At 64.7% G+C, this 115,343-nt stretch carries 83 protein-coding genes (2 of these 83 only partly in view); 37 read left to right on the top strand and 46 right to left on the bottom strand.

The annotated features are described in order from the left end of the window. The 11 genes from vgrG to RBA40_RS03315 form a co-directional block, all read left to right on the top strand. Positions 1-78: the end of a type VI secretion system tip protein VgrG gene (gene vgrG / locus RBA40_RS03365; protein WP_306645960.1), read on the top strand. The gene continues 1,737 nt to the left of window position 1, outside the view; the window shows 78 of its 1,815 coding nt (coding positions 1,738-1,815); its start codon lies beyond the left edge, outside the window; the stop codon is at positions 76-78. 58 nt (positions 79-136) lie between these two features. After that, entirely contained in the window at positions 137-439 is a 303-nt protein-coding gene (locus tag RBA40_RS03360) for a PAAR domain-containing contractile injection system baseplate protein (protein WP_099878580.1), read from the top strand. 7 nt (positions 440-446) lie between these two features. After that, positions 447-881 carry a gp25 family contractile injection system sheath assembly initiator gene (locus RBA40_RS03355; RefSeq protein ID WP_306645959.1) on the top strand — a complete coding sequence of 145 codons (435 nt, stop codon included), beginning with the start codon at positions 447-449 and terminating at the stop codon, positions 879-881. Continuing rightward, on the top strand, positions 868-4,563 hold the full coding sequence (locus RBA40_RS03350; protein ID WP_306645957.1) for a baseplate J/gp47 family protein: 3,696 nt from the start codon (positions 868-870) through the stop codon (positions 4,561-4,563). Before RBA40_RS03355 ends, RBA40_RS03350 begins: the two co-directional genes overlap by 14 nt. After that, positions 4,550-5,392 carry a contractile injection system tail -fiber like adhesin gene (locus RBA40_RS03345; protein WP_306645956.1) on the top strand — a complete coding sequence of 281 codons (843 nt, stop codon included), beginning with the start codon at positions 4,550-4,552 and terminating at the stop codon, positions 5,390-5,392. Before RBA40_RS03350 ends, RBA40_RS03345 begins: the two co-directional genes overlap by 14 nt. Beyond that, positions 5,389-5,661 (top strand): hypothetical protein, encoded by a 273-nt coding sequence (locus tag RBA40_RS03340; RefSeq protein WP_306645954.1) that lies wholly within the window; start codon positions 5,389-5,391, stop codon positions 5,659-5,661. The genes RBA40_RS03345 and RBA40_RS03340 overlap by 4 nt, the downstream gene beginning before the upstream one ends. Beyond that, the gene (locus RBA40_RS03335; protein WP_306645952.1) at positions 5,658-8,141 is read left to right on the top strand and encodes a contractile injection system baseplate wedge protein; all 2,484 of its coding nucleotides are present in this window, start codon (positions 5,658-5,660) and stop codon (positions 8,139-8,141) included. Before RBA40_RS03340 ends, RBA40_RS03335 begins: the two co-directional genes overlap by 4 nt. A 4-nt stretch (positions 8,142-8,145) precedes the next feature. After that, positions 8,146-14,883, top strand: a complete 6,738-nt coding sequence (locus tag RBA40_RS03330; protein ID WP_306645951.1) for a contractile injection system tape measure protein — start codon at positions 8,146-8,148, stop codon at positions 14,881-14,883. Next, the gene (locus RBA40_RS03325; protein WP_306645949.1) at positions 14,867-16,264 is read left to right on the top strand and encodes an ATP-binding protein; all 1,398 of its coding nucleotides are present in this window, start codon (positions 14,867-14,869) and stop codon (positions 16,262-16,264) included. The genes RBA40_RS03330 and RBA40_RS03325 overlap by 17 nt, the downstream gene beginning before the upstream one ends. A 6-nt stretch (positions 16,265-16,270) precedes the next feature. Beyond that, the gene (locus RBA40_RS03320; RefSeq protein WP_306645948.1) at positions 16,271-19,123 is read left to right on the top strand and encodes a hypothetical protein; all 2,853 of its coding nucleotides are present in this window, start codon (positions 16,271-16,273) and stop codon (positions 19,121-19,123) included. 508 nt (positions 19,124-19,631) lie between these two features. Next, entirely contained in the window at positions 19,632-21,239 is a 1,608-nt protein-coding gene (locus tag RBA40_RS03315) for a chitinase (RefSeq protein WP_306645946.1), read from the top strand. Between the two features lie 42 nt (positions 21,240-21,281). Here RBA40_RS03315 and RBA40_RS03310 read toward each other — a convergent pair whose 3' ends face one another. The 6 genes from RBA40_RS03310 to RBA40_RS03285 form a co-directional block, all read right to left on the bottom strand. Beyond that, positions 21,282-22,310, bottom strand: coding sequence for an energy transducer TonB (locus RBA40_RS03310; protein WP_306645945.1), 1,029 nt, complete (start codon positions 22,308-22,310; stop codon positions 21,282-21,284). Continuing rightward, positions 22,304-22,747 (bottom strand): hypothetical protein, encoded by a 444-nt coding sequence (locus tag RBA40_RS03305; protein WP_306645944.1) that lies wholly within the window; start codon positions 22,745-22,747, stop codon positions 22,304-22,306. Before RBA40_RS03305 ends, RBA40_RS03310 begins: the two co-directional genes overlap by 7 nt. Further along, entirely contained in the window at positions 22,744-23,175 is a 432-nt protein-coding gene (locus RBA40_RS03300; protein ID WP_306619768.1) for a hypothetical protein, read from the bottom strand. The genes RBA40_RS03305 and RBA40_RS03300 overlap by 4 nt, the downstream gene beginning before the upstream one ends. A 136-nt stretch (positions 23,176-23,311) precedes the next feature. Further along, positions 23,312-24,109, bottom strand: a complete 798-nt coding sequence (locus RBA40_RS03295; protein WP_306645942.1) for a sulfite exporter TauE/SafE family protein — start codon at positions 24,107-24,109, stop codon at positions 23,312-23,314. 10 nt (positions 24,110-24,119) lie between these two features. After that, entirely contained in the window at positions 24,120-25,790 is a 1,671-nt protein-coding gene (locus tag RBA40_RS03290) for a bifunctional protein tyrosine phosphatase family protein/NAD(P)/FAD-dependent oxidoreductase (RefSeq protein WP_306645940.1), read from the bottom strand. A 14-nt stretch (positions 25,791-25,804) separates the two neighbouring features. Then, positions 25,805-26,686 carry an MBL fold metallo-hydrolase gene (locus RBA40_RS03285; RefSeq protein WP_306645938.1) on the bottom strand — a complete coding sequence of 294 codons (882 nt, stop codon included), beginning with the start codon at positions 26,684-26,686 and terminating at the stop codon, positions 25,805-25,807. A gap of 213 nt (positions 26,687-26,899) precedes the next feature. On the opposite strand from RBA40_RS03285, the gene RBA40_RS03280 reads away from it, so the two are divergent. Continuing rightward, a complete protein-coding gene (locus RBA40_RS03280; RefSeq protein ID WP_306646043.1) occupies positions 26,900-28,219 on the top strand; it encodes a sigma-54 interaction domain-containing protein in 1,320 nt (439 codons plus the stop codon). A gap of 155 nt (positions 28,220-28,374) precedes the next feature. Here the strand turns inward: RBA40_RS03280 and RBA40_RS03275 are convergent, their stop codons facing one another. Together RBA40_RS03275 and RBA40_RS03270 are read right to left on the bottom strand one after the other, a co-directional pair. Further along, a complete protein-coding gene (locus RBA40_RS03275) occupies positions 28,375-28,938 on the bottom strand; it encodes a hypothetical protein (RefSeq protein WP_306645936.1) in 564 nt (187 codons plus the stop codon). A 74-nt stretch (positions 28,939-29,012) separates the two neighbouring features. Continuing rightward, the gene (locus RBA40_RS03270) at positions 29,013-29,573 is read right to left on the bottom strand and encodes a hypothetical protein (RefSeq protein ID WP_306645934.1); all 561 of its coding nucleotides are present in this window, start codon (positions 29,571-29,573) and stop codon (positions 29,013-29,015) included. A gap of 189 nt (positions 29,574-29,762) precedes the next feature. Between RBA40_RS03270 and RBA40_RS03265 the strand changes: the two genes are divergently transcribed. Next, positions 29,763-30,074 (top strand): monooxygenase, encoded by a 312-nt coding sequence (locus RBA40_RS03265; RefSeq protein WP_306645932.1) that lies wholly within the window; start codon positions 29,763-29,765, stop codon positions 30,072-30,074. 111 nt (positions 30,075-30,185) lie between these two features. Here RBA40_RS03265 and RBA40_RS03260 read toward each other — a convergent pair whose 3' ends face one another. Together RBA40_RS03260 and RBA40_RS03255 are read right to left on the bottom strand one after the other, a co-directional pair. Then, a complete protein-coding gene (locus RBA40_RS03260; protein WP_306645931.1) occupies positions 30,186-33,293 on the bottom strand; it encodes a CHASE domain-containing protein in 3,108 nt (1,035 codons plus the stop codon). Positions 33,294-33,413: 120 nt separating this feature from the next. Then, positions 33,414-34,163 (bottom strand): class I SAM-dependent methyltransferase, encoded by a 750-nt coding sequence (locus RBA40_RS03255; protein ID WP_306645930.1) that lies wholly within the window; start codon positions 34,161-34,163, stop codon positions 33,414-33,416. Between the two features lie 280 nt (positions 34,164-34,443). Here RBA40_RS03255 and RBA40_RS03250 point away from each other — a divergent pair, with 280 nt between their 5' ends. Then, the gene (locus tag RBA40_RS03250; RefSeq protein WP_306645929.1) at positions 34,444-34,908 is read left to right on the top strand and encodes a hypothetical protein; all 465 of its coding nucleotides are present in this window, start codon (positions 34,444-34,446) and stop codon (positions 34,906-34,908) included. Between the two features lie 494 nt (positions 34,909-35,402). Here the strand turns inward: RBA40_RS03250 and RBA40_RS03245 are convergent, their stop codons facing one another. From RBA40_RS03245 to RBA40_RS03210, 8 genes are all read right to left on the bottom strand, one after another. Further along, complete coding sequence (locus RBA40_RS03245; RefSeq protein ID WP_306645928.1) at positions 35,403-36,359, bottom strand: cupin-like domain-containing protein; 957 nt, start codon at positions 36,357-36,359, stop codon at positions 35,403-35,405. 128 nt (positions 36,360-36,487) lie between these two features. Beyond that, the gene (gene paoC, locus RBA40_RS03240) at positions 36,488-38,686 is read right to left on the bottom strand and encodes an aldehyde oxidoreductase molybdenum-binding subunit PaoC (RefSeq protein ID WP_306645926.1); all 2,199 of its coding nucleotides are present in this window, start codon (positions 38,684-38,686) and stop codon (positions 36,488-36,490) included. Between the two features lie 3 nt (positions 38,687-38,689). Beyond that, a complete protein-coding gene (locus RBA40_RS03235; RefSeq protein WP_306645924.1) occupies positions 38,690-39,643 on the bottom strand; it encodes an FAD binding domain-containing protein in 954 nt (317 codons plus the stop codon). Continuing rightward, a complete protein-coding gene (gene paoA, locus RBA40_RS03230) occupies positions 39,640-40,278 on the bottom strand; it encodes an aldehyde dehydrogenase iron-sulfur subunit PaoA (RefSeq protein ID WP_306645922.1) in 639 nt (212 codons plus the stop codon). Before paoA ends, RBA40_RS03235 begins: the two co-directional genes overlap by 4 nt. Positions 40,279-40,786: 508 nt before the next feature. Further along, entirely contained in the window at positions 40,787-41,803 is a 1,017-nt protein-coding gene (locus RBA40_RS03225; RefSeq protein WP_306645920.1) for a Fic family protein, read from the bottom strand. Further along, positions 41,800-42,147 carry an antitoxin VbhA family protein gene (locus RBA40_RS03220; RefSeq protein ID WP_306645919.1) on the bottom strand — a complete coding sequence of 116 codons (348 nt, stop codon included), beginning with the start codon at positions 42,145-42,147 and terminating at the stop codon, positions 41,800-41,802. The genes RBA40_RS03225 and RBA40_RS03220 overlap by 4 nt, the downstream gene beginning before the upstream one ends. A gap of 81 nt (positions 42,148-42,228) precedes the next feature. Beyond that, positions 42,229-42,591, bottom strand: a complete 363-nt coding sequence (locus tag RBA40_RS03215; protein ID WP_306645917.1) for a hypothetical protein — start codon at positions 42,589-42,591, stop codon at positions 42,229-42,231. 120 nt (positions 42,592-42,711) lie between these two features. Beyond that, positions 42,712-43,527 (bottom strand): M48 family metallopeptidase, encoded by an 816-nt coding sequence (locus RBA40_RS03210; protein WP_306645915.1) that lies wholly within the window; start codon positions 43,525-43,527, stop codon positions 42,712-42,714. 430 nt (positions 43,528-43,957) lie between these two features. On the opposite strand from RBA40_RS03210, the gene RBA40_RS03205 reads away from it, so the two are divergent. The 4 genes from RBA40_RS03205 (at position 43,958) to bcaP (ending at position 50,155) form a co-directional block, all read left to right on the top strand. Then, the gene (locus tag RBA40_RS03205) at positions 43,958-45,334 is read left to right on the top strand and encodes a DUF4214 domain-containing protein (protein WP_306645913.1); all 1,377 of its coding nucleotides are present in this window, start codon (positions 43,958-43,960) and stop codon (positions 45,332-45,334) included. 371 nt (positions 45,335-45,705) lie between these two features. Beyond that, positions 45,706-47,076 carry a DUF4214 domain-containing protein gene (locus RBA40_RS03200; RefSeq protein WP_306645911.1) on the top strand — a complete coding sequence of 457 codons (1,371 nt, stop codon included), beginning with the start codon at positions 45,706-45,708 and terminating at the stop codon, positions 47,074-47,076. Between the two features lie 89 nt (positions 47,077-47,165). Further along, a complete protein-coding gene (locus RBA40_RS03195) occupies positions 47,166-48,536 on the top strand; it encodes a DUF4214 domain-containing protein (protein ID WP_306645909.1) in 1,371 nt (456 codons plus the stop codon). 221 nt (positions 48,537-48,757) lie between these two features. After that, a complete protein-coding gene (gene bcaP / locus RBA40_RS03190) occupies positions 48,758-50,155 on the top strand; it encodes a branched-chain amino acid transporter BcaP (protein ID WP_306645908.1) in 1,398 nt (465 codons plus the stop codon). A 193-nt stretch (positions 50,156-50,348) separates the two neighbouring features. Here the strand turns inward: bcaP and RBA40_RS03185 are convergent, their stop codons facing one another. Continuing rightward, entirely contained in the window at positions 50,349-50,807 is a 459-nt protein-coding gene (locus RBA40_RS03185; protein ID WP_306645906.1) for an acyl-CoA thioesterase, read from the bottom strand. Between the two features lie 84 nt (positions 50,808-50,891). On the opposite strand from RBA40_RS03185, the gene RBA40_RS03180 reads away from it, so the two are divergent. Together RBA40_RS03180 and pstS are read left to right on the top strand one after the other, a co-directional pair. Continuing rightward, positions 50,892-52,010 carry an ATP-dependent DNA ligase gene (locus RBA40_RS03180; RefSeq protein WP_306645904.1) on the top strand — a complete coding sequence of 373 codons (1,119 nt, stop codon included), beginning with the start codon at positions 50,892-50,894 and terminating at the stop codon, positions 52,008-52,010. A gap of 581 nt (positions 52,011-52,591) precedes the next feature. Then, positions 52,592-53,656: a phosphate ABC transporter substrate-binding protein PstS gene (pstS, locus tag RBA40_RS03175; protein ID WP_306645902.1), complete on the top strand. Its 1,065-nt coding sequence runs from the start codon at positions 52,592-52,594 to the stop codon at positions 53,654-53,656. A gap of 95 nt (positions 53,657-53,751) precedes the next feature. Here the strand turns inward: pstS and RBA40_RS03170 are convergent, their stop codons facing one another. Then, entirely contained in the window at positions 53,752-54,552 is an 801-nt protein-coding gene (locus tag RBA40_RS03170; protein WP_306646041.1) for a ferritin-like domain-containing protein, read from the bottom strand. A gap of 137 nt (positions 54,553-54,689) precedes the next feature. Between RBA40_RS03170 and RBA40_RS03165 the strand changes: the two genes are divergently transcribed. From RBA40_RS03165 to RBA40_RS03155, 3 genes are all read left to right on the top strand, one after another. Continuing rightward, positions 54,690-56,795, top strand: coding sequence for a TonB-dependent siderophore receptor (locus tag RBA40_RS03165; protein ID WP_306645901.1), 2,106 nt, complete (start codon positions 54,690-54,692; stop codon positions 56,793-56,795). Between the two features lie 307 nt (positions 56,796-57,102). Continuing rightward, on the top strand, positions 57,103-58,443 hold the full coding sequence (locus tag RBA40_RS03160) for a glycoside hydrolase family 28 protein (RefSeq protein ID WP_306645899.1): 1,341 nt from the start codon (positions 57,103-57,105) through the stop codon (positions 58,441-58,443). Between the two features lie 32 nt (positions 58,444-58,475). Then, entirely contained in the window at positions 58,476-60,563 is a 2,088-nt protein-coding gene (locus RBA40_RS03155) for a GDSL-type esterase/lipase family protein (RefSeq protein ID WP_306645898.1), read from the top strand. Here RBA40_RS03155 and RBA40_RS03150 read toward each other — a convergent pair. After that, a complete protein-coding gene (locus tag RBA40_RS03150) occupies positions 60,545-61,285 on the bottom strand; it encodes a lipoprotein YafT (RefSeq protein WP_306645897.1) in 741 nt (246 codons plus the stop codon). The two genes, RBA40_RS03155 and RBA40_RS03150, sit on opposite strands and share 19 nt — an antisense overlap. A 384-nt stretch (positions 61,286-61,669) precedes the next feature. Here RBA40_RS03150 and RBA40_RS03145 point away from each other — a divergent pair, with 384 nt between their 5' ends. From RBA40_RS03145 to RBA40_RS03130, 4 genes are all read left to right on the top strand, one after another. Then, positions 61,670-61,879 carry a hypothetical protein gene (locus RBA40_RS03145; RefSeq protein WP_306645896.1) on the top strand — a complete coding sequence of 70 codons (210 nt, stop codon included), beginning with the start codon at positions 61,670-61,672 and terminating at the stop codon, positions 61,877-61,879. 437 nt (positions 61,880-62,316) lie between these two features. Next, positions 62,317-63,201 carry a manganese catalase family protein gene (locus RBA40_RS03140; protein ID WP_306645894.1) on the top strand — a complete coding sequence of 295 codons (885 nt, stop codon included), beginning with the start codon at positions 62,317-62,319 and terminating at the stop codon, positions 63,199-63,201. Positions 63,202-63,356: 155 nt separating this feature from the next. Further along, complete coding sequence (locus RBA40_RS03135) at positions 63,357-64,172, top strand: ZIP family metal transporter (RefSeq protein ID WP_306645893.1); 816 nt, start codon at positions 63,357-63,359, stop codon at positions 64,170-64,172. 280 nt (positions 64,173-64,452) lie between these two features. After that, positions 64,453-65,550 carry a sensor histidine kinase gene (locus RBA40_RS03130; protein WP_306645891.1) on the top strand — a complete coding sequence of 366 codons (1,098 nt, stop codon included), beginning with the start codon at positions 64,453-64,455 and terminating at the stop codon, positions 65,548-65,550. Between the two features lie 27 nt (positions 65,551-65,577). On the opposite strand, the gene RBA40_RS03125 is transcribed toward RBA40_RS03130, so the two are convergent. From RBA40_RS03125 to galT, 5 genes are all read right to left on the bottom strand, one after another. After that, complete coding sequence (locus tag RBA40_RS03125) at positions 65,578-66,162, bottom strand: sigma-70 family RNA polymerase sigma factor (RefSeq protein ID WP_306645889.1); 585 nt, start codon at positions 66,160-66,162, stop codon at positions 65,578-65,580. A 125-nt stretch (positions 66,163-66,287) separates the two neighbouring features. Continuing rightward, positions 66,288-68,957, bottom strand: a complete 2,670-nt coding sequence (locus RBA40_RS03120) for an NAD(P)-binding protein (protein WP_306645887.1) — start codon at positions 68,955-68,957, stop codon at positions 66,288-66,290. A 2-nt stretch (positions 68,958-68,959) separates the two neighbouring features. Next, a complete protein-coding gene (locus tag RBA40_RS03115; RefSeq protein WP_306645886.1) occupies positions 68,960-70,726 on the bottom strand; it encodes a glycoside hydrolase family 2 protein in 1,767 nt (588 codons plus the stop codon). Continuing rightward, positions 70,723-71,817 (bottom strand): galactokinase, encoded by a 1,095-nt coding sequence (gene galK, locus RBA40_RS03110; RefSeq protein WP_306645884.1) that lies wholly within the window; start codon positions 71,815-71,817, stop codon positions 70,723-70,725. Before galK ends, RBA40_RS03115 begins: the two co-directional genes overlap by 4 nt. A gap of 1 nt (position 71,818) precedes the next feature. After that, positions 71,819-72,907 carry a galactose-1-phosphate uridylyltransferase gene (gene galT, locus RBA40_RS03105; RefSeq protein ID WP_306645882.1) on the bottom strand — a complete coding sequence of 363 codons (1,089 nt, stop codon included), beginning with the start codon at positions 72,905-72,907 and terminating at the stop codon, positions 71,819-71,821. A 951-nt stretch (positions 72,908-73,858) separates the two neighbouring features. On the opposite strand from galT, the gene RBA40_RS03100 reads away from it, so the two are divergent. The 6 genes from RBA40_RS03100 to RBA40_RS03075 all read left to right on the top strand — a co-directional run bounded on the left by RBA40_RS03100 (position 73,859) and on the right by RBA40_RS03075 (position 80,590). Continuing rightward, positions 73,859-74,422, top strand: coding sequence for a PEP-CTERM sorting domain-containing protein (locus tag RBA40_RS03100; protein WP_306645880.1), 564 nt, complete (start codon positions 73,859-73,861; stop codon positions 74,420-74,422). Between the two features lie 178 nt (positions 74,423-74,600). Next, positions 74,601-75,173: a hypothetical protein gene (locus RBA40_RS03095; protein ID WP_306645878.1), complete on the top strand. Its 573-nt coding sequence runs from the start codon at positions 74,601-74,603 to the stop codon at positions 75,171-75,173. Between the two features lie 98 nt (positions 75,174-75,271). Continuing rightward, a complete protein-coding gene (locus RBA40_RS03090; RefSeq protein ID WP_306645876.1) occupies positions 75,272-77,938 on the top strand; it encodes a sensor domain-containing diguanylate cyclase in 2,667 nt (888 codons plus the stop codon). 49 nt (positions 77,939-77,987) lie between these two features. Continuing rightward, positions 77,988-78,416 carry an iron chaperone gene (locus tag RBA40_RS03085; RefSeq protein ID WP_306645875.1) on the top strand — a complete coding sequence of 143 codons (429 nt, stop codon included), beginning with the start codon at positions 77,988-77,990 and terminating at the stop codon, positions 78,414-78,416. A 134-nt stretch (positions 78,417-78,550) separates the two neighbouring features. Then, positions 78,551-79,648: a TonB family protein gene (locus RBA40_RS03080; protein WP_306645873.1), complete on the top strand. Its 1,098-nt coding sequence runs from the start codon at positions 78,551-78,553 to the stop codon at positions 79,646-79,648. A gap of 198 nt (positions 79,649-79,846) precedes the next feature. Further along, positions 79,847-80,590: a tetratricopeptide repeat protein gene (locus RBA40_RS03075; protein ID WP_306645871.1), complete on the top strand. Its 744-nt coding sequence runs from the start codon at positions 79,847-79,849 to the stop codon at positions 80,588-80,590. Positions 80,591-80,641: 51 nt separating this feature from the next. Here RBA40_RS03075 and RBA40_RS03070 read toward each other — a convergent pair whose 3' ends face one another. Then, complete coding sequence (locus RBA40_RS03070; RefSeq protein WP_306646039.1) at positions 80,642-81,541, bottom strand: LysR family transcriptional regulator; 900 nt, start codon at positions 81,539-81,541, stop codon at positions 80,642-80,644. A gap of 101 nt (positions 81,542-81,642) precedes the next feature. Between RBA40_RS03070 and RBA40_RS03065 the strand changes: the two genes are divergently transcribed. Beyond that, a complete protein-coding gene (locus tag RBA40_RS03065) occupies positions 81,643-82,479 on the top strand; it encodes a type 1 glutamine amidotransferase domain-containing protein (RefSeq protein WP_306645870.1) in 837 nt (278 codons plus the stop codon). A 9-nt stretch (positions 82,480-82,488) separates the two neighbouring features. Here RBA40_RS03065 and RBA40_RS03060 read toward each other — a convergent pair whose 3' ends face one another. From RBA40_RS03060 to RBA40_RS03035, 6 genes are read right to left on the bottom strand one after another with little or no spacing between them, the layout of a single operon-like run. Beyond that, positions 82,489-83,412, bottom strand: coding sequence for a LysR substrate-binding domain-containing protein (locus tag RBA40_RS03060; protein WP_306645869.1), 924 nt, complete (start codon positions 83,410-83,412; stop codon positions 82,489-82,491). A 60-nt stretch (positions 83,413-83,472) separates the two neighbouring features. Next, positions 83,473-84,555, bottom strand: a complete 1,083-nt coding sequence (locus tag RBA40_RS03055; protein WP_306645867.1) for a radical SAM protein — start codon at positions 84,553-84,555, stop codon at positions 83,473-83,475. Beyond that, positions 84,552-84,866, bottom strand: coding sequence for a hypothetical protein (locus RBA40_RS03050; protein WP_306645866.1), 315 nt, complete (start codon positions 84,864-84,866; stop codon positions 84,552-84,554). The genes RBA40_RS03055 and RBA40_RS03050 overlap by 4 nt, the downstream gene beginning before the upstream one ends. After that, positions 84,859-85,215 carry a hypothetical protein gene (locus tag RBA40_RS03045; RefSeq protein ID WP_306645864.1) on the bottom strand — a complete coding sequence of 119 codons (357 nt, stop codon included), beginning with the start codon at positions 85,213-85,215 and terminating at the stop codon, positions 84,859-84,861. Before RBA40_RS03045 ends, RBA40_RS03050 begins: the two co-directional genes overlap by 8 nt. 40 nt (positions 85,216-85,255) lie before the next feature. After that, entirely contained in the window at positions 85,256-85,840 is a 585-nt protein-coding gene (locus RBA40_RS03040; protein WP_306645863.1) for a hypothetical protein, read from the bottom strand. Continuing rightward, entirely contained in the window at positions 85,837-87,366 is a 1,530-nt protein-coding gene (locus tag RBA40_RS03035; protein WP_306645861.1) for a hypothetical protein, read from the bottom strand. Before RBA40_RS03035 ends, RBA40_RS03040 begins: the two co-directional genes overlap by 4 nt. Positions 87,367-87,598: 232 nt before the next feature. Here RBA40_RS03035 and RBA40_RS03030 point away from each other — a divergent pair, with 232 nt between their 5' ends. After that, complete coding sequence (locus tag RBA40_RS03030; protein ID WP_306645859.1) at positions 87,599-88,303, top strand: response regulator; 705 nt, start codon at positions 87,599-87,601, stop codon at positions 88,301-88,303. Here RBA40_RS03030 and RBA40_RS03025 read toward each other — a convergent pair. From RBA40_RS03025 to RBA40_RS03010, 4 genes are all read right to left on the bottom strand, one after another. Continuing rightward, on the bottom strand, positions 88,300-94,017 hold the full coding sequence (locus RBA40_RS03025) for an alkaline phosphatase D family protein (RefSeq protein ID WP_306645857.1): 5,718 nt from the start codon (positions 94,015-94,017) through the stop codon (positions 88,300-88,302). The genes RBA40_RS03030 and RBA40_RS03025 overlap by 4 nt on opposite strands. Continuing rightward, positions 93,995-95,761: an ATP-binding response regulator gene (locus RBA40_RS03020; RefSeq protein ID WP_306645856.1), complete on the bottom strand. Its 1,767-nt coding sequence runs from the start codon at positions 95,759-95,761 to the stop codon at positions 93,995-93,997. The genes RBA40_RS03025 and RBA40_RS03020 overlap by 23 nt, the downstream gene beginning before the upstream one ends. A gap of 119 nt (positions 95,762-95,880) precedes the next feature. Continuing rightward, positions 95,881-97,659 carry an alpha/beta hydrolase gene (locus tag RBA40_RS03015; RefSeq protein ID WP_306645855.1) on the bottom strand — a complete coding sequence of 593 codons (1,779 nt, stop codon included), beginning with the start codon at positions 97,657-97,659 and terminating at the stop codon, positions 95,881-95,883. Between the two features lie 39 nt (positions 97,660-97,698). Beyond that, on the bottom strand, positions 97,699-101,274 hold the full coding sequence (locus RBA40_RS03010) for a CHAT domain-containing protein (protein WP_306645854.1): 3,576 nt from the start codon (positions 101,272-101,274) through the stop codon (positions 97,699-97,701). Between the two features lie 130 nt (positions 101,275-101,404). Here RBA40_RS03010 and RBA40_RS03005 point away from each other — a divergent pair, with 130 nt between their 5' ends. Both RBA40_RS03005 and RBA40_RS03000 read left to right on the top strand, forming a co-directional pair. Then, a complete protein-coding gene (locus tag RBA40_RS03005; protein ID WP_306645852.1) occupies positions 101,405-101,638 on the top strand; it encodes a hypothetical protein in 234 nt (77 codons plus the stop codon). Positions 101,639-101,885: 247 nt separating this feature from the next. After that, positions 101,886-103,529, top strand: a complete 1,644-nt coding sequence (locus tag RBA40_RS03000; RefSeq protein WP_306645850.1) for a DUF4394 domain-containing protein — start codon at positions 101,886-101,888, stop codon at positions 103,527-103,529. Positions 103,530-103,633: 104 nt separating this feature from the next. Here the strand turns inward: RBA40_RS03000 and RBA40_RS02995 are convergent, their stop codons facing one another. From RBA40_RS02995 to RBA40_RS02955, 9 genes are all read right to left on the bottom strand, one after another. Continuing rightward, positions 103,634-104,197 (bottom strand): cohesin domain-containing protein, encoded by a 564-nt coding sequence (locus tag RBA40_RS02995; RefSeq protein ID WP_306645849.1) that lies wholly within the window; start codon positions 104,195-104,197, stop codon positions 103,634-103,636. A gap of 81 nt (positions 104,198-104,278) precedes the next feature. After that, entirely contained in the window at positions 104,279-107,287 is a 3,009-nt protein-coding gene (locus RBA40_RS02990; RefSeq protein WP_306645847.1) for a reprolysin-like metallopeptidase, read from the bottom strand. A gap of 294 nt (positions 107,288-107,581) precedes the next feature. Continuing rightward, complete coding sequence (locus RBA40_RS02985; protein WP_306645845.1) at positions 107,582-108,802, bottom strand: DUF1302 domain-containing protein; 1,221 nt, start codon at positions 108,800-108,802, stop codon at positions 107,582-107,584. Continuing rightward, the gene (locus tag RBA40_RS02980; protein ID WP_306645843.1) at positions 108,799-109,605 is read right to left on the bottom strand and encodes an outer membrane lipoprotein-sorting protein; all 807 of its coding nucleotides are present in this window, start codon (positions 109,603-109,605) and stop codon (positions 108,799-108,801) included. The genes RBA40_RS02985 and RBA40_RS02980 overlap by 4 nt, the downstream gene beginning before the upstream one ends. Then, positions 109,602-112,028 (bottom strand): efflux RND transporter permease subunit, encoded by a 2,427-nt coding sequence (locus RBA40_RS02975; protein WP_306645841.1) that lies wholly within the window; start codon positions 112,026-112,028, stop codon positions 109,602-109,604. Before RBA40_RS02975 ends, RBA40_RS02980 begins: the two co-directional genes overlap by 4 nt. A gap of 28 nt (positions 112,029-112,056) precedes the next feature. Then, positions 112,057-112,587: an NADPH-dependent FMN reductase gene (locus tag RBA40_RS02970; RefSeq protein ID WP_306645839.1), complete on the bottom strand. Its 531-nt coding sequence runs from the start codon at positions 112,585-112,587 to the stop codon at positions 112,057-112,059. Next, positions 112,584-113,801: a cytochrome P450 gene (locus tag RBA40_RS02965; RefSeq protein ID WP_306645837.1), complete on the bottom strand. Its 1,218-nt coding sequence runs from the start codon at positions 113,799-113,801 to the stop codon at positions 112,584-112,586. Before RBA40_RS02965 ends, RBA40_RS02970 begins: the two co-directional genes overlap by 4 nt. 32 nt (positions 113,802-113,833) lie before the next feature. Beyond that, positions 113,834-114,112: an acyl carrier protein gene (locus RBA40_RS02960; RefSeq protein ID WP_306645836.1), complete on the bottom strand. Its 279-nt coding sequence runs from the start codon at positions 114,110-114,112 to the stop codon at positions 113,834-113,836. Between the two features lies 1 nt (position 114,113). Then, positions 114,114-115,343 carry the 3' portion of an acyl-CoA dehydrogenase family protein gene (locus RBA40_RS02955; protein ID WP_306645834.1) on the bottom strand. Its footprint extends 516 nt past the window's final position, so the window shows 1,230 of its 1,746 coding nt (coding positions 517-1,746); its start codon lies off the right edge, out of view; its stop codon occupies positions 114,114-114,116.

Here is a 115,343-nt window from a genome sequence, read left to right as displayed (position 1 = left end):
GCGAAAGGGGCGAGCAGCGCCGAATTCTCGGCCAGCGGCCAGACCACCATCAAGGGAGCAACCGTGAACATCAACTGACCGCGCGCATGAAGTCCGTGCCGCCGCCCCCCACCACCGTTCCCGAAAGGATGCCGCCATGCCGCCCGCCGCCCGCCAGACCGATATGCACGTGTGCCCGATGCAGACGCCGGCCGTGCCGTCCCCGATTCCGCACGTGGGCGGCCCCGTGATCGGCCCCGGCGTACCGACGGTCCTGATCGGCAAACTGGTGGCCGCCGTGATGGGGGATAAATGCACCTGCGTCGGCCCGCCGGATCAGATCGCCCAAGGCTCCACCACGGTCTTCATCGGCGGCAAGGCGGCCGCGCGCGTGGGCGACCCGTGCCAGCATGGCGGCACCATCGTGCTCGGTTGCCCCACTGTCATGATCGGCGGATGAGGCAGCCATGAGCATCGACCAATCCTTCCTCGGGCGCGGCTGGGCCTTTCCGCCGGCGTTCACCAAATCGGACGGTCCGTACAGCGCGGGCGGCCAGGCGGCCATGGTATCGGGCGATGACGATATCGGCCAGAGCCTGCGCATCCTGCTCTCGACCGCGCCGGGCGAGCGGGTCATGCGCCCCACCTTCGGCTGCGGCATCAAGCTGCACGTGTTCGACAGCATCAGCTACAACACCCTGACCGAAATCAAGGGCATGATCGAGCACGCCATCCTGTTTTTCGAGCCGCGCATCACGCTCGACCGGATCGCGATCAGCGACGCCGGCATGGACCAGGGCCGGCTCGACATCCACCTCGCCTACACCGTGCGCCTGACCAATACGCGCAGCAATATGGTCTATCCGTTCTACTTCGCCGAAGGCACCAATGCCACCCTTTGACGCCGATCCCCCGCGCCTGTTCGTGCGCGACGGCACCAGCCAGGCCGGGCGCATGCTGCCGGCGCTGCAGGACGGCTATTTTTCGCTGGCCGAAATGTCCTTTCCGGACCTGCTCGCCATGGCCAGCGAGTACGCCGCCCTGGTCAAGTTCTACCAGCTCGACAACAGCGTCGGCGGCAACTGGGAAGCGTATTTTTCGGCCGACGAAACCATCGTCATCGCGCGCATTCTCTCGACCAACCTGACGCGCCTGCAGGGCGACTTCGAGCAGTGGTGGGACAGCGCCGCCGAGGTAGCGGAATGGCGCGTCGAGACGCTGCCGATGACGGCGCTGGCCACCGAGATGCTCGACCGCTGGACGCGCTCCCTGTCGACCAGTCCCGGCAACGCCGGGCGCAAGCTGCACACCCTGCTGGTGAGCGTGACCGCCACCCTGTGCGACGACGGCGGGGGTTTTGCCGCCTTCCTGCCGGCGCCCGGACTGGGGCTGGGGCCGCAATGGCACAGCGCGCCCGCCGGCGAAATCAGCAAGGCGGGCATGCGGGCGAGTTATTTCGCCTTCATCAAGGCGATCGAAATGGTGCAGCAGGAAGCGGCCCGTCTGTTGCCCGATTCGCTGGTGAGCGGCGAGCACGACCCTGGCGTGGCGCTCCTGATCGCCTTCATCAAGATGGCCGAGCGCCTGCACTGGCGCCTGAACCGCTTCACCGGCGCCCATATCGACTTTTATTACGAGCGCGTGCTGGGCATGAAGCCGCTGCCGGCCGTGCCCGACCATGCCTGCCTGGTGGTGGCCCCCTGTGCCCCCGGCCAGTACGTGGAGGTGCCGGCCGGCGCCGAGTTTTTCGCGCAGTCCGGCGGCGCCGGCGCCCCCCTGGTGTACCAGACCGAGCGCGCCCTGACGGTGGGCGACGCCCGGGTGCGCGCGCTGAGCACCCTGTACTGTCACCGCGACCCCGATATCGCCCCCGAGACCGACATGGACGAGAAAGGCAAGGCGCCGCCCCATGCCGCCTGGCCCAGCAACATCTGGTGCCGCCAGCTGGACGTGCCGGACAAGCTGGTCGTCACCGACCCCGCGCCGCTGTCGGCCGTGCCGCTGATGGGCGCGCCCAAGAACCCGGGCGATAACCGCGCCGTGCAGGATGCACGCTTCGGCGTAGCGCTGGCCAGCACGGTGCTCTTGATGCGCGAAGGCATTCGCCAGGTCAGCCTGACCTTGCGCTTTGACGACGACACGCTCGGCCAGCGCCTGCGCGCACTGGAACAGGTGTTGCGCGAGACGCGCCCGGGCGCACCTGACAGCGACCAGCGCATCGACCACGACGACGTGCGCGCACGCATCTTGCGCGGCCTGTTCCTGATCGAACTGAGCGGGCCGGCCGGCTGGCTGCCGGTGCCCGCCTACTATCCGCGCTGGGAAGGCGAAACGGACGGCGACGCGGAGCCGCTCCCGCCCACGCTGCGCATCGACTTCGAGCTGGGCCTGGACGCCCCGCCGGTGGTGCCCTACGCGCCGGCGCTGCACGGCGAGGATTACCAGGTCGCCGTGCCGGTGTTGCGCCTGCGCCTCAATCCGGACAGCTATGTCTACCCCTTCGGCCTGCTGCGCGCGCTGCACCTGGCCGCCGCCGCGATCGCGGTACGCGTGTGCGGCTGCCGCCAGCTGTTGCTGCATAACCATATCGGCATGCTCAGCCCGGCCTTGCCATTCCAGCCCTTCGGCGCGCTGCCGACGGTCGGCTCCTACCTGATCGTCGGCAGCGAGGAAGCGGCCGTCAAGACGCTCACCAGCGCCGATATCGACCTCGAATGGGGCGACCTGCCGCCCGACAGCGGCGGCTTCCTGGAGTACTATCACGACTACCCGGGCGCACAGGGCAGCGACCAGTATTTCGCCCGCATCGAGGCGCTGGCCGACGGCGTCTGGGGACCGGACGAAGCCGAAGCGCCGTGGCTGCCGCTGTTTCGGACCAACTACGGCCACACCGCCAGCAAGCGCGTGCTGCGCCACGTTAACCTGCCGTGCGACGGCATGATCGGGCGCGTCAAGCCGGTCGCCGCGCCGGCCGCGCCCGAGACCAGCTACAGCGCGACGGCGCGCAGCGGCTTTTTCAAGTTCACCCTGGCCGCACCGCGCTTCGCCTTCGGCCACCGCGAGTATCCGTACGCGCTCAGCGACGCCATGACGCGCAATCTGCGCGACAAGAGCCGCCATTTCCAGGCCGGCGTGCCCGACCTGCCCTACACGCCGCTGGTCAATACGATCGCGCTCAACTACCGCGCCATCGCCCATATCGACCTGCACCGCGGCGCGGCGCCCAAGGCGCTGGCCAACAACGTGCTGATCCACCTGCACCCGCACGGCTGGGAAGCGATCGGCGCGGCCACCGAGACCGGCGTCACCCTGATTCCCGATTGCCAGGACCTGGGCAACCTGCATATCGGTCTGTCGGCCAGCGGCTTCGAGGCCGCCCTGACCTTGTTTTTCCACCTGCGCGACGATTCGGTGCCCGGCCATCCGGTCGAACCGCACTGGTCTTACCTGAGCGGCAACCGCTGGAAAACACTACCGCGCCGCAATATCATCGCCGACGGCACCAGCGCCTTCATGACCTCGGGCGTCGTCACGCTGTCGATCCCGCCCGACATCAGCCTCGACCACACCGTCATGCCGGCCGGCCTGTACTGGCTGCGGGTGGCCGCCTCGGCCGCGCTGCAGCACTTCTCCAGCGTCTACACGGTGTACGCCCACGCCCTGCAAATCGAGCGCCGGAGCGCGGTCGCGGGGACGCTGGCGAGCATGATCCTGCCGGCCGCCAGCATCGAGCGCAGCCGCACCGTGATTCCCGGCCTGGGCAAGATCACCCAGGTGGCCGCCTCGTCCGGCGGCGCGTTGCCGGAAAGCCGCACCCAGATGCATACCCGGATCGCCGAGCGCCTGCGCCACAAGGGACGCGCGGTGACGCCAGCCGATTACGAGGCGCTGATCCTGCAGCAATTCCCCGATGTGTACAAGGTCAAGTGCTTTCCCAATCTGGTCACCGAGGGCCTCTCGGCGCGCGACTGGGTGCGTCCCGGCCATCTGCTGATCGTCGCGCTGCCGCATGTGGCCGATGGCGCGCCGCTCGACGCCATGCCCCACCTGAACGGCAAGCTGGTCGACGACATCGAGCGCTTCATCCGCACCGTGGCGCCGCCGGCGGCCACCATTGCGGTCAAGCCGCCGGTGTACGAGCAAATCCAGGTGCGCTGCGGCATCCGTCTGAAGGACGGGCTGGCTGGCGGTCACTACATCACGCGCCTGAACCAGGATATTTCCGCCTTCCTGTCGCCGTGGCGCGCGCCGGGACCGCAAACCCACTTCGGCTGGCGCGTGCGCATGCACGACGTCGAATCGTTCATCATCGGCCTCGACTACATTGCCGACGTCAGCGGCTGCTCCATGCTGCGCGTGGCGCCCACCGGGGCCGCGCGCTTCGTGCTGTCGGACACGGCGCGCGGCGCCGATGCCGCCGACGCCGCGCTCACGCCGCAGTATCCGTGGAGCGTGGCGGTGCCGCTGCACAGCCACCTGATCGGGATCGCCAGCGCCGACGCCGCCCGCGCGGCCGACCTGAACTCGCTCGATATCGGTTCCACCTTCATCATTTCACCAGAGGATAGCCATGGCGCTTCATAGCCGGGAAACACTCAAGCGGCTGTTCCAGAAAGGCGCGATGCCAGCCCAGGACGCGTTCGGCGCCCTGATCGAATCGATGCTCAACATCGTCGACCAGCAGTTCGACAAGAACGCCCACGACGGCCTGAAGGTCGGCCAGATCGGCCAGGGCCGCCTGATGAGCTTTTACCACGACATCGCCGACAAGAGCGCGATCTGGTCGGTGCGCATGGACAAGGGCGGCGGCAGCCTGGTGTTCGGCACCGGCGGGCCGCAATCGGCCGATGGCCCGGACGGCACGCCCGGCTACCGCAAGGCGATGGCGCTCAGCCCGGCCGGCGCCGAGGTCGCCTTCGCCACCCTGGCCGGCCCGCCGCGCCCGGCCACCAGCCAGTTCGAGCTCGACCTGCAAGGGCGGATCGTGGCGGACGGGCGCACCGGACGCGCCTGCGCCAGCGTGCCGGCCGACGGCAACTGGCACGACGTCACGTCCGACCTGACCGGCTGCCAGGCGTTCGAGGTCATGGCCGGCGCCGGCAAGCGCGACTCGGGCAAATATGCGGTACTGCACGCCTTCGCACTGTCCGCCTTCCAGGGGGGCAAAAACGAGATTACCTGCCACCAGGCCCACTACGGCAGCAAATGCAGCCGCCTCGAACTGCGCTGGTGCGGCGCCGCCAAAGCGGCCACCTCGCCTTACCGGCTGCAAATCCGGGTCGGCTGCGCCTACGACGCCGACGGCACCGCGCCGGCCGAGCGCAGCGCGATCCAGGTTTACCTGACCCAGCTCTGGTTCGACCCGGCGATGAAGGCAAGCTGGCCAAAGTCGGCACGCGGCGGCCAGCCGTGAGCGCGCTTACCCTGTCGCTGCGCGCCGACCAGGGGGCGCTGGTGATCGAAGCGCTGGCCGAGCTGCCGTTCAAGACCGTGTTCGACCTGATCGGACGCCTGAACCGCCAGGCCAATGCCGCCGCCGATGCCGATGCTGCCCACGCCTACAGCGTCAGCCTGCCCGACCTGCAGCTGATCGTCGGCGCCCTGCGCCTGCTGCCCTACCACCGCGTGCACCTGCTGATGGACGCACTGGAGCAACAGGTGGCCGGCATGGGCGAGGCATGAGCGCGGCGCTGACCATTCGCAGTCGCGGGCCCGATCCCGACGGCCTCGATTTCGAGGCCCTGCAGCGCACCGGCACCGCCATGCTGCAGGCACTGTGCGGTCAGCGCTGGACCGATTACAACGCCCACGATCCGGGCGTGACCATCCTCGACCAGCTCAGCTACGCGCTCACCGAACTGGCCTACCGCTCCGCCTTCCGGCACGAGGATTACCTGGCCGGGCGCGACGGCACGATCGACCTGGAGCGGCACGCGCTGCACCTGCCGCAAGACATCTTCCCGAGCGAGCCGGTCACCGCCGACGACTGGCGCCGCCTGCTGTACGACCGCATTGCCGAGATCGAGGATGTGTGGGTGACCCAGGCCGGCTCCACGGACGGCCTGATCGACATCGCCTTCAAGCTGGGCGATCCTCCCACCGGCGTGCGGGCGGAGCCGACGGCGGCGCAGGCGGCCGGCGTGGCGCGCCGCATCCGCGTCCAGGCCGGCGCCGCGCGCGCGCTATGCGAGGACATCGGACGCATCGCCGTACTCGAGACCGAGGATTTCTACCTGACCGGCGATATCGAAGTGCACAGCCTGCGCGATCCTGCCGCGATCTACGCCGACATTTTTTTCCAGTGCGCCCACCACCTCATCTCCGGCCTGCAATTCGACAGCTACGAGCATGCGGCGGCCGACGGCGTGCCGCCCGACGAGCTCTTTTCCGGACCGTTTACGACGCACGGCCACATCACCGAGAGCGCGCAGCGCGCGCCCGACGCCGGCATTTCGCTGCCGCGCCTGATCGGACTGATTCGCGGCATCGATGGCGTGCGCCAGGTCCACATGCTGGACTTGTGCGACGCCGAGGGCAAGTCCGCCAGGCTCGATGGCGCGGGCGGCAAGCGGCTGGTGCCGCGCCTGTGCTTCCCCGGCAATGAACGGCAAAAGCGCATGCTGCGCGTGCATTTCATGGGCCGGACAGCGGCCCCCGACAACGACGACGAGAGCGACGCCGACGCCGTGAGCGCACTCATCTCGCGCGCCAGGATCAATTTGAACAAACTGCAGTTCGAAGCGCGCGCGCTGCGCCAGCGCCACGCCTCGCTCGAGCACCTGGGCGAGGTTCCGGCCGGCGCCGGCCAGCCGCTGGCGCCGTATTACTCGATCCAGCACCAGTTCCCGGCCATTTACGGCATCAATGCCTACGGCGTGCCGGCCAGCGCCCCGCCCGAAGCGCACGCGCACGCGCGCCAGCTCAAGGCCTACCTGTACGTCTTTGAACAGGTGATGGCGAACTACCTGCAGAACCTGGCCGGCATCGCCAGCGTGTTTTCGATCGACACGGACCTGACCCAATCGTATTTTTCCCAAGCCCTGAACGACGCGATGCTGCCCGATATCGAAGCGCTGTACACGCGCGAGCCGGACCAGATGGCGCAGGAACTCGACGCTATCCGGCGCCGCCTCGATCCGTTCGAGGACCGGCGCGAACGCGTGATCGACGTCATGCTGGCGATGTATGGCGAGTGCTACACACAACAGGCGCTGCGCAAATTCAATGTGTACTTCCCGGTGCGCCAGGCGATGCACGCCTGGCTGCTCGACAACAAACTGGCCTTCCTCACCCGCATCGTGGTGCTGCTGCGGCAGCGCGCAGCCGGCTTTCGCTACGACCTGCCGGCCTGGGACAGCGACAATGTCAGCGGCGCCCAGCGCAAGATCGCCATCTTGCTGGGGCTGCACGAACACCATTGCTGCCGCTCGCTGTGCGAGCCGATGCGCCGCGCCGGCTTGCGCATCGTCCCCGACGCCCACATCGGCGAAGGAGCACTGTCCGGCGTGTTCCGGCACGTGCGCGCGCCTCGTCCCGGCGCTACCATGAACGTGGCCGCGACACTGATGCGCAAGGCCTTCGCGCCCGGCCGCCTGGAGATCGACCGCACGTCCGAGGGGCGCGCCGCCGTCCGGTTCAAGGTCAGAAGCGCGCCATTGACATACTGGCATCTGGGCGAGCTGCAGTCCGGCGAAGACGCCGCCGAACTGAAGGAGCTGAGCGAGACCTTGCGCGCGCTGAACATGCGCTGCGAAGGCTTTCACCTGGTCGAACACACCCTGCTGCGGCCGCGCAGTGGCGATAGCGCGCAATTTCCTGCCGCCGGCGAGGGCTTTTTCCCGTTCCGCGTCAGTGTCGTGTTCCCCAACTGGACCGCGCGCTTTCACGACCCGGAGTTCCAGAAATTTGCGCAGGATACCGTCAGCCTGAATCTGCCGGCGCACATCCTGCCCACGTTTTACTGGCTGGGCTACGTGCAGATGGACGATTTCGAATCGCGTTTTCGCAACTGGCTCGACAAGCTGAGACACGCCACGCTGGCCGGCCACGACGCGGCGGAGCCGGACGGGCGGGCCGACAAAGCTCTCGACGACGCCTCCGCCTATCTGATCAGTTTCCTGCTGCGCCAGCAGCAGCGCGACGCCCACAGTCACTGGGTATGAGCCGATGAGCGCCATCCACCGCATCGGAGAGCTGCATGTCGAGCTGACGTTCGAAAGCGACGCGCCGCGCCCCCAGCCGATGCCGCACGAGCGCCTGCTGGAACTGGTGAAGGGACGTATGTTGCCGGAGCTCGAAGCGGTGCTCGACGACATGGATGATGGCCGCCTGCGCCGCATCGAGCGGCTCGACATCGATCTTGGCGATGTGCCGGCGCATCTGCTCGATGCCGAATTGGGCGAACGTCTGCGCGAACTACTGCGCGCCGCGCTGATTGACGCCTTGCACGCCACCCCTGGCGTCGTCGCCGAAGCGAGCGCGCCGGCCAGCGATGCCGCCCTGTTCGAACGCTTCCTGCGCAGCGGTGGATTGGAGCGACGCGGCGACACTCCCGCTGCGCTGCTCGAACGTTTGCTGGCCAACGATGCCCTGGCCTTGCCCGGCATTCTGCGCCGCGCGGTGGCCGTGCCGGGCGTCGTCAAGCGCCTGGCGCAACAGTTCGACGGCGAACAACTGCGCCGCCTCGTGCCGCTGCTGGCGCAGGACGCCGCGGCGTGGCTGGCACTGGTGAACGCGATCGGCGCTACCCTCGCCGGCGACGCCGGGGCGCGGCGGCATCAGGAGCGCCTGCTGTGGGAGCTGGTGCTGGCGCGCGTGCTGGGCGCGGCATCGGGCCAGGCCACGCCGGCCTTGCGCGCGGCCGCCGGTGCGCTCGGAACTGACGCCGGCGCGCAAACCCAGGCACTGCTGCGCGAGATCGGCATCGACAGCGCCACCCGCCCGCACCGCGCCGACGATGCCCAGGCGCGCTTCGCACAGGCGCTGGCGGCCGCCGATGCGGCATCCATCTGCGCCGACTGGGACGAACTGGTGGCGCACCACGCCCCGGCCCTGCGCGCAGTCATGCTGCGTCAGGGCGCGGACCAGGCCTTATGGCAGCGTATCGCCGCGCACTTTCCACTGTCCATGCTCGACGACATGGCGGCGCTGGCCGGATCGGCGGCGGCAGGCCGCGACCGTGATGCGTGGGCCGGCGCCATGTTCGAGGCGCTGGCCCCCGCCGCCGCCACTGACGTGAAGGTCAGGCAGTTCGTTCGCATGCTGTCGGAAGCTAATCCGGACTATCTGCCACCCGCGTGGTCGGCCTTGCGCGCGGTGCATGCCGACGCGCTGGCAAGCGCGATGCGCGGTATCGGCGCGCGCCATGACCTCTGGCAGCGGGTCGCGCAGCGCTTTCCGCTGACGCTGCTCGACGAGCTGACCATGCTCCTGGCGCCGCAGGCCATGTCGATCGCGGAAGCCCGCGTCGCGGCGCGATCGCCCGCAACGGCACGCAGCGCGTGGCTCGCAGGCGTAATGCACCTGAGCGCCGTGCCGTTCGACCCGGCACGCTACCGCGCCGCGCTGCGCGCCCCGAGTGCGCTCGTGGTCAAGCTGTGGCAGCAGATTGAAGCATGCCTGGGCAGCGCGCAAGGCGACCAGCTACCCGGGATCCGAAGGCAGGAGATCGCAGCCCATGCGGCCGGCAGCGTCAGTCCGGCGGACTTTCTGCGCGCCGCGTGGGACGACCTGCGGCAAGGCACGACCTTCGATCCCGCGGCCATCGAAGCGCGTGCCGCGACGGCATGCGTGCTGCGCGCGCTGCTCGATGCCGACGCATCCGCGCTATCGGGCCTGTCCGGCGAACCGGCGCGCGCGGCGATTGCACATATCGGCGCCAACGCGCAGGTGTGGAGGCGCGTATCCCAACGCTTCCCCATGGCGCTGCTCGATGAAATGACCATGCTGATGGCGCCGCAGGCACCCGCGATCCTGCACCGCTTGGGCGGCGCCGTGCTGGCCGAGAGAGACTCCTGGTTCGCCAGCATGATGCACCTCGCGGCCGGGCCGTTCGACGCCGCCCGCTACACCGCTGCAGTGAGCCTTGCCGTCGGCGCGGCGGCACAAGCGCGCATTTTTTCCGCGTTGCTGGAAGCGGACGTGGCTAGCCTCCCGCTGGATGCGTTTGTCGCACACAGCGAGGCGGCGCGCGACGCCATCGCCCGCATCGGCGCGCGCAGCGAGGTCTGGGAGCGCGTGGCGCAGCGCTTTCCACCTGATGTCCTTAATCAAATGACGGCGTTGCTGGCACCACAGGCCGGGAACATCTTGCGCGAGCTTCCGGCCTGCGGGCCGGACCGCTGGCTCGCCAGCTTCATGCACCTGACGGCGCTGCCGTTCGACGCCGCCAGCTATGCCGCAGCAATCGGCTTGACCAGCCGCGCAGACGCCGGACAGCGCATTTTCGCGGCACTGCTGGCCGGGGATGCGGCGACTCTGCCGCCAGGCATATTCGGTATGCACAGCGAAGCGGCCCGCGACGCCATCGCCCGCATCGGCGCGCGTGGCGACATCTGGGAGCGCGTGGCGCAACGCTTCCCGCTCGATGTACTTGATCGGCTGATGGCGTTGATGTCGCCGCAGCACAGGTTAGCGACTCATGACCGGCCCCGCTGGCTCGCCAGCTTCATGCACCTGACGAGTGGCGCGGACACTGAACAAAGTATTTTCGCGGCCTTGCTGGCCGGCGACGCGGCGCATCTGCCACCGGACATATTCAGTACGCACAGCGAATCGGCCCGGGCCGCTATCGCCCGCATCGGCGCGCGTGGCGATCTCTGGGACCGCGTGGCGCAGCGCTTCCCGCTCGATGTACTCAACGGGCTCACTGCATTGCTGGCGCCGCAGCGGGGGCTTCCGATCGTCGATCGCGACTGCTGGCTCGCCAGCTTCATGCAGCTGGCGAGTGGTATGGACACGGAACAGCGCATTTACTCGGCATTGCTGGCCGGGGAGTTGGCGCATCTGCCACCGGACATGTTCGATGCGCACAGCGAAGCGGCTCGCGACGCCATCGCCCGTATCGGCGCGCGTCGCGACGTCTGGGAGCGCGTGGCGCGGCGCTGCCCGCTCGATGTACTTGACCGGCTGACGGCACTGCTGGCGCCACAGCGGGAGCTACCGATCGTTGATCGCAACCGCTGGCTCGCCAGCTTCATGCATCTGGCGAGCGGTACGGACACGGAGCAGCGCATTTACTCGGCATTACTGGCCGGGGAGTTGGCGGATCTGCCACCGGACATGTTCGGCACGCACAGCGAAGCGGCACGCGAAGCCATCATCCGTATTGGCGCACGCACCGATGTCTGGAAACACGTGGCGCAGCGCTTCCCACTCGATGTACTTCACCGGATGACGGCCTTGCTGGCGCCGCAGGCCGAAGACGTACTGCGCGAGCTGCCTATTCGCGATCGGGACCGCTGGCTTGCCAGCTTCATGCACCTGACGGGGATGCCATTCGATGCCTCGCGCTACGCCGCCGCCATGGGCCTGACGAATCGCGCCGACGTCGAACAGCGCATTTTGTCAGCCTTGCTGGCTGCGGACGCGGCGAATCTGCCGGCGGATATATTCAGTGAACACAGCGCAGCGGCACGCGCCGCCATCATCCGCATCGGCGCGCGGGGCGACGTATGGGAGCGCGTGGCACGGCGATTCCCGCTCGATGTTCTCGACCGGATGACGGCATTGCTGGCACCGCAAAGCGAGCTACCGATCCAGGATCGCGACCGCTGGCTTGCCAGCTTCATGCGTCTGACAGCCATGCCCTTCGACCCGCGCCGCCATGCTGCCGCATTGGTCGGGCACGCACCCGCGCGCCAAAGCCAGCCAACACCGGCCATCCCTGTCCTGCGCGACCGGATCGACATCGCCACCGGCCCGGAACTGCGCATCTTGTCAGCGCTGCGGTCCTGCGACGCGGACGCCTTCGAGGCCGGCCTGCTTGCGGTGGAGGACGCCGAAGCGCGCCAGGCAATCGCCAACATCGGCGCCCGCTTCGATGTATGGCAGCGTGTCGCGCAGCGTTTCCCGCTCGCGCTGCTCGGGCGGATCACCACCTTGCTGGCGCCGCAGGCGGCCACCATCCTGCGCGATCTGCATGCCGGTGCGCACGCCGCGGCGATTCCCGAGCGTCGCCGCTGGCTCGCCAGCATCATGCACCTGACCGCCATTGCGTTCGACGCCGCGCGCTATACCGCCGCAATGAGCACGGCGCCCACTGAACCCGGCGCCGAACCGGGCGCCGAGCCGGCACGCCACATCCTGGCGGCGCTACTTGCCACAGATGCGGCAGCCCTGCTGCCCGATGCTCTTGCCGTGCACGCCGACGCTGCGCGCCAGGCCATCGCCCGCATCGGCGCCCGTGTCGACGTATGGCAGCCGGTCGCGCGGCGCTTCCCGCTTGAGCTGCTCGATGACATGACGGCATTGATGGCCCCGGCCGCGGCAGCCATCCTGCGGCAGCCGCCAATCGCCACCGGCGCCGCGATACTGCCCGCGCGCGAGCGCTGGCTGGCCAGCATGATGCACCTGGCGGCCATGCCGTTCGACCCGCTACGCTATGCGGCGGCGGTCGGCGCGCCTGTCCCGTCGAATACGCCGCCCGACGACACCGTGCAACCGATCCAGCGCATCCTGGCGGCGCTCGACGATGCCGATGCGACGGCGCTTACGGCCGATCTGCTCCTGGCACACAGGGACGCGGCGCGCCAGGCGATCGCACGAACCGGCGCCCGCTTCGACGTGTGGCAGCGCGTCGCCCGGCGTTTCCCGCTCGCGCTGCTGGACGAATTGACGACACTGGTGGCGCCGCAGGCACCCTCCATCCTGCGCAACATCGCAGCCGCGTCGGGGGCGCCGGCACGCGACCTCTGGCTCGCCAGCATCATGCACCTGGCAGTAACGCCCTTCGATCCGGAGCGCTACAAGGCCGCGCTGCGCGCCCCGAGCGCTCCCGTGATCGAGCTGTGGCGGCAAGTAGCCACCCGCATGGCCGCCGTGGAGAACCATTTGCAGCGCGACATGCAGATGCAGGCCATCGCCGTGCATGCCGCCCACAACGCGTGTCCCCCGGATTTCCTGCGCGCCGCCCACGACGCGCTTGAACACTCACAACGTATCGACCTGACCGCCGTCGATGCGCGTGCCCGCACCGCGTTCCTTGTGCGCGCGCTCGTCGACGGCGATGCGGCCGGCCTCGCACCGGCCGTCTTTGCAGGCCTCGGCGACGATGCCCGCAAGGCGATCATGGACATCGGCGCGCGCGCCGCCGTATGGGAGCGGGTCGCGCAGCACTTCCCGGCGCCAGTGCTCGATGCGCTCACTGCCCTGCTGGAGCCGCATGCCGCGCGCGCACCACAACCCGACCGCGTGCGTTGGCTGGCGGGCGTCATGCAACTGACCGCAGCCCCGATGCCCGCACCGCAGACGGCAACACGCGCTCCCCACGGCGATACGGTTGGCCGGCTGTGGCAAGCCATCAAGACGCACATGGCAAGCCCGGACAGCGTGCTGCAGCACGCCATCGGCGCGTATGCTGAACGCAGCGTGGATACCGCCGGCTTCCTGCGCTCCGTCAACATCGCCCTCGAGCGCGGCGAGGCGATCGACCTGGAAGCCATCGCCGAACACGTCGACAGCCAGCCTGCCGCAGCGGAACCGCCATCCGCAACCACCGTGCCATCCACCCCGGAGGACCCCATGCCTGCCGCACCGACCACCCTACCCCAGTCCGATCCCGACGTGCTGCGGCGGATCGCCGCCCACCTCGACAACATTGGCGAACATGGAAAAACCCTGCTTGGCGCCGCCCAGGCCCATGCCAGCCGCAGCGCCGCGCCGCAGGCCTACCTGCGCCAGGTGCTCGACGACCTGGCCAACGAGCGTGCGGTCGATCTCGACGATCTCGACGCGCGTTTCGCCGCACCAGCGCCGCCCGCACCGAAACGGCCCGCCGTTCCCTGCGCGCGCGCCCTCGCCGCTCACCCGCCGGCGCAGCGCGCGGCGCTGGCCCCGCTGCTCCACGGCGCCGGCGACGACAGCGCCCAGTTTTCGGCGGGCCTGCTGGAGAGCGTGGTCACGCTGCTGGCCGGGGCCGACCTGGAGGCAGTGCAGCGCTGTGCGCGTGAGGTTGGTGGCCCCCTGGCGCGGGATCTGCCGGCGCCCGCCGCGGCCCGTATCGGGCTTCGGACCAGGCAGTTTGCCTTTGGCTGGTTCTTCGAGCAGCGCTTGCGCTTTGAGCCGGCCGCGTATGCGCGCGCGCTGGCGGCCCATCTGACCGAAGCAGCCGACGTCGCCGCGCCAGCGCGGCGCCATGCGCCGGCCCTGGCGCAGGGCGCCGCCAGCGTGCTCGATGACGAGTGCGACGCCCTGTACCTGTCGAACGCCGGCCAGGTACTGGCCGGCCCTTACCTTCCGCGCCTGTTTGCGATGGTGGGCCTGACCGAGGGCGCCCGTTTCAAGAGCACCGAGGCGGCCGAGCGCGCGGTGCACCTGGTGCAGTTCATTGTCAGCGGCCAGACCGACTGCCCGGAATACCAGCTTGGCCTGAACAAGGTATTGTGCGGCTTGAAGCTGAGCGCCCCGATCGTCCGCGAAATCGTGCCGACCGACGAGGAGCGCGAGGCGGTCGACACGATGCTGCGGGCGATGATCGCGCACTGGAAAACCATCGGCAACACCTCGCCCGACGGCCTGCGGCAATCGTTCCTGCAGCGGCCCGGCAGCATGCACCTGAAAGACGACGCCTGGCGCCTGAAAGTGGAAGCCGGCTCGTTCGACATGCTGCTCGACGCGCTGCCGTGGTCATTCTCGGTTATCCGGCATCCATGGATGGAAAGGGCCGTGCATGTCGAATGGCGCTGAACAGGAAGCAATGACGGCCAACGCGCGCAGCCTGGCGCGCGAGATCGACTGGTTCGGGGCGGTGCTGACGGCGCGCTTCGAGACGTACTTCGTGGCGCAGGATGCCGACGCCGGAGTGGTGCCGGTCTTCCCGGCGCCGCCGGAGCTGGCCGGCGACCCATCGCTGTTCGCCGACACCGTGCGCAACGGCGCCGGGGTGGCGATGAGCGCCGACGAGCGCATCGTCCTGATTCTGGCGCTGCTGCCGCACATCCGTCCGCAGGCGCTGGATCTGCTGCTGACGCATAACAAGCTGATCGAACGCACCTTCACCGAGTTCGGCGGCGTGCGCGGCGCCGCGCACAGCGGCTTGCTGCCGACCGGCGAAACCGCCGTCTTCATCCTCGCCGGGGACGATTTGCAACGCCGCTTCGAGGTGGGACGGCTGTTCGAGCCGTCGCATTTTTTTGCGAAGCTGGGCATCTTGCGCATGCAGCAGGCGGCCAGCGGCGAGCCGGCGCTGCGCGCGACGCTGGCGGTGGAGACCGATTATCTGCACCGGCTCACCGTCGGCCAGCAGCACAAGCCGGACTTCGGCGCCGGCTTCCCGGCCAAGCTCATAACCACTCCGCTGGCATGGTCCGACCTGGTGCTGGCGCCCGAGGTGATGGATGAAATCGAGCAGATCCGCGCCTGGATGCGCGGCGGGTCCGCCCTGCTGCGCCGCTGGGGCCTGGAGACGAAGGTCAAGGCGGGCTTTCGCGCCCTGTTCTACGGACCTCCCGGCACCGGCAAGACGCTCACGGCGACCTTGCTCGGGCAATCGGTCGGCGTGGACGTGTACCGCATCGACCTGTCGATGATCGTCTCCAAATATATCGGCGAGACCGAAAAGAACCTGGCCAATGTGTTCGACCAGGCGCAGAACAAGAACTGGATCCTGTTTTTCGACGAGGCCGACGCCCTGTTCGGCAAGCGCACCGAAGGCAGCAGTTCGAACGACCGTCACGCCAACCAGGAAATCTCTTACCTGCTGCAACGGGTGGAGGACTTCCCCGGCGTCGTCATCCTGGCGACCAACCTGCGCTCCAATCTGGACGAGGCGTTTGCGCGCCGCTTCCAGTCGGCGATCTATTTTCCGCTGCCGGACGCGCTGCAACGCGAACAATTGTGGGACAAGCTGTTTCAGGACCGCGCTTTGCTGGCAGCCGACGTCGATCTGCACCGCCTGGCCGACAAGCACGTGCTCTCGGGCGGCGCCCTGACCAACGTGGCGCGCTACGCCGCCATTCGCGCGGCGCGACGCCAGGAAAAGCAGGCCATGGACAACGTACGTATCGAACTGGACGACCTGGAACGCGCGATCAAGAAGGAATTCATCAAAGAAGGACGCACCCTTTAGGGATCTATGAACCTACATTCACGCTGGTCTTTCCTGCCTTGTGCGGCGCTGGGCTTCCTGTTGGCGCTGTCCGAACCGGCGGTCCGGGCCGCCGCCGCGCCCGTGCCGGCTGTCGCCACGCCGGCACCGGCCAAGCCTGTCGCGGCGTCGAGGCCGGCGCCGCCGGAAGCGGTTACCGTGTCCGTACCTAGGCCAGAAACGGTTGTCGTGGCCGGTCCGGCGGCGGTTGCAGCGGTCACGCCGGCGTCGTCCAAGGCTGCTGATACCACGCCGGCGCCAACCAAGGCGATTGCTGCAGCTATGCCGGCGCCACCCAAGGCGACAGCGGGGCCACGCCTGCTGTCGGTCGAGGTGCTGCAGCGTTACGATGCCAAAAAGCGCAAACGCATCCAGGATGCGCTCAAGCAGATCTTCCAGGGCGACGCGTCTTACGCGAAGGCCCATGCCGCAGCCGGCCAGCCCCTGTCGGATAACGTGGTGGGACCGATCACGCTGTCCTTCATCACGCGCTTCTGGCTCTATTACAATATGGAGCCGGCGCCGAACGTGTCGGAAGCATCGGTCGACGCCCTGCTGCATTTTGCCGACCGCCTGGCGGCGCACAAGGAATGGCGCCCCGATGTGCTGAGCGTCGAATTCGGACGCTGGATCGACGGGCAACCCGACCGCGCCACGCTGTATCCGATCCGCCTGCGGCTCGACGAGGTCAAGCTGCCACCGGTGCTGGTGCGCTACCACGCGAAGGCCAGTGCGCAAGTTGCCAACATGGGCGACAAGGTCGGCCAGACTTACTGGTACGGACTGACGGCGGAGGACCTCAAGACCATTACCAGCAAGCGTCAATTCTCAGCCGCCACGGTCAAGGCGCTCAAGGCGCTGGTCGAGCCGGACACCGTCATCGCGCACACCGACTTCGAGGAGGAAGTAAAGGCGGTGCTGGCGGACACTACCCAGAAGGCGGGCCCCCTGCTGCCGCTGCTGAAAGAGCATGCGGTCAAGACCGATCACGGCATCGGCGTGACCGACGAGACCCTGGCCGCCATCGCCGCAAGGCCGGTACTGCCCGCGCCACTGGCCGCCCTGCTGCAACCGATGGTCGGCATGCAATACCCGCACCAGCAACTGTTCGCACGGGCGCTGCAAGACCGGCTAACGGTGGGTATCGGCAGTTGCCAGCCGGCGGTGTCGCCCGCGCGCCGGGCGCCGGCGCCATCCGGGCGCATGAGCGACGAGGACATGGCGGCGCTGATCGAGGCCGTCAGTTACGGCCAGGATGCCGATCCCGATCTTGGCAAACGCCTTCGAAACCTGCGCGACGCCAATTACTGCGGGCCGGCCGATCCCGAGTTCGTCCCCGAGGGGGCGGCTGACAGCGCGAGCCCCGGATACAAGGAACGCAGAACGATAGGCGACCTGTACACGCGCTACGGCTACCTGTTCGACCAGGTGAGCCGCAAGACGCCAGCGTACGACCGGTCCGCACCGATCACACTGGCAGCGGACCTGTGCGGTTGCAGCGACGACCAGAGAACCCAGGTGTTTCGCTTCCTGCCGTTCTGGCACGGCGGGGCCGCCCAGCGGATCGATTTCAGCCTGGTGTCGCGCGTTAACTATTACGGGGTCACCTTCGACGATAGCGGCACGCTGATCATGGCCAATGGCGGCGGCAGGGTCAGCGAATTGTTCAGTGGCCAGGACGACCGGCAGCTCGACTTCGTCACCGCCGCGCGCCGGCACCGGGTCAACGTCGACTGGGTGATTCAGCGCAGCGCCTGGGGGCCGTGGTCGGCGCTCGGCGTCGAAGAGCGCGCACACGGGTTTGCCCTGCTGTCGAAAAATATCGAGAGCCTGCTCAACGCGTCCATGACCGACCTTGCGTCCAGGGCACGGCCATGGCTTTCGTTCGGCACGACGCCGGTGCCGGTCCGCGGCGATGGCGTGACCCTGTATTTCGATGGCTATCCGCGCGACGCCGCTTCGGTGGGACAGTTCGAGACCTTTCTTGGCGATCTGCGCAAGCGGCTCGACCAGAAACATTTTCGCCTGAACATCATGATGCGCCGCACCGAACTGAACAAGGGGATCTTCCAATACAGCACGTTGGCCGGCATGGTGCGTGGCGACGAGACGCTGGCGCCATGGTGGATGACCGAACGGCGCCATCAGATGTTGCAGCGCGAACAGATGCGCAAGCTACCCAATCTCCTGGTCTTGTTCGATGAGCCGAGCGGGTACAACAAGCAACTGCTGCGGCGCGAGATCGAGAGCACCGGTACGACCATGGATCAGCTACGCCTCTTGAACCGGATCGTGCCGGTCATCAATTTCGATGGCAGCGGCTGGCAACAGCTGCAGGAAGACCTGGTCTACTTTAACCAGAATTTCGGCGGGGTCGGTTTCTGGCCGGGCTGGACACCAGCCAATGCGGCGCCAGCCAGGCGCGCCGTCGCCGGCGTCAAGGACTGCGGCGAATCGCAATCGGTGGACGATTGCATTCAGGATTTTTTCCGCGATCCGCCGGGCCAGGCCAGCAGCACCGACAGCACGGTCAGCAAGCTGGTCTGCGAGTACCGCTGGCCGCTGCGCTTCGCATTCGATCTGCTGCTTATCATCCTGGTGGTATTGGCGATCGCGTATTGGCGCTCGTGCCCGGCGCGCACGCTGCTGCACAAACACTACGTGGCGCCGCTGGCCGTCGCGCTGCTGGCCGTATTGGTGCTGGTGGCCTTGCTGCTGTTCGATCCCTACCTGGCCCCGGCGTCAGACGGCTACCTGATTCCCGCCGTGCTGGTGCTGTGCCTGATCGGCATGTATTTCTATTTCCGCGCCAAATTCAAGGAGCGCAACGAGCGGCCGTAAGCTCGGGGAAGCGAGCCGGCACTGCCGTGCTCGTTATATCCGCTGTTTCCTGCTGGCGCTATCGCCGGGACGGGTGTAGTTCGCCTTGTATCCAGCATCGCCGACATCTTGGCGCGCGCGATACCTGCCAGGTAGTGCAGGTCGCATCGGTGCTGCCTTGCATGTATTCGGTTTTGGCTCCATCCCGGATACCGAAGTGTCGATCATGCATAACTTCATCGGGCAGCAGCGACATGGAAGCGTTGCACGATTCGTACGACTGCTGCCCTGCGCTACCGGCCGTTCCCCGCCGGCATAATTTGGTATTTATAACGTTTAATTTGGTATGCATATTTCCGCATATTGGTGTTATATTGGTATATCGATCTTGCACATAAAGCATCATCATCGCCGCGCAGATCGATTCCGCCGTCTCCTCTCCGGCAAGGGAGAGCGCCGCGCGGCAAATGGATCGACCTGATTTATATCCGGCACGCACGTGTCCCGACAATTTGATATGGAGCTTCAATTGAACAGAACAATCATCAACAGCCTGATCGTCAGCGTACTGGGCGGGTCGCTGGCCGCGTGCGGCGGCGGCAGCGAAAACACCTCCACCGGCACCCAGTCATCCCAAAGCAGGATGATGGCGGCAACGAGCGTGTGCTACGCGGCGTGGAACAGCGCCACCGCCTACGAGGGCGGCAAATCGGCCAGCTACGGTGGAATCAACTACACGGCCGCCTACTGGACGCAGGGAGACAATCCATCGACCAACAGCGGGGCCGGTGGAAGCGGCAAGCCCTGGACGGTAAGTGGCACGTGCGGCACCACGCCGACGCCTACTCCAACGCCGACGCCGACACCAACTCCGACGCCGACACCAACGCCCACCCCACCACCCGGGCCGACTCCAACCCCAACGCCGGCCGGCTGCGCGCTGTGGGCCGAAGGAAGCAGCTATACCGCAGGCCAGGTGGTCAGCTACCTCGGCGTGTCGTACAAGGCGCTCGTTGCTCATACGGCATACGTTGGCACCAACTGGAATCCGAAAGATTCACCGACGCTGTGGACTGCCGGCGGCACTTGCGCGACCCCGACGCCGACGCCGACGCCGACGCCGACGCCGACGCCGACGCCGACTCCAACCCCGACTCCAACCCCGACACCAACTCCTACGCCTACTCCGACGGGCCTGGCCAAACACGCGCTGATCGGCTACTGGCACAACTTCACCAATCCAAGCGGCAACACCTATCCGATCAGCCAGGTCAGCAACGACTGGGACGTGATCGTGGTCTCGTTCGCCGATAACGCCGGCGGCGGCAACGTCAGCTTCACGGTCGACCCGAGCGCCGGCAGCGAAGCCCAGTTCATCGCCGACATCAAGGCCAAAAAGGCGCAGGGCAAGAAGGTCATCCTCTCGCTGGGCGGACAGAACGGTTCGGTATCGGTCGGTTCTACCGCCGAAGCGACCAACTTCACCAATTCCCTGCACGCGATCATCGTCAAGTACGGTTTCGACGGCATCGACATCGACCTGGAAAACGGCGTCTCGCAGGGCGCGGCGATCCAGACTTACCTGCCGATCGCGGTCAAGAACCTCAAGGCCAAGGTGGGCGCAGGCTTCTACCTGTCGATGGCGCCGGAATGGGTATATGTGGAAGGCGGCTATACCAGCTACGGGTCGATCTGGGGCGCGTACATCCCGATCATCAACGCACTGCGCAATGAGCTGACGGTGCTGCATCCGCAGTATTACAACAACGGCGACATCTACACGCCGTATGCAACCGGCCCGATCAAGGCCGGGTCCACCGACCAGCTGGTCGCAACGGCACGCATGCTGATCGAAGGCTTTACGTATGGCGGCAATACCTTTGCCGGCTTGCGTCCGGACCAGGTCGGCTTTGGCGTGCCGTCGGGCAGAAGCTCGGCCGGTTCAGGCTTTACCACCACGACCGACGTCAACAACGCGCTCAACTGCCTGACCCGGCTGCTCAACTGCGGCACCATCAAGCCGGTCAAGGCGTATCCCGAGTTCCGCGGCGTGATGACGTGGTCGATCAACTGGGACAGGTACGATGGCTATAACTTCTCGGCGCCCGTCAAGGCGACCCTGAAAACACTGCCGTAAGCAAAAAAGAAGGGCCGCAACCTGCGGCCCCTTTCATTTACATCAGTTCACGGCAGGCGGCTGCTGCACCACGATGTCGCGTTCCTCGATCAGCTTGCGCCTGAGTTCGGTCTTGATCTGGTCGTAGCCGGCCGACTCCGCGGGGCGCGTCTGCTGGATTTCGATCACGTGCCAACCGCCGGTGTGGCCACGCAACGGCACCGGCAACAGTCCGGGCACGCCGTGCGCGTCGATGGCCTCGGCGATGGGCTTATCCATCTGCGCCAGGCGCATCCAGCCGAGCTTGCCTTCGAGCTTGGCCTCGTTGGGCGTTTTCGCGCGGGTGCGGGCGATTTCGGCAAAGCTGGCACCGCCGTTGATTTCCCCGATCACCCGTGTCGCTTCGGTTTCGGATGCGAACCGGATCTGCGCCAGCTTGTAATCCTTCTTCCCGACCAGCGGATCGGTCAGGCGCTTGTACGCCGCGCGCATTTTTTCGTCGGACACGCCGGCGGTGTCGAAGGCGAGCGGCACCAGCACGGCACCCTCCACCGCCGCGCCAGCCAGGGTGGCGGGATCGAAACGGCAGTTCTCGACGATGTCGATGGCCTGCTTGTCGACCAGCGGCTCGCCGCTCGACAGTTCAATCTTCGGTGTGTACGGCGCGCCATCGGTCCATACCAGCACGCGCACGGTCACGTTGGGCGGCGGGCCATCGAGCTCGGGGAAACGGATCAGTTTATTCCTGCGCGTGCAGCGCTCGGCAGCCAGCCGCGCGGCGGTGTAGCCCGCCTGGACCGGCAGCTTCCATGGCACCATGATCACCCACGGCGAGCCATCTTCGCTGGCGCGCGCCGGTTTGCAGGTGGCCGCCAGGGCCAGCGAGGCGCGGTCGAGCACGGCGTAGCCGCTTTCGCCGATCACGCGCGCGGCCTTGTCGGCGCCAAGCTGGACGCGGGTCGCGCCTTCCATCCGGTAGCGCAAGGCTTCGGCCGGATAGGTCTGGGCCGCGCACGCGGACAAGGGCAGGTCGGCGCCAGACGCAGCCGACGCCATGACGCTCAGCGCCAGCAGGGCGCCAAGCCTCAGCATTGCGGCGCTCCCAGCGACGGTTCGAGCGCCACGCCGGTGTCCTTGCTGTTGTCCTCGCGCACCGCTTCAATGAAACATGTGCCGGCCCTGAGGCCGCTATTGATGATCAGGCTCTGGCCTTCCTTCGGGATCACGCTGAACGCGGGCCTGCACGTACTGATGACGTTATGGCCCTGATAGGTCATGACGTTGCGCATGGTCAGGCGCGTGCCGACCGGGACCTGCACGGTGGACGTGCCATCGGCGCCGGCCTGCACGTCGAACCGGTAGAACTGGCCTGCGAGGCACATATATGGCGTGCCGCCGCCCATCAGGCTCACTTTGGTGCTTGCCGCGCCCGCCTCGGGTACGTACACCGGTATCGGCGTACCGCAGGCGGTCAGGAGAAGAATGCCGCATGCGATTGCCGCGCGCATGCCGTTCGATGTAATGTTCATTGCGTTCCGCCTTGTGTACTTGATTCGACCGGCCCGCCATTGACGATGGGTCCCAGTTCCTGAAGGACAACCGCGGTTTCCAGCACGCCCGGACGCGGGGCGTCGAGCATCAGCATGAAGACCGTGGAGACCGGCTTGTTATGCACCATTCCGACGCGCGGGGTGGTCGACGGCCGCTCGGCGGCAGCCGCAAACAGCGACTCGTACATGATGAAGAAAGGCTTCTTGTTGGCCTGGGCCATTTCGGCGCAGCGGTATTTGGCATACGCCTGCGTCAGATCGGCCTTGGTATAGCCATTGCCGGCGAAGACCACCCGCTTGAGCTTGCCGGGACCTTGCCCGCTGGCGTGGCCACCGGTCATTCCCATGCTCTGGTATTGGGTGGCGCAGCCGCTTAAAAGCAGGCCGAGCGCAAGTGCGCTTAGCATTCGGTACATATCAAACCTGTCAGTTAAAGTAAATACGGAAATTTCCGGACTGCAACTTTATCTGAAACTGTAGCGAGGCTCAAGGTTTTTATGGGAATGACACTGCTTGTGTGCGAAACAACCACACTGCATCAGCTTAGCCCAGGGCACGGATCAGCAGCGCCAGGGCCACCAGCGCCGACACCAGCGCAAAGCCTTGCTGCAGGCGGGCGCCGGGCAGGCGCGCCGCGACCAGCCGGCCGCCGCCCATGCCGGCCAGCGCGCCCAGTGCAAACGGCAAGGCGATGGCCCACTGCAGGTGCCCGCTGGCGGCGCTGGCGGCCACGCCCGACATCGACACCAGCGCAATGACCGCCAGCGAGGTCGCCATCACCGATTGCGTGCCCAGGTCGGTGAAGCGCTGCAGCGCCGGCACCATGACGAAACCGCCGCCCACGCCGAGCAGGCCGGATAGTCCCCCCGCCGCCAGCCCGGACCAGCACAGCGCCCGCGCGCAGGGCGCCGTCCAGTTCAATTTGCCGCGCGCGAGGTCGAGCCGGCATGGCGGCGGCGCGCTGCGTGGCGGCGGCATGCCTCCCGCGCAGCGCGAGCGCTGCCAGGCGCGCACGGCGACGTACATCAGCACCACGCCAAAGACGGCGGTCAGTGGCCGGTTCGGCATGCGCTGCGCCAGCCACAGCCCCAGCGGCGAACACACCACCCCGGCCGCCGCCACCAGCAGCGCCGCCTTGTAGCGCACCGTCCCGCTGCGCAGGCCCATGACGGCGCCCAGGCTGGCCGCCAGCGCCACCGCCAGCAAACCGATCGGCCCGGCTTCGGCCATGGAGAGGCCCGCCCCGAACACCAGCAGCGGCACGGCCAGGATGCCGCCGCCGGCCCCGGTCAGGGCCAGCACGACGCCGACCGCAAAGCCCAGCAGCACGACCATCGTCATCGACCCATGCTCACGCGTCGGCCAGGGTGGGTTTGGCCAGCCACTCGCGCCCCTTGTGCATGCCGCGCCAGTACAGCGGCGGCAGGATGCGTTCCTTGAGCAGCCACGCCAGCCGCGACGGACGGGTGCCGTCGATCAGCCAGGACGGAAAACTGGGGGCGAGCTTGCCGCCGTAGTTGAACTCGGCCAGCACGATCTTGCCCCGCTCCACCGTCAGCGGACAGGCGCCGTAGCCGTCGTAGCGGGCCACGCCGGCGCGCTTGCCCAGCGCCGCCAGCACGTTGTGCGCCACCACCGGCGCCTGCTTGCGCGCCGCCGCCGCGGTCTTGGCGTTGGTGGCGTTGATGGCGTCGCCCAGCGCGTGGATATTGGCCCACTGCTTGTGGCGCAAGGTGGCCGGGTCGACGTCGATCCAGCCGGCCGCGTCGGCCAAGGGACTGACGCGCACGAAGTCCGGCGCCACCTGGGGCGGCACCACGTGCAGCAGGTCGAATGCGCGCGTGACCGTTTCCTTGCCGCCGTCCGCATTGAGCCGCGTGAAGGTGGCGCGCCGCGCCGGTCCGTCGACAGCGGTCAAGGTGTGGCCCAGATGCAGGCCGATGCCATAGCCGTTCACGTATTCCATCAGCGCCGGCACGTAGTCGGGCACGCCGAACAGGGCCGGCGCGGCGCTGCAGAAATCGACCCGTACCTTGTCCAGCAGGCCGCCGCGCTTCCAGTGGTCGGCCGACAGGTACATGGCCTTTTGCGGCGCGCCGGCGCATTTGATCGGTGCCGGCGGCTGGGTAAAGATGGCCTGGCCGGCGCGCAGGGTGCGTACCAGTTGCCAGGTGTACGGCGCCAGGTGATACAGGTAATTGGAGGTCACCCCATTGCTGCCGAGCGTGTCGGACAGGCCCTCGATGGCGTGCCAGTCGAGCTTCAGGCCCGGACATACCACCAGTTGGCCGTAGCGCACCACGCGGCAGCCGTCCAGGATGACCGCGTTGCGCTCCGGCTCGAAGGCCGCCACCGCCGCCTTGATCCATTTCACGCCGCGCGGGATGACCGAGGCCATGGTGTGGGCCGTGCGCGCGGCATCGTAGACGCCGCCGCCCACCAGGGTCCAGCCGGGTTGGTAATAGTGCACATCGGCCGGGTCGACGATGGCGACGTCGAGCTCCGGCGCACGCGCCAGCAGGCTGGCGGCGGTGGCAATGCCGGCCGCGCCACCGCCGATGATGAGCACCGCATGCTCGGCTTCGGCCATGTCGAGCGGAGTGCGGCCATGGTTGGCGATGCGCCGCACCACGCCCTGCATGTTGAAGCCGGCCTTGCGGGCAAGGTCGACGATCTGCGGCAGCGGCAGCCGGTCGGCCTGCGACAGCGCCCACATCGTGGTCGAACGCATGCCGCTGCGGCAGTACGCCAGCACCGGCTTGGGCAGCCTGTCGAGCAAGGCACCGAAGGCGGCGCCCTGCTCGTCCGTTACTTTTCCCGACTCGGCCGGCAGGTAGTGGGCAACCATCCCCCGCGCCCGCGCGGCGCGCTCGATATCGGCAAACAGGGGCTGGTCGCCGCCTTCGCCATCGGGACGGTTGCAAATGATGCTGCAAAAGCCGGCTTGCCGCAGGGCGTCGAGCTGCTCCGGCAGGATTTGAGCCGACACCGCCAGTGCGGGCGTGAGCGCGTGAATGTCCATGGTGCCTGCTGCGCTCAGAGCGCGTTGAGAGGAATCTTGAGGTAGCGCTGGCCGTTCGCCTCGGGTTCCGGAAAGTGCCCGGCGCGCATATTGATCTGGACCGACGGCAGGATCAGGGCCGGCATGGCCAGGGTGGCGTCGCGCCGGGTGCGCATGGCCACGAAGGCGTCTTCGCTGATGCCGCTGCCGACATGGACGTTATGGGCGCGCTCCTCGGCCACCGTGCTCACGAAGCGCACCTCGCGCCCGCCGGGCTGGTAGTCGTGGCACATGTAGAGCAAGGTATCGTCCGGCAAAGCGAGCACCTTGCTGATCGAACGGAACAGCGTGGCCGCGTCGCCGCCCGGGAAATCGCAGCGTGCGGTGCCGTAGTCGGGCATGAACAGGGTATCGCCCACGAACGCGGCGAGCTGCCCGCCGCTGCCGACCACGTAGCTCAGGCAGGCCGGCGTGTGGCCGGGCGTATGCAGCGCGCGACACTCGATGCCGCCGATGCGGAAGGTGTCGCCGTCGGCGAACAGGTGGTCGAACTGGCTGCCGTCGCGCGCCATGCCGGTGCCGGTGTTAAGCAAGGTGCCGAAGACTTCCTGCACGGCGGCGATGTGGCGGCCGATGCCGGTTTTGCCGCCAAGGCGCTCCTGCAGGTAGGGCGCGGCGGTCAGGTGGTCGGCGTGGACGTGCGTTTCGAGGATCCACTCCACCGTTGCGCCCAGTTCGGCCACGCGGGCGATCAGCTTGTCGGCCGAGGTGGTGGCCGTGCGGCCCGATTTCTGGTCGAAGTCCAGTACGCTGTCGATCAGGGCGCAGCAGCGCGTGGCGCGGTCGAGTACAAGGTAGCTGACGGTGCTGGTGGCGGTGTCGAAGAAACCCTCGACCTGGAATGGTGCTGTGCTCATGCTGTGGCAGTCTCCTCTGGTTCAGGGAGAGACAACGCAAAACGCATGCCAGCGCATCCAGGTATGAAATGCGTGATCCAGATCATTGATTTGTTAAGGAATTTACATTTTTGCCTGGCAGGCGCGGACTGCCGTCACGCTGCCATGTGGCAGTGCCACTTGACAGTCCTGGCAGTGCTGCGCCACCATGCGCACCTGACCAGGAGCCACGACATGCCCATCGATCCCGCCATTCCCGCCGTAGCCGCCCCGTTCTCCGCGCAGGTGCAGTCGCTGGTGTCGTTCCTCGAGCACGAGGCGCAGCCGATGATCGTGCTCGATCCGGACTACAATATCCTGGCCGCCAATGATGCGTACCGGCGCCAGTTCGGCGGCACCGGCAAGCCATTCATCGGGCAGAAGTGCTACCGCGTCTCGCATCACTACGACCTGCCCTGCGACCAGGCGGGCGAGCATTGCCCGATGAAAAAGGCGCAGGAGCTGCGCGGCCCGGACCGCGTGCTGCACATTCACCACACCCCGCGCGGACCCGAACACGTGGATGTCGAGCTGCGCCCGATTTTCGACGAACACGGGGTCATTACCGCTTATGTCGAGCGCCTGTCGACGGTGCGCAGCGCGTCGGCGCGGCCCAGCGACGATGGGCTGGTCGGCCGCGCGCCCGCCTTCAACCAGGCGCTGGCGGCACTGCAACGGGTGGCGCCATCGATGCTGCCGGTGCTGCTGCTGGGCGAATCGGGAACCGGCAAGGAATTGTTCGCGCGCGCCGTGCACGCCACCAGCGCACGCGCCGGCGGCCCGCTGGTCGTGGTCGACTGCTCGGGCCTGAGCGAAACCCTGTTCGAGAGCGAATTGTTCGGCCATGAAAAAGGGGCGTTCACCGGTGCCGCGGTGCGTAAACCGGGCCTGGTGGAGACGGCCCAAGGTGGCACCATCTTCCTCGATGAAATTGGCGACGTGCCGCTGGCGATGCAGGTCAAGCTGCTGCGTCTGATCGAAACGGGGACCTACCGCCGCGTGGGTGGCGTGGAAACGCTGCATGCCGACTTTCGCCTGATCGCGGCCACCCACAAGCCCCTCGACGCCATGGTGGCGCGCGGCGAGTTCCGGCAAGACCTGTATTACCGCATCAATGCGTTTCCGATCCGCCTGCCGCCCCTGCGCGAGCGTGCCGACGACATCGCGCTGCTGGCCGATTCATTCCTGCGGCGGGCCGGCGGCGGCACGCGCGCGCTCAGTATCGATCCGGAGGCGCTGGCCGTTCTGCAGCGGCTGGCGTGGCCGGGCAACATCCGCGAGCTGCGCAATGTGCTGGACCGCGCCAGCCTGTTCGCCGACGATGGCGTGATTCGCGTCGGCCATCTGCCCGCCGCGCCGGCGCTAACCGGCCCGGCACCGAAGGCCGCCGGCGGCGCGCTGGAGCTGGACAGCGGGCTTGCCCGGTTTGCCGGCACCCGCAGCGAGCTGGCGGCGTCGCTGGGCATCAGCGAGCGCACGCTGTACCGCCGTCTCAAACAACAGGGCAAGCTGTAAGCCGACAAGCGCTTCGGGGAGCTCGCCTGCCCAGACCTGCGGCGGCCAGATTCAAGCGTTCATTTCAGCGCCAATGAAGACACGCGCACTTTGGGCTTGCTGTCGTTGCGCCAATCCGACAACCGGCGCTGAGAAAGTTGGCGATGAAAGTCAAATCACAGCGTTTTGGAGTAGACGAGCGTGCGCGACTCCACATGATCGTAGGTGCGCTTGGCCGGATCGAGAGGGATCACCTGCAACGTCGCGGCAAGGTACACATTGACGGTCCGGTCGTTAAATTCGACAATGATCGTCGGATGAACCACGAACGGTTTCTTGGCGTAGACGCGCTCCGGTTGATCATACGGAATATGGCGGCCAGTGACTTCCTTGTTGAGGTCGATAACGTGGCTCAGCTCGGAGCCATCGCGTGAGCGCCACTGCATGTCTATCGGCCCTGCGAAGGTTCTATACGAACCGGATAGGAATCCGGGAATGCGCGTCGCATCAGCGGTTTTTTTCTCCGGTGCCGCATCGCCTTTGCCATGGAACAGTTTGTGTGGGGCACCGGCATATGTCAGCCGTACGTTGCTGACTCCGCCAAAGCAAAGCAAACCGAAGTCATGGCTTGAATATGCGAGCACGTTGTTATTGGCCGTGGAAGCACATCCTTGCAGCAATAAAAATCCGGCAAGTAATGACACCAGCGCTTTTTTGGCAAATAAAATAGATACGTTCAATTGTTTCCTCGCTGGCCTTCCGGCATTTTCGCCATACACTCATTTCCCAGTATGCATCAATCCAGGAATTACCTTCACAGGGTTCTGGAATAGACCAGCCTGTAAGAATCGACATAGTCGACGGTTCTCTTCGCCGGGTCGAGAGAATTGACTTTCAAAGTCGCGGCTACATACACATTCGCCGTCCGATCATTCACCTCGACAATGACAGTCGGCTCGCCCCCACGCAATGGGTCGGTACTGAGAACGCGTTCCGGATGGTCATACGGAATCCGTCGATCGGTAATTTCCTTGTTGAGGTCGATAGCGTGGCTCAGCTCTGAGCCGTCGCGCGTACGCCACTTCATTTGTACCATTCCTGTGAAGGCCTTATACGAACCGGATACAAAGCCCGGAACCCGCGTTGCATCTGCCGGCGCCTTCTCCAATCCGGGACCCCGGGTACAAATCTCATGTCCAGAGCCGGCATACGTTATCCGTACATTGGTAACCCCGCCATAGCACAGCGAGGCAAAGTTGTGCGTCGTGTATTTCAGCGCGGCGTCTTTGGCCGTCACAGCGCATCCTTGCAACAAAAAAATCCCGGCAAGTAATGGAACGATCACTTTTTTTGCCGGCAAAATGGATATGCTCATTTGTTTCTCCTCTGGCTCACGCCATCTACGGTAGTTCGCACGCATCGATCAGCGCTAGACGAGCACATGAGACTGTGGCGACACTGGCCGGACCTCCGTCCCGCATTACGATCAGACATGATACATTGGCACGATGCCGTTCAAGGGAAGCTGGTCTTTACCGGCCACGCAGGACAACAGGAGTAACAGATGATTATCGCCATTACCGCGTTCGTATTGCCGAAACCAATCACTCACGGGGAGGCGCGCAGCATCTTCCTGAGCACCGCGCCAACCTATCAGGACGTGCCCGGTTTGCTTCGCAAGCACTACGTGCTCTCCGAAGATGGCGCTACGGCAGGCGGCGTCTATCTCTGGAATTCGCGAGCGGAGGCGCAAGTGCTGTACACGGACGCCTGGCGCGCATTCGTCCGCGAAAAATATGGCACCGACCCGACCGTCACCTACTTCGATAGCCCCGTGATGGTCGACAACGTGGCTCAGCAAGTCTTCACTTACTAGCAAGAAAGCGTCGTCCCGCCGCTCGGTGCCCATCATCGGAACAGCGAGCAAGACCGTCACTGTGCCGGATCGGGAAGGCGCTCGGATGCAAGCGCATATCCACGCCGGCCATTACGATGTCGTATCGCTCAACAAACCAAGCGTACGTCCCGCCAGCGCATCGCGCACATGCTGGGCCAGTTGCGCGCGCCGGTACGGCTTGCCCAGCAGCCGCACGCCCTCATCGAGCCGGCCGCCGGTCGTGAGCGCGTCGCGCGTGTAGCCCGACGTGTACAGTACGGCCACTCCCGGCAGCGCCTCCTGCACCAGCAACGCCAGTTCGATGCTCGACACCGGCCCCGGCATGACCACATCGGTAAATAACAGGTCGATCCAGGCGCCCCCGCGGATCATGGCCAGCGCGCTGGCGCCGTCGTGCGCTTCCAGCACGCAATAACCGAGTTCGTTCAAGGTCGCCACCGCCGTGGTGCGCACTTCCGCATCGTCCTCCACTACCAGGACCGTCTCGCCGCCGCCCACCACGTTCTGCTCGGCCGAGGCAACCTTGGCGGTCGCCCGCTCGGCCGAGCGCGGCAGGTAAATCACCACCGTGGTGCCCTTGCCCGCCTCGCTGTCGAGCACGATATGGCCCCCGCTCTGCTTGACGAAGCCGTACGCCATGCTCAGCCCCAGGCCGGTTCCCTGCCCCACCGGCTTGGTGGTGAAGAACGGTTCAAAGGCGTGCGCGATCACCTCGCCGTCCATCCCCTGCCCGGTATCGGCAAAGCTGAAGCGGATGTAGTCGCCCGGCGCCAGGTCGAGCAGCGCGCCGGCCTGGCCGGCATCGATGCGCTGGTTCTGCAGGCCAACGGTCAGCATGCCGCCGCCGGGCATGGCGTCGCGCGCATTGATCGCGAGGTTGATGACCACGTTTTCCCATTGACCGGGATCGACCAGCGTGTTCCACAAACCTTCATCGGCTTCGATGCGGATGTGCACCGACTCGCCCAGCGCGCGCTGCAGCAGGTCGTCCATGGCCTGCAAGGTTTGCAGCGGATTGAGCACCACCGGCTGCAGCGGCTGGCGCCGCGCGAAGGCGAGCAGCTGCGAGGCCAGCTTGGCGCCGCGGTCGACCGCCGACTGTATGCTGTGCAGGCGCCTCTGCAGGCGCGCATCGTCGCGATTGCTCAGCTGAAGCAGTTGCACGTTGCCACCGATGACGTGCAGCACGTTGTTGAAGTCGTGCGCCACGCCACCGGTCAGCTTGCCCACCGCTTCGAGTTTTTGCGAATGCTGCAGCGCATGGCGCGCGTCTTCCAGCGCCCGGCTGCGTTCGACGTCGAGCTGCTCGGCCTGTTTGCGCTCGGAGACATCGCGCATGAACGCGCTCACCACATAGCCGGATGCCTGCGGAAAGCCGGCGATGGCCAGCTCCACCGGCACGCGCCGTCCGTCGCGGTGCAGCGCGCTGACCTCGAACACATTGCGGATCACGGTGCCGGTACCGCTGGCGACCATGCGCGCGATGCCGGCGTTGTGGGCGGCGCGCAGCTCGGGTGGAATGATCAGCGTGGCCAGATCGTGCCCGATGGCCGCCGCCGCCGGCCAGCCGAACATGGCTTCGGCCTTGGCGTTCCAGTCGGTGATGCACCCATCCGCGCTGACCGCGACAAACGCATCGTGCGAATGGTCGAGGATGACGCTGACCCGGTGCTGCTCGGCCGCCAGGCGCGCATTCGCTTTGAGCAGGGTGCGCTCGTCGGCCTTGGCGCGGGTAATGTCGGTATGGGTGCCGATGGTGCGCAAGGGATGGCCGCTGGCGTCGCGCGTGACCGCCATGCCGCGCGAGCGGATCCAGCGCCAGGTGCCGTTCTTGCAGCGCAGCCGGAACTGGCACTCGTAGGATTGATCGGTGCTGTCGACGTAGGCATTGAGGGTGGCCAATACGCGCGCGCGGTCCTCGTCGTGGATCAGGGCCTCGAAAGCGGCGTTGGTCGGTGCGATCTCGTCGGCGCCATACCCCAGCATTTCCTTCCAGCGGCGCGAATGGACAATGTCGCCGGTGCCACGATTCCAGTCCCAGACGCCGTCGCCGGCGCCTTCGAGCGCGTATTTCCAGCGAAATTCGCTTGCGCTGAGCTGCTGCGTCATGTCGGCCGCCAGCGCCATGGCGCGTCCGCGGCTCGATGCGAGGGTCCAAACCAGCATCGCCAGCAAGACCGCGGCGGCGACGCCGACGATGGCGATGAACTGCGGCCGGCCCGACTGCAGGCGCGCCTCGAACTGCGCGGCCGAGCGCATCTGCAGCGTCCACGGACGCCCGGCGACGACCACGCGCAAGGTGGTGGAAAAGTGCGCCGTGCGCTGCATTTCGGCGGGTGTTTCGCGGGCCGAGCGGAACAGCCGGGCGCTGTCGTCGACCGTATTGCCGTCATAGATCGACAGCATGATGTCTTTCGAGCGCTCGCCGCCCAGGCCCGCCATCAGGTCGTCCATGCGGAACGGTGCACCGACCCAGCCGATGATGTGCGCGCGCCGCTCGGCCACTGTGGCGGTCGGGGCATCGCGCCGGTACACGGGCAGGTACATAACCAGCCCGGCCTGCTCGTTGCGGCCGTTTTCCTGGATCAGACGCACCTTGCCCGACGCCGCCGCGTGACCGGTATCGCGCGCGCGTTCCATTGCGACGCGCCGCGTGGGGTCGCTCAGCATATCGAAGCCGAGCGCGCGCAGGTTCAGGCCGGTGAACGGCTCGATGTGGGTGATGGCCGAAAATACCGGCCGTGGGCCCGGGGGCCGAATGGTGTAACCCGGGCTCTCGCGGCGCTGCTTGGCGATGTGGGCGTCGAACTGTCCCGGCGCGACCAGTTCGACCAGGGCGATACCCTGAATGCCGGGATAGGTTTCTTCAAGCCTCAGCGTTGCGATATAGGCTCGGAAGTCCTTGCGCTCGACCTGCATTGAGCCGAGCAGGAAGGCCTGGGTGCCGCGCTGGACCTGCTCATAGGTGGCCATGCGCTGCTCGATGCGGCGCTCGATCTGGCGCGCCTCGAAGGCAAATTCGGCGTTCTGGCTATCCAGTACTTCCGTGCGCGCGAACTGCCAGGCAAAACCGGTTGCGATTATGGCAAGCAAAAAGATGGACAGGGCGAGAATCAACGGAGCGTATTTACCGCGCAGCCGGACGGGAGCTGGTCCTTCGCTGCGCTTTTCGTCGGACTGGTCAACGCTGGTCGGCATAGGCATCTTCGAAAAAGTCAGCCTCCATTATTAACCAAACGCGGCATTCTCCAAGGCAAAGTGTTGCAGTCCCCATACTTTGCATCCACCCGGTTCGCGCAGCTTGCAGTGGCGCGCCAATTATGCTGGACGGGTACCCACCAGAATCGGCTGGTAGAAGGCGTCGTCGATCCGGCGTACTTGAGCAAATCCCGCATCGCGCATCAGGGCGCACATTTTGCCGGTGGAGACAGCGTAGTAGCGCGAGCGCAGCGCGTGGGTGTGGACCGCCTGCGTGGCGAGATCTTCTTCGATGAAGTAGAAGGTCAGGTCGTAGTGTTTGCCGGTGAAATCCCAGACCTGGAACAGCACGTAGCGCTTGCCGTTTTCGGTACGCGCGCCGTATGGCTTGACCAGGTTGACGCCGCGCTCTTCGCGCTCGTAGTCGCGCATCGACATCAGGAAGCCGCCGCCGGGCGACAGGCAGGCGAACATCTGGCGCAGCGCGGTGAGCAAGTCGTCGTCGGTGAGCAGGTGCGGCAGGGAATTGTCGCAGGAGAGGACGATATCGAAGCCGGACCCGTGGTGCTCGTGCGCGCGGCGCATGTCGCAGACGGAGAAGTCGACGGTGGCGCCGGCCAGCCCGGCCTCGCGCCGGGCGCGCTCGATTTCCTTTTCCGACAGGTCGGAGGCGGTGGTGGAGAAACCGCGCTGGGCCAGGCCGATGGCCTGGGTGCCGATGCCGCAGGAAACGTCCAGCAGTTTGCGCCTGCCTGGCCATTCGGCGTCGATCAGTTTGCTGAGCTGCTCGCCTTGCAGCGCGACGCTGGCGTGCCAGTCTTGGTGGATCAGGTGATAGAACGGCGTCAGGCGGTCGTAAAAATCGGACATGGGTTCCTCATGAATGGAGAAGTGCAGGATCGCGGGTTGATGGGAATAATATCATTCCAGCAACCTTGCGTGGGCCGCATGGGTTTTCTGAAGTTGGAAGCCTCAATGGACGGTGGCGTCTTGACTTATACCTGAGCGTGATTAGTGCGGAAGGATACTACCGAGTTCGAAATTGGATTGACGTTGTCATGAGATAATTCGGCAACTTCGCAAGCGCTTGAAGAGGTTTGCAAGATAGAGGAGAGTCGATTCCCAGGCAGATGACACAACCACGCAACGAATGCAAACTGTGAAAAACCAACGAAATAATGTACGTCGGCGCGTGATCTTATTGGGCTTGATTGCAGGAATGGTGGGCATTGCCATACTTTTTGAATGGAAGCTTATCGCGTCGTTGCTAAAGCTTCGCGAAATGCGAGTGCCATATGTGGCATGTTTTCTAACGCTATGCCCCGCAGCGCTTGCGATATACAGCGTGCGAGGCCCGAGGTCACTATGGAAAAGTTTTATATACGGCGCACTCATCGGGCAGCTGGCCGCCACTGTTTCGCTTACACTGGCAAACTTGTTTATTCAACATGGAATCGAGCGAAATCTTCGAAGTCTTGAGCGAGAGGGATTATTCGAATTGCTTCTAATCGATTCGACTGTCGCTTTCGTGCTCGGCGGCTGGCTGATTGCAGGCACAGCATTCGTAGCGCACGAGATATTTTCGCGACGATACTTTATGACTTCCCGGCAGTAAAGATGGCGATTGCCTGGATCAAGCGGAAAATTACCGGCCAAAAAAATAATGACTGCTTATAAAAAAAATCGGCTTGCGTGGGCGATGATTTTGATTAGTGCGTGGGCACTAGGAATTTTAATCATCTACGTATCCGCTTGGTTTATAGCTCCATTTGCCATTATAATATTTGGTGCGCGATTGGTGCTGGATAAAATTACTTGTCCCAAGTGTGGAGTTTCATTAGTTTTTGAAGAGCCTGGCCGGTATCCGAATTTCAAGATACCAAAGGCATTTTCCCGGAAAAAATGCGCCAATTGTGGATGGGATTTAACAAAAAATCCGTAAGCGCACGGCACGGGGGCAGTTCGCGGCCCGCCGCCGCCTGCGGCAACGGTCCGCCGGATCGCCAAGAGCTCTCGTCCCTCGCTGTCCCAATGTCGTCCAGCCCAGGCTTTTCTCGAAAGAACTGCCTTTTGTGGCGGGAAATATCATCGCACGAAGCTGAACGCTTATTACTCCCCGCGACGCTGCAGGGATTGTTCGCCAATCAGCGCAAACGGCACCGCCCTCGCCCACCGGTTGGCTGACAGCGAAAACGTCAGCGCACGCACCTGGTGATACCACCCGGCCGGCACGTACAGCATGTCGCCGGGATTGACGATGCACTCGATCATGTTCGCCTGGCGCGCCAGCGGGAATTTCTCGAAATCCGGCGCCTCGGGATCGACCGGCGAACCGAACAGGATGGCATTGGCCTCGCTGGGGTAAAGGAATTCGTCATGGTGCGGCGGCACCAGGAAAATCCGCTTGGTGCCCCATATTTGCGCGAAAATATTATCGTCATAATCGCAATGCAGCGGCGTCACCGTTCCCGCCGGGCCAAGCCAGAAGCGCGGCGGGCCCATTTTGCTGAAATACGCGGGCCAGTAGCACATATTGTTCAATTCGCGCAGTTCCAGATTGCCCAGATACGGCGGCAAGCCCTCCGCAGCGGCATCAGCCAGGTCCAGATACTCCAGCATGGACATATCCTGCATGGCCCGGTCGGGCGCGAACGCGGTGTTGATGTAGTCGCCCACCCGCGCCCGCACCGGCACGTGGCTGAAGCGCTCGCGCAGCGTTTGCGGCGTGAGCTCGCACAGCGGCCAGCGTTTGACCACGCCCGTGATCAGGAATGGCAAGCCTTGTGCCGCACGCGCGCGAAAGGCCGCGGCATCGAGCCTGCCGATACGCGGCACTTCGGAGATCGAAGGCAGATCGCGTCCCGCGCGCCTGATCGCGTGACGCATGTCGTCAATTGACGTGACGCCCCGCACCAGCGCATCGCGTTCCTCGCGCGCCTGCTTTTTGGCGGCGGCGTCCCCGGACCACGCCGTTTCCGTCGCCAGCAGCGTAGGCGGCAACCGTGCCGCCAGGCGCGCCTGCGGTAGTTCCTGTTCAAGGACCACCGGCTTCTTCTCACTTGCCATAACCTTCACCATCTTCCCGTTACTCCGCTCGACCCGGCGACGAACGAATAACCTCGTTCGCGCCTCGGGGCGACAGCATAACGTATGCGATGGCGCTCTTCCAGTTTTCGTCGCCTGGAAGTCCAGGTTCAGGTCATGGCAGGCATCTTCGCAAGCAGCTTGTCGAGCGTGACCGGATACTCGCGCACGCGCACGCCGGTGGCGTTGTACACCGCGTTCGCAATCGCCGCAGCCACCCCGCAAATCCCCAGTTCGCCCACGCCCTTCGCTTTCATTGGCGAGGACATCGGGTCGGTCTCGTCGAGAAACACTACCTCCTGGTGCGGCACGTCGGCATGCACCGGCACTTCATATCCGGCCAGGTCGTGATTGACGAAAAACCCGGAGCGCGTGTCGACCACCAGTTCTTCCATCAGCGCCGCGCCCAGTCCCATCGTCATCGCGCCAATCACCTGGCTGCGCGCCGACTTGGGATTGAGGATGCGCCCCGCCGCGCACACGGCCAGCATGCGCCGCACGCGCGTTTCGCCGGTGGCGCTGTCGACCGCCACTTCCACAAAATGCGCACCGAAGGTCGATTGCTGGAATTTCTTGTCCAGGTCACCATACTCCATGCTGTCTTCCGCCACCAGCTCACCACCCTGTGCGGCCTGCCCCAGCGGCACGCTCTTGCCGCCGGCACGCACGGCGCCGTCGGCAAACTCCGTCTCGGCCGGATTCATGCCGAGCTTGTGCGCCACCGTCTCGCGCATCTTCACGCACGCCGCGTACACGCCGGCGGTCGAACTGTTGGCGCCCCACTGCCCGCCCGAGCCAGCCGACACCGGAAAGCTGGAGTCGCCTAGCTTCACCACCACCTTGTCGATCGCGACGCCCATCATCTCCGCCGCGGTCTGGGCGATGATGGTGTAGCTGCCGGTGCCGATATCGGTCATGTCGGTTTCCACCGTGACGATGCCCTTGCCGTCGAGGCGGATGCGGGCACCCGACTTCATCACCATGTTGTTACGGAAGGCGGCGGCCACGCCCATGCCGATCAGCCAGCGCCCTTCGCGCGTCTTGCCCGGCTCGGCGCTGCGCGCCTTCCAGCCGAAGCGCTCGGCGCCGGTGCGCAGGCAGTCGATCAGCCGCCGTTGCGAAAACGGCCGGCTCGGCTTTTCCGGATCGACCTTGGTGTCGTTCAGGATGCGGAAAGTCACCGGGTCGATCTTGAGCTTTTCGGCCATCTCGTCCATGGCGATTTCCAGCGCCATCATGCCAGGCGCTTCGCCCGGTGCGCGCATCGCATTGCCCTCGGGCAGATCGAGCACGGCCTGCCGCGTCTTGGTCATGCGGTGCGCGCCGGCGTACAGCAGGCGCGTCTGCTGCACGGCTTCTTCCGGGTTACCGCCCGGCAGGTTGCCGGACCAGGTTTCGTGGCCAATGGCGCTGATCTTGCCGTCGCGCGCGGCGCCGATGCGGATGCGCTGGATCGTGGCCGGACGGTGCGTGGTGTTGTTGATCACCAGCGGACGGCTGAGCGCGACCTTGACCGGCCGCTTGGCCGCGCGCGCGCCCAGAGCGGCCAGCAGCGCTTCCGAGCGCAGGAACAGCTTGCCGCCGAAGCCGCCGCCGACGTACGGCGAAATCAAGCGCACGTTGTCCTTCGGGATGCCGAGCGTCTTGGCCAGGTCGCCCTTGGTCCAGTCGATCATCTGGTTCGAGGTCCACAGGGTCAGCTTGTCGCCTTCCCACGCGGCGATCGATGCGTGCGGCTCCATCATGGCGTGCGAATGGTCCGGCGTGTGGTAAGTGGCATCCAACTTCACCGGCGCGCCCGCAAAGGCGCCGTCGAAGTCGCCGACCTTGGTGTCCGGCTTATCCGACTTGGGTACGGTGGCGGAACCTTTGGCCTTATCGAGGTCGTACGCGCCCTTCTCTTTTGCGTACTCCACCTTGACCAAGCTGGCGGCGGCGCGCGCCTGCTCGAACGTCTCCGCCACGACCACGGCGATGGCCTGGTGGTAGTGCTGGATTTCCGGTCCGCCGAGCAGCCTGGCGGTATTCATCTTGCCCTTGCTTAGCTTGCCCGCGTTCTCGGCGCCGATCACGGCGATCACGCCGGGCGCGCGCCGCGCGTCGTCCAGGTTGATCGATGTGATGCGGCCCTTGGCGATGCCGGCGCCGACCACGTAGCCGTAGGCGGCGTTGGGCGCGGCCTCGTGCTGTTCGTAGGCATACGGCGCGCTGCCGGTGGTCTTGGCCGGTCCGTCGATGCGGTCGAGCGGACGGCCGACGACCTTGAGCCGGTCGATGGGATTGGTGGTGGCAGGTGTGGTGAACTTCATGAGTCAGCCTTTCTTCGCATCGGCCAGCACCGCATGCAGCGTGCGCTGGACCAGCGTGATCTTGAACGCATTGTCGTGCGTTGTCTTTGCGCCAGCCAGCAGCTGGTCGGCCACGGCCTTGGCGCCGCCCGCCATCTTCTGCTCGGCCGCTTCGATGCGCCACGGCTTGTGCGCCACGCCGCCCAGCGCCACCCGGCCTCCACCGCCCGGCAGGATAACGGCGGCAACCGACACCAGCGCGAACGCGTACGAGGATCGGTCGCGCACCTTGCGGTACACATGCGTGCCGCCGAGCGGCTTGGGCAAGGTCACGCTGGTGATCAGTTCACCCGGTTCGAGCACCGTTTCAATGTGTGGCGTGCTGCCCGGCAGCCGGTGGAAGTCGGCAATCGGAATGGTGCGCGCGGCGCCGTTGGCACGGACCGTCTCGACCTGTGCGTCGAGCAGGCGCATGGCCACGGCCATGTCGCTCGGGTGCGTGGCAATGCAGGCGTCGCTGGCACCGACGATGGCGTGCTGGCGGCTGAAACCGCCGATGGCCGAACAGCCGCTGCCCGGTTGGCGCTTGTTGCACGGCTGGTTGGTGTCGTAAAAATACGGGCAGCGGGTGCGCTGCAGCAGGTTGCCGGCGGTGGTCGCCTTGTTGCGCAACTGCATAGACGCGCCCGACAGCAAGGCACGCGACAGCACGGCGTAATCGCGCCGCACCCGTTCATCCGACGCCAGGTCGGTATTGCGTACCAGGGCGCCGATGCGCAGGCCGCCGTCCGCCGTCGCTTCGATCTTGTCGAGGCCCAGGCCATTGACGTCGATCAGGTGGCCCGGCGTTTCGATCTCCAGCTTCATCAGATCGAGCAGGTTGGTGCCGCCGGCGATGAATTTGGCGCCGGGCGCGCGCATGGCGGCGGCTGCGGCGTCGGCGGTGCTGGTGGCGCGCTGGTAGGTAAAGACCTTCATGCCTTGCTCCCCGCGACGTCGGTGATCGCATCGAGGATGTTCGAGTAGGCGCCGCAGCGACAGATATTGCCGCTCATGCGCTCGCGGATTTCGTCGGGCGTCGCTTGTGGGCGTGCCATCAGGTCGGCACTGGCGTGGCTCGGGATGCCCTGCCTGATTTCATCGAGGACCGACACGGCCGAGCAGATCTGGCCCGGGGTACAGTAACCGCACTGGTAGCCGTCATGCTTGATGAAGGCCGCTTGCATCGGATGCAGCTTGTCCTTGTTGCCCAGGCCTTCGATGGTGGTGACCTTGGCGCCCTCGTGCATCACCGCCAGCGTCAGGCAGGAGTTGATGCGGCGGCCATCGACAATGACGGTACAGGCGCCGCACTGGCCATGGTCGCAGCCCTTCTTGGTGCCGGTCAGGTGCAGGTTCTCGCGCAGCACATCGAGCAGGGTGGTGCGGGTGTCGACGTCGAGCGTGTGGCTTTTGCCGTTGACCTGGAAGGCGACCTTGCTGGTCACCGGCGGCGCACTGGGCGCGCCTGGGGCCGCGCCGGCGGCGCCGGGCACGCTGGCCGCCGTGGCGGTGATGGCGCCCGCGATTAACAGTTCCCGCCTCGATAGCTTGATATCGCTGAACTCGTCCATGTGATGGCATCCTCTTCGCTGATTGTGTGGCTGCCCGGACGGGCACCCCCTGCCCGACGGGGGCGCCGCAAAGGCGATGAATGATCTATACAGCACATGATGTTGTCCTGGTTGGCGCGCGTGGGCGCGGCGCGTCCGGAAAAACGTGCAATTTATCAAGCGTGCCCGAGAATGAATGGCCAGTCTGTTAGACCGCGAACACTCGGGCGATGAACGCCAGCGATCGTTCAGTGTAGAGCGGTCCTCGGTGGACCTCCACTATCCTGCGCTATGCTGATCAGCAAGCGGTTACGGCATGTCGGAGTTGCCGTCTGGCCGCGCCCAGCGCGCCCGGCTACGGCAATGATGCACACTTCGATAGGGGCGCGCCGTCTTACATGTAGCGGTCAATCACGGATGCGCGATTGCCGGTTTTAACAGGGCAGGATGGTCCGGCGCCTGGCGCCACTGCCGGCATGACCGATGTGCACGAACGACAGGATGGGAAAAATGCGATCCGACGACGCTATTAATTGCGGTCCACCTCCCTGCCTGGACGCTTGGCTTCAACTGTCTTGACTGGCGCCGCTTCTGCTTTCTGCGGCTGGCTGACTGTTTTGGCTGGCGCCGCTCCTGATTTCTGCGGCTGATCAGGTGAGGCGCCAAACCCACTTGTCTCGCCTTTATTCAACCGGTCAACAACCTGCTTCCGTACCTGCTGCAACGCCTCCTGTTGCCCCTTTGCATCACCGGGAATCTTGGCCTCGAAATAGTCGGCGGCGCTGCGCACGGTGCGGAACGCCTCCTTCAGTTCGGGATGTTTTTTCAATACCTCGGCCTCATCGGCCCTGGTCGACCTGTCGAACTCCACGGCACGTGTCGGCCGCACGGCATCGCGCAAGAGCGCCGGCAGGTCGGGGTTGCCCTCGATCCGATCCAGGGTGCTGACGACCTTGCGCATCGTATCGTCGTCCTTGATGTACGGCTTCGCCAGTTCGTTGACACTGCGATCGCGCGCAATATACAGGACATCGCGGCCGGCGTCACTCTTGTTGAAGCGCGACCAGTCGAGGTCGTAGCCGGCTTCGGTTGCGAGCTGCTTCGTGAACGTGCGCAGCGTGCGGCTGTTGCCGTCGCTGAAAGGGTGGACATAGTCAAGCTCCGCATAGAGCCGGCCAATGGTGGCGGTAAATTCCTCCGTTTTCAATCCCCGCAGCTTATCCGGCACCGCTCCTTCAAGCACCTTATCGAGCCGCTCGTGGTCGTTCGTATTCATGCTCGAGTAGGCAACATAAAATGAACCCGCGACGGTAGCCAAGCCGCGATTTTTCACCCAGTCCTTGCCCTCCGGGGCAGGCGGGCGAAATTCGCCGGGCTTTACGTCATCAAAACCGGCCTTAGGCAAATCCTGAAATAATCGACGATTAATTTCTTTCAAATGCCCAACATCAAATTGGCCGCGTACCGGGCTCAGCTCAAGTTCGGTCGCACGTCTTGTAGTGAAGCTGGTTTCAAGCTTCTCGCGATCGTTATCTGCCGCGCTCATTTGTTTAATTGGTCAACACTGGGCGCTGCGCCGAGGTATTCGGCAAGATCGATTTCCCCAGCGATGAAGCGTTGAGCGCGCTCTTCGTCTTCCTTCGAGTGCTTGAAACCCTCCAACCCGACTGACGCCATGGCAAACGTCACCGCGTCTTGTCGGCGCTTGCGCTCGCTGGCAGAAATGACTTCCTTCACCGCTACCGTATCGCGTTCGCGCACTCGGCTCACGTAGTCACGCATGAACTCGCGCACGATCTGGTCGGCTGGCCGGCCTTCCGTTTTAGCGGCTTCGGCAAAGCTGTCGCACAATTCCGCCTCAAGCAGGATCGTAAATTGAACTTCTTTCATTGTTGGCTCCTTAAAGTGTCCCTGCAACTGCTTCCGTTTAGGCACTAAATTTAATGGTCGTACGCTGCGCAGTCAACGCAGCTACCTGCCGGCTGAGTGAACGCAAGACGTGCCGGATCTGATTGCCAAGGCCCTCGAATGCCACCAGCATCCGACGGCCAATCCACACAGCGCCAGCGCGATGGCGTAAGGCCCCGTAAATGGGGGAATCGCAAAGGCGAGTGCAAGCGCCAGCATGGTGGAGGCGATGAGTGCAACGGTGATCCGCCAGTTCAAGACCAACAGATGGCCCAACTCCAGTAACAAATCCGCCAGCTGGCTCACCCGCAAAGTTTCAATTTGGCAATATTGGCTGTTTCGGCATGCCACGTCAAGCACATGCTGCACCACGATTGCAGTGGCACTGGGTTCTTCGACAAAATTTGCGTCGGGGACAGCAAGCATGCACGCAGTCCCGTAACCGGAATTGCGGGCGCGACGCTGGCTGGCCGGGCTGGTCGCCGGCCGGCGGGACCGATCTGTCAGGGCGGGCCGGCGCTATGCCGGCCTTCCGATTATCGCTCTCTATTTCTTGTTGGCTGCCGCGTACAGCGGTGCCACGCGCGGCTGCATGGCGGTCAGGGAGGCGATCCTGGTCTCGTTCGACGGATGGGTCGACAAGAACTCGGCGCGGCCGGCACCGCTCGACGCTGCCGCCATTTTTTCCCACACCGATACCGCCGCGCGTGGGTCATATCCGGCCCGCGCACCCAGTTCCAGACCGATCGTGTCCGCTTCCGATTCGTGCTCGCGCGAATTAGGCAGCGAGAACAGGAAGTAAGAGGCCTTGTTGGCCAGATCGACAGTAAGCGCCTTGTCCGGTGCCAGCACTTTGGCAATCGTGGTGACGGTGCCGGTCGCCTTGGCTTCCGACATGCGCTCGCGGCCATGCTCGCGCAGCGCGTGGGCGATTTCGTGGCCCATCACCATGGCGATCTCGTCATCGGTGAGCTTGAGCTTGCGAACCAGGCCCGTGTAGAAGGTAATCTTGCCGCCCGGCGCGCAGGTGGCGTTGAGCACCGGGGCGTCAATCAGCGCCAGCTCCCACTTCCAGTCCTTGGTATCGGCGCGGAACACCGGCACCTGCGCCTGCAGCCGTTTGGCGATGCGGTCGAGGCGATCGTACTCGGCGCCGCTGTTGACCAGCTTTCCTGCCGCCCTGGCTTTCTGGTTCTGGTTGCTGAATCCCGACAATGCCATCGCATCCACTTCCGCCGCCGGCACGATCATGAACTGCGAGCGCGTGACGCCAACCGTTCCTGGCATGGTGCTGCTGGCACATCCGGCCAAGGCCGCTACGACGCCTATCAGGCCAAGCCTGCCTTGCAAGGTGTTCGTCATATTGTTACTCCGATATATGTTAAAAGTTTCCTAGAGCAATTATTTCTGCAAGTATAATGCAACTTGAGTTAACATTTCTACTTTGGTAAGCCATCATAACCGCACGGCACTCCCATTCGTCGCCGGAATGTGGCCGGTCAACGCAAAATCGTCCTTCAAACACACAAACGGGGTCCATGCACGCGTGCTTACCGGCGCTTACACTTGCTAACACCCCATTAACAAGAAATACATATTTCAATATAGAAATTAAACGCTGGCCATGAAATACTTGACCCGGCATGTGACACCCAGGTCGCCGCGTATGGATGGCAGTGCCCACACCGGCTGGGCGAGCAGGACCTGCGTAACAGTGGCCGAAATACCAGATCCGATCCGGGCCGCATGCGAGACATGCGGCTCCCCCTGAAAAAAGAAGAAGGAAATCACGATGACTTACCCCACATACGACTCCCTGGGCATCCTGACCACGCAAGAAATCGCTTCGGCGCAGCCGCTGACGTTCAAGACGTACATCCCGACCGGGACCTATCCGAACACCTGGGATCTCGAGGCGAGCGTCATGACCGGCGAGCCTTACGCGATCCTGCGCGACCTGTTTTCGTTTACGGCGGTCGAGGATGTCACCTACGATTTTTTCAGCTTCAGTTTTTTCGACCCCTTCCTGATCCGCGTGTATGACAATCTCGGCCGCGTAATCGCCTTCGACCGGGAAAGCGACGGCAACTATGGCATGGACCACATATCGAACTTCGTGGCACCCTATTCGGGCACCATGTACGTCGACGCCGGCTGGAACCAGGGCTACGCCGATGCGAATAAGTACGTCTCGCTGTATGTTAACGCGAACGTCGACACCGTTCCAAAGCCGACCAATACCCTCATCGGTACCGATTACACCGACCGCTTTGTCGCCACCAAAAGCAGCGACCTCGTCAACGGCTTCAAGGGCGTCGATACCATGGTGTATGCCGGCAAGCGCAGCGACTACAACATCGTCAAGAACGCGGACGTGCTCACCGTGAGCTCGAATGTCAAGAACGAGGGCACGGACATCCTGCGCAGCATGGAAAAGCTGGTCTTCGCCGACCGCGTGGTCGACACGCAGTACGGCGAACTGACCCAGGCGCTGTACATTGGCTACTTCGGCCGCGCCGCCGACGTCGGTGGACTGACGAGTTTCCAGGACCAGCTGAGCAGCCTGGGTTCGCCCACCAGCGCGACCGACCTGAGCGCCCGCTACGCCCGGGACCCAGCCGTAAAAAACCTGATCGATTCATTCGGCACCAGCGCCGAGTCGAAGGCACTGTATTCGGGCGACACCAAAACGTTCGTCAAGGCGGTCTTTAACAACGTGCTGAACCGCGATCCGCAGGCGGCCGGCCTCGACTTCTGGACCAAGGCCATCGACTCCGGTTCGCTCACGCGCGCCAATGCCTCGCTGTCGATCCTGGCCGGCGCGCAGACCAACACCTCAGCCCAGGGCCTGAACGACGCGTTACTGGTCAACAACAAGATCAGCGTGGCGTCGAACTTCACGTTCGGGCTGGAAACGGATGGCAAGGCAGCCTCGTACAACGGCCTGGCCGCCGCTGCCGTGGCGCGCGACCTGCTCAAGTCGGTGACCGCCTCGACCGATGCGAACACGTTCCAGAGCACCGTCAAGCTCGCGGTGGCCGGCCTGCCTGCGGTGCCGCGTAGCGCCCCGGAGCACGCGCAAGACCTGCCGCTGGCCCAGTTCGACGGTCCCGCCATCGCCCTGACCGGCCTGGACAGCTATGTGACGGCCCCGGCGTTTTCGGCTTGATCGACAACGCGGGCGGGCTGCGCCGGAACCGTCCGGCGCGTCCCGCCCGCCCTTTTCCCCACCCACCCCCGCACCAGCACGCATGTCGCGCCACCCGATAGTACGCCACACATAAAGTTTCCAACAGTAACTTATAGTTGCGTTTAATTTACGAAATCACATATACTGTGATGCTTAATCGTAATTACGGACGGCGCCCCAGCTGCCACCTGCGCCCACGATCCCATCCCATCCAGTCATTGCCCGCCCACGCGCACTGAAAGTCGGTCCACGCCAGTCCGACGCCTTGCTGCGAGCGCCACGCGAGGCATGGATGTAACACGGGAGGCATCACCGAGGTGAGGCCTGCCAACAACGACCTGATAAAGACCATGAACTACATCACGATTGATTACTTGTCCGATCTGACCGCGCAGCAAATGCTCGCGGCACGCACGCTGACCTTCACTCCGACGACGGCTGACGTCTCCACAGGCTGGGACGTGTCCGCCCTCTTCACCAATTACGAGGGTGTAGAGATCCAGAACGATCTGTTCTCGTTTACCGGCGTGGCCAACGCCAAGTACGACGTGTTCACCCATAGCACCCGCGAACCGTCCATGATCAGGCTGTACGACCATGCCGGCAATGTCATCGCCATCGATAACGAGAAGAACACAAGTATCAACGGCGATGATTTCCTCCACCATTTCATGGCCCCGTATTCCGGGACCTACTACGTTGCGGCCGGCTGGACCGAAGTCAACCCCGATCCTTTTCTCAACCTGAGCATTTACGCCAACCTCGATCCCGTGCAGGCGCCGGTAAACACCCTGCGCGGGGCGCCGGCAAACGACCATTGGTTATCCACATTCGGCAACGACATCGGCGACGGCGGCGACGGCTTCGATACCTTCTATGCCGGAGGGGGCCGTGGCGACTTCAATCTTGTCAGTGCCGGCGACATGCTGACAGTCACTTCGCGCTTCGGCACCGAAGGCGTCGATACCCTCAAGAACGTCGAAAAGATCGCTTTTTGGGACGGCTCTGTCGATATGACTTACATCGGACTGACCCAGGCGCTGTATGTGGGGTACTTCGGCCGCCCCGCCGATGTGGGCGGATTGAAAAGTTTCCAGAGCCAGCTCGCGGCCATGGGCGCGCCCGAGGGCGTGCGCGAGTTCAGCGCACGCTACGCCACCGACGCGGCGGTGAAAAACCTGATCGACTCGTTCGGCACCAGCGTCGAATCGAACGCGCTGTATGCCGGTGACAACAAGACCTTCGTCAAGGCGATTTTCAACAACGTGCTCAATCGCGCTCCGAGCGTGACCGGTCTCGAGTTCTGGAGCGCGGCCATCGATTCCGGCGAGCTCACGCGGGCTAATGCCTCGCTGTCGATCATGGCCGGGGCGTTGGCCAACACCAGCATCCAGGGTCAGAACGACGCCAGGCTGGTGGAAGCGAAGATCGACGTGGCATCCAATTTCACCTTTGCCCTCGAATCGGACAGCTTTCACGCTGCCTACGACCGCGCAGGCGCGGCGACCATCGCCCGTAATCTGCTCGGCACCGTTGGCGCGGCGACCGATCCCAACGCTTTCCAACCCTCGGTCTACCAAGCCATTCTCAAACTGCCCCAGCTGCCGCCGGCGGACCTCGCCCATCCCGGCGAGCAATCATGGGCAGCGCAGCCCGAGGCGCCGCCGATCCTGCTCGTCGGCATGGACAGTAGCGTGGACGGGGTCGTCTCGCCAGCCTGAACCACCGCCCCGGCGCCAGCGTAGCGGCGCCGGCACGTGCCTGGCGCCATGGCAGCCAAGCCGCACCTCCATCAATCAAACGGAATTCCATGACGTACAAGACGATCGACAGCCTGCCCGACCTGAACGCGACGCAAATGAGGCTGGCCCAGAACCTGGCCTTCGCCCCCCTGAGTATGCCGAGCCCGATCGCCGACTGGGACCTGCATGCCTATTTCATGGATTTCTCGGCGCGCACGCCCGGCGACGATGTGTTTGCCTTCAGCGCGACCGCCGGTAGCGTCTACGACATCCACAGCCGCAGTGCGCGCGACCCTTCCATGATCAAGGTCTATGACCGCCTCGGCAACGCCATTGCCGCTGAGTACGATCTGGAAATCCATGGCGACCACGGGGCCTTCATGAGCGACTTCATCGCCCCCTATTCCGGCATCTATTATGTGTCTGCCGGCTGGGTCCAGACCGCCGAGTCGCCCAACGTCACCCTGTCCATTTTCGCCGACGAGAATCCGGTGGCGGACGTGCCGAACGTGATCAAGGGCACGGCCGGCAACGACTCCAGCATCTACCTCACCTATCTGAACGACCATGTCAATGGCGGTGCCGGCACCGACACCGTGCGTGCTATCGCGCCCTTGAGCGCATTCAGCATGGTCCTGGACGACGGCATCATCACCCTCACCGAGCGCAGCGGCTACAAGAACGTCGATGTCCTGCGCAACATCGAGGTGCTTCAATTTTCCGACACCAGGATCGACATGGCCTATGTCGGCCTGAGCCAGGCGCTGTATGTCAGCTATTTCGGGCGCGCCGCCGATGTCAACGGCTTGAAGAGTTTCCAGGCCCAGCTCACGGCCCTGGGCGCGCCTGCTGGCGTGGGCGAGTTTAGCGCGCGCTATGCCACCGATGCGGCGGTGAAAAGCCTGATTGACTCCTTCGGCACCAGCAGCGAATCGCATGCGCTCTATAGCGGCGACAACAAGACGTTCGTGAAAGCGGTTTTCTTCAACCTCCTGAACCGGGTTCCAGGCCAGGCCGGCCTGGATTTCTGGAGCGGCGCCATCGATTCCGGCGCGCTCACCCGCGCCAATGCCTCGCTCTCGATCATGGCCGGGGCGCTGGCCAACAGCAGCACCCAGGGCCGCGAAGATGCCGCCCTGGTGCGCACCAAGATCGACGTGGCGTCGAACTTCACGTTTGCGCTGGAAACGGAGAACGCCAGCGCCGCCTACAACGGCGCCGAGGCGGCAGCGGTTGCCCGCACCCTGCTCAGGTCGCTTACTGCGGACACCGACATCCTCGCCTTCCAGGCCTCGGTGAAACTAGCCATCGGCAAACTGCCACCGGTGCCGCGCAGCGCCCTGGAGCACCTCGCTGACCTGCCCCAGGCCGGCAGCGACGTCCCACCCGTCTTGCTCACCGGAAGCGACAGCGCGCACCCCGCCGCTCTGCTGGGCTGAGCGGCAACGGCATTATCGACACGCGCCAGGTCCGCCTGGCGCCGTGCTTTCCTCGCGCACCTCTGCGCACCCGTTTCCTTTTTACCATCTTTTATCTTGTAACTCGTCAATGACCGCGCCCGGTACGTTACAATCGCGGGCGCAGCAGTCGTACGCCCAGGCAGTAACGAAGCTCCCGGGTGGCATCTTAAAAACATAAAGACTTTAAGTGAGACAATTGAATGAGCCTTTTCCGAACAAAAAATCTGGACGATATGGTCGCGCAAAGCCGCGCAGCTGGCGGGCTGAAGAAGGTACTCGGCCCGCTTGACCTGGTCATGATGGGTATTGGCGCCATCGTCGGCACCGGTATCTTCGTACTCACCGGCACCGGGGCGGTCACCGCCGGCCCCGCCCTGACCCTCTCCTTCGTGATCGCCGCGATGGCGTGCGGCTTCGCCGCGCTGTGCTACGCCGAATTCGCCTCCACCATTCCCGTGGCCGGCTCGATCTATACCTACAGCTACGCCACCATGGGCGAACTGGTAGCGTGGATGATCGGCTGGGACTTGCTGCTCGAATACGGCTTGGCCACCTCGGCCGTGTCGGTCGGCTGGTCCGGCTATTTCCAGTCGCTCATCGGCGGCTTGGGCATCAAGCTGCCGGTCGCGCTCACAGCCGCGCCCGGATCGGTTCCCGGGGTCGACACCCTGTTCAACCTGCCGGCCCTGATCATCATGCTGCTCCTGACGGCCATGCTGTCGTTCGGCGTGCGCGAATCGGCCCGCATCAATAGCGTGATGGTGGTGATCAAGATCGGCGTGGTGCTGCTGTTTATCGTCGTCGGCGCGCGCTATGTCGAGCCGGCCAACTGGCAGCCGTTCATGCCGTTCGGTATGCAAGGCACGATGAGCGCCGCGGCGCTGGTGTTCTTTGCCTTCATCGGCTTCGATGCGGTGACCTCGGCGGCGGAAGAAGTCAAGCGTCCCGAGCGCGACTTACCGATCGGCATTATCGGCTCGCTGGTAGTCTGCACCATCCTCTACGTGATCGTCTCGGCCATCATGACCGGCATCGTGCCTTACCAGCAGTTTGCCGGCGTCGACCACCCGGTATCGCTGGCCCTGCAATACGCCAAACAGAACTGGGTAGCCGGTTTCGTCGACCTCGGTGCGATCCTGGGCATGACCACCGTGATCCTGGTGATGACCTACGGCCAGACCCGCGTCATCTTCGCCATGTCGCGCGACGGCTTGCTGCCGAAACGCCTCTCCAGCGTGCATCCGAAGTACGGCACGCCATTCTTCGCCACCTGGATCGTTGGCATCGTATTCGGCCTGATCGCCGCCGTGGTACCGCTGGGCGTCCTCGCCGAGCTGATCAACATCGGTACGCTGGCCGCCTTCTGCCTGGTGTCGGTGGCTGTGATTGTGCTGCGCAAGACCCGTCCAGACCTGCCGCGCGCCTTCCGCTGCCCCGGCGTGCCGATCGTACCCGGACTGGCCATCATCTTCTGCGTGGCCCTGATGACCTTCCTGAGCAAGACCACCTGGATTGCCTTCGGCATCTGGCTGGCGATCGGCCTGCTGGTGTACTTTGCGTATTCGCGCCGCCATTCGCTGCTGAACACGCCAAAGTAAGGTCCCTTATCGGACGACGCGCTTAGTCGCCGCAACGAAAAAAGCCCCTGATGAGTCAGGGGCTTTTTCGTTGACGGCGCCATGATCGGGAACTGGCCATGGCGAGCGCATGACAATCGCTGAGCGCGATGCAATGGCTTTGCCGTTTGCCCAACAGCAAATTGCTGATACGATACTGCCGGGCAAAGCGGGATTATTTTCCGGGCAACAGCTTCTGCGGTGGAAGCAACTTGCAGATCGCACTTGGCAAGGGCACCGATTTTTCGGCCTGAAAGTTGACCCACACGACTTTGGCGCCACCCTCGGCATGCAGCTCGCCAGGATTGCCGTCGGCCCCGACCATCCGGATCTGGTGGAACATCTCGAAGCTGGAGCGTCCCGGCGGTCCCACGAAAGTGCGGATCTCGATCTCGCCCGGATACTTGAGCTGCTTGAGGAACGAGCAGTGCGCGTTGACGATGACCGGCCCTTCGCCGTCCGGCTCTGGGGTGCAGGCAATCAGGTCGAACCACGAAATGCGGGCCTGTTCGATATAGCGAAAGTACACCGTGTTGTTAACGTGTCCCATCGCGTCCATGTCGCCCCACCGGATCGGCATGCGCATGGTGTGAACGAGGGTCGGCGGCAGGGTTGGGGCAAGTGTATTTGTCATGGCGCGATCTTACCATCGGTGCCGGCAAGGCGCGCAACACGGCTGACGCCGGCGCAACGGTTGAATGAACATCACAGGAACGGAATGGAAAAAGAATCAGTCTCGCTGTACCAGACCAAGGGCTCGACCGACAAGGAATACCACTGCCACCTCGACCCGGTCGAGGGCGGCTGGATGGTGTACGGCCGCAACGGACGGCGCGGCAGCGCGCTGGCCCACCAGGCCAAGACCGCCACGCCCCTGCCCTACGCCGAAGCGAAGGGCATCTACGACACTCTCGTCAGAACCAAGCTCAAGGGAGGCTACAGCCCGGACGAGGCCGGCGTGCCTTACCAGGGCACCGATCTGGAATCGGACTTCACCGGCGTGCTGCCGCAGCTGCTCAACCCCATCGCCGACGAGCACGCCACCAAGCTGCTGCGGGACGACGACTGGGTGATGCAGGAAAAAGACGATGGCCACCGGCGCATGGTGTCGGTCAAGGCGCAGGGCGAAGTGGTCGGGAGCAAGCGCAACGGTTTTCCGGCGCCGCTGCCGCTGGGCGTGGTGGCCGACCTGTCGGCCCTGCCCGCCGGCACCATCCTCGATGGCGAAGCGCTGCCCGGCCCGCGCCTGAGCATGTTCGACATCCTCGAACTGGGCGGACGCAAGCTGCATGAAGTCGGCTTCGTGGAACGCCACGCGCTGCTCACGCAGGCTCTCAAGCCCGGCGCGAATGTGTCGGTGTCACCCGTCTACAGCGGCACGGCGGCCAAGACCGAGGCCTTCGAGCGCATCCGCCAACAGCGCGGTGAAGGCGTGGTCTTTCGCAGGAAGGACGCCACTTACGCGCACGGCCGGCCGGCCTCGGGCGGCGACGCGCTCAAGCACGTGTTTTACGAAACCGGCACCTTCGTGGTCGACCAGGTGGCCAAGGGCAAGCGCAGCGTGCACGTGGTGGTGTTCGACGCCGATGGCGCCAAGCTCGACATGGGCAAGGTCACCATTTCATCGAATTTCGACATTCCCCCGGTCGGCGCCCTGGTCGACGTGCGTTACCTGTACGCGCACCCCGACGGCAAGCTGCATATCTCGACCTACAAGGGTATCCGCGACGACCTCGACATCTCGGCCTGCAGCGCCGCGCAGCTCAAATTCAAGGCCGACGACGCTCTGGAAGAAGGCGAAGGCGACGACGAAGCGAGCGACGCCGCAGCCGCCTGACGCGTTGCAACGTGCGCGCCGGCCAGCTTGAACACGCCGACCGTTGGCGCCAGGCTGTCGGCCTGCTGCCCCATGGCCGCGGCGGCAGTCCCGGCCTGTGCACGCCTGGCGTACTCCTCGAACTGAAGCGGATCGCAGCATTTTCTGCTACACAAAGAAGTAACTTTTAGCCAAGGCAAAGCCGAGACAAGGTGATTTAAATGACAACATTGCGTCTTTACATCCCTCACCACGCTCGCAGTCTTGCCTTATAATGCCGCCAATAGCGCGCAATTCCGAGCTTTTCTTCTAAAGCCGCGTTCACAACCCTTTTTTATTTATTTCCGTGTAGAATTGTTTATTGTTAGAAGTCACTTGCCCATAGGTGGCTGGCCAGCGTGCCAGCAGCACTGCAACCGCTCCGTTCCGGTCCCGGCCATGCGCCGCGTCCATCACTTGCGACATTCCCGCGTTACGCTTGGCGTAGCCTGAGAGAAGCGACTTTCCCGCGCCCTGTTTCCCGCTCGCCCAGGCACATCGATGCCCGGGCGTCGATGCCGTGCGTACCCCCTGATATGTAAAGCCGAATACGGAAGACCGATATGTCATTCAAAAATAAAATCATCCTTGCCGCCCTTGTCGTCCTGTCCCCCGCCACCTATGCCCAGAACCAGTTGTCGGGCGCCGGCTCGTCGGCCGCGGAAATCCTGTACACCTCGATGGCCGCCGCGTACAGCAAGTACGCCCAAGTGGGTGTCAGCTACCAGTCCAGCAGTTCGACGGAGGGCTTACAGCAAGTCAAAAGCCGCAAAGTGGATTTCGGCGCTACCGACGTTTTCCTGTCCACGGATGAACGCAAGGCGAGCAAACTGCTCTGCTTCCCGACTGCCGTCTCCGGCATCGTGCCGATCGTCAACGTGCCTGGCGTCGCCAGCGGCCAGCTCAAATTGACCGGCGAGCTCCTGGCCGACATCTTCAGCCGGAAAATCACCAAATGGAACGATCCCAAGGTGCAGGCCCTCAATCCAGGACTGGCCCTGCCTGCCCTGCCGATCACGGTCGTGACCCGTCAGGACAGCTCGGGCACCACGTTCAACTTCACCGATTACCTCAGCAAAAGCAGTCCTGACTGGAAAGCCGCCTTTGGCAGCAACTACAGCATTGCCTGGGCAGCGGGAACGACGCCCGTCAAGGGCAGCGCATCCGTGGTGGCGGCGCTCAAGCAGACGGCAGGCACGATCGGCTACGTGGACTACCAGTATGTCACCAGGAACAAACTGAACTTCGCCATGCTGAAAAACCGCGACGGCAAGTTCGTCGCCCCGACCGGTGCCGGCTTTTCCTCGGCGATGAACAATAGCGGCTGGGCGACCAAGGGCGCCTACGAAGAAATGCTGACCGATAAGCCGGGTGCAGGCAGCTGGCCGATCACGGCCAGCACCTTTGCCATCGTCCCGCTGGTCAGCAGCAAGCCTGACAACACCGTAGCCGCCATCAAATTTTTTACCTGGGGCTTCGTTCACGGCGATGACGCTGTCGGCAACACGGCCTTCGTGCGCCTGCCCGATAACGTCCAGGGCCGCATCTTCGGCGAGCTGACCACCATCACCGACACCGCGGGCGCGCCGCTCAAGTGGTCGCTGGCCGACATGCTCAAGATGCGCTAAGCGCGTCTCCCGGCAGTGGCCCGGCGTTCTGCGGCGCAATTGCCGCGGCAGTTCCATCGGCAGCGCCATGGCGGGTGCGATGATGGAAACCAGCGTTACGAGAAATCCACCAGCTCCGCCTCGGTAAACCCCGCCCGGCGCCGCGCGTCGAGATTGAAGGGCCCCTTGAGTACAGGCGCTTCGTAGCGCAGCGCCAGTTCGGCGTACGCCGTCTGCGGATCGAGCCCGCGCTGATCGCACAGATAGCGGTACCAGCGGTTGCCGATCTCCACATGGCCCACCTCGTCGCGCAAGATGATGTCGAGGATCGCTGCCGCCGCCATGTCGCCCGCCTGCGCGATCTTGGCGCGCAACGGCGGAATCGCATCGAGTCCGCGCGCCTCCAGCGTGCGTGGCACCAGCGCCATGCGCGCCACCACGTCGCCCTTGGTTTTCTCGACCATCTCCCACAAGCTGTCGTGCGCCGGGAAGTCGCCGTACTGGTAACCGAGCAGCTGCAGATGCGCGGCCAGCATCGAGAAGTGATACGCCTCCTCCTTTGCCACACGCAGCCAGTCGGTGTAATACGCCGCAGGCAGGTTCGGGAAGCGCCAGAGCGCATCGAGCGCCAGGTTCATCGCGTTAAATTCGATGTGGGCCAGGGAATGAACCAGCATCGCGCGCCCTTCCACCGTCACCATCGAACGCCGCCCCACCAGGCGTGGCGGCACCAGCGGCGGACGCTCCGGCCGGCCGGGAATCGGACGCGTTACGTCGAATGCGGCGCCATTGTCCACCACCCAGTCGGCGGCCAGATGCGCCTGCGCCAGCGCGGCAATGAGCGCGGTCTTGGTGCCGGGATCGGGTTCAAGTAAGCACTGCAGCGCGTGTGCGCGCAGTTCCAGCGGTTGCGCCATCATATAACCCTGTACGTATAAATCCGGGCAGTATACCAAGCCGCCGGCGTGGATCGGAGCCAGGCCCACTTAATTGCTAATGATTCTCATTTAGCATAAAATGTTGGGCTTTTGTACGACCTCTTGAAAGTTTCACCATGACCTCACCCCGCCTTCGCCCTCTCTGCTTCGCTGTTTCCCTCGCCTGTGTCCAAGTCCAGGCAATCGCCCAGACCGGCGACGGCGGCGTGGTGGAAGCGGTCACCATCACGGCCGTGCGCGCCCAGGGCTTCGTGCCGAACTCGGTGTCGGCGGGGAGCTTTCGCGGAGCGAACGTGATGGACGTGCCCTCCACCGTCAACGTCATCACGCGCGAGGTGCTGGAGCTGCAGGCCGCCGCCGGCCTGTACGACGCGCTGCGCAATACGGCCGGCGTAACGCGCCAGCAGAACGGCGGCGACACCTGGGACCAGCTGGTCATCCGCGGCATCGCGGTCGAAAACCGCACCAACTACCGCTTGAATGGCTCGGTACCGGTCATGAATTTCTCGCAGGTGCCGATGGAGAACAAGGAGCGCGTCGAAGTGCTCAAGGGCGCCTCGGCGCTGTACTACGGCTTTACCTCGCCGGCGGGCGTGGTCAACTTCGTCACCAAGCGTGCCGGCACGGCTCCCCTGACCAGCGCCGGCCTGAAACTGGACGACCATGGCACCGCGATTGCCAATGTCGATATCGGCCGCCGCCTCGGCGGGCAGCAGCAATTCGGCGTGCGCATCAACGCGGCCGGTGGTGCGCTGGGCAGCTTCCTCGACAACGTCGGCGACGGCAGCCGGCGCTTTGCCTCGGCCGCGCTGGACTGGCGCGTCGACAGCCGCCTGCTGCTCAAGGCGGACCTGGAATACGACCGCCGCAAGATCACCGAAGAAGTGGGCGTGGCGCTGCCCGCCGCCGTCAATGGCGTAATCGCCCTGCCGCGCGCGGTGGACCCGGCGCGCCTGGTCGGCCCGGACATCGCCAAATTCGACGCCACCAGCAAAAGTGTCGCCCTGCGTGCCGACTACGCGCTGGCCGAGGGCTGGGCGCTCACGCTCGAAGGCGGCCGCTCGCAGGTGGCGCGCGAACGCAACCTGGCGATTTTCCGCTTCACGAATGCCGCCGCCGTGGCGACGGGCGCCGGCCGCATCGCCGGCAATTCGCAACACAGCGTGGTCGATTCCGATATCGTGCGCGCGGAGCTGTTCGGCACCGCCAGCACCGGCGCCATCAAGCACGAGATGACGGTTGGCGTCAGCCGCACCAACAAGACCCAGGACCCGATCTACCAGAGCAACTACGCGGTCGCCGCGCAGAACCTGTACGACCCGGTCGCGATCGGCGGCATCACCTGGTCCGCGCGCCCGGCCAACCCGACCACCGCCGCCCTCGAAACGCGCGACGACGGCCTGTACGCCATCGATCGCATGGAACTGTCAAGCCAGTGGCAGCTCATCGCCGGTGCACGCAAGGTGCGCTACCGCAGCGCGCAAGGCGCGAACGACTACGCGGCCAGCAAAACCACGCCAATGGCGGCCGTGATCTACAAGCCGCTGGCCGATCTGTCTTTCTACGCCTCCGCCGCGCAAGGGCTGGAGGAAGGCGAGCCTGGCCCGGCCGGCACCGTCAACCAGGGTGAACGCATGGCGCCCGGGGTGAGCAAGCAGAAGGAACTGGGCATGCGCTGGCGCACCGCAAGCGGCACCCTGCTGTCGGCCGCGCTGTTCGACATCGACCGTCCCGGCTACTACACCAACGCCGCCAACCTGTTCGTGGCCGACGGCGAGCAGCACTACCGTGGCGTGGAGCTGGCGACCCAGGGCCAGCTGACGCGCCAGCTGGCGTGGCAAACGTCGGCCCAGTTCCTGCAGCCGGAATTCGCCGACATCAACGCCAGCTACAACGGCAAGCTGCCGGAAAACGCCTCGAAGCAGACCGCCAGCGCCTTTCTCTCGTATGCCTTCGACGACGCCGTGCCCGGCCTGTCGCTTAACAGCGGCATGTATTACACGGGCCGCCGTCCGGTCAATGACCTCAACCAGGCCTGGCTGGGCGGCACCACCTTGTGGACCGCCGGCGCGCGCTACGTCAACCAGACCATGGGCAAACGCACAACCTGGCAGGCCAACGTCGAGAACCTCGGCGACAAACAGTACTGGGCCGGCGCCGGCGGACGGCTGGCCGCCGGTGCGCCGCGCACAATTAAGCTGAGCGTGAAGGTCGACCTGTAAAGACAGCGGCAAACAGAGCGCGGGGGACCGGCCCTCGCCGCGCTGATGAAATCCACCAACGCGCTGACGATAATTTCCATCCGGCGTGCCGGGAGTGGCCATTTTCACACGCATCTGCTAACCTCGATCCTGATCGAATGATCAGCGATGCGTCAAAGGTATGCGCAAGCATCCCGACGCTCACTTTCCAACCGGACGACCCCAGCCCCGAACTGCGCGCGGCACTGGTCCGACGGCACCGGGTACGCGAGGTACCCGGACCCGCGCACTGCCTCTGGCAGGCCAGGAACAATCACTGGAGAGTCACATGAAGATGAGCGAATTGGCTGCGAGGCGCGCTCGCGCGCATTGCCTGCGCACGTTGGCGGCAGCCGCGCTGGCCCTGTGCGGCGCGGCGCACGCGCAGGACACCCGCACCGTGCGCGAGCCAACGCTGCCGCCCGCGTGCGCGGTGCTGCTGGCCGAACCCGCCCTGCCCGGCCGCGACGACGCGCCGCGCATCCAGGCCGCCATCGACAAATGCAAACCGGGCCACGCGCTGCATCTGGCGGCGCAGGGCGACAAACGCGCCTTTACCGCCGGCCCGCTGACGCTCAGGAGCGGCGTGACGCTGGTGGTCGACGCCGGCGCCACGCTGTTCGCCAGTACCGATCCGGCACTGTTCGACCGTGGCCGCAATACCTGCGGCACCATCGATGCAGCCGGCACCGGCTGCCGCCCATTCATCACCGGTGATGGCATCAGCGGCGCCGGCATCATGGGCGACGGCAGCATCGACGGCCAGGGCGGCCAGCGCATCGACGGCAAGCCAGAGACCTGGTGGCAGATCGCGCGCCGCGCGCAAAAGGAAAAGCTGCGCCAGAACGTGCCGCGCCTGATCCAGCTCGAGCGCTCGCAGGAGTTCACGATGCACCGCATCACCCTGCGCAATGCGGCCAACTTCCATGTGGCGATGAACCGGGTCGACGGCTTTACCGCGTGGGGCATCCGCATCGACACGCCGCACGACGCGCGCAATACCGACGGCATCGATCCCGGCTCCTCGCGCAATGTCACCATCGCGCACAGCCATATCCGCACCGGCGACGACAACGTGGCGATCAAGGCGGGCCACAACGGCCCGTCCGAGAACATCTCGATCCTGCACAACCGCTTCTACAGCGGCCACGGCATGTCGATCGGCAGCGAGACCAATGGCGGCGTGCGCAACGTACTGGTCGAGGATCTCGACATGGACGGCACCACGTCCGGCCTGCGCATCAAGAGCAACGACCGGCGCGGCGGCGTAGTCAAGGGCATCGTCTACCGCAATGTATGCCTGCGCAACGTGCAGTGGCCGCTGTATATCGATACCAACTACGTGCCCGCACCGCCGGGCGACCTGATTCCCGACTACCAGGAGGTGCGCATGGAGCATGTGCACAGCCTCACGCCGGGACGCAACGTGATCCTGCAGGGTTACGACGAAAAACGCCCCCTGCGGCTCACGCTCGACGACGTGGTGGTGGACGGCGGCCCGATGATGAAGATCGACTTCGCGCGCCTGGCCGGCCAGGTCAACCCTCCCGGCGCCAAGGGCATCGACTGCGGCAAGCGCCTGCTGCCCTTCCCGGACGATGCGGCGCGCGTCGCAGAACAAGGTGACTAACTGTTGTTGCCAAAATAGGTAAGATCGACACCATGTACACATTAACTATTGTCCCCATCAGCGGCATTGCGCGCGCATGCGCCGCCGCCGTGGCGGCCTGCGTGTTCTGGCTTGCGCCGGCGGCGCAGGCGAGTTCGGAACTGCGCTTTAACTTCACCAGCCAGCGCCAGCCCGGCGCCGTCAGCGTGCCGTGGAACGATGCGCAAGGCGCTCCGCTGTTCGACGAAGCGCGTGGCTTCGGCTTCGTCAGCCAGACCGGCGCGCAGCCGGCGCGTACGGTCCACACCGCGCAGATCCGCAGCGACGGCAAGGGCTTCTTCATCAGCGAGCCGAGGTTCATGGCGGAGAACAAATTCGAGGGCCTCCATTACAACAACTTCGGCATGGCGTTCCGCATCAAGGCGGCGCCGGGCGCTTACGCGATCCGGGTGCGCACCACCTCCGATGCGCAAGACACCACGGTGTCGGTGTCCGGCATGCAGACCAGCCGCCTGCTCGGACGCGTGTTCTGGGACGCGGCCGAGCTGATGCCAAACCACACCCGCGTTGTCGCCAGCGGCAAGGAGTGGTCCTACCGCTACGTCAACGGCCAGCCATTCATCGATATCGAGATCGAGCCGGCGCGTCCCGATACGCCGGTCGGGATGGCGGAAATCGTCCTGACGCCGATCGCGCCGCAAGCGCGGCCCGCCGGTGTTCTGCCGACGATCTTCACCCTGGGCGATTCCACCGTCAAATCCTACACCTTCGACGAAGCGCCCATGAGCGGCTGGGGCCAGGTGTTCGACAAGCTGTTCGACCCTGCCAGGGTGCGGGTGGTGAACTATTCAATGGGCGGGCGATCGTTTCGCTCGGCGTACAGCGAAGGACGCCTGAACGACCTGCTGCTGGCCGGCCATGTGGGCGACATCGTGATGATCCAGTTCGGCCACAACGACGAGAGCGACGACGCAACGCGGCGCTTCGGGCGCGGCGCCACCGAAACCATGTACGAGGCCATGCTCACGCAGGTGTACCTGCCGGCGATCCGCGCGCGCGGCATGGTGCCGGTGCTGGTCACGCCCATGTCGCGCGTGAATGGCCAGATGAAGCCGGGCGAGGCGTACGTCAATTCCTTCACCAGGCGCCGCTTTCCCGATCTGTTGAAAAAGCTCGGCGCCAAGCATCAGGTTACGGTGGTCGATCTGAATACGCGCAGTGTCGAGTATTACAACCAGAGCGGCGTTTCCGCCATCAGGGCGATGGTGATGTCGATCGAGGCCGGCGAAACGCCCGGCAAAACCAACGACGGCAGTTTCGCCAATGGCCACCCGGCCAACAAGATCGATGGCACGCACTTCAAGGAAGCGCTGTCCAAACAATACGCGCGCATCGTCGCCACCGAGCTGGCGCGGATCGGCAAGGCGGGCGACCCGGTGGCCGCCGGCATGGCCGCGCTGTTGAAAGGCGAGGTGCGCGAAGCCATCGCCGCCGGCGACTGGTCAGCGCTGCAGCCGGAAGTGGCCAACGACATCGCCAGCGGCGACGGTGCGTACTACCGCAACCAGTTCGAAAAGCTGCTGCAACTGGGCGCCTTGCGCAAGGATGCGGGCGGCAACGTCAATCCCGCCGCGGTCATGCAGACGCACGAATTCATCGAAGCGCTGTGCCGGCTGATGGGTATTCCTGGCGCGTCGCTGCCGGGCCATGCCGGCGGTCCGCTGTCGCGCGCGGCGATGGGCGCCATCCTGGCCGACGCCTATCACGCCAGGTTCGCCGACAGGCCGCGCTACATGACTGCGTACAATGGCAAAACGGTGGTGCCGGGCGCACCGGGCTACGATCCGAACCTCGACATGGGCGCACAGGGGGCGATGTACTATCCGCTGCTGCGTTGGAAGCAACTGGGCGACACCGACGAGGTGCCCGCGAGGTATGCGGACAAGCTCAGGGATGCCTATGAACTTGGCCTGATCCGGTCCGAGGACGGCATCGCGCGCGGGCGCATGGTCAACGGGCGCCTCCTGGCGCCGCAGGCACTGGTCAGCCGCGCGAAGGCGGCCAAGGCGCTGTATTTCATGTGGGTGCTGGCGCAGCCACCCAAGGCGGAGAACGACCTCGATCAGCTGGAGAACTTGTAAAACAGCTGGGTCACGGCCGCGCGATAGGCCTGTTCTTTCAACAGGGCGACCTGGGCCTGGTCAACCGCTGCACGCGAGCCGCGCGAGCTGAAGTCGACATCCTTGAACGGCTCTGGCGAAAACATTTCCCACTGCCCGGTGCGGACATCGACCAGCGCCACCTTCAGGCGAATGCGCATGTGCTGGTTCTCGTCCGGAACGAGCGCGCCGAGAATGGGAACCCACGACACCACCTTGGTGGACATGTTTTCGCGGCCCGATTCCAGGATGCCCCAGTACACCATCAGTTTTTCACTACCGCTGCGCGCCGCCGCCAGGCGCAGGTGGCCGGCGTAATTGATCCTGCCCTGCCCTTCCTCGGGGACTCCGCTAAAAACGATCGGCTGATAGTATTGCGAAAAAACCTTGACCATCGCTTCGTCGGGAATCAATGCACCTGATTGCACCAGCATGACCGGACTGTTTTTGGCGAGCGTCATTTTCTGGCGCTTATCCAATGCCTCGCGAATCGCTTCTTCCGTTACCACCGCAGTGGGCTGAATGCCGAGTACGTTAAATTCCGTCAGTTCGCCGCGGTACTGCGAACTCGCCGGCCGGCCGTAACCGCTCGGCCTGTCCGGATAACCGGAATCCGAAATGGAACGGGTCGCGCAGCCGGACATGAGCAGCAAGCATAAGCCGGCAACCGAGCCGCGCACGAAGAAACCTTGAGAAAAACGCATTTTTATCTTTCTATTACTATTTGTGAGCGCTGATGATACTGCAATTGGCCTGCCAGGCTCAGAAGAAACGCCTGCCGCCCGGACTAGTTTGTTACCAGACGTTTCAAGTCGAGGGCGACCCGTGTCACTGCTTCATGGACAGCCGCCGCTTACGTGTTACTGGATCATGTCATTTACATGTCAACCGATACGCGACAGCAAGCGCTATGGGTGTATGCGCCGGAGAACCGCCAGAGTTGGCGCGGTTTTGCTCCTGGCCCGCAATTTGCAGAGATGGAATCGGGGAGCGCAAGCACACGCGAGAGCGCGACTGGCGCAAGCGACATCCCCCGACGGCAGCCCTGGCTGCGCGACTCCACGCCCGATAACCCGAAAGGAAAATGTATGCCTGTACGCCCGCACTCCACCGCCCCAGAGGGTGTCTTTATCGTCATGCAGCAGCGCGGTCACGACCGTGTTCTGTTTGAAGTGAACGCAGGGAAGATGGTGTCGATCCGTGTCGCGCCACCCGGCGCCGCCGGGCCTGAGGGCATGGCGACGGAGAAGGACCTGGAACACAGTTGCCTGCTGATGGACACCAAAGGAAGTTGCTGACCCCCCGTTCCGGCACCGCGCTATCCGCATCTCCCTCCCCTGCTCGCCGCTTTGCGGCGGCCCGCCCTTCCCGGGTTGCCCAGCCCGCTTTGCACTGGCCATCAGTGCAAAGCGATGCGTTCCCCGTCCTCAACGTCGACAACGCCGCCCGCCGCTGCGGCGCAAACCGGGCTGCCACATCGCGCCCAAAAAGTGGCAATAAAACGGCGCGAACTCCTACACCGCCTCAATAACTTCTCTTACCGCTTCAACTCTTCCACCTGCTTAACATGGGTCTTGGTTAAGCATTTCACTTAGCCAGTCATTGCCGCGAAATGGCGGAAACCGGTTCGAGGTGTGGGAATCGTTATCGCTGTATCGGGCCGCTGCGATTTATCCATTCCCGTTTGGCGTAACAGCGCCGGCGGGTCCGGATCCATTCACTTCGAGGAGTTCACATGTTTGCACATAACAAGCGCTTGCAATACACCGTCCGGGTCAGCGAACCGAATCCGGGGCTGGCCAATCTGATGCTGGAACAGTTCGGCGGTCCCCAGGGCGAATTGGCGGCCGCCTGCCGCTACTTCACACAAGCTCTGGCCGAGGATGATCCGGGACGAAAGGACATGCTGTTCGATATCGCCACCGAAGAGCTGAGCCATCTGGAAGTGATCGGCAATATCGTCGTCATGCTCAACAAGGGAGCAAAAGGCCAATTGGCTGAAGGCGTCGATAAAGAGGGCGATCTGTACCGCAAGATTACCGGTGCCGGCAATGACAGTCACTTAACGCAGGTGGTATATGGCGGCGGTGCACCGCTCATCAATTCGGCCGGCGTTCCGTTCACGGCCGCCTATATCGACACCATGGGCGAGCCGACCGCCGATTTGCGCTCGAACATCGCAGCCGAATCGCGCGCAAAAATTGTCTATGAACGGCTTATTAATCTCACCGAAGACCCGGGCGTGAAAGAAGCGCTGGGCTTTCTGATGACGCGCGAGATCGCCCACCAGAAGTCGTTCGAGAAAGCACTGTACGCGATCGAACCGAATTTCCCTCCGGGGAAAAAGGCGGGCGATCCGCGCTTTGACAGCGTGTATTTCAATATGTCGCAGGGCGAGGGCGAAATGCGCGGTTCCTGGAACCGGGGCGAGAACTGGAACTACGTGTCGGACCGCGAGAAACAGGCGGCGGTCGATGGCGGTGACGGCAGCGCCGGCGTGGTTCTGCCGGAAAGCGACATCGCCCTGCTCAAGAAGACGGCGCTGCGCACCCAGTCCGATCCGACCGCGGACCCGGTCACCGGCGCCGAACTGGGCGCGCGTGGCGGCGCCCCGGTCTGAGCGGCCAGGCATGCCCGCGTGACCGAGCCCGATTGACCAGCCAAGTGAGAGTGCACATGGAATTATCTGCCGACAGAATGCGCTTTGGTGCACGCCTTGGCCGGGTCCTTGAGCGCCGTTGGGCAATCGGCGCCGTTCTCCTTCTGGGAACCAGCGTGGTATTGCTCGCGGCGATGCTGAACCCGTCCCGGGACATGAGCGCGGCATTGCGCGGCGCACTCGCCGGCGGTGGAGCGGCGGCGCTGGCGACGGCCATCGGCGCGCTGCCGGTCCTGTGCGCACGCGGTTTCGGCAAGCGCACCTATGACGCCATGCTCGGTTTCGGCTCCGGCGTGATGCTGGCCGCGACCGCGTTTTCGCTGATCGTGCCCGCGCTGGCGGCAGCGCGCGCCAACGGCGGCAGCGCAATGGCGTCGAGCGCCATTGTCGGCACCGGCATCGCGATCGGCGCCGTGCTGATCCTGTTGCTGGAAAAGGTGGTGGGCCACAATTCCCAAACGCTGCTCGACGAGCGCCGGGTCAGCGCATCGGTCAAGCACGCGTGGCTGTTCGTGGCGGCAGTCGCGCTGCATAATATTCCCGAGGGCCTGGCCATCGGCGTCGCCTTCGCCGGGCCGGATGCGGGCGATGCGCGCACCCTGGCCACGGCCATTTCGATCCAGGACATTCCGGAGGGCCTGGTCGTGGCGCTGGCCCTGCGCACGGCCGGCAACAGCCGCATGACGTCGGTGCTGTTCGCCGCCGCCAGCGGGCTGGTCGAGCCGCTGGCCGCCGCATTCGGCGCCGCGATGTTCAGCGTGGCAACCGGCATGCTGCCCGGCGGCCTGGCCCTCGCCGCCGGCGCGATGCTGTTTGTGATTGTAAATAACGTCATCCCCGAGTCGCACAGCCACGGCAATGGCAAGGTGTCCAGTATCGCGCTGGTGGCCGGCTTTATCCTGATGACCATCCTCGATACGGCGCTGACCTAGCTGCCTTGCTTGACGCGTGCCGCGCCGGCGCCGGGCGCGGCACGCTTGCACCCGTCTGTCCCGCATCGCCAAAATGCAGTACCCTTGTTAACGAAAAATTTGTCCCGTTCATTTCACTGCACCATGTGAAAAGAAACACCCGGACAAGGCGTTAGACGAACCATGGGGGGATGAGATGGCACTGGCGACGGATCGAAACACTGGCGCGCGGACATTGTCCGCGGTATCGGTGGCGCTGGAAGGAATCAGGGCTGCCGTATTGGAGCGTTGGGAAACACTGGTGCGCAGCCACATCAGTACCGCCCGCGCGCTGCGCAGACCCATCCTGATCAATACCCTGCCCTCCTTTTACAGCAACCTGATTCAGGCGCTCACGCCCGACTACCCGCGCCAGGACGCGACCAGCCACACCACCGCCGCCGCCGCGCACGGTGGAGAACGCGCGCGCATGACCAATTTCGGCGCCGAACAGCTCATTCATGAATACCAGCTGTTCCGCGAGGCGCTCGGCGAGGTCTGCGACACGCACGGGCTCGCGCTCAGTCCCGCCGACTGGACCATCATCGACCGCTCCATCAACACCGCCATCCGCGAAGCGGTGCGCGAGTTCACCTCGATCCATGAAGACCTGCGCCACAAGATGGCCGCCGCCCTGTCGCACGACATGCGCACGCCGCTGGCCGTGATCGCCAACGGGGCGCAGCTGATCGGGGTGGCCGACGACCTGGCGCAGGCCAAACGCCTGGGCGAAAAAATCGCCGCCAACGCGGCCCGCCTTGAAGCCATGGTCGGCGAAGTGCTCGACGCCCTCACCACGCACCGCGGCGAACGGCTGCCGCTGCAGCTGAGCCGCTTCGACATGCGCGAACTGATCCTGCTCGTTCAGCGCGAGTTCGCCGACCGCTATCCCGCCGCGCTGGAAATGGTCGCCATTGGCGTGGAGGGCTGGTGGTGCCGCGATACCATGCGCCGGGCATTGGAAAACCTTGTCGCCAATGCAATGAAATATGGCGATGGCGGCCCGATTCGCATCGAACTGAGCACATCCCACGGGAACATCCTGCTGACCGTCCACAACACCGGCAATCCGCTCAGCGCGGAGCAACGCGGGCGCATCTTCGATTATCTGCGGCGCGAACGGCAGGTGCCGGGGCAGGCAGGCTGGGGCATCGGATTGCCATTCGTGAAGCGCGCGGCGGAGAGCCACGGCGGCAGCGTGGCCGTCGACAGCGCGGCGCAGACCGGCACCACGTTCCTGATCGATGTGCCGGTCGACTGCCGCCCCTATGTCGATGACGGTGGGCGCGCGGGAGGCTGGGAAGCGCCGGCCGCGCCCCCGGCGCTGGAGGTTGCCGCGCTGCACCGCTTGCTTGAATGATCGGGACCGGACTCTTCCAAGGCAGGGTCAGGCTTGACCGCAAGCGAAGCCGCGCCGCTTGAGCTTGCCCGCAATCGCCACGCGGGCGCTGGCAATCCGGCTGCGCACCGTCCCCACCGGGCACAGCATGGTGGCGGCAATCTGCCCATAGCTCATCCCCGCCAGCTCACGCAGGAGGATGGCGGTCTTGTGCTCGGGAACCATGGCGTCGAGCGCGGCATCGATGGCCGCGGCCATTTGCTTGCCGGCCAGCGCCTTTTCGGGATCGGCGCTCTCGCACACGACCCATTCCGCGCTGCGCCAGTCGTCCAGTACACCGGACTCGTCGGGCAACAGGCGCTTGCGGCGCGCCAGGAATCCGAGGGCGCAGTTGTAGGCGATACGGAACATCCAGGTGTAAAAACAGGACTGCGCGCGAAACGTGCCCAGCGAGCCGTACACCAGGATCAGGGTGTCCTGCACAACGTCGTCGGCATCGGCCGGGTCGCGCACGATTTTAAGCGCGAGCAGGAACAGGCGGCGCCGGTACGGCGCCACCAGGGCATCGAACGCATGCGGCTCGCCCCGTCCCACCGCCTCGATCAGCGCCTGCTCGCTTCGGCGCGCGCTCACAAGGCGCCCCGGGCGCCAGGCCGGGCTTGCCGTGGCCGGCCAGTTACAAGGTCTCTCATAGGAAATCTGCCCGAAAAGGAACGCTTCATGCCGCCATCCGGATACGGATGGCGGCCACTACCAGGTTACTCGGCGGCCGCGCTGCGGCTGGCGCCGGCAGCGGCTGCCTGCACCGCTTCCGCCGCCTTCTTGCCGGCGATGAAAGCGTGGTCGGAGTTGTAGTACTCCCACTCGCTGTAGCGTCCGGACAGCACGATATCGTGCCGCGCCAGCCATTCCTTGACCGTCGCCACGTTGGCGGCGCGAGCGTGGTCGTAGACCACATAGGCATACGGCATGTCGACCTGGTTGGAGACGATCACTTCATCGCTCGCATCGATGATGCCGACCGCGATGCAATCCTCGATACAGCGTTGAATCAGGGCATCGCCATCGAGCGGCAGCGGTTTCCATGGCGAGTAGGAAATCTCGCAAGTCAGGCCAAAGCCGCCGGGCGGATTGCAGTGCGGGCTGGCATTGCCCTGCACGAAAATACGATGGAAAATCGTTTCTTCCGGATAGTAAATCCAGTGCTTGTCCGTGATATTGGCGCGGTTGATGCCCAGGTTGACGCAGCGGATCGAAATGTGGTTCAGCCCCTTGGCAGCCATGCGCACCTCTTCCGGCGCTTCCTGGCCGATCATCCGGACCAGTTCCGGCAGCGGCATGGTGCTGATCAGGTGCTCGTAGCGGATGCGGCGCCCGTCCGCCAGCGCCACGGTCTTCTCGCTTGGCAGCACCTGCGTCACCTCGGCATTGTGCTCGACCTTGCCTTCGATGAACGGCAGGAAGCCGCTGACCAGCGCCTGGAAGCCGCCCTTGAGCGGATAACCGAAGCGCGCGTTCGGGCCCATCGGTTTGCCGACCGGTTCGAGCGCCCCTTCGATGATCTCGGCCAAATCCGGCAGCGGCACGCGCCCGCCGAGCCAGGACGTTTCCATTTCCGTCAGCGGCACCGTCCACAGTTTTTTGTTATATGGAATGGCAAAATGCTTCGCAATGCCCGCGCCCCACACCTTGTAGATGAATTCCTCGAAGTTGCCCGGCTTGGCTGGTGCCGCCGCGACTGCCGTCTCGCCCTGCGCGCCCGCCGGCAGTTCGACGCCGCCATCGGCGCAGCAATCCTCGACCGGCTTGGCCAGGTCGCATGCGGACGCCTTCTGCGTCTCCTTCTCCACCCCGTAGCGCGCTTCGATGGCGCCGACGATGCACTCGGTGATCACCTTGGGCGGCAAGCCGTACAGCGCACCCTGGAAGGGATAACGCGTGTACACGTCCTTGCTGTAGACCCAGGCTTCGCGGTTCTGCCAGTGCAGGTTATCGCCCAGCAGCTTGTCATACAGCTTGAGCACATACGGGTCGTTCGAGAACATGATGTGGCCCGCGTAGTCGAACGTGAAGCCGCGGTCCTCGATCGAGCGGCACCAGCCGCCCGGGGTTGGGTTCTTGTCGAGCAGGATCGCATCCTTGCCCAGATGGTAGGCCGCCGACAGCCCGGTCGGCCCGCCGCCGACGATTACGCAGTTGTACTTTTGCGTGGCGGCCGTTGCGCGCAGCGGATTGACGCTGGCCGCATTCGTGCCCGCCAGGGCGCCATCGTGCCGTTCCTGGGCCGGCCGCGCGGTCAGCAGCGCGCGCATCTGGTCGGCGGTGGCGGCCCACGAGGTGCGCTGGACCACGGCGCGCATGTCGTCGACCATTTTCGCGCGCCGTTCCGGGCTCATGGCCAGCGCGTCTTCGCACGCGGCGATGAATTCGCGCGGCGAATGGGCGATGCTGACAATGCTGCCGTACGGCTTGACCACGTCCGTGATCGCGGTGCTCACGATCGGCAACTCGGCCGCCATATACTCCAGCACCTTGGTCGGGCTGATGAACTTGGTCGACTCGTTAAGCGCGAACGGGAGCAGGCACACATCCCACGCCGCCAGGTAAGGCGGCAGTTCCTCGTACGAAGCCTGTCCCATGTAGTGAATATTGCTGCTTTTCGGCAACGAGGCCGGATCGATCTTGACCACGGGGCCGACCATGACGAGCTGCCATTCCGGGTGCGCGTCGGCCACGGCTTTGAGCAGGTCGATATCGAAGCGTTCGTCGATCACGCCAAAAAATCCCAGCCGCGGCGTGGCCAGGCCGGTTTGCGACGGATGCACGCGCGCGCGATCGAGCGCCTTGGAAAAATGGCTCACGTCCACGCTGCTCGGGAAGCAGTGCGCGTTCGGATTGCGGTCGCGCTTGGCCTCGTACAGGCTAGGCCCGCCGGTGAAGACGACGTCGGCCAGGTTCAGCAGCGCCGTTTCGCGCTGCAGCAACTGTTTTGGCGCGTTCCTGAACGCCGACAGCTCGTCCATGCAGTCGTACACCACCACGCGCGGGTGAACCGATTGCAGCAGCGGCAGCGCCATCGGCGTGTAGCACCAGGCGATCGGGTCTTCGCCGGCCGGCACCAGTTCGGCCAGCAGCGGCTGCAGCAGCGGAATCTGGTCGTCGTGAAAACCGTGCGCTGCTACCGGCGTGTGCGGCTGGTACACCGTCAGGTTCGGCGCCACCTGGCGGCTCTTGAGAAAACTGTCCCCCTCGTGGAAGATCGGCTCCTCGACCACCAGCACCTTGAAATGCTCGGCCAGGCGCGAAAGCAGGTGTTGCGGGCGTTGATACACGAAGTCCCAGCGCAGATGGCAGAACACGATGATGGTTTCAAGGGCGCTTCCCTTGGGGGCGTGGGCGGGAGCCCTGTTTTGTAGCTGGTCGTTCATGCTTACTCTCCTGGTTGAATATTGCGCGTTGCCGCATTGATTTGTTCGATTGGCACCTTGGGGGTGCGGTCCGCGCACAGCAGCCCGTTCGTCTCCTGGAACGTGTCGGCGAACTGGGTGTAGCAAAATCCGCTGAACAGCAAGGTCGTATTGACTACTTCCAGCAAGCGCCGGTAATGGTCAATGAAACCGGCTTCCGAGTCGGCGCGCGAGTAGCCCCAGGTATGCTCCGCAGTCGCGCTCTTGTCGAAGGCAATGCCGCCGAACTCGGTGAGCACGATCGGCTGGCCGCGGTGCGGAAAGCCGTCCAGCGTCAAAATGCGGCCGGCCGGGCGGCGCTGGTCGAACAGGGTGCGCGCCGGCTCGGTCGTCTCGTAACGCGAGCGCAGCTTCTCCGGATCGGCATCGTAGTCGTGGATGCCCAGAATATCGGTGGCCGAGGCTTCCCAGCCATCGTTGCCGATCACCGGACGCGTGCCGTCCAGGGTGCGGGTCAGGTGGTACAGCGCCTCGACCGCGTTGCGATGGGCCTGGGTCGAGGTCAGGTTCGGCACGCCCCAGGACTCGTTGAACGGCACCCAGACGATCACGCACGGGTGGCTGTAATCGCGCTCGATGGCCTCGGTCCACTCGTGCACGATGCGGGTGATCGCCTTGGAACTGAAGCGGTAGGCCGACGGCATTTCTTCCCACACCAGCAGGCCAAGCCGGTCGGCCCAGTACAGGTAGCGCGGGTCTTCGATCTTCTGATGCTTGCGCACGCCGTTAAAGCCCATCGCCTTGGCCAGTTCAACGTCGCGCCGGAGGGCGTCGTCCGACGGCGCGGTCATCAGGGTGTCGGGCCAGTAGCCCTGGTCGAGCACCATGCGCAAGGGATACGGGCGGCCGTTGAGCATGAAGCGGTCGCGCGTGATCGCCACCGAGCGCAGCGCCGTGTAGGAACGCACGGTATCCAAGACCTGGCCGTTGTGGTGCAGGGTCAGTTCGGCCGTCAGCAGGGTCGGACGCTCCGGGCTCCACAGCAGCTCGTTGCGCGAATCGTCGATGCCGGGATCGGACAGGGCAATCTTGCGGTTCGCCTCGTGGCCGATCAGTTTATAGTGGTCGTCGGCCAGCAGGTTCTCGCCGTGCCACAGCTTGACCTCGACGAACAGGTCGTCCATGATCTCGCCGCAGGCGAAAATCTCGCAGCCGATTTCGTAGCCGTCGAAGATCGGGGTCCAGCGCAGCTTCTGGATGTACGTGCTGGCCACCCGTTCCACCCACACCGTCTGCCAGATGCCGGTGGTGCGCGGATACCAGATCGAGTGCGGTTCGACCAGCCAGTCCTGCTTGCCGCGCGGCTTGGCCAGGTCGTGCGGATCGTCGATCGCGTGCACCACCACCGTTTGCGGTCCGTCGGCGGCCAGCGAGCCGGTGATATCGGCCGAAAACGGCGTGTGTCCGCCTTCATGCTCGACCACCAGGTGGCCGTTGACCCAGACCCGCGCGGCGTAGTCGACGGCGCCGAAGTGCAGGATCACGCGGCCTTCGCCGGGCGCCATGTCGAATTCGCGCCGGTACCAGCAGGCGCGGTGAAAGCCGGTGTGGCCGATGCCGCTGGCCGCCGCCTCGGGCGCGAACGGCACCGTGATCGACATGGCCCATGCGATCGGGTCGGACGGCAGGTGGAACTGAAGGTCGTCGTCGAACGCGAATTGCCATTGGCCGTTGAGCGATAACCAGTTATCGCGTTCTAGCTGGGGACGTGGGTACAGAAAATCGCTCAAAGCTGCGCTCCTTGATGTGATGCGGCCGGCATCAGGACCCGCCCTGCCCGCCCGCTTGCGTTGTTGTAGTGGGAGAGGACCGCCGCGCCGGCGGCCGCCGCCGTGCCGGCGTCGCACAGGGCCACGCAGGCGCCGCCGAAGCCGGCCCCGGTCAGGCGCGCGCCATGCACCCACGGCTGGGCGCGCATCAGGTCGCACAAGATGTCCAGTTCGACCGTGGACACTTCGTAGTCGTCGCGCAGGCTGGCGTGCGAGGCGTTCATCAGCTGGCCGAATTCGGACGCGCCGACACCCTGGACCGCGCGCGCGACGCGGGCGTTTTCGGTGAACACATGGCGCGCGCGCCGGCGGAACGGTTCGTCCACGCGGGCCAGCTGGTCCAGGCTGTCCAGATCGCGCAGCGATGACACGCCTGCCGCCAGCGCCGCCGTGCCGCACTCGGCGCGCCGCTCGTTGTACTTGGTGGCCGCGAGCGTGCGCGCCACGCCGCTGTCGATGACCAGCACTTCGGCATCCGGGGGCAGCGGCAGCACGTCGCGCACCAGCGAGCGGGTATCGAGAAACAGCATGTGCGATTCGTCGCACAGGCTGGCCGCCATCTGATCCATGATCCCGCACTGCACGCCGGCGTAGGCCACTTCGGCCTTTTGCGCCACTTGCGCAATCTCGACATCGGTCAGCGCCAGGCCGAGAAAGGTGCGCAAGGCGCGCAGGGTGGCCACTTCCAGCGCCGCGCTCGACGACAGCCCGGCGCCCATCGGCACGCTGGAGCGCACATGCACGCGCAGCGGCGGCACCTCGTGGCCGCGCTGCTCCAGCAGGCGGATGCAGCCTTCGATATAGCGCCCGTAGCCCGACGCCAGGCGCGCCCGCCTGCCCATCACGACGTGGTCGCGCGTTTGCGCCGAGTAGAAGTGAAAGGCATCGTCCCTGCTCGGCGCCAGCGCGACATGGGTGCGCATGGGCGTGGCGACCGGCAGCACGAAGCCATCGTTGTAATCGGTGTGTTCGCCAAGCAGGTTCACGCGGCCCGGCGCGGATTCCTCGACCGGCGCGACATCGTCAAAAAACGTTTCAAAAGTGATTGCCATGTCATTCATCCAGTGTGATTGGCACCATCTGCAGCTCTTTTGCCTTTTCCTCGGGCAGCACGTCCATCGCGAACATGCCCGCTCCCAGTTCCGTCCCGGCCAGGAACTTGAGGCGCTCGCGGGTGCGGTACGGCGGGTAAAACTCGGCGTGCAGCTGGGTTTCCGGATGCGCCTTGCCGTCGAGCGGGGCCTGGTACCACGTCATCAGGTAGGGAAAAGGCCGCTGCCACAGCCCTTCGTACTTGAGCAGCACCGCCTTGACGGCAAGCGCCAGGCAGCGGCGCTGCTCGTCGCCAAGCGCGGCGAAGTTCTCGACCGGATCGCGCGGCATGACCCACACCTCGTAGGGGTAGCGCGCACACGGTGGCACGAAAGCGACCGCATGCTCGTTGCGGTAGACGATGCGCAGAGCGTCCTCGAATTCGGTGCGCGCCATCCGGCACAGCAGGCTTTGTCCGTGTTCGGCGAAGTACGCCTGCTCGCGCTCGAGCATGCGCTGCGGGATGGGCGGCACGAAGGGATAGGAATAGATCTGGCCGTGCGGGTGGTGCAAGGTCACGCCCACTTCCGCGCCGCGGTTCTCGAACGGCAGCACGTAACGAATCGTGCCGGTGCGCGCGGCGCGTGTGGTGCGGTCGGCCCAGACCTGCAGCAGCAGGACGATGCGCGACACGCTCAGGCTATGCAGGGGCGCACCCGGGTCCTGGGTAAACACCACCACTTCGCAGCGTCCGTTGGCCGGCGCGCTGGCCACGTGCAGGGCCGGCGGATCGTGCGAATCCGGGGCCAGCGAAGGAAAGCGGTTATCGAAAACGGCGATCTCGTAATCGCCCCGGGGCAGCTCGGTGGGATTGGCCGGATCGGTATTGACGGCCAGCGGGTTATATTCCGGCGGCGGCAGGAATGGGCGATTCTGGCGGAATGCGGCATAAGCGACCCATTCACCACGCAAGGGATGCCAGCGCAAATGCGGATTGGCCTGGATCGACTCCGCCGATGGACTCGGCGCAGGATCGTGCGCGGTAATCGGCGCATTGCTGTACAAGGTCAGCGCGCGCCCGTCGGGTTTTGTCAATTCGATGGTATGCATAGAGAGCCGGATTAACTTGCGCCTTCGATGAGGGTGTTTAAAAATTGTAAGGAAATGTTAGCACGTGCCTCTTCCGTATTATTTTTAACACAACGAAACATTTCTAGCGGGAATCGTATAAGCCAAACTTTCGGTTTTCTTCACAACTGCGAGCTTGGCGTTTGTAAGAGTGAAATGTGAACTGACGTTTCGTGACCTGAGTTCACAATAGGCATACAAATGTGAGATTTGTCTTACACCAAAACGGGAAATCTTCTGGCAAGCACGATTCGCACCGGAACAACGGCCGGTGCGCCGATGTCACATTTTTTTGTGCGACCGGCGCCAAACAGGACCAAAAAATTATGCAATGTAACCAAGAATGATAATTTCCGCAAAAATGCTTATCAGTTCTTTTATACTGGTCGTTCAATATCTTAATTGAAAGAGCGATAGCGGAACACTCCGCGCATAAGCCCGTCAAGGCTTGCGGGTCAGCTGGTTTTTTAATTCCCTGGGGGCAGCGCAACGATGCATTATTGAGATACAAAGACACCTTTTTCCGATCACTGCGAATCTCTCTCGAAAAACGCATGCCGCATGCACGAGCAATCGGAATATCCGTTTTTCCTGTGCTTCACGATATTTATCTTCTGGAGAAGAATCGGCTGAATGTGGGGCAAGGTGGGTGTGAAGGTAAAGTTCAGAGCGGCCGAATCGCCCATATGAGGCTCGCCATCGCGGCCTTGAGGTAGCTTAGCGGCGTGCTGTTCATGACTGGCGCGTCCACCTTCAGCACAGTCAGGTGCCGGATAGGCGTGGCCGCCGAGCGCGGCGCCCACGACATCTTGAATTTTTTACACTATGATGTAAAAGCTCTTGTTTTTCCCGTAGGAATGTTGCCACTCTGTCACTTTCTTCGGCGAATGCGCCGAGGGGATCGGCTTCTCCAACCTCTTCAGGAAACTTACCATGTTAAAAAAACTGCTCTGCGGCGCCGCCATGATGGCGTGCGCCATGTCCGCCCACGCCGAAGTAAAAGTCTTCGATTTCAGCTACCAGAATTTCTTCCAGGATTACCGCGACGTGACGGACATCCTCAAGGGCCAGTTCTCGGTGGAAGACAAGAATGGGGATGGCGTATACGGCGCGTCGGAACTGATCGCGTTCAAATTTGTCAACCATAGCTACGCGCCTTGCGCCAACGAGTCAGGCGACAACGAAACGTCATGCTCAATTAACAGTTTCTCGTATCAACCAGGCGGACTGCTGAATTTCTCGATGGATAAAACAAGACGGAACGATTGGTCCGATACGTATTACACGGCCAGGTCGGGCGACCGGTATGGCTTTACGTCCTGGTCGAGTGGCGGCGGCCAGCCGTACTACACGGCCTATCTGTGGACCGAGAACACGCAGTTTTCGATCACCGCGGTGCCCGAGCCGCAGACCTACATGATGCTCGGCGCCGGTTTGCTGGCCCTGTTCGGGGCCGCGCGCCGCCGCTCGGCTTCCACGGCGAAGCTCGAGTCCTGATCCGGCATGGCGAAGCATTCAGCCTGCGCCACCTCTTGATAGCCTGCATGACGCACTCGCTCCCCAGAACTTAACAGGGCGTAATCCGCCCTGAATAAGCCTCATGCTTGTCGCCGTTGCCACCACATTGCTGCAACGGCCAGGGCATGAACTTAAAATAACTTCTCAGGAGAACAATTTGACCATCACAACCAATGCACAACGCAGGCTGCTGCAAGCGGGCGCCGGAATCGGCGCGGCGGGCCAGCCAGGGCTCGGCAGCGCCAGCGCAGCCGCGCAGGCGCCGACGGCAAGCGGCAAGCCGGGCGATTTCGACTTCCTGTCGGGCGAATGGACAATCCGGCACAAGCAATTGAACGGCAAGCAATGGGAGTCGTTCGAGGGCGAGGCGACCGTCATCGGCATGCTGGGCGGCCTGGCCAGCGTCGAAGAACTACGCATTCCAGCACGAAACTTCAGCGGCATGGGATTGCGCATTCTCGATGTCGAAAAAAAGCTGTGGGCCGACCATTGGTGCAACAAAAAGAACGGGGTGCTCAATCCGGCCTCGTGGGGCAGTTTTACCAACGGCGCCGGCACCTGGGACAGCACCGATATCGACGACGGCAAAGCGCTCATCACGCGCGGCGTCTGGGACAGGATCACGCCCAATTCATGCCGCTGGTACCAGGCCGTCTCGCGCGATGGCGGCGCCACCTGGGAAGAGAACTGGATCATGGAGTGGCAACGGGCCGCGATTCGGCTGCCATGAGCGCCGACATGATCTGACTGAATTTGCTATGCTCGCCTGACCAGGGCGACGCATTGCTGTGCTGCCCGCCGTCAACGCGAGATGGGATGACGCTGGCCATGCAAACGGTTATTGACGATGTAGACGATGCCGCACGCGTACGCGCGCTCGAAGCGCTGGCCCTGCTCGACACGCCGGCCGAAGAACGTTTCGACCGGCTCACCCGCCTGGCCAGCGCGGCGCTCAACACGCCCATTGCGCTCGTATCGCTGGTCGACCTGGGGCGGCAGTGGTTCAAGTCGCGGGTTGGTCTGGCAGTGGCCGAAACGCCGCGCTCGATGGCTTTTTGCAGCCATGCGGTGGCCGGCCGCGAACTGCTGGTGGTGCCGGACACCTTGCGCGACGCCAGGTTTTCGACCAATCCGCTCGTCACGCAAGCGCCCAAGGTCCGGTTTTACGCCGGCCAGCCGATCTTTTCCCTGGACGGCCATGCCGTCGGCACCCTGTGTGTGCTCGACACGGTACCGCGCGCGTTCAGCGCCGCAGAATCGCTCTTGCTGCGCGACCTTGCCAGCCTGGTAGAAAGTGAGCTGAACAAAAATGCCCTGGTGAGCGCGCGCCAGGCCGCCGAACAGGCGCTGCAGCAATTCAATGCCGAACTGGAAGCGCGCATCGGCGCGCGTACCGCCTCGCTACAGGAAAGCAACCGGGCACTGACCCGGGAAGTGGCACAGCGCAAGGACATCGAAGACACGCTGCGCCAGAGCGAAGCACGCAACCGCACCATCATCGAATCGTCGCTGAGCGCCTTCGTCAGCATCGACACGCGTGGCTGCATCGTCGACTGGAATGCGGCGGCCGAACACACCTTCGGCTGGACCCGGGCCGATGTGCTCGGGCTGGACCTGGCCACCACCATCATTCCGCAGCGTTTTCGCGCGGCCCACCATGACGGCATGGCGCGCTACCTGAGCTCGGGCGTGGGCCGCGTCCTGAACCAGCGCATCGAACTTCCCGCCTGCAAGAAAAGCGGCGAGGAAATCACCGTGGAAATGGCAATCAGTGCGTTTCCCACCGCCGAGGGGGTGCTCTTCGGCGCGTTCTTGCACGACATCTCCGCCCGCCTCGACGCCCAGGGCGCCTTGCAAGAGCAGCAGAAACAGCTCGACGCCGTGCTCGATACCATCGATGTCGGCGTCGTGGCCTGCACGGCGGACGGCCGGATCAATCTCTTCAACCATGCCATGCGCGATATCCACGGACTGGCCCACGACCACGCCGCCACGCTGGCCTGGGCCGTGCACGACGATATGTTCCGTGCCGATGGGGTGACCCCGCTCGCGCCCGGCGAGACACCCCTGCACCGCTCCTTTCACGGCGAAGTGGTCCAGGACTACCCCCTGGTCATCGCGCGCGATGGCTACAAGCGCAGTTTCCTCGCCAGCGGCCGGCGGCTCCTCGACGCCGAAGGCGCGCGCATCGGCGCGGTGGTGGCGATGAAAGATGTCACCGACCTCGCGCTGGTCCAGCACGAACTCAAGCTCAACGAACAGCGCCTGCTGGCCATCACCGAAAACCTGCCCACCCTGATCGGGCAGATCGACCGCAGCGGCGTGTTCGTATTTCTCAATTCGCGCGCCGCGCGCTTTTTCGGCATGCCGCGCGAGCAATTACTGGGGCAACCGGTGCGCATGGCCTACTCCGACGCCGAATTTGCCAAAGTCGGGCCGCACATCGAGACGGCCATGGGCGGCACCCGGGCCTCGTTCGAGGGCGACATGACGGTCGAAGGTCGCTTGCTCTCCTACTATGCGTCGTATATTCCGAACCTCGACGCCGATGGCAAACCCAACGGCTTTTTCGCCATGGCGTTCGACATCAGCGAGCGCAAGGCCAGTGAAATCCGCCAGCGCGACAGCGAAGAACGGCTGCGCACCATTACCGACAACCTGCCCATCCTGATTTCCTACATCGACCGCGATACCCGCTTCCAGTTCGCCAACGCCATGCACACGCAGTGGTACGGGGTGTGTCCGGCGGAGTTGATCGGCAAGACCGTCGAGGAAGTGTTCGGCCGCGAATTTTGTGCGCCACGCGAAGCGTATTTCTATCGCTGCCTCGAAGGCGAGACGGTGCAGCTCGACATCGCCATTGCCAACGAAACGCACAACCGCGTGCTCAACATCCTGTTCATCCCGCACAAGCGCGGCGACGCGGTCCTGGGCGCGTATGTGCTCTCGACCGATGTGACGGCAACCTGGCAGCACGAGCACCAGCTCACGGAACTGGCCAATACCGACGCGCTGACCGGCCTGCACAACCGCCGCCATTACGAAGTGCTGCTGGCCGCCGCCATCGAGCGCGCCGGCCGCAGCAAGCGGCCGATGGCGCTGGTGTATCTGGACATCGACCACTTCAAAACCATCAACGATACGCTCGGGCACGCCGGCGGCGACGAGGTGCTCAAGCAATTCAGCCGCCGTTTGAACGGCGCGGTGAGGAAAACCGACACCGTCTGCCGTCTCGCCGGCGACGAATTCACCATCATCCTGGAAAACGTGGATTCGGTCGCCGAATGCGAAACGATCGGGCAAAAACTGGTGGCCTCGATGACGCTTGCTTTCGATATCCTCGGCCATCCATGGAACGTATCGGCCAGCATCGGCATCGCCTGGTGTGCGCATCAGGCCGCCACGGCCCAAGTCCTGGCCACGCATGCGGATACGGCCCTGTATAGCGCCAAGCATGCGGGCAAAAACCAGTATCGCGTCGCCGGCGTGCCCTGACGATGGCCCGCCGGGCGTTGATTTCATCTGCTACTTTCAAGGCGACATCATGAGCGTTTTCGCAGATTTTCTGGCGCAGATCGCCGATCCACAGCATCGTGAACGTACCGAAGCGGTTCTCGATTGGGTAGCTGAACAGTTTCCGCATCTGGATCGGAAAATCGCGTGGAACCAGCCGATGTTCACCGATCACGGCACCTTCATTATCGGCTTCAGCCTCGCCAAGCCGCATCTGGCGCTCGCCCCGGAAGCAGCTGCGATCGATCATTTTTCCAGGCAAATCGTCGCGGCAGGCTATGGACATACCAGCCAGTTGATCCGCATTCCCTGGAAGGGAGAGGTCGATTTTTCCCTGCTCGAGAAAATCATCCAATTCAATATCGTGGACAAAGCACGGTGCGACACGTTTTGGCGCAAGCAGGCAAAGCCGGCTGATAGCGCCCGGATTGCGGAAACAGCGCTTCCGCAGCCGCGCTGACAGCGCACGCGCAAGCCGCAAGTTATCTTACCGCTGGGAACGCCATCCTGTACAATTGAAACAATGAAATTTTTCCCTGAGCCTGCATGATCTTCCCGGTACCACTCCCCCGCTTGCCGCGCCGGCTTGCCCTCATGCTTGCCGTGCTGACATCCGTGTCCACCAACGCGCCTGCGCAACAAGACGCGGCCGGGCCCGTTCATGTGAAAATCCCGCCCGCGCTGAGCGCCAATCCGATCAAGCCCGGGTCCTGCGCCAAGCCGGTGTTTCCCAAAGCCTCGCTGCGCAGCAAGCAGGAAGGAACGGTCACGCTATCGTTTCTGATCGGCACTGATGGCGCGGTGAAGGGTGCCAAGATCGTCAAGTCGAGCGGCTTTCATTTGCTCGACATGGCCGCCCACGATGGCATCCGGCGCTGCGTGTTCAATCCGACCATCGTCGACGGCAAAGCGGAGGAAGCGTGGATGCAGATGCAATACGTCTGGACGTTCGACGGGCCAACCGCAGCCGAGGCTGCGGTTCCGCTGCCCGCCGTGCGCGCGGCCGCGGAACGCGGCGAACCCGCATCGCAGCTCCGGCTCGGGTCAATCTACATGACTGGCGAGGGTGTCGCCCGCGACCCCGCCGAAGCGTTCGTCTGGTGGCGCAAGGCGGCCGATCAGGGCGACCTGAAGGCGCATCTCAGCCTGGCCAGGGCGCTGCACTACGGAGATTCCGGAAAGCCAGACCTGGTACAAGCCATGGTCTGGTATCGCAAGGCCGCCGACCTGGGTATGCCCGAGGCGCAGAACATGCTGGGACTCCTGTTGCTCAACGGCGCAGGCGTGGCCGCCGACAAGGTGGCTGCCGACAAGGTGGCCTCACGCGAGTGGTTTCGCAAGGCGGCCGCGCAAGGATGGGCGCGCAGCCAGGCGTACTACGGCTCGCTGCTGTTGGACGACAATACTCCGGAAGGAATCGAGCAAGGCATGGCGCTGCTGTCCAAGGCTGCGGCGCAAGACGATTTCGTGGGCCAGTTTCTCCTCGGGCAATGCTACGATGCCGGGCGCGGCGTGGCGCAGGATAAAGCCATGGCGGCGACGCTGTTTGAAAAAGCGGCGCTTGGAGGCAGTAAGCGGGCGCAGCGTCTCATGGCCACGATGTACGAACGCGGCGAGGGTGTGGCGGCCGACCCGGTCAAGGCGGACCAGTGGCGCAAGGCTGCGGCAATACCACCCCCGCGCCCACGCTGAGTTCATGACGGATGCCCCGTCCTCGGCGTAAATTGCAATTTGATCCCGAGCTCACATGACCACCCTTGCCCCCTTTTCCGTCGCTGCACCGCCCGCGCCGGCTTGCCGCGCTTGCCGCCATGCTGGCGACCGTGTGCACGCAGTCGCTGGCCCAGCCCGGCGAGCTGCCGCGCACTGTCCCCGTCCCTCCGGGGCCGGTTGCGTACAACATCAAACCCGTTCTTCCCGTTGCCCAGTCCGGCAGCCGCCCTGGCCTCCACCCGCGCGGCGGCAGAGCGCGGCGCGCCCGCGGAGCAGTACGCGCTCGGCATGAGCTACATGGATGGCGCGGGCGTCGCGAAAGATCCCGCCGCAGCCATCGCATGGTGGTGCAAGGCGACGGCACAAGACTACCACGCCGCCCATCTGGCGCTGGGCACCGCCTTCCAGTTCGGCATTGGCGACAAGCCGGACCCGGCGCAGTCGGCGAGCTGGTACCGCAAGGCGGCCGACTTGGGCCTGCCCGTAGCACAGCACGCGATGGGCATGCTGGCGATGGGCCAGCCGGGACACACCCGCGACGTGGACGCGGCGCGCGAATGGTTCCGCAAGGCCTCCGCGCAAGGATACGCGCCCAGCCAGGCATTTTACGGGGCGATGCTGATGAAAGAAATCTCGCCGGAATGGATTGAACTGGGTCTCGCGCTGGTGCGCAAGGCGGTGGCGCAAAACGACGCCCAGGGACAGTTCATCCTTGCGCGCTGCTACGAACACGGACACGGCGTCGCACGCGATGACGCCAAGGCCGCGGCGCTGTACGAACACGCGGCGCTCGGCGGCAGCAAGCCGGCGCAGCAGTCCATTGCCACGATGTACGAACGTGGCCAGGGCGTGGCGGCCAATCCGGTCAAGGCGGCCAAATGGCGCCAGATCGCGGACAAACCGGTCCCGGGCCCGCGCTGACCCAGGACGCGCCAGTCGCGCACGTGGTAGCCGCCGAAGCCAGGCCGACCGCTAGCGCGCGGCGGTGAGCGCGCCGATCAGGGCACGCGCGGCAGCTGACGGGCGCCGGTGCCCGGCATAAATCGCGGAAAACGCGCGGGTGCGCCCGCGCAGTTGCGGCAGCAGCTCGACCAGTTCGCCACGCCCGATGCGGTCGCGCACGATGAAGTCGTAGCTCTGGCACACCCCGAGGCCGTGAGCGGCAAGCGAGACCACGCCGAGCACATCGTCCGAGACGGTCACGCGCGGTGTCGGCGACCAGTCCACGTCGCCACTTCCATCGCGCAACAGCCAGGGAGACACGCGCCCGGTGCTGGGCATGACGAAACAGATACAGGCATGCCGCTGCAGTTCCTCGAACGACCGTGGCGTTCCCGCTCGCTTGAGATAGTCCGGCGACGCCACCAGGCGCAACGGCGCGTCTTCCAGCTTGCGCGCCACCATGCCGCTGTCCGGCAAGTCGCCAAGGCGCACCGCCAGATCGAACCCTTCAGCCACCAGGTCGACGTTGCGGTTGGCGATATTGAGTTCCACCCTCACCTGCGGATACTGCCGCGAAAATGCATCGAGCAAACGCGGAAGGCGGTAATGCGCATACGTCGTCGGCACGCTCAGCCGCACACGCCCCGCCACATCGTCGGCCTGGCCCAGGATGGCGCGCTCGGCGTCATCGATCAGCGCGAATGCGGCCAAGGACTGCTCCAGGTACAGCTGGCCGGCATCGGTCATGCTCAGGCTGCGCGTGGTACGCCGCAACAGCTGGCTTCCCAGGTGCTGCTCCAGCCGGGCCAGCGCGCGACTGACGACCGACGCCGTGGTGGCCAGCGCCACGGCGGCCGCGGTCAGCGAACCGTGCTCGGCCACCGCCAGAAAGATCTCCACATCGCCCAAGTGCCCGTAGCGCCGCGCCATTTTTGCCTTTAAAGAACTAATCATTGTTGTCGAAGGTAGTTTATCTCCTTTGAAGGCTTGAATATAGTCTTACCTACGCCAACTACCGACGGAAACTGACCATGAATCAACTGAAACCCCTCATCGCCGCCCTGCTGCTCACCCTGGCAGGCGCCAGCCCGGCCGCCAACGTGCTGGTCGTGCTGTCCGACTCGGACCGCCTCGACCTAAAGGATGGCAAGACCTACCCGACCGGCTTTTACCTCAACGAGCTGGCGCAGCCGCTCAAGCTGTTGCTCGACGCCGGCCACGAGGTGACGTTCGCCACGCCCACCGGCAAGGCGCCCACGGTCGACGCCACCTCGCTCGATCCCATGTATTTTCAAGGCGACGCCGCCCAGTTGAAGCAGCACCAGGACTTGATCGCCAAGCTCGACATCACATCAAGCCAGCGCTCCCCGGTCATCAGCCTGGCGCGGGTCGAGCAGATTGGTTATGCGCGCTATGACGCGGTGTATGTTCCGGGCGGCCACGCGCCGATGCAGGATCTGATCCGCAGCGCCGCGCTCGGGCGCCTGCTGACCCATTTCCACCAGGCCGGCAAAACCACGGCGCTGGTCTGCCACGGCCCGGCGGCGCTGCTGTCGGCTTTGAGCAAGCCGGAAAGCACCATCGGCCGCATGGAACAGGGCAGCAAGGCCACGCCGCCCGGCTGGATCTACGCGGGCTATCGCATGACTGTGATCAGCAATCAGGAAGAAGCGCTGGCGAAGGCGGCATTGAACGGCGGCACCATGAAACTGCTGCCGCAGAGCGCGCTGGAGCAGGCCGGTGCCCGCTACAGCAGCAATGCGGCGCCATGGACCAGCCATGTGGTAACCGACCGGGAACTGATCACCGGGCAGAATCCGGCTTCGGCCTTGCAGGTCGGTCAAGCCATGGTCGAGCGCTTGAAGTAGCGCGCCAGGTCAGGAGCCGAGCGCCGCGCGGATGGCCTCGACCTTATCGAGCACCGCCGCGCGCGTTTCGTGCGCACGCGAGACCACCTGCACGTCGATCGACAGCAGGCGCGCCAGTGCCGGCGGCAGCGCGCGGTAGGCCACGCCGATGCGCGAGGTGGCCTGCATCGACTGCGGGCACAGGGCCACGCCCTCGCCCGCCGCCACCGAGGCCAGCAGCATCGTGAAATCTTTCGGTTCGAGGCGGCGCGGGGCGGCATAGCCGAAGTGCCTGAAACTGCGCTCGCACTTGTCGTAGAAAGCGGGATTGTCAGTGCGTGAAAACCAGAACAGGGGCGTGGCGCCAAGTTCGGCCAGGCCCACCTCGGCCTTCGCGGCGGCCGGGTGGGACGCCGGCAGGACCACGATCATCGGCTCGCTGCCGACCGTCGCGACCGCCAGGTCGTCGGTCGGCGTGACGATATCGCCGACGATCGCCAGATCGAGCGCTCCGCTGCGCACCCGCTCGACCAGCCGCTTCGACCAGGCGCGCTCCAGCGCCCGCCCTCCGGTGAAGGCCGAATCGGTGACGAGCGCGTTCAGCCCGGGCATCAGGGAATGATTGATCACGCTGGTCAGGCCCATGCGCACCATGGCCGCATCGTCAGCGTGAGAACCGGCGTTGGCGCCGGCCACGGCCAGGTCCAGCGCCAGCAGGATCTTGTACGCCTCGTCCTTGAAGGCTTCGCCGGCCGGGGTCAGACTTACCTGTTGGGTGTCGCGTACGATCAGCTGCACCCGCAGCATGTCTTCCAGGCCCTTGATCTGGCGCGACAGCGGCGGCTGCGACATGTTCAGCAGTTCCGCGGCACGGCGGAAATTGAGCTCCTGCGCCACCGCCAGGAAGCACTGCAAGGTTCTGGTGCTGGGTAAGTGCTTCGACAGCATGAGCATGACAACTTCTCCGGAACCGGGTCTTGGTTGCCTATTATCCCATCCTTCCGCTGCGTAGGTTCAGCGCACCGCCATCGCCGCCTCCCGCGATGCGCCGCGGCGCGGAAGGGGCGCGCCGACCTGATGCGAGGCGAGGCGCAGCACATCGCTGGGGTTGAACACGGATGGGCCGGATTGGGCGGCAAGGTCCGCCAGCAGGCCGCGCCCCAGCCGGATCAGCCGGCGGTAACCAGCGCCCAGCCAGCGTTCCCACATCGATCCGAGCGGCTGCTCGAGAATGTTTCCCAGTCCATACAGCGGCCCGAAGCCGAAGCTGACCGGATTGACCGTGCCGTCCGGTTCGAGCACGAGCACGCCGAGCAGGTCGGCCGGCCGCGCGCCCGCGTCGCTGGCGCTGGCCGTGCGGGCGTAGATCGTGCAGGGCCGCGCGATGACGCAGTTGCGGTGTACCAGGTCGGTATGCACGCCCATCTTCCCCGCGTACGCCGCCGCCAGCAGCGTGCCGGCGAGGTACAGCAGGTTGGCATCGTCGGGCCCGAGCACCGCGTCGGCCATCGTGGTGCGCGCGCGCCCCGCCGCCGAGATCGGATGCAGCTGGAGCGCCGCGGCGCCCCGCTCGCACGCCAGCGCGGCCAGTTCATCGACGTCGTCGAGGTTCTCCCCGCTCACGCCGCAGATGATGTGAAAGCCGATGCCGGCATCGGCCAGCAGGCCGAGGGTGCGCAACACGCCATCGAAAGCGCGCGGACGCCGGCGTATGCGGTCGTGCGCTGCGCCCAGGCCGTCGATGCTGACCGCCACCGTATCGACCTGGCGCAGGATGTCCAGGTTGCCGCGGTGCGGCACCAGCAGGCCGTTGGTGATGAGCGCCGTCTGCATGCCGCAGTCCAACGCCAGCGCCACGACATCGGCCAGCCATGGATAGAGCAGCGGTTCGCCGCCCGAGATGGCGAGCCGGGTGTAACCCCACGCCGCCGCCTGCCGGATCGCCCCGGCCGCCTGCTCGAACGTGAGCATGCCGGCGGCATGCGGCGCGCTGTCGGAATAGCAGTGCGCACACGCCAGGTTGCACCTGCGCAGAGGATGCAGGTGAAAGATGGCATTGGCGGTCGGGCCGGCGGCAGGCATGGCGGCGGCGGTCATTTCAGGCCAACCCTGACATGCACACGCCACAGATCGCGCATCGGTATGCCGTAGGGAAAAATCTCGATACGACGCAGCTCGGGATGCTTCTGGATCTGCAGGATCGCCGCCCCCAGCCCGGCCATGGGCACCGAGGTTTTCAGGACCAGGGCGTCGGGCTTGAGTATGCCGTCAGGGAAGATGTCATCGAATTTGAATCCCATGCCATGCAGCTCGGCCACCGAATCGGTCAGGTCGGCGATCTGCTCCCTGGTGTAGTGGTAGCGCAGGCGCGCCGTCAGCGCGGTGTTCAGGTCGTTCGGCTTAGACATGTGCAGGCTCCATGATGGTTTTGGTAATGAGGACCGACAGATCGGACAGCAGTTTCAGCACAGCATCGTATTTTTCGATGGTGAAAACGAACAATTGCAGCGCATCGGTCAAGGCCTTGGTACGCGTCACCGTGTCGGCCGAGGGCGGCCGGATCTGTATTCTTTCTTGCAGGATGTCGATGATGGCGTTGTTGACCGTGTTGCGGCGCTCGCGCAACTTGGCCAGCACCATGTACACCTTGGCCCGGTCCTTCGGGCTGGCTGTTTCATATTCGATGGTGACGTCGGCGATGGCGCGCTGCAAAATGGTTTCGATGCTTTGCAGCCAGGGAATTGCTGAGTCGGACATGATGCTCTCCTCGTTGGTGGATGGAATACAGTGGTGGTGGCTACGGCGTGGCCGGGGTCGTGGGCAGCTGCTTGGCTGCGGTAGCAGCAATGTCGGTTGCCGCGGCCTGGTTCTTCCTTGCTTCCTCGCGCACTTCTTCAAAAAACGATGCCGCCAGCGCGGCGCGCTCGGCGAACGGCAATTCCTTGCCCAGTGCGCCGAACGCCTTGCCGGTGGCGCCGAGGGCCTCGCCCAGCGGAGGCAGCGGCGTCACCAGTTGGCTGATCAGTTCCTCGACGTGGGCCACGCCCGCTTCCTTCGCCGACACGGCAGCGCTCAGCAATGCCACTCTGCTGCGCAACTGCCTGAGCGCCGCCAGCCGTTTGGTCTGGCCGCTGAACTCATATAGCTGATCGTCTCCCGGCAAGTCGAGCAGGCGCGCGTTGTAGGTTTTGATGTTGTCGCCGAGCTGCTCCTTGCGCATGTCGTCGACGGCGGCCTGGCGCCTGGCGTACAGCGCCAGCTCATGCTTGAGCTGGGTGCTCAGGGAAAGGCCGTGCTGCGCTTCTTCCAGCGCCACCGGCGAGGTGGCGCAACCCGCGAGAAGCAACGCGGCCGTCATGCACGGTAAATAGCGGATCATCATTTGTTTACTCCTCGTCCGATCCAGAGCAGGGACAGCGCCTGGACCAGGTCTTTGTAATCGGACGCTTTCTGGCCCGACGCCGCGTACGCCGCCGCCTGTCCCGCAGTGGCATCGATGAGCACCGCCCATTGGCCGGCGTTGGCCTGGGCGAAAGCGAGCTGCCGTTCGCGCTTGAGGTCGCGGCGCAGTTCGTCCAGACGCAATGTCCGGGCACGCTGGTCGCCGATCGCATACGCATAGCGGCCAGCGGCTTCGTACAGCGCTGCCCGGCTGTCGGCGTCGTCACAGGGGGGATTGACCTTGACCGCCGGGAAGGCGATGGCGTCGAGGAAGCTCATGCTCCCGTAGCACGGTTTGAGTGTGTCGAGTCTTGAACGGGCCACCAGCAGCTCGACCGCCTCGGCCACCTGGGACGCCTGGGCGGCCCGCACCAGTTCGATATCCTTGCGCACAAGATCCGCCTGCACGGTGGCCAGGTCGGCGCGGTTTTTCTCCAGGTCGCGCCGGATCAGAAGGCTCGTTGGCACCAGCGGTTTTTGCAGATCGGCCAGAACCTGGACATCGTCGGCGACGCGCGTGACCAGGACCGCCGCCAGTTCGGCGCGGGTGGCGTCCTTGCCGGGATCGGCAGTGGTTCCCAGCTTGCGCAGGATGGCATCGATGCGCTTGACGCGATCGTCGGCAAGCGCCTCGTTGCCCAGTACGTTGTTGAGCGTCGCCATCTGTGCCAGCGCGGTGCGCACCTTTCCGCCCAGTGCGGTCAAGCGCACGGAAGGAGCCGTGCCGGGCTGGCTGGCACCCACCGCTGCGGCATACTCCTCCAGCGAGGCGCGGTACTGTGCCATCAAGGCATCGGCCTCGGCACCGAGAGCAGCGTGCTTTTGCTCGAGATCGACTGTGTTTTTGGCGCTGGTGAGCAGCGAGCCAGCCGGTAGCCTGGCGATCAGCGCATCCTGTTCGCCTGCGAGCGTTATTTCGCCTGCGCACAGCTTGCCCAGTTCCCCAAGATACTCCGCGGCGTACTTGCTCAGTTCGCCGCTGCCGGCAACATTGCCCGCCCGGCAGGATGGCGCGTCGGCGCCCTCCGCCTTGAGCAATTTGCGGTATGCGGTCTGCCTGGCCCGGTTCGCCTGCAATTGCAGTGACAGGCTCTTCCATCTTTTCACCGCGCCCAGGAACCCGGCGGCGTCCGCTGTGGCAGCGAGCTCATTGAGCTCGCCGTCCAGCATTGAATAAAACGTTCTTCCGTCGGCGCGGCCCTTGCCGACCCGAGCGTCGAGCAGGAGCACCAGCGCGCTGTCGACCTCGGCGCTGCGGGCGCCGGCGATCGCATCGATATCCGCCTTGAGCAGCTTCTTGCGCTGCTCATGCATGGCCGTGAAATAGCTGTCCAGGTCCACCTTGGCCCACGCCGCCTTCAAAGCCTTGCCTTGCTGGTCGCGCTGTTCGCTGTACAGGTGCATGCCGGCGCAGCCCGATAGCGCCAGGCACAGCGGCACGCAACCCAATCGAAGAAAAGTATTCATGTTGATTCCCTTGTCCGGATCCGATGGAAGACAGTCCGGTTGGCATCGCAGTCCGCCGCCGGTAACTGGAGCCCAGTATAGGAAGTTGCAGCTGCAAGCGAAATTGTCCGAATGGCCAGTCCGAGGGCCCATACCGGAAGCACAATGTGCTAGCCTTACAGGGTCGCCTGGCCATGTGGCCAGGGTGCCGGACACAGCAATAGTCCGGGCGATTTCTTCAAAGGAGCCAGTCGTGCGCTTGCTGCTTGTCGATGACCACAAGTTGTTCACGGACAGCCTGACGTCGGCGCTGGTCGGCCTGCAGAAAGGCAACACCGTGTTTGTAGCGGAAACCCGGGCCGGGGCGCTGGCGTACGCCAGCGCTGGCCAGCGTTTCGACGTGATCTTGCTTGATCTGCACATGCCCGGCAACGACGGCATGGACAACCTGACCATCCTGCGCAAGGCCTTCGATACCGCCTGCATCGTGATCGTTTCCGGCGAGACCGATCCCCGCATCGTGTTCCAGACCATCGATCATGGCGCTGCCGGCTACGTGTGCAAGGCCTCCGACCTGCAAACCCTGCTTGAGGCGCTCGACACCGTGCTGCACGGGGGCGTGGCGCTGCCGAGCAAACTGCCGCGCCGGCAAATTCAGGGCGCGCAGCTGGCCCCACGCCCGCCGCCCCCCCACAATCCGGTGCTCGACACGCTCTCGCCGCGCCAGCGCGAAGCCCTGTTCGGCGCCATTCGGGGTCAAAGCAACAAGGTGATCGCCCGCGAAATGCGGGTGACCACGAGCACGGTCAAGCATCACCTGGCCATTGCGTTCAAGGTGCTCGGCGTGCTCAACCGCACGGCGGCGGTGTACGAGGCGAACCGCCTGCAACTGTTTCCCGACATGCAGTCGTGCCAAGCCAGCCCCCGCCCGCCCGAGCACAGCCGCAGCGCCTGCTAAGGCGGGGCACGGTCGAAGGCGCAGTCGATTTTCCAGCGGCCGGCGCGCTGTTCGGCCGTCACGAGCGCAAAACCGTCGCCTTTCGCATAGGTCACCTCCACCACGGTGCAGCCGAACTGGCCGGGGAACGCTCCCGCCGGATCGGCGAAGCTGAACGTTTCGCCGCTGTCGGCCAGGTCCTCCGGTATCGAATTGGCGAACGGATAAGGCGCATACAGGGCCGAACTGTGAAACGATCGCACGGTGACCGCCGGCTTCGTGCCCGGCGGCTGGATCAGCAACGTCGCCTCGCAGGAAAGATGCTCGTCACCGGACAGGAACACCACGTTGCCGATGCCATGGCCGCCAATGTGGGCCAGCAGCCGCTGCATCGACGCCGGATAGCCATCCCACGCGTCCGAGCGCAGGCAATGCGCGCCCGGGCCGCCATGGGTGGCGCGCAGCCGGCGCGGCACCAGGATCGAGGGCGATGCAATGAATTTCGGCCGGTCCGCATCGGCCTCGTGCTGGGCCAGCAGCCAAGCGAGCAGCAGTTTGAACTGGCGCTCGCTCATGATGGATGCGCAGCCGGCCATGCTCGCGGAACGCGCCGTGCGCTCGGTGCGGGTGTCGGCGATGAAGAAGGGGAAGCCGTGCAGGGGCGTGCCGGTCTCCAGGACGTGCGGGGCTTGCGCCGTCCCCAGCGACGGCACCAGCGCGTTCGTGCGCTGAAACCGCAGGTAGCCCGAGCGTCCCGCCGTCAGGTTGGGGTCGACCTGCCGTGCATGAGCCAGCGGTTCCCAGTTATCCATGATCTCGTGATCGTCCAGCATCATGAACGTGGGCAGGCGCCGCATGACCGACTTGACGTGCCTGTTCGCGAACAGCTTTTCATAAGGCCGGACATAGCGGTCGTCCAGCGCGCTCGGGTCGAACAGGCCAGCCGTGGCGTCGCTGTAGATCTGGTCGCCGAGCAGGAGCAGGAAGGCCGGCCCCGTGCCGTCATCGTCGTCGAGCCGCCCGGCCAGGCGCCGGAACGAAGCGAACGCCGGTCCCTGGTCGAGCAGACCGGCCGGATACTGGCAGCTGCCCATGGCAAAGCACAGGCGCGATGAATCCCTGCCGGCGGCCCCGGTGCCGAAACTGACCAGGCCCGGCGCCAGCCGCTCCGCCAGGCTGGCCGCCAGTTCGCGCTCGATGCTGCGGGCGATGTCGTCGAAAATCTTGTCGACGAAATCGAGCAGCTCGGCGAGGATCGCCGCCAGCGCGAGCGGGTTGCCCGGCAAGATGGGCGGCGCGGCCATGGCGCGCCGGTCTCGCAGCAGGCCCATCAGTTCCCTGCCGCGCAAGGATGGATGGTGGAACTGCGGCGACGCCCTGTTGTCGAAGAAGGTCGGCTTTTCGTCATAGAAAAGCAGCATCAGCAGCCCGTCCGGGCCGCCCGATGCGGTGGCGGACGGCGGCGTGGGCGCGAACTGCATCCAGCCATTCTCGTCGCCGGCGCCGGAGTACAGCTGCAGGCCACGCACCAGCGCCTGCCTTGATGCCATGCCCGGCGTGTCGGACCATATGCGATAGTGTTCGCCATCGGTCGTGACCGGAATGAAGGCGACCAGCACCGCGCGCGTGTACGCGGGGTCCGATCCGGCCCCGACCTGGAAGCCGCTCGGGGTATCGAGGCTGGTGCGTACCGGCCCGCTCCACGGCGTGCGCAGCGACCAGCGGTCGGGACCGGCCGACTCGCTCATCTTGTAATCCGCCAGCGAGGTCGTTCCCGGCCCCAGGAACGCTTCCACGGCCGCGAACACCTTGTGCGCGTCGCGCCCGATAAAGCAGTCCTGGTGGCCGAATCCCTCCATCGGCCGGGTGACGTAGGCGAAAAAGGTGTCCTTGAACATGGCGTCCATGCGGCCCAGGGTGGCCGGATCGGACAAGCCGTTGTCCATGCCATGCACGCTCATGGTATCGAAGATCCAGCGCTTCTTGATGTCCTCGCGCGATACGTAGACATTGCGCCCGGCGCGGTTGGTGATGGTTTTCAGGCGCGCGAAGTGCATGGCCTGCGACACCGTGTCGGTGCTCAGCGGGCCGAAAAAGTCGTCGATATGGTCGAGCACCGGCCGATCCACATTGCACAGGCTGAAGTCGCGCCCGTACAGCGCGTCCATCCGGTGGCGCGTGCGCACGAAATCGGCCTTGCCCCATGGCCACCACGGATTTTCTAGATGGAATTCTTCCATCGGGTATGGCGTCGTGGCCAGCAGACGGTCGATCAGTTCGTCCATGAGGCTCGGCTCGCCCTCGACCCGGAATGCGAAACCGCGTAGCGGCAACAGCTGGCGCAGGAAACCGAGCAGGTAGGCGCGGAAAATGTTGGCCTGGCTGAACACCACCAGCGGCCCCACCTGAGACAGCACCAGGCGCCGGATGTTTCCGTTCATCGCCAGCCGTTCCGCCGCAAAGCGCTCGCCCGCGCGCGGCTCGGCCAGGATGGCCATGCTGATCATGGCCGCCCCCATGCAGTGGGCGATCACGTCGACATCGTCCCCGGCAACGCGGCAGACATGCGCAATCGCGGCCGGAATGTCGGCATGCGCCGCATCTTCGAACGTCCAGGGATGGCGCGCATGCGGCATGCCGCTGCTGGTGCGCAGGTCGACGATCCAGACGTCGCGTTTGCGCTTCCACAGGTAGCTTGCCAGGTTCGGCCTGACGGCCGGATGGGCGAAGGTAGTGCCGCTCGCGCTGTAGCCGTGGATCATGACCACCGGGGGGCGATCCAGGTGCCGTTCGTCGCACCGGTAGCGCGTCAGGCGCACATGCACGGGCGTGCCGTCCGGGAGCTGGTCGACTTCCAGCTCGGTGATTTCCGGACGCGGCAGTCCGGGAATGATGCCCGGCAGGCGCGCAGGCACGCGCATCGGCGTCGCATCGGGCTTGCGCAGGCTCCACACGTGGATGCTGAGCAACAGGCGCAGCAGGTAGGCACCGAGCGACACCACATCGGCCAGCGCGGCCGGCTGGTCCTGCTGGCCCAGGATGCGAAACAGCGCCACGTTTTCGCGCACCAGGAAATTGGTGTCGAGCTCCAGTTCGGGCCGGGTGCCCGCTCTCAGGCAGGGAAAGGAGTCGACCTCCATGCGCATGAGCTGGTTCCAGGGATTCGAGGCACGCGCGTAGGTGAAGCGCTTGGTGCCGAGAATGCGCTGACCGCTGAACTTGTTCGCGTCCAGGCGCGAACCGGCCACGTCGCTTGCGCCGATATCGATAGCGTACTCGAACAGGCGCACTTCCCCGGCGTGCGACGCGAGGGCCATGGCGTTGTCGTAACGCATGCGCAATTCGCCCTGCAACTGGCGCGCCGTCTCGCGCGTGAATGACAGGCCGCCCTGCGACCAGCGCTCGGCGCCCCACTGCCACAAGTCGCGCAAGCCGCGGTTGAGCAGCCAGGGCAGCAAACTGTTCGAGCGGCGCTGCTTTGGCGTGGATGCTTCCCGGTGGAAGAAATGCAGCGTGCCGGCCACGGCCGCCTTGAGCAAGGGCGGTGGCGGCGTTTCGCCCGGCACTTCCCGCCTCAGCTTCCATTCGTCCCACTGGTTGGCGTCAAAGAGCTCAAGCTTGCTGGCCGCTGCATCGACCTGCAACGCGCGCTTGATCGGCACCGCCTGGCCAGCCTTCGGCAGCACCAGGCTAGCGAGGTCGATGGCGGAAAAATGCAGGCTCAGCTCGATCATGCAGTGCAGCTTGACGCCGTGGCGGTCGACCAGCGTTGCCGGGCCGGACATGCGTTCGATGAACTGGGCCGTGGTCGGGCGTGGTGTCTCCGGTTCCTGTTCGGCCCGGAAGCGCGGCCGGGTTACCGGCAACGGCGCGGCGGCTGGCGTGGCGGCCGGCGGTGTATCCCAGTCCCATTTCCGTTTCAGCTTGTCGATGGCACGCAGCGCCAGCGCCGTGATGGTCAGCGCCGGATTGACCCCCAGCGCGCCGGGCAGGATGGCGCCGTCGAGTACCATCAAGCCATCGTGCACGGTGTCGTCATCGCCGGTCAGTGCGCGGAACACCTCGCCGCAATCGTTGACCACGCCCTTGCCCACACTCGCGCCGATCGCGCAGCCGCCCAGCGGATGCACGGTCAACAAGGGCCCGCGCCGGTTCGACAGGAGGAACTCCATCGATTCGGGCAGCAGCTTCCACAAAGGATTGGGCAGGATAGTCCCGTTCGGGCCGGGCCCGGGATTGCCGCTGTCCGTCGCGCCGCCGAGTGCCCGCACCTGATGCGGGAACAGCCAATGGTCGCGCAGTGCCGGCCAGCGCACCCGGATCGCGCCGTCGCCGCTATCGTCGTCCTTGCCGCCGACCAGTTCGAGCCACCCGCCCGCGCCGTCGTCCCCCATCACGGCCAGCAGCGCACTGCGCCCCAGCCGGTCGCGGTCGACCGCGCACGGATCGCGCTCGTCGGGCAGGCCGGTATGAACGCTGGCGTCGAGCCGGCCGAGTTCATGCAGGGTGTTGGCGGTGCTGGCCATTTCCTCGAACAGGCGGCGCAAGGGTCCCGGCACCGCCATGTCCTCGATCAGCAGGTCGGAGGGCTCGCCGGGCTTGCCGGGCAGGTCGACCATGCCGGTGATGGTCGGGCCGACCTCGCGCTCGCGCGGGGGCTTGGCTTCGTCCGCCACGCCGTCGACAGGATCGGGCCCATCGTAAGCGATGGCAATCATGTCGCCGTTGCTGGAAAACTTACGGCCGATCGTCGACGAGAAACTGAGCTCGTCGCTCTGGGAGCGCAGCAGGATTTCGGTGGAGCCGAAGGTGCCGGCCGCCAGGATCAGCTTGCGCGCGCGAATCTTGTACGGCAAGTCGCGCCGCGCGCGCAGTTTGGCGTCGGTGTAGTTGACGTGCACGCACCAGCCCCCCAGCCTGGCGTCGCGCTCGATGCGCAGCACCGTGGCCCCGGTGTACAGCTTCGCACCCTGCTTCCACGCCTTGTACAGCAGGTTGGTATCGAGCGACTCCTTGGCGTTCAGGTTGCAGCCGGTGGCGCAGTCGCCGCACATGGCGCAGGCGGACAAGCCCACGCCGGCGGCGCTGGCGCGCTCGCGCATGGCGACCGTGATGGGGGCCGGGCTGAACACGCCGTCGCCGGGTGGCAGCCGGCCGGCCATCTTGCGCAGGGCCTCGTATTTGGCCGGCGGCGGCCCGGCGTGCTTCTCGATCGTATTCGCTTCACCGCCGACCTGCGCGCCAAGGGCGTCGAGGGCCCTGACGAAGTACGGTTCCAGGTCGCCGACCAGCCCGGCCAGTAGTTTGAGCGGCGCCCCGCGCGGGCGCACCATGACGCCCGCGTTGATCAGCGATCCGCCGCCCAGGCCATTGGCGACCAGCGCGCTGACATCGCCGCCCACGCGCACATCGAACAAGCCCTCGCGCTCGCCGCTCGGCGCGGCCCCGTTCGGCATGCTGACACGCACATGGCCGGCCAGCTCGCTCATGCGGCCCGGGAAGGAGCCCGGCAGGTATTCCTTGCCGCGTTCGAGCACCCAGACCGTCACCGGCTTGCCATCCTTGCTGCTGCCGGCCAGCCCGGCCGCGGCCACCGCGCCACCGTAGCCGCTGCCGACGATCAGCACGTCGACATCGATCGCCGGCTCGCCCTCCTCTTTCAAGGTGGAAAACAGATGTTCGACACCTTGCGAGAGCCATGCCGGCGCCCGTTTAACGCTGTTCGTCTGGTCCATGGCAAGCGCTCGCGGGAAGTGCGCCGGCGTCGTCCATGGCTTGCCTGAGGACGTCGGCGGCGACGGGTTTGTGTAGCAATGGGAGGCCGGCGCTGTTCGCTTCGCGCAGGCGGTCGGGCGCGGTGTCGCCGCTGATCAGGATGGCGGGCAGCGCGGGGTAAAGCTGGCGCAGCGCGGCCACGGTGGCCAGGCCGTTGTCGCCGTCGCGCAGGCGAAAGTCGACCAGCAGCATATCCGGACAGCGTTGCACAACCGCCGCCAGGGCTTCGGCGGTGCTGCCGGCCAGCGTCACTTGCGCGCCCAGTCCGTGCAGCAGCGCCTGCATACCGGCGCGGACCGAGGCATCGTCGTCGACCACCAGGACGTGCCGGCCGGGAATCGGCGCGGCGGGCGCGGCTGCTGGGCGCGCACCGGTGCCTTGCTGGCCGGACTGCTCGCATACCAGGTAAAAGCTGGTGCCAGTGCCGGGGAACGACACCATTTCGAGACGCATCCGCAGCAGGTCCGCCAGGCGGCGCACGATCGACAAGCCAAGGCCAAGGCCCTTGCTCTGGTCGCGCTCGGAGTTTCCAATCTGATAGAACTCCTCGAACACGCGATCGTGCTCGGCGAGGGGAATGCCGCTGCCGCTGTCCACCACCGCCATGACCACCTGGCCGCCCTGCCCGCTCAGGCTCAGGCTGACCGAGCCCTGCGTGGTGTACTTGATCGCGTTGTCGACCAGATTGCACACCAGCCGGCCCAGCAGCACCTCGTCGGTCACGATCAGGGGAGCGCAGTCGCACTCGAGCGTCAGCTGCAAGCCCCTGGCCTGGGCGGCCGGAAGATATTCGTCGTACACGCACGCAAGAAAGGGCGCCAGCTCCAGCTCCGCCGGGCGAACCTGGACGATGCCGGCGTCGAGCTTGGAGACGTCGAGCAAGGCATCGAGCTGGCCCGACAAGGTTTGGATCGCCTGCCCCATGTGACGCGCGATGTCGCGGCTGTCGTCATCGAGCGGCTGCATGGCGAGTGCGCCGGCGAACAGGGAGAGCGCGTGCACCGGCTGGCGCAGGTCGTGGCTGGCCGACGCCAGGAAGCGGGTCTTGGCGCGGTTGGCCGCTTCGGCCGCGCTCAGGGCAAGCTTGAGCTGTGCGTTCAGGCTGGCCTGCTGCAGGCGAATCTCGAACGATTCGCGAAACAGGCGGAACGAGTCGCTGGCCAGGGCAATCAGCACCGCACCGAAGAGAGCCAGAATGAGCGCGGTGGCGCCGCCGATCCAGCCGCCATGGCCCATCAGCGCCCACTGGGCCACCAGCGGCGCCATCACCGGCAGCAGGAAAGCGAGAAACACCGGGCGATAGCCCGCGGTGGTGGCAACCGAGCCGGCACACAGCCCCACCAGCAGCAGGGACTGGATGGCGCGCTGGAATTCGGGCAGCGCCGTGAAGAACAGCAGCGACAGCGCGTGCGTGCAGCCGTTCAGGGCGCTCAGGGCGATGCAGATGTGCAGGCGGCGCGCATCGCTCAGGTTGGCCAGCGCCGGCAGCCGGCCCAGGATGAGCCAGCGGGCGGTCAGCACCAGCGCCACGAGCAGCAGCCAGGCGCCCAGGTACACGGTGGGAACGCGTCCCCACGCCAGGGCGGCAATCATGACGGCGCCGAGGAAGACCGGAATGGGCACACGCCGGCCCTGGCGTGCGAGCAGGCGGAGAAGCTCGGCTTCGAGGCTGTGTGCGGTTGCAACCCTGACTTCTGAAGTCATCCAAGCCACCCTTTAGCGAATGCATCACAGGCGCAGCGGCGCCCCGGCGGCGCGAATCTCATGACATTACAGCAAGCCGATTGAAAAGCCAACTGGCCAATTGGCCAAGCCGCCCGGCGCTAGTTCGTCGGCAGCATGCCTTTGAGGATCGAACTGGCCTGCTTCGCCAGCGGGCCGGCAGTGCTATCGAGCTGCGCCGCCGCCTTTGCGGTATCCTGCAGGCGCCGGTAGTACAGGGTCGCCATGCCGAAGGCACCGGAGCTGCAGTCGACCTGCGGGTCGTAGCGCCATCCTCCGGTCTGTGCCTGCAGCACGCAGCGCCTGGTTGCCGGGACGCGTAACCACAACAAGGCCCTCAAGTCATCCTTGGCCAGTTGGGCGAAGTTGCGGTGTCCCAGCCAATCCGCTTGCGCCTTGGACGCATCGACCACGTCCAGATACGGGTGTGACTTTACACCGCCATCGCGGTCGCCAGCGCGGCGTAATTTATCGGTATTGAACAGTCCTGCGCGAATCAACTCCGACAGACTGAGAGGAATGTCGCTCCCGGCCGTATATAGCGTCATTCTGCTCGCCTGGCTGAACGTTTTGCCGACCATCGTTTCGAACTCATTGCTCTCCACGTCGGGCGAGGCAAAGATCACGCTATCGAAACGCCGCTTTTCACCGCTGGAGGGCAAGAGCTGCAACGCGTCGAGCAGCAATCGGTTGCCCATCGAGTGAGCGATCACGTAGACGCTCTTTGCACCAACCGAACTGGACACGTCGACCAGCAATTCTTTAAGGGCATCCTTATTGATCACCGCATTCGATTCATCCATATCTGCGACGTACTTGAGCACATTTTTCTTGGAGGGCCAGGCGTACGAGACGACGCTGCCGTCGATTTCCAGATCGACAGCCAGCATGCCCGCTGTTTCCATCCCATCCTGGAACGATTGATTGAAACCGTGGATGTAGACGAGCGATTCCTTGCGGGCGGACGCGTTCATTCTCTTTGTGATGGCCTTCAGGAAGCCTGCCCTGCCGTCGTACAGGGAAATCTCCTTCAGAATCACATGGCGGTTCGGATCGGTGCTGAAGTCCAGCTTGAGGATGGATGCGTGCGGAATCGTGCCGCTTTCGCGCTGGCGCGGCACGCTGACATAGGAAACGCCATAGCTGCTTGCGCCGGCGCGCTGGGTGCCGAAATACGCTTGGGGATCGTCGTTACCCGTTTTCTTGCGGGTAGTCTGGAAAAAGACCGGAACCAGTTGATAGGGCTTCGATTCAATCGCGGGCGGAGCGCTCGCCAATACGCTGATACCCCTGATCGAGGCTGGCGCCACCTTCTTCAGGTACTCCGCCTTCTTCTTCAATTGATCGGCTCGGGCAGGATTGCCTTTCGCTGCGTAGCTTTGCCCCAGATCGCGCATGACAAAACGGCTGGCCGGGTCATCGGCACCATAAACGATCTCGGAGACGCGCAGCGCGTCGGTCAGCAGAGTGACGGCGCGGGCACGCTCCTGGTAGTGCAAGCACACGCGCGCGGCCAGGCGCAAGACGGGGATTACCCTGGCGCTGTCCTTTCCGTAGAGTTCACGTGCGTCTTCAACGACCGCTATCGATAGCGCCAGCGCGGCTTCTTTATTATCTTGCGTCTCATTGTTCAAGTAGCGCTCGAGGACGTCCTGTTTCAACCCGAGCACCACGTCTCGTTCGTCCTGGTTGTTTGGCTCCGCCGTCGAGATGATGTGCATCAGGGTAGCGGTAGGCACCTCACCGTCTTTGATATTGTTCTTGATGATGATATCCGACACTGTTGGTGCGGCTTGAGCCAAACACATGCCACTAAGAAACAAAGCGGCGGCAGTCTGCCGCGCATATGTATTGGCATTCCTGCAACGGGAGGTGCTCATGCGATGTTCTCCTCTATTTAACGAACGCTAACGTCAATTTCAGCGGCCCGAACCCACCAGCGTGAATTGGGACCAATACGCAGGATGGGCCCACACATATCGATCGCCCTCGGCACAGGCCATGGAATCGTTCGCGCAACGGACATCGGCTGCGGCCATCTGCAACGCCATGGCGCTGGACTTCTTGCCATCCCTGATGTACTGAAGGAAGTGCACCGCGAAGTCTTCCGCGACGGCCGGATCCACCGGCAAATTGGTCGCCACCACTGAATCGGCGCCTGCGAAGAAAAATGAATTGACCAGTCCTGCATACGGCTGTGCATTGTCTATCGTGCGGCCACCCGCCGTCTCGCATGCAAGCAGCATGATCAGCCTGAGCGACAGTTTCATCGACATCACCTTCGTGGGATCGAGGAAATCGGCGGGGTCAGCCTGGCTTGTGGGCGCCAGCAGAATGGCCGGCTCCTGCGTTCCATATTTTGCACTCTCGCCGGCCGCCAGTGCGTGGGAGTTGATCAAGGCGATATCCGCGCTCGACAGAATTCCACTGTTGCTGGCTGCTAGCAAGGCCCCATAGCTGGCTTGGGCGCGCAGCAGCGGCGCCGGATCGCCGCTCTTGCGGACTCTGTTGAGCAAGCTGGCGGTGTCTGGCATTGGCGATAGACGAAGGTCGATCAGCATCTGCGTGGCCACCTCCGGGTCGCCGACGCCGAGTAAGCTGGGAGTTTCCCGATTGTTTACGGCGGCGGTTTTAAGCAGCGAATGCACTGAGGGAAGCGAGACGAAGGCGAGCTTGTCTCCGAGCCAGTGCAACTGGCGGTATGTCGAGAAGTCAACGGCCGACTGGGCCGGCGGTATCGATGTGACCAGCGCGGAGAATGGAATCAGGGCCAGATCTTCACCTGCCACCAGATACACCGTGCGCACGCCGGCGAGCCAAGCCTCGATGGGTTTGAACAATTGCTTGTAGAGCTGCCAGGCGATGTCGGCGCGATAAGGGGGCGGCAAGCGTGTACTCTGCCGTGAGAGAAAATTGGTACTTGCCTGCAGTTCGGCCACGGCACTGTTTATCGCCTTGCGCGAGACGCTGGCCGACCGCACTCTGGCGGAATCTTGCCGCACAATGACCGATACCAGCCTGCCATCGAACAGGGTCAACAGCATGGCCGCGTCGCCTGCTTTCAGCATCCTTTTTACTTCATCCAGCGTGGCAATACTTTGATTCCTGAGTTCCGCATATTTTGCGAACTCTTCCGGATAATTCATCATGCTCGACAGCATCGGTTCCAGGCCGCCAGCCTTGTCCGCGGAGATCAGTTTTACCATTTCCGATAAGTTATATTGCTTGGCCGACGCGTTGAACTGGTCGGTAAGTCGTGCCATGCCAAGCTCCGCCCCCTGAATACTGTTGCGAACATCGCTGCTGGCAAAGACCGATCGGGCCGCCGCGGACGATATGCCGTTGTGCGCCTGCATGATGGACGCTGCCTGCAACAGCACGAAGTCCTCGTTGTCGATCACCTTGCTGTGCTGCTGAAACATTCCGCTGTCCGCCAGCAAGGCGAAGATGGACGCATTCAGGGTTTGACGCTCCTTGTTGCCTTTGTTGACGAAATCGTAGCCCAGGCGCTCGACGATTTCTGGACGCGCGAGCAGGCATTTGGCCGCCTTGGCAAGTCGTGAGCGCGCAACTATATCACCTGCGAAAACCTTGCTGTAGTCAGGCCAGCTCGAGATAAAATCCGAAGGCAGGAAAGCTTGATGTTTCTCGTTCCTGCTGGATGTTTCTGCGAGCAGTTCGCGAGCCTCGTATTCCATGATCGAACGGACCGCCGCTATCGGCACGCGTTCGCCCATTCTCAGGCCGAGCTTCATTTCGATCTTACTTAATAGATACTGGTTGGCGGACATGACCGGATTCGCGGCTTCGTTCGGCACGAAACTTGCAGCCGAGTGGCAGCTTGAAAGAACGCTCGAGGGCGCTGGCCCGGCATCAATCCGTGGCGGGCTGAATGCGGGGCTGCTCCTTATTTTCTTTGCGAGTTCGCGCGCCTCTTTCAGCTTGTTGGCGCCGTACATTGCGCCAACCTTCATGAGATCGACAGGGGCGAGGTCGATATCGGCCTCGTTTTCTGCGGCGTGCGCAGCCATTAAATCGCGTATGCCATTTATCGCTGTCACTAACGCATCGTAATCATTCAATGCGATGGAACTTAAATAGGCGCCGACGATTAGCACTGACGCCCTGTCATCTTCGGCGAATTCCTCATCCTTGCCCTCTGCCATCGCTTTTGCAATCCGGGGGAAGTTCTTGCCGTCAGCTCGCGCGATCCAGTAGCCTACGGCTTGGGCTTGCATCACGGCGGCCGCCATCCGCTCCATCTCGTCGACTTCCCAATTTCCTTCATCGCCATCGATCAAGCTGTCCATGTTGGGTATGTGCGATCTCAATTCCACAAGCGCTTTTTTCCTGCTTTCTGTCTCTGTTCCCGCCACCGCACTCATGGACATGGTCGCCAGCCGCAGCCGCCGATGTTCACCGAGTGCTTTATCCAGCTGCCGCAGCGTAGCGCCATAGGCGGCGGTATCACCGAGCCGATAATAGTTGAAGGCCGTCTGCGTTATGACAGTGAAGCAGGTAAAGCTGAAGTTTTCCGCGTCAGCGCAGTGCTTTGCCAGGTACATGCTGCCGAGGCGGTTGGCAAGCGCGTAGTTGTTGCCGTAGAACGCGTACAGGCGATAATAGTCGTACGCCGGCCCCTTGGCTTCAAGCAGGTAAGACATGATCTGCGTATCGAGCGACCCGTCGGAGATGCGCCCGCTTCGGTGCAATGCTCCCAGCATCTGGTAGAACATTGCCCCGGTCTTGGCTGCCATATATCGATTAGCGAAGGCTTCGCCGGCTATTTGAGCACGTTCTTTTTTCAGCTCATCGGCAAGATCGTCCAGGTTCTCGCCGCTGATGGGCAGCCCCTCCTTGCCGGCTGGAGGCACTTTGGCTGGAGCGGTCTTCGCCAAGGCGAGCAGGTCGTCGAGAATTTTCATGCCCTGCGAAACCAGTTCGGGCGCAACGAAAAACTCCATTCCCATGTTCAGCTCAGCGGAACGAAGCCGGGCGAGCATGACAGGTTCGTTGACGACTGCCGCGTACACCTCCGGATCGTCTTCGATCAGCCGACCCAGCGCATAGCCGGCGTTTTTGATGTCCCATTCCGTGGGGGCAGGGATTTCTGAAAATTTCTCGAGCCTGGCCCGCAGGCGTCCGATGGCGTTGCGCCGATCGCTATCGGGCGCATAGCCTTGAATCCCCTCCGCGTAAAGCCTCCCGGCCGCCGCTTCGACGTTCGCCGCAACATCCCTGGCAAGCGCACGAAACTCGGCATGCTTGTCAGCGTCTGTGGAAGCGCGCGCTGTGAAGGCAAACATGAGCAAAAAAAACGGGAGTGCAATGCGCCACATTTTTTTCTCCAAATCAGGAGTCGCGTTCATACTGACGCGAGTCTTGATACCCAAGAAACTATCGAGCTGCAACGATTTCAAAAATCGACCACGATGTCGCGCGCGGTTGCGGCCATCGATTCTGAAGTTTTCCAAGCCACCCTTTAGCGAACGCATCGCATTTGCAGCCGCGTATCCGGCGGCGTGGAGCTTATGACATTACAGCAGGCCATTCGAGAAGCCAACTGGCCAATAGGCCAAGCCGTTCGGCCAGTACAGCGGCATTGCGCTCGCCTTCTAAGCACCTGTGAAATGCGTCGTTCTGTTAACAACAAGCACAATCGACAAGCTGGCAGCGCGCTACGACTTCACGCCCGCGTTCGGCCTGCGCGGTTCGCTGCAAAATGGCTTCCGCCCGCCGTCGCCGCAGGAGCAGTTCTACACCTCGACATGGATGACCTTCATCGATGCCCAGGCGTTCAATATAGTGAGGTTCATCCGCATCAATGGACCAGCAATCAAGCAACAAGCTCGAACGTGACGTTGGTTCGATCAGCGTCTTTCTACAATGACTTTTTCTTAATGGAAATTTTATACCGTGAGAAAAGAGGGAAAGATTTCCCGACTGGCCGCAGCAGCAGTCCATGGCGTTCAAGCGCCCCCCGCTGGACGCGCCTTTACGAAAAAGTTTTCAAGAATATTGAATCCGAATCGCATGCTGGAAGCGTATGTGGTGTATCGCTCCCGATACCCGGGTGACTTTTTCATAAGAAAACGAGGACACGACCATGCAAACCGCCCCACTTACCAAGCTCCTGCTCGCTTCCGCCATCGCCATGACCCTGACCGCCTGCGGCGGTGACGACAACGACGGCCCTACGCCCCTGCCGCCGGTGGTGGTGGCGCCACCGGTCGTCGACGCTGGCGACACCGTGCTGCTGACCAGCGCCGGCCGCATCGTCTCGCTCAACGCCGACAATACCCTGCGCACCAACGTCGCCGTATCGGGCTTGCAGCCGTCGGAAACCATCGTGGGCATCGATTTCCGGGCGGTCGATGGCCAATTGTATGGCGTTGGCAGCAGCGGACGCATTTACACCATCGACCCGTCGACCGGCGCGGCGGCCGTCAGGTCCACCATCGTGGCCGACGCGGCCGACACCAGCGCGCCCTTCACCGCCCTGCGCGGCGCAGACTTCGCAGTCGACTTCAACCCGGCGGCCGACCGCTTGCGCGTGGTCAGCGACACCGGCCAGAACCTGCGCATCAACGTCGACAGCGGCGCCGCCACCACCGATGGCGACATCAACGGGGGCCCGGCCACGGCGAAGATCACCTCGGCCGCCTACACCAACGGGTTTGCCGGCACCGCCAGCACCACCTTGTTCGTCATCGACGCCGCCAGCGCCATGCTCTACACCCAGACCCCGCCCAATAATGGCACCCTGAGCGCACCGCTTGCGCTGGGCGTGGCGGCAAGCGCGGTCGGCGGCTTCGACATCGACGCCCGCACCAACCGCGGCCTGGCCGCGCTGACCGTGGGCGGCAAGACGGCTCTGTACACGATCAACCTGAGTGCCGCAACGAATGCCGCAACGCTGCTCGCGGCGCTCGACCTGACCGATAGCGTCAAGGGCCTGGCACTGCGTGCGCCGAAAGTGCCGGTCGTATTCGGCCTGACCGACAGCGCGCGCCTGGTGTCGTTCAAGGCGGCCACCCCGGCCAGGTTCGACACCGATGTCGCCATCACGGGCCTGAACAGCGGCGAAAAGCTGCTCGGATTCGATATCCGTCCAAAAGACGGCCTGCTGTATGGTATTTCCTCGGCCGGCCGCATCATGACCATCGACACCACCAGCGGCGTGGCCACCGCCAAGGCCACGCTCGCCGCCGACGCCGCCGACCTCACCCTGCCTTTCAGCATCGTCTCCGGCAGCGAGTTTGCGGTCGACTTCAATCCGGTGGCCGACCGCCTGCGCGTCATCAGCAATGCCGGCCAGAGCCTGCGCATCAACGTCGACACGGGCGCCACGACCACCGACGGCAGCATCAACCGGGCCGGCGCCAATCCGGTCGTGACCGCGGGTGCCTACACCAACAGCTTCGCCGGCACCAGCGCGACGATGCTGTTCGTGGCCGATACCGGCAGCGACAACCTGGCGCTGCAAAACCCGCCGAACGATGGCACGTTGACCAATATCGGCGCGTTCGGTGTCGATGTCGTTGGCGACGCAAGCATGGATATCGCGGGTGGCGCCAATGGCCTGGTGCTGGCGGCGTTGCGTAGCACGGCCAGCGGCCCGAGCACGCTGTACCGGGTCGATCTGGCAACGGGAACGGCAGTGCCTGTGAACGGCGCGGCGAACGCGGCGGCGTCGGTGATCGGCAGCGGTGGCGCTGCCGTGGTCGATATCGCGATATCGTTGAAGTAAGCGGGTCGCATCACGACAGCGCAGGGGCACAGTAGCGCGAACCTGCGCATGCCTCTGTCGTGATGCACTATCAATGCCGGCGGCTACCCCGCCGGCACGATGGTTCAGGCGCGCGCGCCCAGCTGGCGGCGCCGCATCGCGCCCAGCGCCAGCAAGCCGACACCCATCATCATGTAGGTTGCCGGCTCCGGCACGACCTGCACCGAACCGTTATCGGCCGTGACGGCGATTTCGTTCTGGTTCGAGTCCAGAAACAGCACGTCGGAGAAGGTCAACGCCGCACTGCCGGCGGCAAGGGTATCGAAACTGAAGTGCGCCAGATTGCCGCTGCCGAAGGCGCCCGCGCCCGCGCCGAGGCGCGTGTTGAACACGTACGAGACCATGCCGGTCGCGTTATCGATCACGCCGCCGTCGCTGAAGGTCGGGCCGGCGGTGCTCAGGAAAGCGCCTTCAGTGACGCTGTTCGCCTTGAGCAAAGCCGAATCGAAGGTGAGCGTGAACTGGTAGGTGTACAGATCCGAAATGTCGGAGATTTTTACGGCAAGATCCACCGTCGAGCCCACCGTGGCCGGCGCCGGCAAGGCGCTCAGCGACAGCGTTGGAATTGCAAAAGCCTGGGTACTGGCGGCCAGCAGAATGGCAGCCAGGCATTTCTTCAAAATCGTCATCTTGTTTTTTCCTATTGCCCCGAAGGGCGTGTTGTGCGGTAACGGCCGGCCGGATGCGGTCACCCGGCCGGCCGCGTCAGGTTAATTGCAGTAGGTGCCTTGCGGCATGCGCTGTGCTACGTTGCTCAGATCACGGGCGTTGACGACGCCGTCGGCATTCACGTCGGCCCGGGCGTCGAAGCCCGGCTGGCCGGTGCGCTTGCCGAACGATGCCTTGACGATGCCCATGTCGGCGCAATCGACAGCGCCATCGCTGTTCAGGTCACCCGCCACACGGATCGCAAAATCCGCGTTCGAGACGTCGAAGAACACGTTACCGACCGCTTCCACCTTGATCCGCGCCGCTTTCGTCGTCACCGACGGCAAGGTGACGCTGGCGCTGCCGTTGTTCGGCACACCCTCGGCCAGCTGGTGCGGCCAGGTTTTGCCGCCGTCAAGCGACAGCGCAATGTTCACGCTGGCCGTGTTCACGGGCGCCACGTTGGTGTTGGCAATGTTCCAGGTGACCTTCTGCACCGAGCCCGAATCGAGCGCCACTGCCGTGTCGAACGAGGTCACCAGGAACGGCCCGGCGCCCGCGGCCAGCACCAGGCTGGTGCTGGCGCTGCTGACACCGCCCTTGCCGTCGCGCGCAGTGAGCCTGAAGTTCAGCGATGCCGGCGAGGCGTTGGTACCGGCCAGGCCCACGTAATCGGCGGTCGGCAGGAACTCCGAGTAGCAGTCGATATCGGCCACGCTCGGCGGCGTGGCGGCAGCGGCGCAGGCGCCCGTGACCGCATTGGTGTTGTTGGCCAGGATCTGCACCATGTCCGGGAACACCCGTGTCGGATCGGCCGTCGTGTGGTTCTCGCCCGCCGAGTTGTATTCGAGCGAGTCGGCTTTGGACACGACAGCGCGCGTGCCGAACTGGCGGAACAGCGGGCCATTGAGCTTGACGTTGTTGGTCAAGCCGGTTCCGCTGGACGCGCCGCGGTCGTTCTGCTCCCACATGTAAGTGATCAGGTCGCCATCGGCATCGGTCGCGCTGCCCGTCAGGGCAAACGGCGTACGCAGGGGGATCGTGTAACCGGTCGGCACCGTTACGACAGGAGCGATGTTGCCCGCCGCCGACACGGCGCCGCCGCGCGTGGTCAAGCCGCCCTTGGCGACTTCACCAACCAGGCCGCTGCAGCCATCCGTGCATTCAACCAGCTGGAGCGAGGCAACATTGGTGCCGGCGAGCGCACCGTTGAACGTCACGGTAAACGCCGTGTCGGACAGTGCGCTGACCGACACCGTGGCGCCGGCTGGCCAGTTGGGGCTGCCTTCCAGCGCAGCCTTGACCCCGGCGGTGGTGTAATTGGTGCCGCGCACGACAGGAGCGGACAGGTTGCCGTTGACGTTGATCCGGAATTGCTGGCCTGCCTTGTTGAACCCCCTCATTGCCACCACCTGGACTTCATTGAGGGTCGACTCGGCGCTGGAGGTGTAGGCCACGATTTCGTCGAAGCTGCGCTGCGACCAGTACGGGTCGCTGTGCGGCTGCAGATTGTCGGTGCTGCAAATGCCGGCGTACGCCATGATCGACGAGCCGCTGCCCACTTCCACCGAGGTGCCGCCATTGCGGTTGCCGCCGCTGCAATTGGAGGTGACGCCGTTGAAGGTGTGGTTGCCGGCAAACTGGTGACCCAGTTCGTGCGCCACGTAGTCGACGGCGAACGCGTCGCCGACCGGGTCGGGCACGCCGGTGCAGCCCTGGGCCTTGGCGTTGCCGCCGACGACGCCGAGGCTGGCGATGCCGCCGCCGTTCAGGCCAAACGCAATATGGCCGATGTCGAAGTTGCTGGCCCCCGCCAGCAGGCCGGTGACGACGCGGGTGCGCGACAGGGTCGAACTGGCGCAGCCTTCGGACTGCGCGACGGTATAGCACGCCGCCGCGCCGCACGGGCCGTCCACGCCGGTCATCTGGGCGTCGCTATCGAGGTTCAGTGCGTCGGTGGCGTCGATCAGCACCATGCGGATCGACGTTTCATCTTCATAGACCTGGCTGACGCGGTTGATCAGCGTGACCTTGGCGGCCGTGACGTTGGCCGGGCCGCCGAAGTGCTTGGCGTAGCTCGGGTCGGTGACCAGCGCCAGCCGGTAGGTGCGCAACTGGTCGCCGACGGCTGCATTGGGCGCCATGTCGCCGTCCACCACGCGGAACGGGGCCGCGCTGGTGGTCTTGCCGTCGGTCGCGCTGACCTCGAACGCGCCGCTGCGGCCGGCGGGCAAGCTGAACGTGACAGCGCCCTTGCTGTCGGCCGTGACCGCGACGCTGTGCAAGGTGGCCGCTTCGCCTTCTCCGCGCACGCTCAGGTTAACCGTCGCCCCCGGCACAAAGCCGGAACCGCGTACCTCGACCGCGCCGCCTTCCTTATAGAAGGAATGCGACAGCGCCAGTTGCGATCCGGCCAGCGCACCCTCGATCAATGGGCCATGCGAGTTGATCAGGTCGACGCGGTTGTAGCTGGCGTACAAGCTCGTATCGAGGTGGTAATACGGGTCCACATACCAGCCGCCATTGGCCGAACGCACCGAGGCGTGCAGGCCGAGCGGCGTGATGTCCATGCGCAGGGTGGCGCTCGGATCGTCGATGCCGCGCCCCTTGTAGGTCTTGATTTCCGGGTGCTTGGCGGCCAGGCCGGCTTCCATGATGGGCGACTCGACCAGCGTGAAACGCTGGTAGCCGCCATCCGGGTGCGGCAGCGAAATCGTCTGGGTGCTGGCAAGCGCGCTGCTGCCGCGTTCGAGCGGGGCACCGGCGACGAGCGACTGCATGCCGGCCGCGTCCAGCGTCGCGCCACGGAAGCGCTTGAGCTTCAGGGACGGCGTGCGGGCGCTGGTGGCGCTCATCCGTTCAGCGGAAACGGCAGCGTCCTGCCAGTACGGCGCGGCACGCTGGGTGGACGCCGGAACTGCGGCGGACGCGCCGGCCGCGGCAGCCTGCGCGAACGGCGCGGCGGCAAAGGCAAGGGCAATACATACGGCAAGAGACGACTTCTTGCATACGGCGCTACGCGGATGTTGCAATCCGCCGGTGTTGAACGGATTCCGAGGCTTCATTGTCATGCGGTGCCCTTTCGCGGCTTGTGAATATCGATTCTTCGGTGAGATTTCTTCCTGTGCTTTTTTCCGGCTGGCGTGCTTTTTCTTCAGGAAAGCACTGCCCTGGTCTTGCTGCAACGAATGCAACGAAACCCCGGTAATAGTATTGTCATATTTCCACTTTGCACAAGAATAATTAATTGCTTGTTGCAAAGTAAGCAGACGGGGCGAAGCCAGGCGGCAAAAAGCGCCTGGCTTGTATGCGCAGGGCATGAAAGTGCCGGCAGCGGCCCGCGCCGGGGCCACACCGATGCCGGCTCAATGGAAGTAACACAGCTCGACGAACATTCCCCGCAGGCTACGGTTGCTGCCGAAATAGCTTGCCGCCCTGCCCACGAACAGTTCGCCGCCCACGCTCAGGCGCAGGTCGTCGCGCAGCGCGTAGGCCAGCAAGGGGCGCCAGTAACTGGTGCGCGGCTGAAAGTAGCCGTAGGCGAGCAATTCGGCTTCGAGGGTGCCGTTCAGCCATTTTTTGCCAATCCGCATGGTGGCGCCGAACTTGCGCTCGCGTTCCTGATGAAAGCTGATCGCGTTGACGCCGGCGACGGCGCGGCGCTGCGCGTCGACGATGCCGGCCACGTCGTCCAGGGTGCCGTTTTGCTGGACGATCAGTTGCACATTGACGTTCAGATCCTCGTCGAAATTGCGATCGAGGCCAGTCGCCATGGTCCAGTTGGCGCGCGCCCCGCCAGGCTGCGAGGGATCGTCGCGCAGCACGCGTGCCAGTTCGCCGCGCCAGCCGTAGCGGCCCAGGTTCACCGCCGCATCGGCCCCGAACACGCGGATTTTGGGGTAGTGCAGGATCACGCTGCCCGGCCCGGCACCGGCCAGCCACTCCGGCGCCAGCTGGTAGCCGCGAAAATAGCTGAGCGACCAGTCCAGCCTGTCGCCGCGACGGTCGAACTTGAGGCCCAGCGGCCAGCGGCCCCGGTCGGGCTGGCGGTCCTCGAAAACCAGCGCGCCCGACTCGGGCAGCGGCAGGCGGCTCGGCCGAAACGTCGGGCTCAGAAACAGGCTGACGGTATCCTGCGGAGCCGGGAAATAATTGACCAGCATGGCCGCCACGCCCTCGCGCTGGTCTTTCTCGTATGGCGACTGCACCCGAAAGTTCCTGGGCGTGAGGTTATCGGTCGGATTGATCCCGTCCGCCCTGCCCCACGCGACAATCTGCTTGCCCAGCTTGACGTCGACATGCTCGCCGTGCCACAACGCGAACGCCTCGGTCACGTCGGCCTCGATGGCGCCGCCCCCGCCTTGCGGCGAGCCCAGCCTCGGCCGGGTCAGGCGCAGCAGCGCCTTGCCGCTCGCGCGCTCGCCCCAGGTGGGCTCGACCTGCAGGTCGGCCGTGGCGCCCGTGGCGCCGCGCAGGTGATCGACCCGCAGCACGGCGCTGGGCTGCAATTGGGCGTCGGCCGCGCAGGATGCCGCAACCGGAACGCACAGCAAGGCCACCAGTGCACTGCATGCCGCGCCCCTCATCGCACCTCAAGCGCGCGGGTGGAAAACATCTGCGGCGTCACGCTGGAGGCGGTGTCGATCGTATCGAGCGAAATCAGGGTCTTGTGGCCGGTCTGGACGTTGACCATCTCGCGGCTTTGCGCGAGCCAGCGGCCCTTGTCCGGCTCGACCAGCTTGGGCTGGCGCGCGTGCTGCACCTTGAGCAGCTTGCCGGCCAGGTCGTAATACTCGACCTTCGCTTCGAGCGCGTTATCCTTGCGCAGCCAGCTCAGTTTCTTGCTGTAGCCGCTGTCCTCGCGCACCTTGTCCGATGCCGGCACAGATTCGATCAGCACGCACTCCTGGCCCTCCACCGCCTCGCTGCGAATCTGCGTGTGGCGCCATGCGTCCACCCGCGGCGGCAGCATTTCGCCGTAACTGAAGTCCGAGCCCATGAAGCTGTCCTTCTTGTTGTTGGCGACCAGGCGCCGCACCTTTTGCAGGGCCGGCAGGTAGATCCACAGGTCGTCGTCGCCATCGGCATGCTCGACTTCGAGGAAGGCCGTGCCCTTGATGTCCTGCGGATGCTGGAAGCGCACCACCAGGCTCGAATCGATGCCGTTCTTTTGCAGCTGCGAAACGGTATCCATCTTGCGCACGCGCTGCTTGCCGTCGGGCGCGACCAGGTTCATGGTCATTTGCGACTTCATCGCGCCGATTTTCGACACGTAGAAATTCTTCTCCATCATGTCGTGGGCCGTGTCGGCCCGGGCCGGCAGCAAGGCGCAGGCGATGGCCGCGCCGAACGCGGCTCGCCCAAAGGAAAATGGCAGGGTAGGTTTCATGCGAGCTGCTCCTTGGTAAGCTGGGGCCGCGCCCCGAAAATAAAGCGAGGCTTGAAGACCATCATCATCGAGCGCAGGAACACCAGCGCGCACACGCTGCTGACCGTCATGGTGACGATCACCATCAGGGCGAAGCGGATATAGAACGCGAAGCCGGTGCCGAGCAGGACCGAATAACCGCCGGCGATGGCCAGGGCCACCAGCACGATCGCCTTGCCGGATGTCATGAGCGAGGTCCGGGTGGCGCGTGCCAGGTCGCCGTCGCGCCGGAATTCCTCGCGAAAGCGGAATAGCAGGTAGATTTCGTAGTCGGCGCCGACCCCGATCGCCATCGACGCCGTGGTCGAGGTGCCCATGTCGAGCGGAATGCGGAACCAGCCCATCAGGCCCAGGTTGGCCAGGATGATCAGCACCAGCGGAATGGCGACGAACAGGCCGCCCACCACCGAGCGCAGCGCGATGCTGGCGAGGATGAACACGATCACGCTCATCTGGATCATGTTTTGCACCTTGTCGCGCGTCAGCGACTCGTTGATCGCGATGGTTTCCGGCAGCGAGCCGCCGATCGACACCGCCACGTCGCGCGGGAAGTGCTTGGCGATGATCGGTTGCGCCATCAGGTACAGCTGCTCGGCCTTCTGGGTACTGTCTTCCTTGAGCAGCACCTGGATCACGGCATGGCGGTAGTCGGTGTCGACCACGTTGTCGAGATCCTGCGGCTGGCCGGACATCGAGAACAGCAGCAGGTATTGCGCCACCAGGTCGCGGGTTTCGGGAATCTGGTAGAAGACCGGGTCGTCGGCGTGCATGGCCTGATTCATCTTCTTGAGCATGTCGGCCAGCGAGGTGGTCTTGCCGACACCCGGCTGGCGGTTCAGGAAGTCCTGCAGTTCGGCCATGCCGCGCAGTACCTGCGGGTCCTTGATGGCGTCGTCGTTCTTGCCCTGGACCAGGAAGAACATCGAATTGGTGCCGCCGAAATGGCGGTTCAGGGCGGCGTCGTTGATGCGCACCGCGCTGCCGGCCAGGTGGTCGTGGTTCAGGCTATTGTCGACATACAGGCGCGATACGCCCGCCAGCGCCAGAGCGACCAGCACCAGGCCGCCAACCAGGATGCGCCAGGCATTGCCGTCGAGCAGACGGTCGGCCAGGCGTGCCAGCGCCCGGTCGAGCAGGCTGGGACCGGCGTGCTTGCCCGCGGCGGCGTACTTGGGCGGCGCGAACGCGGCCCGCATGGCCGGAATCAGGGTCATTTCCAGCACCAGCACCGCGATGATGCCGGAGCCGGCGAACACGCCGAAATGGCGCACCACCGACACCTCCGCCAGGGTCAGCGAAAAGAAGGTCACGCTGGCGATCAGGCCGGCGGTGATCATGATCGGCGCGATCCAGGCCAGCGACTTGATCACCGCCGCCCGGTTCAAGTCCTTGTGGGTGTAGTTCTCGACTGTCTTGCCGACCAGGGCCAGGTCGGGCGCCAGCGCCGGATCGCGCCCGCGCCCGCACAATTCGGCGTACTGCTCGTAGTAGCGCTTGAGGATCTGGATCGCATGGCCGGTGGCAACCGCCATGATCAGGATCGGCGTATTCGTGTTCATCACATCCATGTGCACGCCCACCAGGCCCATGAAGCCGAGCGCCCAGATCACGCTGAGCAGGCCCGTGACGAGCGGCAGCAGCATGCCCTGGAAACTGCGGAACGACAGATACTGCACCAGCATGATGACCAGGAACGCGGCGCCCAGGAACATCGGCAGCTCCATCACATGGCGCTCGGTGGCCGCCAGGTTGACCAGCAGCCCGCCGGCCACGATCTCGGTCTGGGCGTCGCGCTCCTTGTCGATCACGGCCTGGATCTGCTGATAGATCGCCTGGTAGCTCGGTTTGAGCTTGTCCATCCTGAAGTCGGTCAGGATCGCCGCCGCATCGCCCTTGGGCGAGACCAGGGTGTTGACGTACAGCGGATTGGCCAGCACGGCGGCCTTGAGCTGCGCCAGTTCCGCCGGCGTGGTGGGAATGGTCTCCATGATCGGGCGCACCAGCATGCCGTCCGGGCCACCCTCGATCGCCTTGATCTTGCGCGCCGCCAGGCTGATGGTATTGCTCTTGATCGCACCCTGGATTTCTTCGATTCCCTGCTGGATCCGCCGCACCTTGGCCAGTACCTCCGGCTGGTAGATGTCGCCCTGGCGCGGAATGACGCCGATGACCGTGAAGTTGGTGCCGCCGAACAGGTGTTCGAGCTGCTTGGTGGTTTTCACGTAGGGGTGCGCCTGCGGCGCCCACAGGTCGGGGTCCATGTCGAGCTTGAGTTTGCCCAGGTAGCCGGCCAGGAAGACGGTCGTCAGCGCCACCAGCAGCATGACGAGCCAGCGGAAACGGACGATCCACTGGCCGTAACGGATAAACAGGGAAGATGCCATAGTCGGGAGCTTTCGCAAGTGCGTTCGGTTAGTCGGCCATGGCCGGCACGTCGGCCATGGCATCCAAGGCTGCCAGCAGCGGTTCTGCCAGCGCGGGATTGCCGATCATGTCGGCTTGCGTGTAGTTCTTGCCCGCCACCGGGATCACCGGCGAGGCTTCGTCGACCACGATCCAGCCCATGGTGGTGATGATCTCGACCAGCGCGGCATGGCAGTGCACCGCCCGCCCCGAGGCATTGATCAGCGCCACCCGCTTGCCGGCCAGCTCGGTGCTGCCCACCACCCAGTCGAGCGCATTCTTGAACGCGCCCGGCACCCCGTGCACATACTCCGGACAGGCGACGACGATGCCGTCGCAGTCGCGCAGCAGCGCGCGCCAGGCTTGTACCAGGGGTGGCGCGTCGTGCTCGATGTCGGGATTGAACTGCGGCAGATCGCCGACGCCCTCGTACAGCGTGACGGTGATCTCGGATGGCGCCAGCGCGATGGCCGCGCGCAGCAAGGTGGTGTTGGCCGATTCGCGCCGCAAACTGCCCGAGACAGCGACCAGGCGGGTCATGGCTGCTCTCCTGCCGCCTGCGGCCAGGTGACCGGCATGGCCTTCAGGCCATACAGCACCATCTCGTGGCGGAACGCCAGCGCATCGGCCTCGCCCGCCAGCTGCAAGCCGGGAATGCGCTCGAACAGCGTGCCGAAGACGATTTTCAGTTCCAGCCGGGCGAAGGCGGCGCCGATGCACTTGTGCAGGCCGTGGCCGAAGCCGACATGGTTCGGGCACTGGCGCCGGATGTCGAACTGGTCGGCGTCGGGATACACGCTGTCGTCGCGGTTGCCCGAATTGAGCATGACCAGCACGCCCTCGCCGGCCTTGATCAATTGGCCGCCCACTTCCACGTCTTCCAGCGCCGCGCGCGGCAGGCCGGCGTGGTTGACCGACCAGTAGCGCACCAGTTCATCGACCAGGGTGTCGAGCAAGGCCGGTTCGCGCTGCAAATCGGCCAGCTGGTCGGGGTGGGTCATCAGGGTCAGGGTGCCCAGGCCCATGACCTGGGCCATGGTGTCGTAGCCGCCCAGCAGCAGCAAGGCGGCGATGCCGACCATCTCCTGGTGGCTGGCGCGCTCGCGGTTGGCGGGATTGGCCACCAGGCGCCCCAGCAGGTCGTCGCCCGGGTTCTGCTCCTTCTCGGTGACGATGCGGTCGAAATACATCATCAGTTCGATGGCCGCGCCCTGCGACTGTTCCGGCGTGCTGCTGCGGTCGAGCACCGTGTCGGTGCGGCTCTGGATGAAGGGGCTGTCCTCGTACGGCACGCCGAGCAGCTCGCAGATGATCAGCGAGGCGGTCGGCAAGGCCATGACGGCGACAAAGTCGACCGGCGGCGGCAGCTTGAGCATGGCGTCGATCATGCTGTCGACAATGGCTTGCATTTTCGGGCGCAAGGTCTCGACGTAGCCGCTCTTGAATTCATCGATCACCAGCGAGCGCAGGCGCGAGTGCACCGGCGCGTCCATCTGCATGAAAAAGCCCGGCGGCGGCGCCACGTCGCCCGACAGGTAGGAAGGATAGCCAGGCGCCAGCGGGTCGGAGCTGAAGCGCTTGTCGGTCAGCACCGCGCGGATATCCTGGTGGCGCGTGATCAGCCAGGCCAGGTCGCCGCGCGGGGTGCGCACGCGCGCCACCGGCTGCTCCAGGCGCAGCTGGCGGTATTCCGGCGGCGGGTGATGCGGGCAAGCACGCGGAAGGGGGAATTGCAGGGCGTCGATGTCTCTCATGATCGTCCTCTTCTTGAATTGGTGGTGTGGGTTCAGGCTTTTTCGAGCGCCATCATCTCGATCAGCACCTTGCTCAGTGCATCGATGGTGGGGTGGTCCCACATCAGGGCGTTATCGAGCGTAAGCCCGAGGTAGTCCTCGATATCGGCGTTCAGGGTCAGCGCGTAGACCGAATCGAGGCCGTAATCGGCCAGCGCCGTGTCGCTGCGGATCTGGTCGGGCGTGAGACGGACGTATTCGGCGACGCGCTCGGCCAGCCAGGTTTTGAGGGATGCTTCGGTGGGTTCAACGGTGTAGGGCGCGATGCTCATATCAGCTTTCTTGAAGGGTTGAGGAAGGATTGGCGCCCCATGCGGACAGGGGATGCCGGGTCAGGTCGAAACTTTGCGCGCGCTCGTGGCGCGCTTGCAGCTCGGCGAGCAGGAAGGCCAAATGCTCGGGGTCGTGCTGCGCGGTGCTGCCGGACAGGCGGCCCTGCAGCCGTTGCAGGACCACTTCGAGCCAGCGCGGGTCCGCCAGAAACGCGTCGTGCTCCTGGCCCGTGCGCGCATGCTCGCGCCACCACAGGTTCAGGCAGGCCGACGCCGCCAGCACCGTCACGTAGCGCGCGCACTGCGCGTAACTGTGGGGACTGGCCATGACGCTGGACTCGGCCGGAGCCAGCGTCATGTAGTAAGCCTGCAGGCGCGCCAGTTCGTCGGCGAAGCGCTGCGCCAGCGCGGCCAGCTGCGGGTGCGCTTGCAGGGCCGCGCACACGGCCGGCAGCGCCGCCGCCAGCGGATCGTGTCCGGCCGCACCCAGCGCCAGCGTCGCAAAGTCGAAGGGCGCGAGCGGCGCGCCGATGTCGAACAGCGCTTCCGGCGCGGCCGGTGCTTCGTCGCGCAGCCAGGTGCGGCGCGCCAGTAGCGGCAATTGGGGCATGATCGTCATCTGGCACGTGACCCGCGCCGCATGGCCGAACGAGGCGGGTTTCAGGTCGCGCACCAGTTTCTGGAACAGCGCATTGCGCCCGTCGCGCAGGTAGAACTGGGCGCCCAGGATGGCCGACAGGCCGGTCATGGCGTCGATCAGCAGCTTGGGCACGAGGTATTTGACGGCTGCGCTGGTCACGCCCCCGGCCTGCGGCACCAGATGCAGGGTGCGCGCGGCGATGGTCACGAAACAGTCGGCCAGCAGCAGGTCGGCAAAAGCGCCCGCCACCACCGCGCGCGTTTGCGGCAGTTCGAGCACGGCGCGCCCATACAACTGGCGCTGGCGGGTGTAACGCAAGGTGCTGCGCAAACCCGTGTCGAGAATGCCCATGAACATGCCGGGCAAGGCGATGCGGGTGACCTGGAACGCCTTGAGCGCCGTTTCCAGCCCCTGCCCCGGCGTGCCGATAACGCTGTCGTGCGGCAGCGCGCAATCATGGACGTCAATGCAGCCGAGCTGCACGCCGCGCATGCCGACGCTCGACAGCCGCGCCGGATAAATGGTCTTGGCCCCGTCCAGCGCGCGCTTTTCCACCAGCAGTTGCGAGTGGCTGCGCCCGCCCACTCGGGT

Source organism: Massilia pseudoviolaceinigra (assembly GCF_030846505.1).
Classification (GTDB): Bacteria; Pseudomonadota; Gammaproteobacteria; order Burkholderiales; family Burkholderiaceae_D; genus Telluria_A; species Telluria_A violaceinigra.
The sequence above is the reverse complement of the archived record's forward strand: the minus strand, read 5'-3'. Positions and strand labels throughout refer to the sequence as shown.

Bases quoted from the DNA above. Each gene is read 5' to 3' on its own strand.
- RBA40_RS03360 (WP_099878580.1), top strand. From the start codon at position 137: ATGCCGCCCGCCGCCCGCCAGACCGATATGCACGTGTGCCCGATGCAG.
- RBA40_RS03355 (WP_306645959.1), top strand. From the start codon at position 447: ATGAGCATCGACCAATCCTTCCTCGGGCGCGGCTGGGCCTTTCCGCCG.
- RBA40_RS03350 (WP_306645957.1), top strand. From the start codon at position 868: ATGCCACCCTTTGACGCCGATCCCCCGCGCCTGTTCGTGCGCGACGGC.
- RBA40_RS03345 (WP_306645956.1), top strand. From the start codon at position 4,550: ATGGCGCTTCATAGCCGGGAAACACTCAAGCGGCTGTTCCAGAAAGGC.
- RBA40_RS03335 (WP_306645952.1), top strand. From the start codon at position 5,658: ATGAGCGCGGCGCTGACCATTCGCAGTCGCGGGCCCGATCCCGACGGC.
- RBA40_RS03330 (WP_306645951.1), top strand. From the start codon at position 8,146: ATGAGCGCCATCCACCGCATCGGAGAGCTGCATGTCGAGCTGACGTTC.
- RBA40_RS03325 (WP_306645949.1), top strand. From the start codon at position 14,867: ATGTCGAATGGCGCTGAACAGGAAGCAATGACGGCCAACGCGCGCAGC.
- RBA40_RS03320 (WP_306645948.1), top strand. From the start codon at position 16,271: ATGAACCTACATTCACGCTGGTCTTTCCTGCCTTGTGCGGCGCTGGGC.
- RBA40_RS03310 (WP_306645945.1), bottom strand. From the start codon at position 22,310: ATGCTGAGGCTTGGCGCCCTGCTGGCGCTGAGCGTCATGGCGTCGGCT.
- RBA40_RS03305 (WP_306645944.1), bottom strand. From the start codon at position 22,747: ATGAACATTACATCGAACGGCATGCGCGCGGCAATCGCATGCGGCATT.
- RBA40_RS03300 (WP_306619768.1), bottom strand. From the start codon at position 23,175: ATGCTAAGCGCACTTGCGCTCGGCCTGCTTTTAAGCGGCTGCGCCACC.
- RBA40_RS03295 (WP_306645942.1), bottom strand. From the start codon at position 24,109: ATGACGATGGTCGTGCTGCTGGGCTTTGCGGTCGGCGTCGTGCTGGCC.
- RBA40_RS03290 (WP_306645940.1), bottom strand. From the start codon at position 25,790: ATGGACATTCACGCGCTCACGCCCGCACTGGCGGTGTCGGCTCAAATC.
- RBA40_RS03285 (WP_306645938.1), bottom strand. From the start codon at position 26,686: ATGAGCACAGCACCATTCCAGGTCGAGGGTTTCTTCGACACCGCCACC.
- RBA40_RS03280 (WP_306646043.1), top strand. From the start codon at position 26,900: ATGCCCATCGATCCCGCCATTCCCGCCGTAGCCGCCCCGTTCTCCGCG.
- RBA40_RS03270 (WP_306645934.1), bottom strand. From the start codon at position 29,573: ATGAGCATATCCATTTTGCCGGCAAAAAAAGTGATCGTTCCATTACTT.
- RBA40_RS03265 (WP_306645932.1), top strand. From the start codon at position 29,763: ATGATTATCGCCATTACCGCGTTCGTATTGCCGAAACCAATCACTCAC.
- RBA40_RS03260 (WP_306645931.1), bottom strand. From the start codon at position 33,293: ATGCCGACCAGCGTTGACCAGTCCGACGAAAAGCGCAGCGAAGGACCA.
- RBA40_RS03255 (WP_306645930.1), bottom strand. From the start codon at position 34,163: ATGTCCGATTTTTACGACCGCCTGACGCCGTTCTATCACCTGATCCAC.
- RBA40_RS03250 (WP_306645929.1), top strand. From the start codon at position 34,444: ATGCAAACTGTGAAAAACCAACGAAATAATGTACGTCGGCGCGTGATC.
- RBA40_RS03245 (WP_306645928.1), bottom strand. From the start codon at position 36,359: ATGGCAAGTGAGAAGAAGCCGGTGGTCCTTGAACAGGAACTACCGCAG.
- paoC (WP_306645926.1), bottom strand. From the start codon at position 38,686: ATGAAGTTCACCACACCTGCCACCACCAATCCCATCGACCGGCTCAAG.
- RBA40_RS03235 (WP_306645924.1), bottom strand. From the start codon at position 39,643: ATGAAGGTCTTTACCTACCAGCGCGCCACCAGCACCGCCGACGCCGCA.
- paoA (WP_306645922.1), bottom strand. From the start codon at position 40,278: ATGGACGAGTTCAGCGATATCAAGCTATCGAGGCGGGAACTGTTAATC.
- RBA40_RS03225 (WP_306645920.1), bottom strand. From the start codon at position 41,803: ATGAGCGCGGCAGATAACGATCGCGAGAAGCTTGAAACCAGCTTCACT.
- RBA40_RS03220 (WP_306645919.1), bottom strand. From the start codon at position 42,147: ATGAAAGAAGTTCAATTTACGATCCTGCTTGAGGCGGAATTGTGCGAC.
- RBA40_RS03215 (WP_306645917.1), bottom strand. From the start codon at position 42,591: ATGCTTGCTGTCCCCGACGCAAATTTTGTCGAAGAACCCAGTGCCACT.
- RBA40_RS03210 (WP_306645915.1), bottom strand. From the start codon at position 43,527: ATGACGAACACCTTGCAAGGCAGGCTTGGCCTGATAGGCGTCGTAGCG.
- RBA40_RS03205 (WP_306645913.1), top strand. From the start codon at position 43,958: ATGACTTACCCCACATACGACTCCCTGGGCATCCTGACCACGCAAGAA.
- RBA40_RS03200 (WP_306645911.1), top strand. From the start codon at position 45,706: ATGAACTACATCACGATTGATTACTTGTCCGATCTGACCGCGCAGCAA.
- RBA40_RS03195 (WP_306645909.1), top strand. From the start codon at position 47,166: ATGACGTACAAGACGATCGACAGCCTGCCCGACCTGAACGCGACGCAA.
- bcaP (WP_306645908.1), top strand. From the start codon at position 48,758: ATGAGCCTTTTCCGAACAAAAAATCTGGACGATATGGTCGCGCAAAGC.
- RBA40_RS03185 (WP_306645906.1), bottom strand. From the start codon at position 50,807: ATGACAAATACACTTGCCCCAACCCTGCCGCCGACCCTCGTTCACACC.
- RBA40_RS03180 (WP_306645904.1), top strand. From the start codon at position 50,892: ATGGAAAAAGAATCAGTCTCGCTGTACCAGACCAAGGGCTCGACCGAC.
- pstS (WP_306645902.1), top strand. From the start codon at position 52,592: ATGTCATTCAAAAATAAAATCATCCTTGCCGCCCTTGTCGTCCTGTCC.
- RBA40_RS03170 (WP_306646041.1), bottom strand. From the start codon at position 54,552: ATGGCGCAACCGCTGGAACTGCGCGCACACGCGCTGCAGTGCTTACTT.
- RBA40_RS03165 (WP_306645901.1), top strand. From the start codon at position 54,690: ATGACCTCACCCCGCCTTCGCCCTCTCTGCTTCGCTGTTTCCCTCGCC.
- RBA40_RS03160 (WP_306645899.1), top strand. From the start codon at position 57,103: ATGAAGATGAGCGAATTGGCTGCGAGGCGCGCTCGCGCGCATTGCCTG.
- RBA40_RS03155 (WP_306645898.1), top strand. From the start codon at position 58,476: ATGTACACATTAACTATTGTCCCCATCAGCGGCATTGCGCGCGCATGC.
- RBA40_RS03150 (WP_306645897.1), bottom strand. From the start codon at position 61,285: ATGCGTTTTTCTCAAGGTTTCTTCGTGCGCGGCTCGGTTGCCGGCTTA.
- RBA40_RS03145 (WP_306645896.1), top strand. From the start codon at position 61,670: ATGCCTGTACGCCCGCACTCCACCGCCCCAGAGGGTGTCTTTATCGTC.
- RBA40_RS03140 (WP_306645894.1), top strand. From the start codon at position 62,317: ATGTTTGCACATAACAAGCGCTTGCAATACACCGTCCGGGTCAGCGAA.
- RBA40_RS03120 (WP_306645887.1), bottom strand. From the start codon at position 68,957: ATGAACGACCAGCTACAAAACAGGGCTCCCGCCCACGCCCCCAAGGGA.
- galK (WP_306645884.1), bottom strand. From the start codon at position 71,817: ATGGCAATCACTTTTGAAACGTTTTTTGACGATGTCGCGCCGGTCGAG.
- galT (WP_306645882.1), bottom strand. From the start codon at position 72,907: ATGCATACCATCGAATTGACAAAACCCGACGGGCGCGCGCTGACCTTG.
- RBA40_RS03100 (WP_306645880.1), top strand. From the start codon at position 73,859: ATGTTAAAAAAACTGCTCTGCGGCGCCGCCATGATGGCGTGCGCCATG.
- RBA40_RS03090 (WP_306645876.1), top strand. From the start codon at position 75,272: ATGCAAACGGTTATTGACGATGTAGACGATGCCGCACGCGTACGCGCG.
- RBA40_RS03085 (WP_306645875.1), top strand. From the start codon at position 77,988: ATGAGCGTTTTCGCAGATTTTCTGGCGCAGATCGCCGATCCACAGCAT.
- RBA40_RS03080 (WP_306645873.1), top strand. From the start codon at position 78,551: ATGCTTGCCGTGCTGACATCCGTGTCCACCAACGCGCCTGCGCAACAA.
- RBA40_RS03070 (WP_306646039.1), bottom strand. From the start codon at position 81,541: ATGGCGCGGCGCTACGGGCACTTGGGCGATGTGGAGATCTTTCTGGCG.
- RBA40_RS03065 (WP_306645870.1), top strand. From the start codon at position 81,643: ATGAATCAACTGAAACCCCTCATCGCCGCCCTGCTGCTCACCCTGGCA.
- RBA40_RS03060 (WP_306645869.1), bottom strand. From the start codon at position 83,412: ATGCTCATGCTGTCGAAGCACTTACCCAGCACCAGAACCTTGCAGTGC.
- RBA40_RS03055 (WP_306645867.1), bottom strand. From the start codon at position 84,555: ATGACCGCCGCCGCCATGCCTGCCGCCGGCCCGACCGCCAATGCCATC.
- RBA40_RS03050 (WP_306645866.1), bottom strand. From the start codon at position 84,866: ATGTCTAAGCCGAACGACCTGAACACCGCGCTGACGGCGCGCCTGCGC.
- RBA40_RS03045 (WP_306645864.1), bottom strand. From the start codon at position 85,215: ATGTCCGACTCAGCAATTCCCTGGCTGCAAAGCATCGAAACCATTTTG.
- RBA40_RS03040 (WP_306645863.1), bottom strand. From the start codon at position 85,840: ATGATGATCCGCTATTTACCGTGCATGACGGCCGCGTTGCTTCTCGCG.
- RBA40_RS03035 (WP_306645861.1), bottom strand. From the start codon at position 87,366: ATGAATACTTTTCTTCGATTGGGTTGCGTGCCGCTGTGCCTGGCGCTA.
- RBA40_RS03025 (WP_306645857.1), bottom strand. From the start codon at position 94,017: ATGGACCAGACGAACAGCGTTAAACGGGCGCCGGCATGGCTCTCGCAA.
- RBA40_RS03020 (WP_306645856.1), bottom strand. From the start codon at position 95,761: ATGACTTCAGAAGTCAGGGTTGCAACCGCACACAGCCTCGAAGCCGAG.
- RBA40_RS03015 (WP_306645855.1), bottom strand. From the start codon at position 97,659: ATGAGCACCTCCCGTTGCAGGAATGCCAATACATATGCGCGGCAGACT.
- RBA40_RS03010 (WP_306645854.1), bottom strand. From the start codon at position 101,274: ATGCGTTCGCTAAAGGGTGGCTTGGAAAACTTCAGAATCGATGGCCGC.
- RBA40_RS03000 (WP_306645850.1), top strand. From the start codon at position 101,886: ATGCAAACCGCCCCACTTACCAAGCTCCTGCTCGCTTCCGCCATCGCC.
- RBA40_RS02995 (WP_306645849.1), bottom strand. From the start codon at position 104,197: ATGACGATTTTGAAGAAATGCCTGGCTGCCATTCTGCTGGCCGCCAGT.
- RBA40_RS02990 (WP_306645847.1), bottom strand. From the start codon at position 107,287: ATGACAATGAAGCCTCGGAATCCGTTCAACACCGGCGGATTGCAACAT.
- RBA40_RS02985 (WP_306645845.1), bottom strand. From the start codon at position 108,802: ATGAGGGGCGCGGCATGCAGTGCACTGGTGGCCTTGCTGTGCGTTCCG.
- RBA40_RS02980 (WP_306645843.1), bottom strand. From the start codon at position 109,605: ATGAAACCTACCCTGCCATTTTCCTTTGGGCGAGCCGCGTTCGGCGCG.
- RBA40_RS02975 (WP_306645841.1), bottom strand. From the start codon at position 112,028: ATGGCATCTTCCCTGTTTATCCGTTACGGCCAGTGGATCGTCCGTTTC.
- RBA40_RS02970 (WP_306645839.1), bottom strand. From the start codon at position 112,587: ATGACCCGCCTGGTCGCTGTCTCGGGCAGTTTGCGGCGCGAATCGGCC.
- RBA40_RS02965 (WP_306645837.1), bottom strand. From the start codon at position 113,801: ATGAGAGACATCGACGCCCTGCAATTCCCCCTTCCGCGTGCTTGCCCG.
- RBA40_RS02960 (WP_306645836.1), bottom strand. From the start codon at position 114,112: ATGAGCATCGCGCCCTACACCGTTGAACCCACCGAAGCATCCCTCAAA.